The sequence below is a fragment of the Parabacteroides sp. AF19-14 genome, from assembly GCF_003635485.1.
GTDB lineage: Bacteria > Bacteroidota > Bacteroidia > Bacteroidales > Tannerellaceae > Parabacteroides > Parabacteroides distasonis.
Genome location: NZ_QTMJ01000001.1, coordinates 57,672 through 173,014, shown reverse-complemented (window position 1 = coordinate 173,014; position 115,343 = coordinate 57,672). Strand labels below are relative to the sequence as shown.

100 protein-coding genes, 3 tRNA genes, 1 pseudogene and 2 riboswitches (2 of these 106 cut by a window edge) are annotated in these 115,343 nt (G+C 45.1%); of the genes and pseudogenes, 47 read left to right on the top strand and 57 right to left on the bottom strand.

The genetic code is table 11. From position 1 onward, the window contains the following. Together DWX33_RS00770 and DWX33_RS00765 are read left to right on the top strand one after the other, a co-directional pair. Window positions 1-2,234 carry the 3' portion of an SLBB domain-containing protein gene (locus DWX33_RS00770; protein ID WP_048927322.1) on the top strand. The gene continues 145 nt to the left of window position 1, outside the view, so only the last 2,234 of its 2,379 coding nucleotides appear in the window; its start codon lies off the left edge, out of view; it ends in the stop codon at window positions 2,232-2,234. Window positions 2,235-2,240: 6 nt separating this feature from the next. After that, complete coding sequence (locus tag DWX33_RS00765) at window positions 2,241-3,347, top strand: Wzz/FepE/Etk N-terminal domain-containing protein (protein ID WP_048927321.1); 1,107 nt, start codon at window positions 2,241-2,243, stop codon at window positions 3,345-3,347. Here the strand turns inward: DWX33_RS00765 and DWX33_RS00760 are convergent. The 13 genes from DWX33_RS00760 to DWX33_RS00700 all read right to left on the bottom strand — a co-directional run bounded on the left by DWX33_RS00760 (window position 3,344) and on the right by DWX33_RS00700 (window position 21,141). Beyond that, the gene (locus tag DWX33_RS00760) at window positions 3,344-4,225 is read right to left on the bottom strand and encodes a hypothetical protein (protein ID WP_048927320.1); all 882 of its coding nucleotides are present in this window, start codon (window positions 4,223-4,225) and stop codon (window positions 3,344-3,346) included. The two genes, DWX33_RS00765 and DWX33_RS00760, sit on opposite strands and share 4 nt — an antisense overlap. Beyond that, a complete protein-coding gene (gene nth / locus DWX33_RS00755; protein ID WP_048927319.1) occupies window positions 4,222-4,860 on the bottom strand; it encodes an endonuclease III in 639 nt (212 codons plus the stop codon). Before nth ends, DWX33_RS00760 begins: the two co-directional genes overlap by 4 nt. Window positions 4,861-5,028: 168 nt before the next feature. Beyond that, window positions 5,029-7,542 (bottom strand): beta-N-acetylglucosaminidase domain-containing protein, encoded by a 2,514-nt coding sequence (locus tag DWX33_RS00750; protein WP_122143801.1) that lies wholly within the window; start codon window positions 7,540-7,542, stop codon window positions 5,029-5,031. A gap of 102 nt (window positions 7,543-7,644) precedes the next feature. Beyond that, window positions 7,645-9,243, bottom strand: a complete 1,599-nt coding sequence (locus DWX33_RS00745) for a DUF3857 domain-containing protein (RefSeq protein WP_057327684.1) — start codon at window positions 9,241-9,243, stop codon at window positions 7,645-7,647. 13 nt (window positions 9,244-9,256) lie between these two features. After that, a complete protein-coding gene (locus tag DWX33_RS00740; RefSeq protein WP_057327682.1) occupies window positions 9,257-11,218 on the bottom strand; it encodes a DUF3857 domain-containing protein in 1,962 nt (653 codons plus the stop codon). Between the two features lie 2 nt (window positions 11,219-11,220). Continuing rightward, the gene (locus tag DWX33_RS00735; RefSeq protein ID WP_048927315.1) at window positions 11,221-12,219 is read right to left on the bottom strand and encodes an AMP-binding protein; all 999 of its coding nucleotides are present in this window, start codon (window positions 12,217-12,219) and stop codon (window positions 11,221-11,223) included. A gap of 3 nt (window positions 12,220-12,222) precedes the next feature. Further along, the gene (locus DWX33_RS00730; RefSeq protein ID WP_121961915.1) at window positions 12,223-13,281 is read right to left on the bottom strand and encodes an o-succinylbenzoate synthase; all 1,059 of its coding nucleotides are present in this window, start codon (window positions 13,279-13,281) and stop codon (window positions 12,223-12,225) included. Between the two features lie 23 nt (window positions 13,282-13,304). Continuing rightward, the gene (gene menB, locus DWX33_RS00725; RefSeq protein WP_005856861.1) at window positions 13,305-14,129 is read right to left on the bottom strand and encodes a 1,4-dihydroxy-2-naphthoyl-CoA synthase; all 825 of its coding nucleotides are present in this window, start codon (window positions 14,127-14,129) and stop codon (window positions 13,305-13,307) included. Between the two features lie 3 nt (window positions 14,130-14,132). Next, window positions 14,133-15,821, bottom strand: a complete 1,689-nt coding sequence (gene menD / locus DWX33_RS00720) for a 2-succinyl-5-enolpyruvyl-6-hydroxy-3-cyclohexene-1-carboxylic-acid synthase (protein WP_022192642.1) — start codon at window positions 15,819-15,821, stop codon at window positions 14,133-14,135. Window positions 15,822-15,835: 14 nt separating this feature from the next. Continuing rightward, window positions 15,836-16,933 (bottom strand): isochorismate synthase, encoded by a 1,098-nt coding sequence (locus DWX33_RS00715; protein ID WP_048927312.1) that lies wholly within the window; start codon window positions 16,931-16,933, stop codon window positions 15,836-15,838. Further along, entirely contained in the window at window positions 16,930-18,162 is a 1,233-nt protein-coding gene (locus tag DWX33_RS00710) for a Cof-type HAD-IIB family hydrolase (RefSeq protein WP_005862246.1), read from the bottom strand. Before DWX33_RS00710 ends, DWX33_RS00715 begins: the two co-directional genes overlap by 4 nt. A gap of 260 nt (window positions 18,163-18,422) precedes the next feature. Further along, window positions 18,423-19,229, bottom strand: a complete 807-nt coding sequence (locus tag DWX33_RS00705) for a Cof-type HAD-IIB family hydrolase (RefSeq protein ID WP_005862248.1) — start codon at window positions 19,227-19,229, stop codon at window positions 18,423-18,425. Then, entirely contained in the window at window positions 19,219-21,141 is a 1,923-nt protein-coding gene (locus DWX33_RS00700; protein WP_122379674.1) for an AAA domain-containing protein, read from the bottom strand. Before DWX33_RS00700 ends, DWX33_RS00705 begins: the two co-directional genes overlap by 11 nt. 185 nt (window positions 21,142-21,326) lie before the next feature. Here DWX33_RS00700 and DWX33_RS00695 point away from each other — a divergent pair, with 185 nt between their 5' ends. Genes DWX33_RS00695 through guaD form a run of 4 tightly spaced genes read left to right on the top strand, consistent with a single transcriptional unit; the run spans window position 21,327 to window position 25,300 of the window. Then, complete coding sequence (locus tag DWX33_RS00695; RefSeq protein ID WP_005856873.1) at window positions 21,327-21,698, top strand: Hpt domain-containing protein; 372 nt, start codon at window positions 21,327-21,329, stop codon at window positions 21,696-21,698. 44 nt (window positions 21,699-21,742) lie between these two features. Further along, window positions 21,743-23,035 carry a serine dehydratase subunit alpha family protein gene (locus DWX33_RS00690; protein WP_122379673.1) on the top strand — a complete coding sequence of 431 codons (1,293 nt, stop codon included), beginning with the start codon at window positions 21,743-21,745 and terminating at the stop codon, window positions 23,033-23,035. Between the two features lie 9 nt (window positions 23,036-23,044). Next, window positions 23,045-23,947 (top strand): cation diffusion facilitator family transporter, encoded by a 903-nt coding sequence (locus DWX33_RS00685; RefSeq protein WP_008772138.1) that lies wholly within the window; start codon window positions 23,045-23,047, stop codon window positions 23,945-23,947. Window positions 23,948-23,959: 12 nt separating this feature from the next. Next, complete coding sequence (guaD, locus tag DWX33_RS00680) at window positions 23,960-25,300, top strand: guanine deaminase (protein ID WP_122143804.1); 1,341 nt, start codon at window positions 23,960-23,962, stop codon at window positions 25,298-25,300. Here guaD and DWX33_RS00675 read toward each other — a convergent pair. Next, a complete protein-coding gene (locus DWX33_RS00675) occupies window positions 25,265-26,233 on the bottom strand; it encodes a 4Fe-4S binding protein (RefSeq protein ID WP_122143805.1) in 969 nt (322 codons plus the stop codon). The genes guaD and DWX33_RS00675 overlap by 36 nt on opposite strands. A 44-nt stretch (window positions 26,234-26,277) precedes the next feature. Next, complete coding sequence (locus tag DWX33_RS00670) at window positions 26,278-27,546, bottom strand: DUF5103 domain-containing protein (protein WP_005856883.1); 1,269 nt, start codon at window positions 27,544-27,546, stop codon at window positions 26,278-26,280. Window positions 27,547-27,678: 132 nt separating this feature from the next. On the opposite strand from DWX33_RS00670, the gene DWX33_RS00665 reads away from it, so the two are divergent. The 7 genes from DWX33_RS00665 to DWX33_RS00630 all read left to right on the top strand — a co-directional run bounded on the left by DWX33_RS00665 (window position 27,679) and on the right by DWX33_RS00630 (window position 34,492). Then, on the top strand, window positions 27,679-29,025 hold the full coding sequence (locus DWX33_RS00665) for a Na(+)-translocating NADH-quinone reductase subunit A (protein ID WP_008772142.1): 1,347 nt from the start codon (window positions 27,679-27,681) through the stop codon (window positions 29,023-29,025). 23 nt (window positions 29,026-29,048) lie between these two features. After that, entirely contained in the window at window positions 29,049-30,251 is a 1,203-nt protein-coding gene (locus tag DWX33_RS00660) for an NADH:ubiquinone reductase (Na(+)-transporting) subunit B (RefSeq protein ID WP_057327673.1), read from the top strand. 13 nt (window positions 30,252-30,264) lie between these two features. Beyond that, window positions 30,265-31,077 carry an NADH:ubiquinone reductase (Na(+)-transporting) subunit C gene (gene nqrC, locus DWX33_RS00655; RefSeq protein WP_008779899.1) on the top strand — a complete coding sequence of 271 codons (813 nt, stop codon included), beginning with the start codon at window positions 30,265-30,267 and terminating at the stop codon, window positions 31,075-31,077. 7 nt (window positions 31,078-31,084) lie between these two features. Then, a complete protein-coding gene (locus tag DWX33_RS00650; RefSeq protein WP_005856891.1) occupies window positions 31,085-31,714 on the top strand; it encodes an NADH:ubiquinone reductase (Na(+)-transporting) subunit D in 630 nt (209 codons plus the stop codon). Window positions 31,715-31,739: 25 nt separating this feature from the next. Continuing rightward, on the top strand, window positions 31,740-32,357 hold the full coding sequence (nqrE, locus tag DWX33_RS00645; protein WP_005856893.1) for an NADH:ubiquinone reductase (Na(+)-transporting) subunit E: 618 nt from the start codon (window positions 31,740-31,742) through the stop codon (window positions 32,355-32,357). A gap of 40 nt (window positions 32,358-32,397) precedes the next feature. After that, the gene (gene nqrF / locus DWX33_RS00640; RefSeq protein WP_010182986.1) at window positions 32,398-33,672 is read left to right on the top strand and encodes an NADH:ubiquinone reductase (Na(+)-transporting) subunit F; all 1,275 of its coding nucleotides are present in this window, start codon (window positions 32,398-32,400) and stop codon (window positions 33,670-33,672) included. 568 nt (window positions 33,673-34,240) lie between these two features. Beyond that, window positions 34,241-34,492, top strand: coding sequence for a hypothetical protein (locus tag DWX33_RS00630; protein WP_005862263.1), 252 nt, complete (start codon window positions 34,241-34,243; stop codon window positions 34,490-34,492). 61 nt (window positions 34,493-34,553) lie between these two features. On the opposite strand, the gene DWX33_RS00625 is transcribed toward DWX33_RS00630, so the two are convergent. Further along, window positions 34,554-35,015: a type I restriction enzyme HsdR N-terminal domain-containing protein gene (locus DWX33_RS00625; RefSeq protein ID WP_005856901.1), complete on the bottom strand. Its 462-nt coding sequence runs from the start codon at window positions 35,013-35,015 to the stop codon at window positions 34,554-34,556. Window positions 35,016-35,070: 55 nt separating this feature from the next. Between DWX33_RS00625 and DWX33_RS00620 the strand changes: the two genes are divergently transcribed. From DWX33_RS00620 to DWX33_RS00600, 5 genes are all read left to right on the top strand, one after another. Beyond that, window positions 35,071-35,847, top strand: coding sequence for an AMP nucleosidase (locus tag DWX33_RS00620; RefSeq protein WP_005862265.1), 777 nt, complete (start codon window positions 35,071-35,073; stop codon window positions 35,845-35,847). Window positions 35,848-35,866: 19 nt separating this feature from the next. Further along, the gene (gene holA / locus DWX33_RS00615) at window positions 35,867-36,889 is read left to right on the top strand and encodes a DNA polymerase III subunit delta (protein WP_009275962.1); all 1,023 of its coding nucleotides are present in this window, start codon (window positions 35,867-35,869) and stop codon (window positions 36,887-36,889) included. Window positions 36,890-37,730: 841 nt separating this feature from the next. Beyond that, window positions 37,731-38,180: a helix-turn-helix domain-containing protein gene (locus DWX33_RS00610; protein ID WP_009275960.1), complete on the top strand. Its 450-nt coding sequence runs from the start codon at window positions 37,731-37,733 to the stop codon at window positions 38,178-38,180. 65 nt (window positions 38,181-38,245) lie between these two features. Further along, entirely contained in the window at window positions 38,246-39,031 is a 786-nt protein-coding gene (locus DWX33_RS00605; RefSeq protein ID WP_005856914.1) for a dihydroorotate dehydrogenase electron transfer subunit, read from the top strand. After that, a complete protein-coding gene (locus DWX33_RS00600; RefSeq protein WP_009275959.1) occupies window positions 39,019-39,936 on the top strand; it encodes a dihydroorotate dehydrogenase in 918 nt (305 codons plus the stop codon). Before DWX33_RS00605 ends, DWX33_RS00600 begins: the two co-directional genes overlap by 13 nt. Before the next feature lie 108 nt (window positions 39,937-40,044). On the opposite strand, the gene DWX33_RS00595 is transcribed toward DWX33_RS00600, so the two are convergent. Further along, window positions 40,045-41,331: an acetylxylan esterase gene (locus DWX33_RS00595; RefSeq protein WP_009275958.1), complete on the bottom strand. Its 1,287-nt coding sequence runs from the start codon at window positions 41,329-41,331 to the stop codon at window positions 40,045-40,047. Between the two features lie 253 nt (window positions 41,332-41,584). Here DWX33_RS00595 and DWX33_RS00590 point away from each other — a divergent pair. Then, window positions 41,585-42,294, top strand: a pseudogene (locus DWX33_RS00590) (formyltetrahydrofolate deformylase). Between the two features lie 113 nt (window positions 42,295-42,407). On the opposite strand, the gene DWX33_RS00585 reads toward DWX33_RS00590, so the two are convergent. The 4 genes from DWX33_RS00585 to DWX33_RS00570 form a co-directional block, all read right to left on the bottom strand. Then, window positions 42,408-43,169, bottom strand: coding sequence for an exodeoxyribonuclease III (locus DWX33_RS00585; protein WP_009275955.1), 762 nt, complete (start codon window positions 43,167-43,169; stop codon window positions 42,408-42,410). Between the two features lie 133 nt (window positions 43,170-43,302). Next, entirely contained in the window at window positions 43,303-44,556 is a 1,254-nt protein-coding gene (locus DWX33_RS00580; RefSeq protein WP_009275954.1) for a DUF4934 domain-containing protein, read from the bottom strand. 11 nt (window positions 44,557-44,567) lie between these two features. Then, complete coding sequence (locus tag DWX33_RS00575) at window positions 44,568-45,446, bottom strand: slipin family protein (RefSeq protein WP_009275953.1); 879 nt, start codon at window positions 45,444-45,446, stop codon at window positions 44,568-44,570. Further along, on the bottom strand, window positions 45,436-45,831 hold the full coding sequence (locus DWX33_RS00570) for a GntR family transcriptional regulator (RefSeq protein WP_009275952.1): 396 nt from the start codon (window positions 45,829-45,831) through the stop codon (window positions 45,436-45,438). The genes DWX33_RS00575 and DWX33_RS00570 overlap by 11 nt, the downstream gene beginning before the upstream one ends. 209 nt (window positions 45,832-46,040) lie before the next feature. Between DWX33_RS00570 and DWX33_RS00565 the strand changes: the two genes are divergently transcribed. Then, complete coding sequence (locus DWX33_RS00565) at window positions 46,041-46,745, top strand: MgtC/SapB family protein (protein ID WP_122379672.1); 705 nt, start codon at window positions 46,041-46,043, stop codon at window positions 46,743-46,745. 9 nt (window positions 46,746-46,754) lie between these two features. On the opposite strand, the gene DWX33_RS00560 is transcribed toward DWX33_RS00565, so the two are convergent. The 3 genes from DWX33_RS00560 to serB are packed head-to-tail and all read right to left on the bottom strand — an operon-like array spanning window position 46,755 to window position 48,769. Further along, window positions 46,755-47,225 (bottom strand): C-GCAxxG-C-C family protein, encoded by a 471-nt coding sequence (locus tag DWX33_RS00560; RefSeq protein WP_008772149.1) that lies wholly within the window; start codon window positions 47,223-47,225, stop codon window positions 46,755-46,757. Next, window positions 47,212-47,517, bottom strand: a complete 306-nt coding sequence (locus DWX33_RS00555) for a Dabb family protein (RefSeq protein ID WP_005862281.1) — start codon at window positions 47,515-47,517, stop codon at window positions 47,212-47,214. Before DWX33_RS00555 ends, DWX33_RS00560 begins: the two co-directional genes overlap by 14 nt. A gap of 25 nt (window positions 47,518-47,542) precedes the next feature. Then, complete coding sequence (serB, locus tag DWX33_RS00550; protein WP_057326255.1) at window positions 47,543-48,769, bottom strand: phosphoserine phosphatase SerB; 1,227 nt, start codon at window positions 48,767-48,769, stop codon at window positions 47,543-47,545. 101 nt (window positions 48,770-48,870) lie between these two features. Here serB and DWX33_RS00545 point away from each other — a divergent pair, with 101 nt between their 5' ends. Further along, the gene (locus DWX33_RS00545; RefSeq protein WP_005862283.1) at window positions 48,871-49,464 is read left to right on the top strand and encodes a hypothetical protein; all 594 of its coding nucleotides are present in this window, start codon (window positions 48,871-48,873) and stop codon (window positions 49,462-49,464) included. Between the two features lie 24 nt (window positions 49,465-49,488). Here DWX33_RS00545 and DWX33_RS00540 read toward each other — a convergent pair whose 3' ends face one another. The 5 genes from DWX33_RS00540 to DWX33_RS00520 are packed head-to-tail and all read right to left on the bottom strand — an operon-like array spanning window position 49,489 to window position 54,181. Then, on the bottom strand, window positions 49,489-51,798 hold the full coding sequence (locus tag DWX33_RS00540) for an outer membrane beta-barrel protein (RefSeq protein ID WP_122145383.1): 2,310 nt from the start codon (window positions 51,796-51,798) through the stop codon (window positions 49,489-49,491). A 45-nt stretch (window positions 51,799-51,843) separates the two neighbouring features. Next, window positions 51,844-52,251, bottom strand: a complete 408-nt coding sequence (locus tag DWX33_RS00535) for a hypothetical protein (RefSeq protein WP_122145388.1) — start codon at window positions 52,249-52,251, stop codon at window positions 51,844-51,846. 8 nt (window positions 52,252-52,259) lie between these two features. Beyond that, window positions 52,260-52,628, bottom strand: a complete 369-nt coding sequence (locus DWX33_RS00530) for a GntR family transcriptional regulator (protein ID WP_005856933.1) — start codon at window positions 52,626-52,628, stop codon at window positions 52,260-52,262. Next, window positions 52,625-53,341, bottom strand: a complete 717-nt coding sequence (locus tag DWX33_RS00525; RefSeq protein WP_122379671.1) for a hypothetical protein — start codon at window positions 53,339-53,341, stop codon at window positions 52,625-52,627. Before DWX33_RS00525 ends, DWX33_RS00530 begins: the two co-directional genes overlap by 4 nt. A gap of 12 nt (window positions 53,342-53,353) precedes the next feature. Next, entirely contained in the window at window positions 53,354-54,181 is an 828-nt protein-coding gene (locus DWX33_RS00520; RefSeq protein WP_008772154.1) for an ATP-binding cassette domain-containing protein, read from the bottom strand. Window positions 54,182-54,838: 657 nt separating this feature from the next. Here DWX33_RS00520 and DWX33_RS00515 point away from each other — a divergent pair. Together DWX33_RS00515 and DWX33_RS00510 are read left to right on the top strand one after the other, a co-directional pair. Continuing rightward, entirely contained in the window at window positions 54,839-55,339 is a 501-nt protein-coding gene (locus DWX33_RS00515) for a thioredoxin family protein (protein WP_005856939.1), read from the top strand. 241 nt (window positions 55,340-55,580) lie between these two features. Continuing rightward, window positions 55,581-56,261 (top strand): hypothetical protein, encoded by a 681-nt coding sequence (locus DWX33_RS00510; RefSeq protein ID WP_008779890.1) that lies wholly within the window; start codon window positions 55,581-55,583, stop codon window positions 56,259-56,261. Between the two features lie 99 nt (window positions 56,262-56,360). Here the strand turns inward: DWX33_RS00510 and DWX33_RS00505 are convergent, their stop codons facing one another. Continuing rightward, the gene (locus DWX33_RS00505; RefSeq protein ID WP_005856943.1) at window positions 56,361-57,734 is read right to left on the bottom strand and encodes an aminopeptidase P family protein; all 1,374 of its coding nucleotides are present in this window, start codon (window positions 57,732-57,734) and stop codon (window positions 56,361-56,363) included. A 112-nt stretch (window positions 57,735-57,846) separates the two neighbouring features. Here DWX33_RS00505 and DWX33_RS00500 point away from each other — a divergent pair, with 112 nt between their 5' ends. The 6 genes from DWX33_RS00500 to DWX33_RS00475 are packed head-to-tail and all read left to right on the top strand — an operon-like array spanning window position 57,847 to window position 61,618. Next, entirely contained in the window at window positions 57,847-58,191 is a 345-nt protein-coding gene (locus DWX33_RS00500; protein ID WP_005856945.1) for a hypothetical protein, read from the top strand. An 18-nt stretch (window positions 58,192-58,209) separates the two neighbouring features. Then, window positions 58,210-58,635 (top strand): ATP-binding protein, encoded by a 426-nt coding sequence (locus DWX33_RS00495; RefSeq protein ID WP_005856948.1) that lies wholly within the window; start codon window positions 58,210-58,212, stop codon window positions 58,633-58,635. A gap of 3 nt (window positions 58,636-58,638) precedes the next feature. Next, entirely contained in the window at window positions 58,639-60,018 is a 1,380-nt protein-coding gene (locus DWX33_RS00490) for a [Fe-Fe] hydrogenase large subunit C-terminal domain-containing protein (protein ID WP_122379670.1), read from the top strand. Beyond that, window positions 60,005-60,349, top strand: a complete 345-nt coding sequence (locus DWX33_RS00485; RefSeq protein ID WP_005856952.1) for a DRTGG domain-containing protein — start codon at window positions 60,005-60,007, stop codon at window positions 60,347-60,349. Before DWX33_RS00490 ends, DWX33_RS00485 begins: the two co-directional genes overlap by 14 nt. Continuing rightward, window positions 60,346-61,092 (top strand): PHP domain-containing protein, encoded by a 747-nt coding sequence (locus DWX33_RS00480; RefSeq protein ID WP_048927298.1) that lies wholly within the window; start codon window positions 60,346-60,348, stop codon window positions 61,090-61,092. The genes DWX33_RS00485 and DWX33_RS00480 overlap by 4 nt, the downstream gene beginning before the upstream one ends. After that, the gene (locus DWX33_RS00475) at window positions 61,085-61,618 is read left to right on the top strand and encodes an ATP-binding protein (RefSeq protein ID WP_005862300.1); all 534 of its coding nucleotides are present in this window, start codon (window positions 61,085-61,087) and stop codon (window positions 61,616-61,618) included. The genes DWX33_RS00480 and DWX33_RS00475 overlap by 8 nt, the downstream gene beginning before the upstream one ends. Before the next feature lie 809 nt (window positions 61,619-62,427). On the opposite strand, the gene DWX33_RS00465 is transcribed toward DWX33_RS00475, so the two are convergent. From DWX33_RS00465 to DWX33_RS00450, 3 genes are all read right to left on the bottom strand, one after another. After that, window positions 62,428-63,189, bottom strand: a complete 762-nt coding sequence (locus tag DWX33_RS00465; RefSeq protein WP_044546841.1) for a hypothetical protein — start codon at window positions 63,187-63,189, stop codon at window positions 62,428-62,430. Between the two features lie 384 nt (window positions 63,190-63,573). Next, complete coding sequence (locus tag DWX33_RS00460; RefSeq protein ID WP_009017457.1) at window positions 63,574-63,792, bottom strand: hypothetical protein; 219 nt, start codon at window positions 63,790-63,792, stop codon at window positions 63,574-63,576. Between the two features lie 466 nt (window positions 63,793-64,258). Beyond that, window positions 64,259-64,450: a hypothetical protein gene (locus DWX33_RS00450; protein WP_009017456.1), complete on the bottom strand. Its 192-nt coding sequence runs from the start codon at window positions 64,448-64,450 to the stop codon at window positions 64,259-64,261. A gap of 290 nt (window positions 64,451-64,740) precedes the next feature. On the opposite strand from DWX33_RS00450, the gene DWX33_RS22330 reads away from it, so the two are divergent. Next, window positions 64,741-64,908, top strand: coding sequence for a hypothetical protein (locus DWX33_RS22330; RefSeq protein ID WP_157310332.1), 168 nt, complete (start codon window positions 64,741-64,743; stop codon window positions 64,906-64,908). 88 nt (window positions 64,909-64,996) lie between these two features. Here DWX33_RS22330 and DWX33_RS22265 read toward each other — a convergent pair whose 3' ends face one another. The 5 genes from DWX33_RS22265 to gyrA form a co-directional block, all read right to left on the bottom strand. Further along, window positions 64,997-65,248 (bottom strand): hypothetical protein, encoded by a 252-nt coding sequence (locus tag DWX33_RS22265; protein ID WP_147425488.1) that lies wholly within the window; start codon window positions 65,246-65,248, stop codon window positions 64,997-64,999. A 669-nt stretch (window positions 65,249-65,917) separates the two neighbouring features. Next, a complete protein-coding gene (locus tag DWX33_RS00440; RefSeq protein ID WP_039848627.1) occupies window positions 65,918-66,328 on the bottom strand; it encodes a D-Ala-D-Ala carboxypeptidase family metallohydrolase in 411 nt (136 codons plus the stop codon). A gap of 73 nt (window positions 66,329-66,401) precedes the next feature. Beyond that, complete coding sequence (locus DWX33_RS22260; protein ID WP_147425487.1) at window positions 66,402-66,989, bottom strand: hypothetical protein; 588 nt, start codon at window positions 66,987-66,989, stop codon at window positions 66,402-66,404. A gap of 594 nt (window positions 66,990-67,583) precedes the next feature. Next, a complete protein-coding gene (locus DWX33_RS00430) occupies window positions 67,584-68,801 on the bottom strand; it encodes a lipopolysaccharide assembly protein LapB (RefSeq protein ID WP_008779886.1) in 1,218 nt (405 codons plus the stop codon). Window positions 68,802-68,843: 42 nt separating this feature from the next. Continuing rightward, window positions 68,844-71,456 carry a DNA gyrase subunit A gene (gene gyrA, locus DWX33_RS00425; RefSeq protein ID WP_122135186.1) on the bottom strand — a complete coding sequence of 871 codons (2,613 nt, stop codon included), beginning with the start codon at window positions 71,454-71,456 and terminating at the stop codon, window positions 68,844-68,846. Window positions 71,457-71,660: 204 nt separating this feature from the next. Here gyrA and DWX33_RS00420 point away from each other — a divergent pair, with 204 nt between their 5' ends. Further along, window positions 71,661-74,219, top strand: coding sequence for an ATP-dependent Clp protease ATP-binding subunit (locus DWX33_RS00420; protein WP_008779884.1), 2,559 nt, complete (start codon window positions 71,661-71,663; stop codon window positions 74,217-74,219). A 139-nt stretch (window positions 74,220-74,358) separates the two neighbouring features. On the opposite strand, the gene DWX33_RS00415 is transcribed toward DWX33_RS00420, so the two are convergent. The 7 genes from DWX33_RS00415 to DWX33_RS00385 form a co-directional block, all read right to left on the bottom strand. Next, window positions 74,359-74,442 (bottom strand) — tRNA-Leu (locus tag DWX33_RS00415). Between the two features lie 13 nt (window positions 74,443-74,455). Continuing rightward, window positions 74,456-74,539: transfer RNA gene (locus DWX33_RS00410), tRNA-Leu, on the bottom strand. A gap of 16 nt (window positions 74,540-74,555) precedes the next feature. After that, window positions 74,556-74,628 (bottom strand) — tRNA-Gly (locus DWX33_RS00405). Between the two features lie 79 nt (window positions 74,629-74,707). Then, entirely contained in the window at window positions 74,708-75,535 is an 828-nt protein-coding gene (locus DWX33_RS00400; protein ID WP_087342695.1) for a purine nucleoside phosphorylase I, inosine and guanosine-specific, read from the bottom strand. 11 nt (window positions 75,536-75,546) lie between these two features. Further along, on the bottom strand, window positions 75,547-76,803 hold the full coding sequence (locus DWX33_RS00395) for an amidohydrolase (RefSeq protein WP_122379668.1): 1,257 nt from the start codon (window positions 76,801-76,803) through the stop codon (window positions 75,547-75,549). Window positions 76,804-76,814: 11 nt separating this feature from the next. Further along, the gene (locus DWX33_RS00390) at window positions 76,815-78,170 is read right to left on the bottom strand and encodes a dipeptidase (protein ID WP_087342689.1); all 1,356 of its coding nucleotides are present in this window, start codon (window positions 78,168-78,170) and stop codon (window positions 76,815-76,817) included. A gap of 145 nt (window positions 78,171-78,315) precedes the next feature. After that, the gene (locus tag DWX33_RS00385; RefSeq protein WP_008772162.1) at window positions 78,316-79,461 is read right to left on the bottom strand and encodes an acyltransferase; all 1,146 of its coding nucleotides are present in this window, start codon (window positions 79,459-79,461) and stop codon (window positions 78,316-78,318) included. Between the two features lie 96 nt (window positions 79,462-79,557). Here DWX33_RS00385 and DWX33_RS00380 point away from each other — a divergent pair, with 96 nt between their 5' ends. Beyond that, window positions 79,558-80,289 carry an SDR family oxidoreductase gene (locus DWX33_RS00380; protein WP_087342683.1) on the top strand — a complete coding sequence of 244 codons (732 nt, stop codon included), beginning with the start codon at window positions 79,558-79,560 and terminating at the stop codon, window positions 80,287-80,289. 34 nt (window positions 80,290-80,323) lie between these two features. On the opposite strand, the gene DWX33_RS00375 is transcribed toward DWX33_RS00380, so the two are convergent. Next, window positions 80,324-80,656, bottom strand: coding sequence for a DUF3795 domain-containing protein (locus tag DWX33_RS00375; RefSeq protein ID WP_087342680.1), 333 nt, complete (start codon window positions 80,654-80,656; stop codon window positions 80,324-80,326). Window positions 80,657-80,770: 114 nt separating this feature from the next. On the opposite strand from DWX33_RS00375, the gene DWX33_RS00370 reads away from it, so the two are divergent. Next, window positions 80,771-82,429 (top strand): amino acid permease, encoded by a 1,659-nt coding sequence (locus DWX33_RS00370; protein ID WP_122379667.1) that lies wholly within the window; start codon window positions 80,771-80,773, stop codon window positions 82,427-82,429. 146 nt (window positions 82,430-82,575) lie between these two features. Here DWX33_RS00370 and DWX33_RS00365 read toward each other — a convergent pair whose 3' ends face one another. Beyond that, on the bottom strand, window positions 82,576-82,956 hold the full coding sequence (locus DWX33_RS00365; RefSeq protein WP_005856979.1) for a GtrA family protein: 381 nt from the start codon (window positions 82,954-82,956) through the stop codon (window positions 82,576-82,578). A gap of 101 nt (window positions 82,957-83,057) precedes the next feature. On the opposite strand from DWX33_RS00365, the gene DWX33_RS00360 reads away from it, so the two are divergent. After that, complete coding sequence (locus tag DWX33_RS00360) at window positions 83,058-83,333, top strand: putative quinol monooxygenase (RefSeq protein ID WP_122379666.1); 276 nt, start codon at window positions 83,058-83,060, stop codon at window positions 83,331-83,333. Window positions 83,334-83,445: 112 nt separating this feature from the next. Here DWX33_RS00360 and DWX33_RS00355 read toward each other — a convergent pair whose 3' ends face one another. The 5 genes from DWX33_RS00355 to aspT all read right to left on the bottom strand — a co-directional run bounded on the left by DWX33_RS00355 (window position 83,446) and on the right by aspT (window position 91,976). Next, a complete protein-coding gene (locus tag DWX33_RS00355) occupies window positions 83,446-84,789 on the bottom strand; it encodes a citrate/2-methylcitrate synthase (RefSeq protein ID WP_008772165.1) in 1,344 nt (447 codons plus the stop codon). Window positions 84,790-84,794: 5 nt separating this feature from the next. After that, window positions 84,795-86,072: an NADP-dependent isocitrate dehydrogenase gene (icd, locus tag DWX33_RS00350; RefSeq protein WP_008772166.1), complete on the bottom strand. Its 1,278-nt coding sequence runs from the start codon at window positions 86,070-86,072 to the stop codon at window positions 84,795-84,797. Between the two features lie 24 nt (window positions 86,073-86,096). Next, complete coding sequence (locus DWX33_RS00345) at window positions 86,097-88,346, bottom strand: aconitate hydratase (protein ID WP_057327800.1); 2,250 nt, start codon at window positions 88,344-88,346, stop codon at window positions 86,097-86,099. A gap of 270 nt (window positions 88,347-88,616) precedes the next feature. After that, entirely contained in the window at window positions 88,617-90,266 is a 1,650-nt protein-coding gene (locus DWX33_RS00340) for a bifunctional aspartate transaminase/aspartate 4-decarboxylase (RefSeq protein ID WP_122379665.1), read from the bottom strand. 12 nt (window positions 90,267-90,278) lie between these two features. Continuing rightward, the gene (gene aspT, locus DWX33_RS00335) at window positions 90,279-91,976 is read right to left on the bottom strand and encodes an aspartate-alanine antiporter (protein ID WP_122379664.1); all 1,698 of its coding nucleotides are present in this window, start codon (window positions 91,974-91,976) and stop codon (window positions 90,279-90,281) included. Between the two features lie 86 nt (window positions 91,977-92,062). Then, window positions 92,063-92,260: riboswitch (cobalamin riboswitch) on the top strand. Between the two features lie 127 nt (window positions 92,261-92,387). Between aspT and DWX33_RS00330 the strand changes: the two genes are divergently transcribed. From DWX33_RS00330 to thiC, 12 genes are all read left to right on the top strand, one after another. Continuing rightward, entirely contained in the window at window positions 92,388-93,305 is a 918-nt protein-coding gene (locus DWX33_RS00330; RefSeq protein ID WP_005856993.1) for a sirohydrochlorin cobaltochelatase, read from the top strand. Between the two features lie 147 nt (window positions 93,306-93,452). Further along, the gene (locus tag DWX33_RS00325; protein WP_122379663.1) at window positions 93,453-95,834 is read left to right on the top strand and encodes a TonB-dependent siderophore receptor; all 2,382 of its coding nucleotides are present in this window, start codon (window positions 93,453-93,455) and stop codon (window positions 95,832-95,834) included. A gap of 18 nt (window positions 95,835-95,852) precedes the next feature. Continuing rightward, window positions 95,853-97,316 (top strand): PepSY domain-containing protein, encoded by a 1,464-nt coding sequence (locus DWX33_RS00320; protein WP_122379662.1) that lies wholly within the window; start codon window positions 95,853-95,855, stop codon window positions 97,314-97,316. A 56-nt stretch (window positions 97,317-97,372) separates the two neighbouring features. After that, window positions 97,373-98,785 carry a precorrin-3B C(17)-methyltransferase gene (cobJ, locus tag DWX33_RS00315; RefSeq protein WP_005862324.1) on the top strand — a complete coding sequence of 471 codons (1,413 nt, stop codon included), beginning with the start codon at window positions 97,373-97,375 and terminating at the stop codon, window positions 98,783-98,785. Continuing rightward, complete coding sequence (locus tag DWX33_RS00310; protein ID WP_057318753.1) at window positions 98,782-99,981, top strand: bifunctional cobalt-precorrin-7 (C(5))-methyltransferase/cobalt-precorrin-6B (C(15))-methyltransferase; 1,200 nt, start codon at window positions 98,782-98,784, stop codon at window positions 99,979-99,981. The genes cobJ and DWX33_RS00310 overlap by 4 nt, the downstream gene beginning before the upstream one ends. Further along, window positions 99,978-101,759, top strand: coding sequence for a precorrin-4 C(11)-methyltransferase (gene cobM, locus DWX33_RS00305; RefSeq protein WP_122379661.1), 1,782 nt, complete (start codon window positions 99,978-99,980; stop codon window positions 101,757-101,759). The genes DWX33_RS00310 and cobM overlap by 4 nt, the downstream gene beginning before the upstream one ends. Further along, the gene (cbiD, locus tag DWX33_RS00300; protein ID WP_122379660.1) at window positions 101,759-103,693 is read left to right on the top strand and encodes a cobalt-precorrin-5B (C(1))-methyltransferase CbiD; all 1,935 of its coding nucleotides are present in this window, start codon (window positions 101,759-101,761) and stop codon (window positions 103,691-103,693) included. Before cobM ends, cbiD begins: the two co-directional genes overlap by 1 nt. A 152-nt stretch (window positions 103,694-103,845) precedes the next feature. Continuing rightward, complete coding sequence (locus tag DWX33_RS00295; protein WP_005862328.1) at window positions 103,846-105,075, top strand: BamA/TamA family outer membrane protein; 1,230 nt, start codon at window positions 103,846-103,848, stop codon at window positions 105,073-105,075. A gap of 103 nt (window positions 105,076-105,178) precedes the next feature. Beyond that, a riboswitch (TPP riboswitch) is annotated at window positions 105,179-105,276 on the top strand. Next, window positions 105,271-106,119 (top strand): bifunctional hydroxymethylpyrimidine kinase/phosphomethylpyrimidine kinase, encoded by an 849-nt coding sequence (gene thiD, locus DWX33_RS00290; RefSeq protein WP_122145376.1) that lies wholly within the window; start codon window positions 105,271-105,273, stop codon window positions 106,117-106,119. Its footprint overlaps the riboswitch before it by 6 nt. Continuing rightward, window positions 106,112-106,708, top strand: a complete 597-nt coding sequence (locus DWX33_RS00285; protein WP_008779865.1) for a thiamine phosphate synthase — start codon at window positions 106,112-106,114, stop codon at window positions 106,706-106,708. The genes thiD and DWX33_RS00285 overlap by 8 nt, the downstream gene beginning before the upstream one ends. Beyond that, window positions 106,699-107,427: a thiamine phosphate synthase gene (locus DWX33_RS00280; RefSeq protein WP_048927289.1), complete on the top strand. Its 729-nt coding sequence runs from the start codon at window positions 106,699-106,701 to the stop codon at window positions 107,425-107,427. The genes DWX33_RS00285 and DWX33_RS00280 overlap by 10 nt, the downstream gene beginning before the upstream one ends. Window positions 107,428-107,438: 11 nt before the next feature. After that, window positions 107,439-109,136, top strand: coding sequence for a phosphomethylpyrimidine synthase ThiC (gene thiC / locus DWX33_RS00275; RefSeq protein ID WP_122379659.1), 1,698 nt, complete (start codon window positions 107,439-107,441; stop codon window positions 109,134-109,136). A 40-nt stretch (window positions 109,137-109,176) separates the two neighbouring features. On the opposite strand, the gene DWX33_RS00270 is transcribed toward thiC, so the two are convergent. Further along, window positions 109,177-110,013, bottom strand: coding sequence for a patatin family protein (locus DWX33_RS00270; RefSeq protein ID WP_122379658.1), 837 nt, complete (start codon window positions 110,011-110,013; stop codon window positions 109,177-109,179). A 101-nt stretch (window positions 110,014-110,114) separates the two neighbouring features. Then, entirely contained in the window at window positions 110,115-111,113 is a 999-nt protein-coding gene (locus tag DWX33_RS00265) for a 2-hydroxyacid dehydrogenase (protein ID WP_005862334.1), read from the bottom strand. A gap of 112 nt (window positions 111,114-111,225) precedes the next feature. Between DWX33_RS00265 and DWX33_RS00260 the strand changes: the two genes are divergently transcribed. Then, on the top strand, window positions 111,226-113,184 hold the full coding sequence (locus DWX33_RS00260) for a biosynthetic peptidoglycan transglycosylase (RefSeq protein ID WP_122379741.1): 1,959 nt from the start codon (window positions 111,226-111,228) through the stop codon (window positions 113,182-113,184). Here DWX33_RS00260 and DWX33_RS00255 read toward each other — a convergent pair. The 3 genes from DWX33_RS00255 to DWX33_RS00245 all read right to left on the bottom strand — a co-directional run. Further along, on the bottom strand, window positions 113,135-114,310 hold the full coding sequence (locus DWX33_RS00255) for a HAMP domain-containing sensor histidine kinase (RefSeq protein WP_005862336.1): 1,176 nt from the start codon (window positions 114,308-114,310) through the stop codon (window positions 113,135-113,137). The two genes, DWX33_RS00260 and DWX33_RS00255, sit on opposite strands and share 50 nt — an antisense overlap. Then, a complete protein-coding gene (locus DWX33_RS00250; RefSeq protein ID WP_008772182.1) occupies window positions 114,307-114,984 on the bottom strand; it encodes a response regulator transcription factor in 678 nt (225 codons plus the stop codon). Before DWX33_RS00250 ends, DWX33_RS00255 begins: the two co-directional genes overlap by 4 nt. Before the next feature lie 231 nt (window positions 114,985-115,215). Beyond that, window positions 115,216-115,343, bottom strand: the 3' end of a protein-coding gene (locus tag DWX33_RS00245) for an efflux RND transporter permease subunit (protein WP_122379657.1). It continues 2,998 nt past the right edge of the window; 128 of the gene's 3,126 nt are visible here — the last part of the coding sequence; the start codon falls outside the window, past its right edge; its stop codon occupies window positions 115,216-115,218.

Sequence of the window (115,343 nt, the reverse complement as noted above, 5' to 3'; positions counted from 1 at the left end):
GTATGAAACAAGAAGGGGGATCAGTCGGATCTCAAGCTACCGCTACCGATGCGAAGGTTAGCGACCGGGTAATGCCGGTAATCGATGAAGGACAATCCTTAGAAGCCCAACGTAGAAATAATCTTCCTGCTTCAGCCATGGAGAATACCGTATTCGGGCATGAAATCTTCTCAAACAAGAACTTATCTTTTGCCCCAGATTTAAACATCCCTACACCTAAGGATTATGTGCTTTCCGCTGGTGATGAGTTATTGATTAATGTATGGGGAGATTCCGAGCTAAACTTGAAATTAAAGATCTCTCCGGATGGTACGATCCTTGTACCAAATTTAGGTCCGGTGTCGGTCAGTGGATTGACGATCGCTGGCGCTGAGACTCGTCTGCGTCAGGAGTTGAGCCAGATTATGTCTACGCTGTCTGGTTCGGGAGAGGGGAATACCTTTGTTTCCGTCAGTTTGAGCCAGATTCGTAGCATGAAGGTGAATATTGTCGGCGAGGTAGTCGCTCCCGGTACGTATACATTACCTTCATTCGCCACATTATTTAATGCGTTGTATGCCGCCGGTGGTGTGAATAAGATCGGTTCTTTGCGTAGCATCAAGGTATATCGCAATAGCAAGGAAATCGCTAATCTCGACGTATATGATTATTTATTGAACGGAAAGTACACAACGAATGTTCGTTTGGAAGAGAACGATATGATTATGGTAGGCCCGTACGACCAGTTAGCGGTGGTTCGAGGTAAGGTGAAACGTAATCGTATTTTCGAGTTGCGCAAGGGTGAGACCTTGAAGCAATTGCTGGATATGGCCGGCGGATTTACCGGCGACGCTTATACGAAGGACGTACAAGTGAAGCGTAAATCAGATAGTCGTTACCAGATCTCTACGGTTTCGGAAGATAAGTTCGCTTCTTTCGTGATGCAGGATGGCGATTCTTTGCTGGTAGATTCCGTTATTCCTTTTTATGAGAATCGTTTGATCGTGACGGGAGCAGTATGGCGTCCGGGAGAATATGAGTTAAGTCCGTCGGTTCGTACGGTAAAGCAATTGGTAAAACAGGCCGCAGGTCTTAAAGGAGACGAGTTCGCCGGCCGTGCCTTGATTACCCGTTTGAATCCGGATTTCACGACTACGATGATCGCCGTGGATATTCGTGGTATCTTGAACGGTACCGCTCCAGATGTGGAGTTGCAAGCGGAAGACCAATTAAGCATTCCTTCCCTATTCGATTTGCGCGAACCTTATACGATCAAGGTTGGCGGAGCCGTGAATTATCCGGATACGGTGCTTCCGTATCGTCATAATTTGACAATAGAGGACGCTATCATGATGGCCGGTGGCTTAAGAGAGTCCGCTTCTTCTATTAATGTAGAGGTAGCCCGTCGTGTGAAGGATCCTAGTTCCAATCAGAATGTCAACCGGATCGCTGATGTATATAACTTCTCGTTGAGTGAGGACTTCAAGTTGAATGCGGGAGATACGATCTTTACGCTGGAGCCGTTCGATGAAGTTTATGTTCGTTTCTCCCCGGGGTATCATGAGCAACAGGTCGTGAAGGTGAACGGCGAGATCACTTTTGCCGGTAGCTATGTATTGGCTACGAAGAACGCACGTTTGAGTGACATTGTCGCGAAAGCGGGAGGCGTTACCCCTGAGGCTTATGTAAAAGGTGCCAGCTTGAAACGTCAGTTGACAGAAGATGAATTGAAACGCATGGAGACCCTTCTGGCTTTAAGTGAGGCGAATAAGCAAAGCCGGGATTCCATCGGTGTAGCGTTGATGAATGTGAAGGACTATTCCGTAGGTATTGATTTAGAGAAAGCGTTGGCAAATCCGGGCAGTATCGATGATGTCGTGCTTCGTGATGGTGATGAACTTTATATTCCGCAGTTGCAAAGTACGGTGAAGATGAGTGGAGCCGTGACTTATCCGAACAGCGTGACTTACACGAAAGGTATGTCAGTTACGGATTGCTTGTCTCAAGCCGGTGGTTATAATGATATCGCACGTAAGTATCCGATCGTAATATATATGAATGGTAAGGTCGCTACGACGAAGCGTACCGCTATCTTTTTCAAGCGTTATCCGAAAGTGGAGCCGGGCTGTGAGATCGTAGTTCCGACGAAGACGCAACGTGAGCGCCGAAGCTTGGCTGAGATCATGAGTATCAGTAGCTCCGCTACCTCTATGGCCGCGATGATTACCTCTATTGTTAACATGATTAAAAACTAATCAGGCATGGATACGATAAACGAGATAAAAAGACAAGAGTTACCTGAGGAGCAGGAGATCGATTTAATCGAACTGGCGCAAAAACTGTGGAAAGAGCGTAAGTTCTTATTGAAAGGCTGTGGTATTGCGGTGGTAGTAGGTTTGATTGTAGCTTTCAGTATTCCCAAGGAATATACAACTACGGTGAAATTGGCACCAGAGACACAGGATGCGGCAAAAAAATCTAGTCTTGGCGGTTTGGCTGCTATGGCTGGGATTAATCTGAATGCCGCTGCCGGTGCGGACGCGATCTCTCCGGATTTGTATCCGGATGTGGTGCAGAGTACCCCGTTTCTGTTGGAATTGTTTCCGGTAGAGGTTACCGATAAGGAAAAGGAGTTAAGCACTACATTGTATGATTATATGAGTGAACATCAACGTAAGGCTTGGTGGGGATATATTGTCTCCGCTCCATTCAAGGCGTTGGGTGCGGTAATGAGTTTAATCTCCGGTGACGAGGAAGAGTCTGAGGGCTTGAATCCTTACCATTTGACAAAGGATCAAGAAGAGGTGGTGAAGGCCTTGCAGGAGCGGGTTTCTGTTTCCGTGGACAAGAAGACCTTGGTTATCACGGCTTCCGTACAGATGCAGGACCCGGTTATTTCCGCTCAGATGACAAAGGTCGTTTTGGAAAACCTCCAGAATTATATTACGAATTATCGTACGCAGAAAGTAAAGCAAGATTTGGAATTTACCCAGAAGGTATTTGGCGAGTCACGTGACGCTTATTATAAAGCGCAACGTGCGTACGCTGCTTTCGAGGATGCCAACCGTAATATTATCTCTTCCAGCTACCGTACGGAGCAGGAACGTTTGAAGAATGAGATGACCCTTACGTTTAATGTTTACAATACGTTGGCGCAGAAGTTGGAGCAAGATAAATTGCGTGTACAGGAAGAAACTCCGGTGTATACCGTAATCGAGCCGGCTACCGTACCTTTGAAAGCATCTTCTCCTAAGAAGGCACTTATCTTGGTCGGTTTTGTCTTCCTCGCTTTATTCGGATGTATCGGATATTTATTCGTAAAAGATATGTTTGTGTCAGCATTCAAGAAAGAAGGGACTGAAGCTTAATTCCCGCAAACCGTAAAATAGACCACGGCCTCGTCATGACTGACTTGTGCCGTGGTTTTTATTTGTGGGAATAGCCGATTGATCCGAGTAGTTATCGTATCGCATAAGTTGGGGTAAAAGTTCTCCAAGGTTTCTTCATAGGGCTGCTCATTGAAGCAGCAAAGGCTTCCTTCATTATAGAATAAATCCATTGCCAACCATTGATTTTTCATTTTCCACTCCGTCGAGTCATTCATTTGAACCTGTAAATCTAAAGAGGCGCTTTGGATGAAGAGATTCATCGCGCCACTCTTGCCTTTTTTACTAATTAGATCAGCTAATTCCGGAATGATCTGTGCGGGGTACATCTGTTGCTTTTTCGCTGTCTCTACCAATAATTTTCGATTGTAGGACACCACGAATATACCCTCGTGGTAGTAACAACCTAGAAAATGCTTATCAACATCCGGATAGTATCTAACAGGAACGGAAGCTTCCTCTCGTTGCTGGGCAGGAAAAGTGAAAGAAGCGTCCAGTTGCTTGAAAATACGCTCTGCCGTATGACTATCCATAGGGGCGTACAAGATATCCCCTTGTGGATAATAAGCGATCAAGAAAGACGATAAATCCGGATTTTGCTGTATTAAAGAGAGGAAAATAGCGGGCGTATGATCCGAGAACGCCTTGCGTATATTCTCCATGGGTAATATCATCTTCTCGAATACAGGAGGACGATTGATAGCAAAAATTGCTGTGGGGGTCGGGATGACCAAGCTATAGGGATCTACCGTGGCGACAAATTGCTCGTCGCTCATATTCTTGTAAAAGTACCTCACGCAAACGATCGTAGCCAAAAACAAGACAATGAATGCCATTATGTCTTTCTTGCCGATCCTCATGTTTGCTTTAGGAAGTATTTACACCAAGGCTTTAATCCGCATTCCTCACATTTCGGTTTCCGGGCGAGGCAAACATATCTTCCATGTAATATCAACCAGTGATGGGCGATGGGGATCAGTTCTTCCGGAATGTTCTTCACTAGCTCCTTTTCCGTTTCCAAGGGTGTCTTGCTATTATTGGTCAAGCCGATCCGGTTGGAGACACGGAATACGTGCGTATCTACCGCCATGGCTGGCTTGTCATATACAACGGATGCGATTACGTTCGCAGTTTTTCTTCCTACACCCGGAAGTTTCTGTAGCTCGTCAATATCGGAGGGAACCACGCCTTTGAAGTCCTCTATCAGCATCTTCGCCATACCTACCAGATGTTTAGCCTTATTGTTCGGGTAAGATACGCTTCGTATGTATTCAAAGACGACTTCTGGTGTGCTAGCTGCCATTACCTCGGGAGTAGGGAAAGCCTCGAACAGGGCAGGAGTGATCATATTCACTCGCTTATCCGTGCATTGTGCGGATAGGATTACCGCTATCAATAATTGATATGGATTGTCATAATGTAGTTCAGTCTCGGCTACCGGTACGTTTTCCTTAAACCAGTTTAATACGCCTTTATATCTTTCTTCTTTTCGCATTGTTTTTTCGGTTTCTATTTTTCGCATCCTAAAGGTATAACTTTTAAAAGGAATATACAAGCGGAGATGTGCCAAAAATAAGATACTCCCGAATTGTACGAATAAATAAAAAAGTACCGATCTCCTTCTTCCATCTAAGAGAGAAAGAAATCGGTACTTTTTTATTTATTATTCCCTAACGATCTGGTGGATATGTATAGGTTCTTTTCCTATTGTGGTGATTTCTAAAGAAGAGAAATCCTCGAACATGGTTTTATTTAATTTGATGTAGCCTACGTTCCCTTGATAGACGATGTTTTTCTCACCATCTTGAGAGAGGCCGGTGATAGATACCAAATTCTCGTTACTTCCGGAGAGGAAGAAAGATACGGCGTTGATATCATCGCATTTTATGTGAATTATTTCTCCCGGATTCAAGTTCTTATACGTATCTAGGTTCATATCGTACATCATAAGAGCCTCATTGATTTGCGGGTCTTGTTGGGTTGTCGCCGTGAATCCTAGTACATATAGCTCCATTTGCTGATCCGAGTTATTTCGCATACGGATATAACGGGCTTTCGGATCGATGGTGCGGATCGTATCCTTAGCGTTTTCCGTGGAGACATGGGGGATTAGGCTCCAGCTCTTTCCGTCAGCAGACCACTCGAATACCCGTCCGGGTTGGTTGCTTTTCGGAAGATTGAAACAGAAGGATTCCGCTTCTTTCTGGATTTCCCAGCCGATACCCAGATATTGATTAGGCTGTACCTTGACTACCTCGAATAGGGGGACGTAACCGACCGTATTATCACCCTCGGCACAAGGCTGGCTCTTCAATTGGTCGATATTCGTGAATATGGAAGGGATGCTAACCTTCACCTCGTCTGGGGCGATACCGTCCGTAGATAGCAGGTTACGACCTGTCTGGCGGTATAAGTCTACGATGAAAGGGTGTAAGACTTTCGATCCGACTTTCACGCCTTTAGGCTGTGCCTTCTGGTTCAGCGTGCGGTTTATCAGTTTCATGCTATCTAGCAAGGCAGATGTTTCCAGATAGCGTTGCCATGTATAAGACCGGTCTTTCTCATACCAAGCGTGCGCCATATGCAGAGCACTTGTACCGGCTTTTCCTAAGAACTCGAATTGGATAAGCCATGGATTGATTTGTTCGATCAGGCGTTTATTGGGACTTTGGCTGTAGATCATGCTCGGGGAAGCCGTGATTTGAGCGAATAAGGTTCCCAGAAGATTCGCGCTTTGCTCCGGGAACGTGTTTTTCTTATATCCGGCGAGGAATGTCTGGATAGGAGCCACATAGTTAGCGGACTCTTCCCGGCGGTATTGATGTCCGTTCGGACCCGGATCGCAGTTATGCTCGCAGAAAATGCGGAAAGCCATGGAGGCCTCCGGCATAATAAAGTCGCAAGCGTCTTTCCATGCCTGTGTAGGATCGTAATTCTCGATATTCCAAGTGTACATTCCAACGCCGAATATAGCGACCTTGGAAGCCTCGGCGTATTCCATAGGATTGGATACGAATCCGGTCATGGTGCCGGCGGCTTGCGTATCTAGGCCGTAGGCGGGTCCCATCAACAAATGATCTTGGCAATAATCGCTTACGGGGAAGTTCCACCAGATATAGGCGGGACGACGGATACGGCTGTTTACCCACTCGACGCCTTCTTTCGTGATATCGGCTACGACACGGTCTCCGGTCCACATGATTTGGATGGCGGGATCGAGTTGGGTACCGAGGATATCCAGATAGTCGGTCTTAGCCCATGAACGGTTGTATTCGGTAGGGCACATGATCAGGGGTTGCACGTCATTTTTTTTGCTGATAAATTCCTTATGGATGTAATTCAATAAGCCGGCTTGCTTTTCCGGGCGGGCTCCCTCTCCGGATATATCATCGAAGAAAACGGCGAAAGAGCGTACGCCCAAATCGTACATTTTCTCGAATTTGGAAAGGATGTTCATGCTATCTGTCAGGTTCCATTGAATGTCTTGTCCCGGGTGGATGGCCCAAACGAAGTTTACTTTGTTATGGGCGGCCTCTTTCGCTAGTTCCTTGATATGCTCGGCTTCCTCGGCGGGATAAGGTTTGCGCCAGTTGGGGGAGCTGTGATAAGGATCATCTTTCGGACCATAGATATAGGTGTTCAGCTTGATCCTTCCGTAAAAGTGGATTTGCTCGATACGGTCGGCGTGGCTCCAAGGCTGTCCGTAGAATCCTTCCACGGTACCCCGGAATAATACGTCCGGATAGTCCTTGATCGAGCAGAGAGGCAGGATCTTCTTACCCTCGTCATATTTAGCTAATTGCTTGAGGGTTTGGGCGGCGTAAAACAAGGAATTATCGTCTACGATCCCGATTGTGATGCCTTTTTTAGTGATCGTCAGCGTATAGGCACCCGAGCGTTGCATTTCCGGAGTTTTGTCTTTTAGCTTCTTGATCTCTAAAGGGAGAGATTTGCCGGATTTAGCGAAAGGTAGCGCTTCTTTAAGTAGTTTGACCGCATCTGCGTCTGGATTATTTATACCCCGTAGGGTATATCCATGGGACGGTGCGTATGTCTGGCTGGAAATAGTCACCTCTTGGGGCTCGGGGAAGATTCCTAGGGATAGCTTTTGGCTATGCGTTAGGCTGCAAACGCCTAGAAGGAGCATGGTGACGAGTAAATACTTTAGTGTTTTCATATGCGATATGATTTAATGTTAACGTTCGTAAATGTAGGGAATAATTAGACACGAAGCACACGGAGGGCACGGATTTGTTCCGTGTGCTCCGTGTTTTAGATCTTATAGGGAGAATAGCAATACCCGGTTATCCGGATTTGTCCATTCATGGATCAAGCTACGCACGTCGCTATATTCGGCGGGAGTGAACTGTTGCTTGTCCAACTCGATCGTACGTACTACCTCGATCGTATTTCCTCTTGGTGTGATCGTGCGGGTTACTTTACCAAAAGGCTTGCTTATCACTTGCTCTTTTGTGGAGGTCTGCAACTTCATGCCCTCGGCGGGAGTAACCGTGTAGGTTACCTCTTCCTTGATCAGGGAGGGGAGTTCGAATAAGTTGGAACGCTTGCTGTTCAAGGCGCTCATGCCCCAGCTATCGATACCGCCTGTTATAGCCGGAAGGGTACAGATGGCGAATCCGTTTTGTGCTTCGTTCTTGGAGACGCTGACGGCTTTATTCTCCTTGATGATCGTAGGCTCTGCCTGTAGGGCGATCGACGTGCCGTTCAACGTGAGTACCTGATCTAACTCACCCCGGGCTGTTAATGCGGAAGGGGCAAGGCTGACCGCCGAAAGGTATTTGTCTTTCCCTGCGACAGTCGCTTTTACGGCAAGATTCTTGATCGTGCTTAATCCACAAGCGTCTATATCCAGATTCCCGGGATATACGGCGACTACTTCCGATTGAATGCCGACGGCGTTCAATAAGACGTTCAGAAGCTGGGTCTTCTCGGCTAATGTACCGTAAGCGCTGCGAAGGGCCGTATCGACATTGCGGATGGAATAACCCGTACAAGCGAGGGGGATGGCGCAATATCCCATGTTGTTGACTACATGGTTCCGGATGGCGTTCACCTTCTCTTCGTCGCTAGTAGCCTTTTCCGTGATATAAGAGCCGAACGTTTTGCTCTCGTAGTTTCCGGAAGTGTTAAAACGCTTATTTAGCGTAGATAATGCCTCCTTGTTGGAACTATAGCTTGAAGCGATTAGGCGGGGAATCCCGTCTTGGTTTTGAGGAAGGAAAGCTTCCCGGGAAGAGGCCGGCAGGTTACGTAAAGTCCAGCTTACCTCTTTAGCGCCGTTTCGGGTGGCTTGGGATGCTTTTGCGTCGCTACCCAATAATTGCCAAGCGAGCGGACTGTTTTCCGGTACGGAGATAGAGACCTTGCATTCCTTCACGGGAGAAGTCTCTTGTAGTCGCTCGTTGATATCCAGAGCCGGATAGTAGCCCGGTTTTGTGATAATAGAGTAATCCAAGTAAATCGTGGCCCCAAGTTCTAGGCCAGTGTGTACCACGACCATTTCCTTAAGTTGGTTATAGGCCGGAGCGTCGGCGGCGAAACGGGGCAGGACCTCCACGAAGGCGTTATCGGGTGTCTTTACGATCGTACCGTCTTTCTGCCTCGTATAGGATGAGTGAATCTTCAGTGTTTGGAAATCGGGATTGTAGACGATAAAACTCTCGCCATACGTGCTATTCATCGCAGTGTGCGTGAAGAGCGTCAATTCCATGGAGGATCGATATTCTTGGCTACCGTCGGCATGCAAGGTCCAAGCTTTCGATACCTTCCCGTACTCAGCCTCCGATGCGGCGAATGAAGTAACCGTCATCGCTAACAAGCTTAGGAGAAGAATCAGTTTATAGGTTATCTTAATCATTGTCTTTCTGTTTTTATTTCTTGATAATCAAATAGTCACCATAACTCTTATAAGCGTTCACGGCGGAACGGAAACCTTTCCAGTCGGCTGCGTCGTAGACACGCTTCTTCAACGCTAGCTTCTGGCGCAAGACGATGTTCTGGTCGCCTTCCTGCGAAAGGGAACCTTCGAAATCGGCCGCATTGCTTTGCAGGGCGTCATTCTTCGGGGCGTTCAAGAGGGTATAGCCCTTGGGGAGGCGGATGGTCTCATCTTGTTCTACCAAACGGGAGCAAGCGTCCTTGAATCCATACGTACGGTTTTCCGGTTTCGTATCGATACGCAAGAAACTCTTCACTTGATTGTAGAGGTTATTCATGACTAGCGGCTTGATAAGCATCTGGTCTCCGGCGATGATCGCGTAATCGGGGATCTCATAAGAGAACGTGATCTTGATAGGGGTCGCTTGATAGTTCTTCGGGTCCTTACCGTAATCTACACGAAGCAGTTTGGCGTTGGGGGATACGGCCAGCAATTGCTTCTCCATCGTGTTCTGCCAGTCGGATTGCCATCCGGTGGTGAAGATGCGGCGGATATTGCTGTCGGATTGTCCCTCGGCGGTGATCGTGAATTGTCCGCGGAGCGTGCCTTTCTCGTCTAGGCGATTGTCAGCGTGGATGCGGACGTAGTGGTTCTCCGGGGCGGAGACAGGGGTTAAGCGGAGGTCGGAGCCTTCGGGCACACCCGGGAGGTAGTTCTGCTGTTGCTCGGCGCTACTCCATAATTCCCGGCAGAAAGGAACCCAAGTCGGATCGAGAGGCATATACGTACCGCTCGCCAGTTTTACCACCGCCACGCAATGGTTGAAATGGTCGGCGGGGATACTTTCTACACGGCTTCCCGCCATTGTCATCGCCGGGTAAGCCTCGAAGCCGGCCATGCGGAGGAAGGCGATCAACGTACCGGCGATATCCTTGCAGACACCGCAACGATCGGTATAATTCATTTTCAGGTTGTGAAGCGTGAAACCCTCGCCTTTACCCATCGAGATTCCGGAGTAACGGATGTTATCGGCCACCCAGTGGGTCAGCACGGCTATCTTCTCCATTTCCGTTTTCTTGCCTTTGATCAGCTCGTCTACCTTTTTCTGGGCTTCCGGGATCGCAGTAAAGCTTCCGTAATCCTCGTTAACCTTATTGAACCAAAGGGATTTATCCTCCCAGCGGGGAGTGCTGGACATCATGAGCTTCGGGGCAGCGTCGAATAGGTCTACCATGTTCGGTTCCTTGGCGAAAGGAAGGATATCGTCGGAGGCGAAGGTATATACTTTCCGTCCGTCCTCGTATCGCATCGAAGAGGTACATTCGCCTTGGTAGAACTGGAATTGCAACTCTTTCTCCATCGGCATGGATACCCGGTACACCTTGCGCACGGTAGGCTCGGTAGCCCAGAAGGGGACGATATCGTAAAACTGTCCTCGCATAGGAGGGATGAAACGCTCGTCGTCGTCACCCGCCGTCAGCAAGGCGTAGGTGAAACCTTTCTTGGCGATCTCGTACTCCACGATATCTCCCGGTTGCAAGCGGCCCACTTCCAGCATGATCTGCCGGGCGCCCCAGTAGATGGCACGTGCGGGGGCGGCGTAGTCGCAAGCTTGGGTTACGTCGAGATTGATCACGTCGCCGTTCGCACGGTAGATCGTGGCGTAACGAAACTCGGCGTGCGCCGTCAGCGGGTCGTAATCGTATTTGATGATACGGTTGGCGACGGCTCCTTTGGAAGTCTGTACCTTAAAAGCCTTGCATACGGCGAAAGCCCCCGAGCCGGTAGGTTGTACCGTTACGGCGGTGCTATCCAGCAAGGTGACGCAGTCGTATCCTGCATAGGCTTGCGATTTCTCCAAGGTAGGATCTTGCGGGTATCGGCAAGAATCCTGCCCGTACATAGGCGATAAGGCCAATAGGGAGACCGCGGTGATTGTTAGAATTCTTTTCATGTTTATAGTGTTTTTGTAATGATATTTCTCGCCAGCTCCCGGCAGGCGGCACGGTCGATCTTGCCGCTTCCGGTTTGGGGGATCTCGCTTACCTTTATGATGTGCCTCGGACGGAGGTACTTGGGCAGGCTGGCGAGAACCTCTGTTAGCATCTCACCTCGTAGGTTTGAGGCAAGCAGTAGCACGACCGCCTCTCCCAACCGAGGGTCGGGGGCGGCGGTGATGGCATAGGGGCGGTCGAGGTAGGGTCGTAGCCGCTCTTCCACCTCCTCGATCTGGATCTTGATACCTCCGCTATTGATGATATTATCTTTCCTTCCGATAATGGCGAAACTCCCGTCCGGCAGCAGGCGGGCGACATCGTTCGTCACCAGCCGCTCGTCGCAAACCAATGGGGCGTCTATCACCAAGGTATTGTCCGGTGACAAGGATAACGTCACCGAGGGGAAGGGATGGTAATAGGGCGAGGCTTCCGGCCCGTTCAGCCGGCGCAGGGCGATGTGGGACAGCGTCTCCGTCATTCCGTAGGTGGAATAAACCGTGTTTGGCATCTGCCGTATCTCCTGTTCCAAGGCCGCGTCGATCGCCCCGCCGCCGATAATCAGGATATCCGTTTGCTCCAGCCGCTTACGTTCCTCGGGTACTCGCAACGTATTGTAAACCTGCAAGGGGATCATGGCAACAAAGCGCAGGGGCGTATCCCCCCAATCCGCCAACGGGTGTCCGGAGGGTTCGCACACCTCCAGATCCAGTCCGGCGTATAGGGAGCGGACCACCATCATTTTTCCGGCTATATAGCGTAGGGGCATACATAACAAGGCCTTGTCGCCCTTCTTAAGCCCCAGATAATCGCAGGTAAGCCGGGCGCTGTTCAGCATCCGGTCCTTGCGTACTCGCATCCGCTTGGGCGTACCGGTGGAGCCAGAGGTCTGGACTTCCAGAAAAGGGGAGGGATCGTGCCATTCAGCTAAGAATGCCTGTAAATCTTCTTGTATCGGCATAGGTCAAAGGTCGTTGGTGAACCAGATGGTGTCTCCTTTTCGTTGGATCAACTTATGTTTATCGTCCTTGAAAATCTCGCCGGTTCCCAGACCTTGCGGTAGCGGGTTACCTAGCGTGGCGCACCATTGGGCGATAGCGTTCAGTCCGATTTGCGATTCCAGAGCGGAGGTGACCCACCATTTAGGTTGTTCAGGGGTACTCCCTAAGATAGTTTCCGCTAAGTGAACCCATTCCGTGCATCCGGCGATACCTCCGTGGAGGGAAGGCTTTAATATAATGTATTGGGGATGGATCGTTTCCAACAACCGCCGTTTCTCGTCCGGGGCGTTACAGCCGATCAGTTCCTCGTCGAGAGCGATGGGAAGGGGTGACTCTGCCGCAAGGCGTGCCATCTCTTCCAACTGCCCGGCACGGATAGGCTGCTCGATGGAATGCAAGTCCATCTCGGCGAGCCGCTTCAGTTTGTCCATCGCCTCCGAGGGGAGGAAAGCGCCGTTGGCATCTACCCGAAGCTCTATTTCCTTGGCAGAGAAATGCGCACGGATGTGTTTCAATAAAGAGAGTTCCCGGTCGAAATCGATAGCGCCGATCTTCAGCTTGACGCAGCGAAAGCCCTCCTTCATCTTTTCCTCTACCTGTTCCAGCATGTACTTATAATCGCCCATCCAGATCAGTCCGTTAATGGGGATACCCGCCTGCCCTCGCGAGAAGGGCGTGTCGTAATGCCGCCAACTACCCTGTTCATAATGACGCATGGCCATTTCCAATCCGAAAAGGATGGATGGGTAATGGCGCAAAGATTCGGTGTCAACATGCCCCTTCTGTTCCAGATCGAGGCAAGCCTTGGATAACGTGATCTCGTAATCCACTCCATAATCGCAACTGAGATCCGGCAGGGGGGCACATTCACCGATGCCAAAAGCCGAGGGTTCGTCTTCCTTGCGGATTCGGACCTCCCACAATTTCCGGGTCGTGTAAACACCCCGTGAGGTTCCTGCCGGTCGCTTGAAAGTCAAGCACCGGGGAACCACCTCTGTCTTATAAAACCTCTCCTTCACCATTCATTCTCAATTTTCAATTCCTTTTACGGGAACTTCGGATAATCCTCGAAGCGTGGACGGCGTTTCTCCAAGAATGCCTTGCCGCCTTCCTGCGCCTCGTCCGTCATATAGTAAAGCATGGTAGCGTCTCCGGCCAACTCCTGTATACCGGCCTGTCCGTCCAACTCGGCGTTTAAGCCCGCCTTGATCATGCGCAAAGCCAACGGGCTAAGCAACATCATCTCCTCGGCCCATTGAACGTACTCGTCCTCTAATTTATCCAAGGGGACTACCTTATTTACCAAACCCATATCCAAAGCCTCCTGCGCATTGTACTTGCGGCATAGGAACCAGATCTCACGGGCCTTTTTCTGTCCGACCACACGGGCGAGGTAAGAAGAGCCGAACCCGGCGTCGAAGCTACCCACACGAGGACCAGTCTGTCCGAAGATAGCGTTCTCGGAAGCGATCGTAAGGTCGCAAACCACGTGCAATACGTGTCCGCCGCCGATAGCGAAACCATTCACGGCCGCGATGACGGGTTTCGGGAGAGAGCGGATCTGCTTTTGTACGTCCAATACGTTCAAGCGAGGTACGCCGTCTTTACCCACGTAGCCGCCACGTCCTTTCACGTTCATATCGCCTCCCGCGCAAAAGGCCGTATCTCCGGCTCCTGTCAGAACGACTACGTTAATGTCCGGGCGTTCCCGGCAGATGTAAAAGGCGTCGCTCATCTCCGTGGTCGTAGTCGGGGTAAAAGCGTTGCGATACCGTTCCCGGTTGATCGTAATGCGGGCGATGCCGTTGTAGAAATCAAATAAGATCTCCTCATATTCCTTGATGGTTGTCCATTCTCTTTTCGTTTCCATATATTATATGTTTTGTGCTTGGGATGAATTTTTTAGTTGATGATAATATTCCTTGAGCAATCGTACGTCTTCCGCTTTGTCCGTGAAAACCTCCATGAATAGGGGATGTTCGCTCGGTTGCTCCGTTTGGGTAAAGGCGCTCATCGCCGCTGCCAACTCCTCGGCATTATGGACAGCGGAGTAGGAGAATCCCCTTTCCGTGGCCCATCCCTCCGCTGAGGTCTGGTGGGAGGCGGTAACGTAACGGTGCGTACGCTCGTTCATCTTGAATCCCGGCAAGGCTTGGAAGATCTCGCCACCTCCGTTGTTCAAGAGCAGGATGCGAAGGTTATTGTGCAAGTTACCGTTCCACAACGCATTCATATCATAGAAGAAACTAAGATCGCCTATAACGATAAAGTTTAGTTTTTGCGAGGCCGAGGCGTATCCGATGGCCGTAGACAAGGAGCCTTCGATCCCGCTCGTACCTCGGTTACAACAAACCTCAACCGTCTCGGGTACGGTGTACAATTGCGCGTAACGTACGGTGGAGCTATTCCCCAGATGCAAGGCCGATTCAGCCGGAAGCGAGCGTATCAAACCACCGATCGCCGCCATTTCGGAGTAAGCGAACTCCGGCTCCGGCAGGTTCCGGGATTTGTATTCCCAAGCCTTCGGATATTCAATCTGCCTATTCTCCAGCATATAAGCGATTTTCTCCAGAAACTCGAAAGGGTCCATCTCGATCACCGTGGTCAGGCTACCGAATAAATCCGCTACCTCTCCATCCAATGAGACATGCCAATGCTCCTTAGGCGGGTGTTTCCGCAAAAACTCTTTCAGCCGCTTGGAGACAATATGGCCGCCGTAGGTGATTACGAGCTCGGGAACTAGCTTCTCTTTTTCCTCCTCCGGGGTAGCGTACAGGATAGCGTCGAAATTCTTGATCGGTAATCCCGGTACGATACGGTTGCCGATGTGCTCGGAGAGCCAAGTGAAATGCTTGTATAGTAACTTGCATATTTTCTTCTCGAAGAGATAGATCAAGCTCATTTGTCCCGCTATCATCATCCGCTTGCTATATTTGTTCAAGCGCTCGATCAGGTCATCATATTTCCGGTCGTACACGTTCAAGCCTTGATAACGGGTGATTACCCGTACCTTCGGCAATTCGGGTGTCGTGAACTGAAATAAAGGCTCGGAGATCGGAACGTTGATATGCACCGGTCCTTTGCCGTGATGGTTCAGTTCCAACAACGCCTCGTTGATCAATCGATTGCAATACCATTCATCTTGATCCGTATGTATTTCCGGTAGCTGCACCGACTTCTTTACCAGCGAGCCGAACACCCCGGGTTGCGGCAAGGTCTGTCCGTCCATTTGCCCGATCCATGCGGCGGGGCGGTCGGCGGATATCACGACAAGCGGAACTTTCTGATAGAAAGCCTCCGCTACCGCCGGATGTATATTCAGCAAGGCCGTGCCCGAGGTACAGCAAACAGCCGCCGGCTTACCTCCGTGCAACGCTAGCCCTACGGCAAAGAATCCCGCGCTTCGTTCATCCGTCACGGAATGGCAATTGAAGAACGAATGGTTTGCCAATGTGTGCACAATCGGAGAGTTCCGGCTTCCCGGACATAGCACGATATTACTTACGCCGTGCTCTATCAGCAAGGCTACCAATTGAAGGATGTTCTTTTTATCGCTATACATTATATGATATAAAATTATAAATTACCCACTATTCTCCGCATCGTATCTAATTTATCCTCTGTCTCCTGCCACTCATCTTCTAGCTGCGAGGCCGCCAACAGACCGCCTCCGGCATACAGCGTAAAGGTTTGGGGGAGGATATTCATGCAACGGAGGTTTACGTACAGATCTGTTTTGCCTTTGGGATCCAGCCAACCGATGAAACCGGAGTAATAGCTACGATCGTACCCCTCATTCTCGATGATGAAATGATAAGCCTCCTCCTTGGGAAGACCGCAAACTGCTGGAGTAGGGTGTAATAGTTGAAGGACATCACCCAGCTTCTCGGGATTCGGCAAGGAGAAGAAGAAATCACTTTTCAAATGAGAAACCTCTCCGGCCCGGGCTGAATAAGGCCCCTTCTCCTCGGGAGTAATACCCAAGGTGGACAGCTGGCGGCGTATATAGGAGGCGACTAATTGCTGTTCTCTCCAATTCTTATGGTCCCAGCTTTTCGGTAATTTCCCGTCTCGTAAGGATTGGGTTCCGGCCAAAGCTACCGTTTGCCAGTCGCCTTTCTCGCCGGATAACAAGATTTCCGGTGTCCCACCCATCCAAGTTCCGGTTTCCGGGGTATGGCAAAGGTAGACATAGGAGCGGATATATCGTTCTTCCGCGGCGAAGAATGCCTTGCCGGGTGAGAAAGAGGGATCTTTCCAGATCGTTTTGCTACGGGATAGGACTAGTTTATCTTGGCTTCCTTTTAGCAAAGGGTTGGTAAACAGGGAGAAATGGTAAGCGTATCGTTCCTTCTCCTCGGATTCGGACGGGATTTCGATTTCATTCGAAGGGAATTCGTTTTTCTCTCGAGAGAAATCCCAATCGGATTCGGAGGGGATTTCAAAGCAATCCGGTTGGATTAAAACGATAGGTCGTTCCGCTGTCACCTGAAACGGAGCGATTACAAAACCGCTCCGTTCATTTAAGTCTTTTATGTCGTATAATAGGCAAGGAGAGCCGGCGCTTTGCATCCTGAAATGGAGCCTATCCTCACCGGGAATACGCCAAATAGCGAAACTCCGGCCTTGCTTGATCAACGTGTCTATTATTTCGTAAGAATCTCTTGGAATCATTTCTTCTTTAGTATACTATTGATTACCCGTACAGAGGAAACCAGTTTGTCGGTAGAGGTGAATATGTCTACGTTCCACACATGGGATGAACGGCCTTTGTGGATAATCGTCCCGACGGCACGTACCGTGTCTCCCTCGTGGGCGGACGACATATGGCTGCCGCTAACTTGCATGCCGACTACCATCTCGTCCGGTTTCGCCAGAATCATGGAACCTAGTCCGGCCACGGTCTCTGCCAGAGCCAGTGTAGCGCCTCCGTGCAAGATACCGAAAGGCTGGCGGGTCCGTTCGTCTACAGGCATGGTCGCTTCCACACGATCCTCTGACGCATAGGTATATTGAATGCCTAGATTACCCATTAAAGCATGTTTGGCCCGTGCGTTTAGTTGATCTAACGGAACCTCTGTGGGTTTGATCGTGGCAAGGATCGCTTTCTCGATCGCTACCGCCACACCTTCCATATTATTGGGTAAGGTCGTGAAATCGGCACAAGCCTTTACGGAATCGCGTGCGTTACCCATCGCCACGCCGGTACCGGCTAATTGAAGCATGGATACGTCGGCCACGCCATCACCAATAGCGACAACCTCTTCGGTCGTGATATTCAGCATCTCCATCAATACCGCCAACGTATTTCCCTTATTGATGAAATGAGGAGCTACCTCCAAGAAATAGTCCTCGGAGCGGAAAGCTTCCAATACCCCGTCCAGACGTTTCTTCCAATGATTTTCGAGACCCACTAGATTGTTCTCGTCATCGCTGGTAAGAATACACTTACAGGGTGCGAAATCCACCGCTTCCGGGAAATTCTCCACACCGATGATGCGCATCTTATTGAGTTCGGCCTCCTCTTGGACATGCTTGTTTTCCGGGCTATCGGTCAAGATATAGTCCTTGTGATACGTGAAGATAGCAAAACCGTTTTCCTTCGCCTTCCGGTTTAAATAAGGAATCATGGCCGGATCGATTCGTTTCTCGAACATCAATTCTCCGGTCTGGGCATTGATGATCTGACCTCCGTTATAAGATAATATGAAACCACCGTAATGATTCAATTCAAGGGCCTCCGCCAAGGGTTGAACCCCGTTGGTGGGTCGGCCGGATGCCAATACAACATGAACTCCCATCTGCTGAGCCTTTAACAAGGCGGCATGGGTCCGGGGAGTTATCTCTTTCTTGTCGTTAAGCAACGTCCCATCTACGTCTAAGACTAATAATTTGTACTTCATGGCGTCTTATTTTTATGGTTTAGAATACAAATATACATAAAATAGTTGATAGTTAGAAGACATTTCCATGAAAGGAATTTACGTATATCGGCGCAAGCTCACGACTATACTGGCGTAGCCCTACGGCACTACTGGTATAGGCGTATGCCGGTATAGGCATTGGCCTGTGTCGATACTGGTGTAAATGTCTCTGAAAAAACACGTACGTGTTCTCGCGAAAACATGTACATGTTTTTCGGAAAATACGTACGTGTTTTTTTTCAAAGCAATTCTTGGATGAAACGAGCCACTCCATCCTCATCGTTCGTGTATTGGGTGATGCGGTCGGCATTGGCCTTGACAGGGGGCTGGGCGTTGGCCATAGCGACTCCCAATCCGGCGAAACGGATCATGGATACATCGTTGAAACCATCGCCGATAGCGATCACTTCCTCCTGTTTTATCCGGGTTCGCTCTAGTAAGCGGGATAATGAGGCGGCTTTGTCGATGCCTTTGGGGACAAGCTCCAGATAGAATGCCTCGGAACGATATACGTTGATACGTTTCCCTAATTCTTGGCGGAGCTTCTCTTCCAACGGTACCAACATCTCCGGTTCGCCTACCACCAAGCATTTATCGGCTGGCTGATGCAAATCCCGCAGAAAATCGTCGGTAGCCTTGATCTTCATTTTGGTTAAGAAAGATTCGTATTGTACGTATTTATTTTCCGGATGCTCGCTTAAGATATATTTACCGTTGTAGGAAAGGATAGCCAGTCCCGCTTCTTTGGAGCGGTTGTATAAAACAGGTACGATATCGGGTGGCAAAGCCTGTTCGAAAAGTACTTTGTCTGTCATCAAGTCGATCACCTTACCGCCGTTGAAGGAAAGGATAAAACCACCATATTGCTTTATGTTCAGTTCCTCGGCTAAAGGCACGATACCGTAGGTGGGCCGGCCGGAGGCTAAGACCAGATGCAATCCTTTTTCCTGCGCTTGCAGAAGGGTTTCCCTCGTAAACGGGGTGATCTCTTTTTTACTGTTTGTCAGTGTACCGTCTAAATCCAGTACCAATAATTTATAGTTCATGCTCTTGTTTCGTGTTGATCGTGATTATTTTACCTCTTTGGGAGATATAATTATAGAGTTCTTTATAAAATGCGTGCCGGGTAAGGGTGGAAGCGTCTCCCAAGATCATCAGTTTCATACGGGCACGGGTGATCGCTACGTTCATGCGCCGCAAGTCGTTCAAGAAACCGATCTTTCCATCCTCGTTGGCCCTTACCAAACTGATCAAGATGACATCGCGTTCTTGCCCTTGGAAACCGTCAACGGTATGTACGGTGATCAGTCTGCGTAAAGGCTTGAAGAAAGCGTCTTGTTTGATCAATTTACGGATGTATTGTACCTGCGCCTTATAAGGGGAGATCAATCCGAAGTCGATATTCTCTTCCAGCACTCTCTCCTTGGATATTTTCTGTATATAGGAGCGTAATTGTTCCACGAGCAATTCCGCCTCTTGCCTGTTGACACGGCTCATGGTCTCTTCTCTCGTATTTTCCGTGAAATCGCACTCGGACGTATCGAACCATACGATGGGAGTGTCCAGTCGCAAAATTCCCCGCCCACTTACCTCGGGAGCGGATTCGAGTTCGTTATGATAGAACCATTGGGAGGAGAAGCGCATGATATCCTCGTGCATACGATATTGGACCTTCAAGAGAGAGACCGTTTCCGGTTTCGCATGGGCTATCTTTTGCATCAAGGTACGTCCTAAGCCTTCTCGTTCCGCTTCTATACATTTAATAGTAGGGGGCAATTGGTGATGATCGCCCGCTAGTATGACCCGGTCCGCCTTGCCGATCGCTATCCAGCAAGCGGCTTCCAAGGCTTGGGCGGCCTCGTCGATAAATAAGGTCGTGAAGTGCCGGTTCATCATGACCCGGTTTGCGGAGCCAACCAAGGTGCAAGCGACAACACGAGCCTCGTCGAACAGCTCTGTATCGATCTTGACTTCCAGTTCGGTCGCCCGGAATTTCAAACGGGAGAGGCGGTTTCGGATCGTATCCCGTTCCTCCCGGCTTTTCTTTCGCATATTGGATTGTATATCCCGTACCGCTTTTCGGATGCTCCATAACTCGGGATAATCCGGATGCGATTCGAAACGGCGTTCATATGTGAAAGAGAGCATCTTGTCATTGATACGAGTGGGGTTCCCGATGCGCAGGACGTTAATGCCTCTATCTACCAGTTTCTCCGAGATGCAGTCTACGGCGGTATTACTTTGGGCGCAAACGATCACTTGATTCTCCCGGTGAAGGGTCTCGTAAATGGCTTCCACCAAGGTGGTTGTTTTCCCGGTTCCGGGAGGGCCGTGTACGATAGATACTTGTTTCGCTCCCAATACCTTGTTTACGGCTTCTTCCTGCGAGCGGTTCAACCAAGGGAAGCGGATCGGGAATAATTCACGCTGTCCCGGTTTTTCCTGCCCCAGCAATACGTCCCTAAGATGGGAGAGTTGGTTGTTTTTTGCCCGCATCACGTCCGAGAGAGCGGAAAACATCGTTTTATAGCTGGTCTCGTCGAAGTAGAGTTGCACGCCGAGATCATTGCTTTTTCCTTGTATATCCATCAAGGCGGAAGGAGTGGGGAGAACTACCACCATCCTGTCCTCTTGCACGTAGCTGATCGTGGCGGAGAAATCCAGATACTTAAATTTACCACTGATATCTGCCGTAAAGAAGCAAACCGGGCGCCCGTACTCAAAATTATGCTCGATCTCCCGGTCTTCTGTCCTTTCGATCTCGATCACCAATTGGTTTAAGGAGTTATAATAACTGCGTCCCGGAGTGACCGGATACCAACAGAGGCCCTGCGCCACTCGTTTTCGCAAACCCGTACGCTCGGATTGCTGTCGGTATGTTTCCTTCTCATATTCATATTCTTTCTGCAGGAGATCATATTGATGTTGCAAATCTACAAGCGGCGATGAAATTCCCATTCCTTTTTCAATTCTATTAATCGGATAAATACAGCCCGGGCGTTCTAGGTCCCGAAGTAGGCGACAAAAGTACTAAAATTATCGTTCCGTACCCAAGTTGCGGTAAGTAAAGAAAAAGAATACCGCTAACGTTGGTAGTGTCTATAAAATTCCTAATTTTGTACGAAAACTAATATCATAAAAAAATGAATGAGAACGATGCTTTTTATAACGCATTAATAGATGTAGCTGCTTGGGATAAAGAGAATACCTTAGATCGTTTTATGAATAGTGATAGCCTCTTCAAAAAGTTTCTATATAAATTTATTACTACAGACGGTTCGTATGTGAAATTACGGAGCTCTTTAGTAGAGCGGGATTTGGAGAATGCCAAGCTATATTCGCATACCTTGAAAGGGATAGCCGCTAATTTAGGTCTGGTAAATCTATTCGATGTATCGAATAATATACTATCGCTGTTGAGAGAAGGGAATCTGGAAGAAGCGTTGCGTTATGAAGATGCATTGGGAAAACAATACGATGCCTTGCGAGATATCGTTGTTGAGTTTTGTTCTTAATCTATTGTATATTAACTATCTAATTCTAAATAAAGACTATCAGTATGGATACTATCATAAAAACTCAAATTATAGATTTGATTCACAGGGAGGTAATCCCTGCTATCGGATGTACGGAACCTATTGCCGTGGCTTTGGCGGCCGCAAAAGCGGCGGAAGTGCTGGGGCGTAAGCCAGAGAAGATAGAGGTTTATCTGAGCGCCAATATCCTGAAGAATGCCATGGGAGTAGGAATCCCGGGGACTGGCATGGTGGGGTTGCCTATCGCTATCGCTTTGGGATCGATCATCGGTAAGTCCGCTTATGGGCTAGAGGTGCTGAAAGACTTGACTCCGGAGGGATTGAAAGAAGGTAAGGAAATGGTCTGCAAGAAATGTATCGGTATAGATCTGAAAGAGAATGTAGATAAACTTTATATCGAAATTATAAGTTCTGCAGGGAACGATCGTTCAAGGGTGATCATTTGCCATGAGCATACCCATATAATATATGTAGAGAAAAACGGGGAGGTATTGACTGATTTACGTACGGCAAACGCTTCTGGCGAGGAAGTATGTGAGAATAAGGATTTACGTCTTTCCTTCTCTATGGTCTATGAGTTTGCCATGGAAATGCCATTGGATGAGATTCGTTTTATTTTAGAAACGGCCGAGTTGAATAAGAAAGCCGCCCAAGCTTCCATGAAAGGCAATTACGGACATACCGTAAGCAAGACAGTCTCGGGTGCTTTCGGCCGTAAGTTCATGGGAGATTCCGCTTATACGCATATGTTGATCATGACTTCCGCCGCTTGCGACGCTCGCATGGACGGCGCTATGATCCCGGTGATGAGTAATTCGGGAAGCGGTAATCAAGGAATCGCCGCTACGCTTCCGGTTCTTTCTTTCGCGGAGGATATCCAATGCTCGGAAGAGCAACTGATCCGTGCGTTGATGTTAAGCCATTTGATGGTGATCTATATCAAGCAAAGTCTGGGACGTTTGTCCGCCCTTTGCGGTTGTGTGGTTGCCGCTACGGGAGCGAGTTGCGCTATCGCCTATTTGATGGGAGGAAATAAGGCGCGGATTTCTTATGCGATCAAGAATATGATCGGTAATATTACCGGAATGATCTGTGACGGTGCCAAGCCGAGTTGCGCGATGAAAGTATCTAGTGGCGTGTCTACGGCGATGCTTTCCGCTTTGATGGCCATGGAGGATAAGGTGGTGACTTCCGTGGAAGGTATCATCGATGAGGATGTGGATAAATCGATCGCGAACTTGACCGCTATCGGTTCTAAAGGAATGGAGGCGACGGATCGTCTGGTGCTGGACATCATGACCGGTAAATCTTGTTAATGGGATTCTATGGAGGAGGCACCAAAGGCGAGGAAAAAAGAGATTATGCGAGTGACACTTTTAGGGTCATTCGCTAATTTTGTTTTATTGGTATTCAAGTTCGTGGCGGGTATCTGGGGACATAGTAGCGCTATGATCGCCGATGCGGTGCATTCGTTATCTGATTTCGTAACGGATATAATCGTCCTTCTTTTTGTCAATATATCTTCCAAGCCAAAGGACGAGAGCCATGATTACGGGCATGGTAAATACGAGACTTTGGCGACTTCAATTGTTGGTATCGTCTTGCTTTGTGTAGGTTTTGGCCTTTTCTGGGAGGGAGCGAACAAGATTTATGACTTTTATTTCAAGGGGATTCCGTTGGAAAGTCCGGGAATGATCGCTTTAGTTGCCGCTCTTATCTCCATTGTGATCAAGGAATTACTGTATCATATTACGGTTTGGGTAGGAAGGAAGCAGAATAGTCAAGTCGTTATCGCTAACGCTTGGCATCATCGCTCGGATGCCTTTTCCTCGATCGGTACGGCTTTAGGTATCGGAGGGGCGATTTTGTTGGGGGATAATTGGCGTGTGCTGGACCCGTTGGCGGCTGTGATTGTCAGTTTGTTTATCGTAAAAGTAGCCTTGCAGCTGGTGATCCCCGCAATCAATGACTTATTGGAGAAATCTTTGCCGAAGGAGGTGGAGGATGAGATCTTGGCGATCATTAGTGAGGTTCCCGAGGTAAAGAGCCCGCATAATCTACGTACCCGCCGCATCGGTAATAATTTTGCTATCGAGGCGCATATACGGGTGAACGGACAGATAACCGTGACTCGTGCCCATGACTTGACGAAAGAGATTGAACAGAATCTGCGTGATAAGTTCGGTCAGGCTACGCACATCGCTTTGCACGTGGAACCAATTAAATAAACGAATTGTTATTTGACCATGATGAAGAACTTATATAGGGGAGAAGTGTTCTATTTGATCGCTTCCCCGCTGGATCATGTGGAGGCTTACCGCTATTTTGAGGATGGGGGACTGGCTGTTGTTGATGGAAAGATTGTAGAGGCGGGGCCGTTCGAGGCGATGCGTTCCCGTTACCCGGATTTCCCGGTGACAGACTATTCCGGTAAATTGATTACACCCGGCTTTATTGATTCCCATATCCATTTCTCCCAGTCGGAGATACAGGGAATGTATGGCAAGCAACTTCTGGATTGGCTGGACGAATATACGTTTCCCGCCGAGGAAGCTTTCTCTTCCATGGAATATGCACAAGATATCGCTCGCTTTTTCGTGAAGGAACTGGTGAAGAACGGAACTACGACTTGTGCCGCTTATGCCACGGTTCATCCTGCTTCCGTAACCGCATTATTTTCCGTGGCTACGGAGTATAATATGTGTATCTTGGCTGGAAAGGTGATGATGAACCGGAACGCTCCGGATTATCTGATGGATACCACGCATCAGGGTGAGTTGGACTGCCGTAGCTTAATCGAGGATTGGGACGGGAAAGGACGGAATCACTATGTGATCACGCCCCGTTTCGCCATAACCAGTACGCCGGATCAATTAAAGTCTGCCGGTCGTTTACATGCCGAATATCCCAGTACCTATATACAGACACATCTTTCGGAGAATCTGGGAGAGATTGAATCTGTCTTATCGCTCTGTCCCGGTCATGCGGATTATCTGGAGGTCTATGAGCGTGCCGGATTGTTGACCGATCGTTCGATATTCGGGCATTGTGTCCATCTAACCGATCGGGAATATAAGCGGTTGGGAGAAACGGGAGGCATTATCGCCCATTGCCCGACCTCGAACCTTTTCCTTGGAAGCGGATTATTCGATATGAGGGAAGCGAACCGTTACGGCGTACGTACTACCTTGGCGACAGATGTCGGTGCGGGTACATCTTTCTCTATGTGGCGTACGATGGGAGAGGCTTATAAGGTACAACAGTTGAACGGTTATCCGATGACAGCTTTGGAGGCTATCTATAAATGTACGCTAGGCTCTGCACGGGCCTTATCGTTGGATGACCGAATCGGAAGTTTCCTCCCTGGCCGTGAAGCGGATTTCATAGTCGTGGATTATGCCGCTACCTCTGTCCAGAAATTGCGTATGGAGTATCTTCGTTCGAGAGATAAATGGACGATCGAGAATAAGCTGTTTGGCCTACAAACCCTCGGCGATGACCGGAATATGGTATGTACTTATATAATGGGCAAGCAAGTATACGGCTCAGATCCGTGCGATCATCAAGAAGCAAGTATGTAATACGACCGTTACGACGATCCATAGACGTTCGGCAGTAGCCGGGCGTAATCCCGGGAAATGATATTCTATAGCCCCGTGCTTGCAAGCGGAAAGACAATCTCCGCAATAGGTACAGGTGTAACCGATCTTCCCCTTCTTGATCTCTTCTTTATGCAGGGCATCATACCGGCAAATGTTTGTGCAAGCCATGCAATGGCAACAATCCGTGGTCAGTCGTACCCGGAAAGGAGAGAGGTACTTGAGGAAAGACACCAAAGCTCCGATTGGGCAATAGCTACTGCAATGTACCATCTTCCGTCTCTTTCTGGAAAACAATAGCATGACAAGTAGCCCGATAACTCCGACCGCTATTCCAAAAGCGGTGGCTATCTTGCCGCTCGCTCCGAATATCCGTAGCAAGATGGCTCCCAGCATGACCAGAAATAATACGCTGTATCGCATTTGCTTGTGGTAGGGGAACCTTTTTCGTTCCAATTTTCCCCGGGCACTCCATGCGTCGAATGCCCCGAAGTAACAAAGCTGGCTACACCAAGCGGGACCGGATAGTAATAAGGTGCTGATAAAAAGTATGGGCATGAATAATCCATCAAAGCGATAAAGCGGTCCGGCCAAGATTACCGCAGGGATCGGTAAATGCAGTTTCCCGGTCATAAGGAAAATGGGATCGGCAAAAATCCCTAGAGCAAGTTGCCCGAAAAAAACGATCGAGAATAACAACCACGCTCGTTTTCTCCATTTGGGACGTTCTTGCCGATCTTGCATCTTATAGCAGAGCCAACCACCGTATAGCATGGCAAGTATCACTTGTATCCATCCTCCATACGGAAATAACCTTTCGCCTATCAACAGTGGATTTTTAGGCATGACTTGAACGATCGAGAGAAGTCCCCCGACTAATAATACGGTACTGATAACAATACGTCTCGTTTTCATGCTCAATTATTTTATGCGTAAAAGTATGCCTTTTACGCGAATAATTATAGCACGGGCATTGTATTTCTGATACTAGTTACACCGATTAAACGATCATACCGTGCTCCCATTGGACAATAGTAGACGTAAATGCTATATTCGTTCTCCGTCTGGAAGAAATTACCCTCGATAGGGCCGGTCTGTCCTACGGTCTGTCCGTTAGGGACAAAGAGGTACTGATAGTTGTAACTGCCTTGTTTCAGTAAGACGGATTTCTCGTATTGATGCGTCTCCGGATTATAGCCCATCTTACTTTTCTCGTCCAATACATTATTATATAATTCACCGTTCAAATACACGTTTCCATCGGGAATTAAGTCCATGGCGAGGGTAAAGTGAACGATGTAATAGTCCGCTTCCGTATCCGGGTCGTTACAATTACTGCAACGGATGAAAAAACGGCCGTCTTGGTCTTGATCGTATTGATACGATAATTGGTCACGCCGATAGTCCGTCATCAACTCTACATGGTAATATGGATTATGGAACGAGATACTTTCTACGTGCATGCCATTGTATTTGTTGCTCAAAAATTCCATACGGCGATATTCGTTTCCTGCGGGAAAGATCAAGTTTTGATTGTTCGTATAAGAGATCTGGTTTTCTAAAATAGTCATAGGCTGAAGACCTGTTACGGCATTATCCCTGCGGTTATTCTGATAAACCCAGATTTTCAAGTCGGTCTGAGGATAGGTGATGGGGAAATTCTTGTTATTGATCGCAAAGCTGACTTGTTGGTGTGACTGATTGGTATCGATATCCGTATTTCCGCTCACCGTAGCGGCGACACTAACCATCGGCTCGAAAATAGAAAAGCAAGCGGTAAATACGATCTGGGAGGGATCATCCTCGTTATATACTTGCAAGGCATAATTCCCCGAGACCTTCGGTTGAACGTCATCGTTTGGGAAAAGTAATCGGTAGTTGGTGTATTGCACCGTAGTACCCATCGCATTGGCGAAATCCTCGATCGTGCTCCCTTGGAAACCATTCATATACTCAATCGGGGAAAGATTCGATTGCGTCCAATCGGCGTTGCAATGAACCAGATTATAGGCGTATCGCCCGAAGCCCGGATTAAAAGCATCGAAATTAACTTCGATACGGTTTTCACCGCCCAGTTCAATGAATGGATCGGAGAACATCTCGCCGGCAACCTTCACTTGGAGGGTCTTTATTTGCTTATCGCTAACGTTGGTGAAGTAAGTCACTTGAGCGTTCAACGGTACTAAAACCGTGATAAGCAGCAGAAATAGGATTTTAAAAACTTTCATTTTCTTATTACTTTCTTTAACGACGCAAAATTATGGAATTATTTCTCTATTTATTTGCCTTTCCCTGCTCTAAAGCATGAAAAAATGTTTACTTTTGCAGGAAAATTACATATAAACAATTTTAGTTGTATCATGGCAAATGTGATTAAGATTAAAAAGGGTTTAGACATTAATCTGAAGGGCAAAGCTTCGGATGTACTGTTAAACGGCGGCAAGAGCGAGTCTTACGCGATCGTCCCCGATTATTATAACGGTATTCTCCCCAAAGTTGTTGCGAAAGTAGGAGAAAAAGTCAAAGCCGGTTCTGTACTGATGATTGACAAGAACCGCCCCGAGATCAAGTTTGTTTCGCCGGTCAGTGGCGAGGTAACTGCCGTAAACCGAGGAGAGAAGCGTAAGGTGCTAAGCATCGTTGTGAAGCCGGATGCGCAGATCGAGTATGAGGAGTTCGGTAAGAAGAACGTAGCATCCCTACAGGGAGCAGAGGTGAAAGAGGTACTTCTGAACGCTGGTATGTGGCCGTTTATCAAGCAACGCCCATACGATATCGTTGCCGCTCCATTGGATACTCCGCGTGATATCTTCGTTTCGGCTTTTTACTCCGCTCCGTTGGCTCCAAACTTCGATTTTATCGTAAAAGGTCAGGAGGCTGATTTCCAGACTGGATTAAACGCCCTAGCTAAATTAACGAATGGAAAAGTGTATGTGGGTGTAAGAAGTGGTTCTGTTGTGAGCGGAATGAAAGGTGTGGAGATCGTGGAAGTAGAAGGTCCGCATCCCGCAGCGAACGTTGGCGTGCAGATCAATCATATCAAGCCCGTTAACAAGGGTGAGGTAGTTTGGACGGTTAATCCGGCGGATGTGATCGTTATCGGACGCTTGTTTAACAAGGGTGTCGCCGATTTCAGCCGTATGGTTGCTATTACCGGTTCCGAGACTACCGAGAGAGGCTACGTTAAAACGATTTCAGGTTGTACGATTAAGAGCTTGGTTAACGGTAAAGTGTTAGGACAGGAACATATCCGTATTATCAGCGGTAATGTTTTGACAGGTACCAAGGTGAATATGGATGGTTACCTAGGCGCTTATGATAACCAGATCACCGTGATTCCGGAAGGTGATGAGACGCATGAGTTCTTAGGTTTCGCTATGCCTCGTTTCAACCAGTTCAGCGCTAGCCATAGTTACTTTAGCTGGTTAGGTACTAGCAAGGAATATGTGATCGACGCCCGTATCAAAGGTGGTAAACGTGCCATGATCATGTCTAATGAATACGATAAGGTGTTTCCGATGGACATCTATCCGGAGTATTTGTTGAAAGCGATCATTGCGTTCGATATCGACAAGATGGAGAACTTAGGTATCTATGAGGTGGCTCCCGAGGACTTCGCTCTTTGCGAGTTCGTGGACACTTCCAAGATCGAGTTGCAAAAGATCGTTCGCGACGGATTGAACCTGTTGTATAAGGAAATGAATTAATAACATAAAAAACTTATAATACATTGAAAGCGTTAAGGAATTATCTCGACAAGATTAAGCCTAACTTTGAGGAAGGCGGAAAGCTGGCGATGTTCCGTTCTGTTTTTGACGGTTTCGAAACATTCTTATTTGTTCCGAACGAGACCTCTAAAACGGGCGTACATATTCATGACTGTATTGATTCAAAGCGTGCCATGACCGTGGTTATCATCGCTTTGTTGCCTGCTTTGCTTTTTGGTATGTATAATGTCGGTTATCAGCACAATTTAGCTGTGGGGGCTGAGCCGGGATTTTTGATGACTTTTATTTTTGGATTTTTGGCGGTATTGCCTAAGATCATTGTTTCGTATGTGGTAGGTTTGGGTATAGAGTTCGCTGTCGCCCAAGTGAAGAAGGAAGAGATTCAAGAAGGATTCTTGGTTTCCGGTATCTTGATTCCGATGATCGTTCCGGTCGATACTCCGTTATGGATGATCGCCGTAGCTACTGCTTTCGCTGTTATTTTCGCGAAAGAGGTATTTGGTGGTACGGGATATAATATATTTAATGTAGCATTGGTTACACGTGCGTTCTTATTCTTCGCTTACCCGGCAGCAATGTCTGGTGATCAAGTGTTCGTTCGTACGGCTGATACGTTTGGTATTGGGGCTGGCCAAGTGGTTGACGGCTTTTCCGGAGCTACTCCGCTGGGACAAGTCGCTATCGCTGGTAAGGAGATGATCGGTTCTTTCCAAGCTGTTGACGTATTAGGCAACCCGATCTCTACTTGGGACGCATTTATTGGTTTGATCCCGGGCTCTATCGGTGAGACTTCCGTATTGGCTATTTTGATCGGTGCGGTTATCTTGTTGGTTACGGGTATCGCAAGTTGGAAGACAATGGTTTCCGTGTTCGTGGGTGGTGCTTTCATGTCATTGATCTTTAATATGGTCGGTACAACGGTCGCTATGTGCGTATCTCCGCTGGATCACTTGTTCTTAGGTGGTTTCGCTTTTGGTGCCGTGTTCATGGCTACAGACCCTGTGACTTCCGCTCGTACGGAGACAGGTAAATACATCTATGGTTTCCTTGTAGGTGCTATGGCCATTATTATTCGTGCGTTGAACCCGGGTTATCCAGAGGGTATGATGCTCGCTATCCTGTTGATGAACGTGTTCGCTCCGCTGATCGACTATTACGTTGTGGAAGCTAATATCTCTCGCAGATTGAAACGTGTAATAAAATAAAGTAAGAAGGAATATGGCTAAATATAAATGTAAGGTATGTGGCTATGTCCACGAGGGAAATAAGGCTCCTGACACTTGCCCGGTATGTTCCGCTCCTGCTTCCGAATTTGAGGAAATCAAGGAGGAGGGCGCCGCTAAGAAAGGCATAAACCGGGATAGCAATGTTTATACGGTTGTTTATGCGGCTGTGATGGTTGTGCTAGTGGCTGTCGTATTGGCGTTTACTTCACAATCATTGAGAAGTTTTCAGAAACAGAACGAGGATAACGATAAGAGACAACAAATTCTGCGTTCTATCAACGTAAATGTTTCTTCTTCTGAGGCTGAGACCAAGTACAACGAGTTGATCAAGGAAGCTTTCTTGGTAAATGAGAATGGTGAGAAGGTTGAAGGCGACGCTTTCGCTACGGATGTAGTTAAGGCTGCCGCTGAGCATCAATATCCGGTTTTCGTCGCAAATGTAGATGGTCAACCGAAATATATCATGGCTTTGCATGGAGCAGGTCTTTGGGGTCCGTTATGGGGTTATATCTCTGTAGATAGTGATAAGAATACTATTTATGGTGCTGACTTCAGCCACCAAGGTGAAACTCCGGGTCTGGGAGCAGAGATCTCTAAACCGGTGTTCAGCAATGAGTTCAAAGGTAAGAAGATCTTCATGAGTGGAGAATTCAAGTCTGTCGCTGTTGTTAAGCCGGGTAAGAGCGTAGCGGGACAGGATTATGTAGACGGTATCTCAGGTGGTACAATTACCAGTAAAGGTGTGGATGAAATGTTATTCAACAGCTTGAGCGGTTATGTTAAATTTTTGACCTCACAAAATTAAGTAGAAGATGGGATTATTATCTGAAAAGAATAAAGAAGTTCTGTTAGGCCCGTTGAGCGCTAACAACCCGGTTGTCGTTCAGATGTTGGGTATTTGTTCTGCGTTGGCTGTAACATCAAAACTTGAGCCGGCCATCGTGATGGGTATCTCGGTGACGGCTGTCGTGGCTTTCGCTAACGTGATCATTTCATTGATGCGTAATACGATTCCGAACCGTATCCGTATTATCGTGCAATTGGTGGTAGTTGCCGCTTTGGTGACAATCGTTAGTGAGGTGTTGAAAGCTTTTGCTTATGACGTAAACAAACAGCTTTCCGTATTTGTCGGTTTGATCATTACGAACTGTATCTTGATGGGACGTCTGGAAGCGTTCGCCTTGGGTAACGGCCCATGGGAATCGTTCTTGGATGGCATAGGTAACGGTCTGGGATATGCGATTATTCTTATTATCGTAGGTTTCTTCCGTGAATTGCTGGGATCTGGTACCTTATTGGGTTTCCAAGTGATTCCGCAGGCATTCTATGATCTGGGTTACGTGAACAATGGTTTGATGATCTTGCCTCCGATGGCGTTGATCGTGATCGCTGTTATTATTTGGGTTCATCGTGCTAAGAACAAGGAACTTCAAGAAAATTAATGTTAACGATTAAACGAATAATAGAATGGAACAATTATTAAGCACATTCGTCCGCTCGATCTTCGTTGACAACATGATCTTCGCATACTATTTGGGTATGTGCTCTTTCGTGGCTGTCTCAAAGAACGTGAAGACCGCTTTAGGATTAGGTATAGCAGTGACATTCGTACTTTTCTGTACGTTGCCGATTAACTATATGCTTGAGAATTATGTATTGAAAGAAGGTGCGTTAAGTTGGTTAGGCCCGGAATATGCGGAGGTGAACCTTAGCTTCTTGGCGTTTATTATCTTTATCGCCGTTATCGCTTCTTTCGTGCAGTTGGTCGAGATGGTAGTCGAGAAATTCTCTCCGTCTTTGTATGCTTCCCTTGGTATCTTTTTGCCGCTGATCGCTGTAAACTGCGCTATCTTGGGTGGTTCTCTGTTTATGCAACAAAAAGCGTTCCCTAATGTAGGTGTCGCCACTGTTTATGGTTTAGGATCTGGTATCGGTTGGTTGCTGGCTATCGTAGGTATGGCGGCTATCCGTGAGAAATTGTCATATTCAAATGTCCCCAATGCTTTGAAAGGTTTGGGTATTACTTTCATCATCACGGGTTTGATGGGTATGGCATTCATGTGTTTCTCTGGTCTGAAGATTTAAGTATTAACGCATTAAACAAAATATAAAGATGACTTTATTAATGTCGGGCGGACTTACGATTGGTGTCAGCGCAATAGTATTCTTATTGATCACGCTGATCTTGGTCGGTTTGCTTTTGTTCGCCAAAGCAAAATTGGTGCCTTCAGGGAATGTAAGCTTGAAGGTTAACGGAGAGAAAGATATAGAGACCCCGATTGGTGGAACTTTGCTAGGTGCGCTACAGAGCGGTGGCATCTTCTTGTCTTCCGCTTGTGGTGGTGGTGGTAAATGCGGTCAGTGCCGTGCTCAAGTTATTGATGGCGGTGGCGAGATCCTACCTACTGAGAAAGGTTTCTTCTCTCGTAAACAAGTGAAAGATCATTGGCGTTTGGCTTGTCAATGCAAGGTGAAAGAGGATATGGTCGTTCAGGTACCAGACGAGGTATTTGGCGTTAAGGAATGGGAATGCGAGGTTATCAGTAACAAGAACGTCGCTACATTTATCAAGGAGTTTATCGTTGCGTTGCCTAAAGGTGAGCACATGGACTTTATTCCGGGTTCTTACGCTCAGATCAAGATTCCTACATACTCAATGGATTATAACAAGGATATCGATAAGAGCTTGATCGGCCCCGAGTATCTGCCGGCTTGGGAGAAATTCGGTTTATTCGGTTTGAAGTGTAAGAACGACTCACCGTCTATCCGTGCCTATTCTATGGCTAACTATCCTGCTGAAGGTGACCGTATCATGTTGACCGTGCGTATCGCTACGCCGCCGTTCAAACCGAAACCACAAGTTGGTTTCATGGATGTGATGCCGGGTATCGCTTCTTCTTATATCTTTACGTTGAAACCGGGTGATAAGGTGACTATGAGTGGTCCTTATGGTGATTTCCACCCAATTTTCGATTCTAAGAGAGAGATGATGTGGATTGGTGGTGGTGCTGGTATGGCTCCGTTGCGTGCCCAAATCATGCACATGACGAAGACGTTGAAGACTACGGATCGTAAGATGTCTTACTTCTATGGCGCGCGTGCCTTGAACGAAGTGTTCTATTTGGAAGATTTCTTGGAAATAGAGAAAGAATTCCCAAACTTTACGTTCCACTTGGCGCTTGACCGTCCTGATCCTGCCGCTGATGCTGCGGGTGTTAAATATACGGCTGGATTCGTTCATCAAGTAATCCATGATACTTACTTGAAGGATCACGAGGCTCCGGAAGATATCGAATACTACATGTGTGGTCCGGGCCCGATGTCAAAGGCCGTAGAAAATATGCTGGATAACTTGGGTGTACCTCGTGAGATGTTGCACTTCGATGATTTCGGTGGATAAAATAGGATTTCTATATCTACAGATAGAAGGCGGGGGTTAAGATCCTCGCCTTTTTTATTTTGGCCCTGAAACTCCTCTTTACGAAGATATACTTCAAATGCTATAGGATATATACTGCATGTGTCATAGGATATATACTTCATTAACGAAATAAGTCGTACTTCTATGTCGGCACATTAAAAATGTAATTATTTTGAAATAATATGCAGCGTTTATCGTTTTATAAGCATCTAAGCTTATATAGTCATAAAAACAAGTTAGACATGAAGCCATTGATTTTATCTTTTTTTGCGGTTTTATTAGGATACTCATTCTTTTTCGATAAAGATGATGAAATAAAATTGCGTAATGTTGACCAGATATCGTTGGAATCTAATTCTACGATGCCTGAGAGGGGTGATTCTGTCACTTTGTATGCGAAAAGGCTCCCTAATACTCCGGAATATATTTTACGAATCGCAAAACCGGAGGATTATCTCTTTACGAAATAAAATTTTCGTGTTAAAATATTTGTTTATTTGACGAATATTGCTATGTTTGTGCCCATGTAACTTTTAATGCGTGGGATATGGATTTGAAATCTACTCAATATATAGAAAAAACAGGAAGTGTCGCAAAGGCATTCCTGTTTCTTTTTCTTCTCTTTCTATCAAGCATATATAATCTGTTTAAGTTTGCCAGCCTTGAAAATGAGGAGGTAGAAGTATCAGATATGGTGCTACCTTCTAAGACTTCCGGTGATGTCGAGTATATAGAACAAGATGACTTATCTGCAAACTGTAAATTCCTAATCGATAGAACTACTCACTGGTTGGGCTGAGTAAGCCCTTATCTGATCCGTGCGAGTGCATAGAAGGATAAGGGGGACTTATTTTAGATAATTAAACGATTTTCTCCAATAGATTGTATTCCGGTATATCTTCGAGGAAAGCATACGTCTGTTTCTCATAGTCAATTTTGCAACAAAAATGACGGATGCCGTTGCTTACGGTTAAGTATTTTACGTGTAAGACCATGTTATAACGTACGATTTGATCGAATACAGCGCTTGTTATCTCGATATGTGGAGCTTTATATTCAATAATCATTAGAGGTGCTAGAAACCGATTGTATGCAACGGTATCGCATCGCTTGGATGTTCCGTTTAGTTTTACCGCTACTTCATTCGCTAAAAGTTCTTGAGGATAGTTTTTTTCCGTGACCAAATAGTTCACGAAATGTTGTCGTACCCATTCCTCTGGCGTTAATGCGACAAATTTTCGGCGTACAGGATCCCAAATAGAAGGCTTTCCTGCTTTCTCCGTAACTTTGACTGAGAATTTTGGTAGATTTAATGGGAGCATTTGCTATATTTGCTATTTATATTCTAACTAAAATGCACCTCAAAGGTAGTTATTTATGAGAACAAAACAAGAAATCGTAGAAAATTGGCTGCCTCGTTATACCGAGCGAAAGCTAGAAGACTTCACTAAGCACATATTACTCACTAACTTTACTAAATATGTCGAGATATTTGCGGATCATTTTAATGTCCCGATTTTGGGATTGAAAAGTTCGATGCCCAATGCCTCGGCAGAAGGGATTACCATTATCAATTTTGGGATGGGAAGTGCGAACGCTGCTACAATCATGGATTTATTATCAGCAGTCATGCCCAAAGCGGTGCTTTTCCTCGGTAAATGTGGAGGATTAAAAAGAGCGAATGTATTAGGGGATTATGTATTGCCAATAGCGGCGATCCGAGGTGAGGGAACGTCGAATGAGTATTTACCACCTGAGGTACCTTCATTGCCCGCTTTTTCAATGCTTCGTGCCATTTCTTCCGCCATACGTGATCATGGAAAAGATTATTGGACAGGTACGATTTACACGACAAATCGTAGGGTTTGGGAATACGATAATGATTTCAAGGAATATCTTCGTAGTACGCATGCCACTGGTATCGATATGGAAACCGCAACCTTGCTTACTGCCGGTTTCGCTAACCAAATACCTACGGGTGCATTGTTGATGATATCGGATAAACCGATGGAAGAAGATGGTGTAAAAACAGAAGCGAGTGACCGGAAGGTAACTCAACAATTTGTAGGAGAACAGGTAATGTTGGGAGTTGAAGCTCTTCAACAGATTTTGGATGGTAAGAAAACCATCCGTCATATCCGTTTTAGTTGGTAATAGCGAAACCTCATAATTTATGGCAAAAAAAGAAATTACTTTCGAGGAGATTTGTAGGGATATAACAGCAAGGAAGTTTCAGCCTGTTTATGTGTTAATGGGCGAAGAGCCTTTCTTCATCGATCAAATAACAGATTTGTTATTAAAAAGCGTATTAGAGGAATCTGAGAGAGATTTCAATCAGATTATTCTATACGGCGCAGATACAGATGCCATTTCTATTATCAATGCGGCACGTCGTTTTCCGATGATGTCCGAATATCAATTGATAGTTGTTCGAGAGGCTCAATTAGTGAGAGATATAGAGTTGCTGAGCAGTTATGTGAAGAATCCTTTATCATCAACTATTTTGGTCATAAATTACAAATATAAGACTTTAGATCGTCGTCGTGCGTTAGCGGCCGCAACCGATAAAAACGGTATTTTATATGAGTCAAAAAAGATTCCGGATTATAAAATGCCGAGTTTTATCACCTCTTTGATGCAACAGCGTTCTATCGGTATCGATCCAAAAGCCGCTCAAATGCTCTCAGATTTCCTTGGAAACGATTTAAACCGTCTCAATAAGGAATTAGATAAGCTGGCAATTATCTTGGCTGAAAAGGCCTCAAAACGCATCACACCGGAATTGATCGAGCAAAATATAGGGATTAGTAAAGAATACAATAACTTTGAGCTGATAAAGGCACTTGCCATGAAGGATATATTAAAGGCTAACCGGATCGCTCAGTATTTTGAGAAAAACCCTAAAAGTAATCCGATACAGATGACACTTCCTGTATTATTTAACTATTTCTCAAACTTGCTGATTTGTTATTATTCAAAGGATCGATCGGAATCAGGATTGATGACCGCACTTGGTTTACGGGGAACTTATCAAGTAAAGGACTATCTTTTGGGGATGAAAAATTATCCAGCGATGAAAGTTTTTAATTTGATCAGCGATATCCGAATGACTGACGCAAGATCTAAGGGAGTGGAAAACTCTTCAGCGACAGATGCAGATTTACTAAAAGAATTACTTTACAAAATCTTACATTAAACAGAAATCATAGACTTAGTGCAGGCAAAAGGGCCTTTTTTCCTAGAATGATGAAAAAGTCAAACTGGAAAAAGAGGCCTTTTTGTTTATTTATCAATTAATTACGCATATTTTATCTCTCTGAGATTTTAAAATTTATTCAATCACGTACCTTCTTCCTCAAAAATTCCAAGAAATCCATACTTAAAGCTATAATCGGTATAGCTATAGATTGCCTTCATTATCCGTTAAAGGAAAAATAGACAAGTTGGCAGTAAAATAAATAGAGTAAAATTATATTGTATACAAATATAACCGAGGAATGGATGTTTACAATCATATATACAATAAAAGTATTTGAGTAGATTACAAATGTTGGTGATTTTTGTAATCATTATATAGGCGTTACAAATGTGTTGCGTTTACATTACTAATATAAATCATGGATTATTATATATTTCTTTATCCACGTAAGATTTGCTATAAATTATAAATAACCAGTTTTTTATATAGAAATATTGATTGTTTACATTAACTAAACATATTTTTCCGTCTACAAACGTATAAAAATCCCCTAACTATACATCATATGTATTATTATATTTACATATAGATCAGATATATATGCTATTTTCCTAAAGTTTTTCTAAATACTCTATACCTCCTTCTTGAACACGGTTTACAGTTCTACCCGTCACATATGTATCGGAATGACACATATGTATCAATTTAGTTTTATAAAAATAAATTGCATAAATGGAAATATTGATTTATCTTTGTATCCAGTTTACTTTATGGACATTTATCTTAGTAAACGGTCATAATGGCAGTATTCTAGTAAGAATTTAAGATATATATGAATATGAGAGATCGTATTTTAAAAATAATGGAACGTGAAGGACTTACCCCTTCTAAATTTGCCGAATCAATCGGTATACAGCGTTCGGCAATGTCACATATTATATCTGGTAGAAATAATCCGAGTTTGGATGTTCTGCTAAAAATACTGGAACGGTTCACTTATGTTGATTCTGACTGGCTATTGTTTGGCAAAGGCGAAATGATCCGAGAACATGTGTTAACTGAACCTAATTTGTTTACAAATATGCTTGAAAATCGTCCCAATGTACAAGTTGTTGCCGAAAATCGCAAGGAAATTGGGGTTGAGATACCTGTAAACATCCAAAAACAACCTGTTGTAGAGCAAGTTATATGCCAAGAAAAGCCTTCTAAAAATGTTAGTAAAATAATGATATTTTACTCCGACAATACGTTTGATACTTTCGTCCCTGAAAAAAACAAGAAAGACTAAGGTAAACTGTTCGGTATATACGTTATATTCATGTATCTTTGCGGATAAATTGAGTAATCGTGTATATGAAGAAGTACATCTTAGACATGAAGGTAACTGAAAACTGTCACCTTCATAAAAATTATTGCCTGCTAAAGTTAACCTCGGATGGGAATCTTCCAGAGATGCTTCCCGGACAATTTGTAGAGGTTCATGTAGAAAACTCTCCTACAACATTCTTACGTCGTCCGATTTCTGTCAACTATGTAGATAAGTCTAAAAATGAGTTGTGGTTATTGATTCAACTTGTTGGTGATGGCACGAGAAAAATGGCAGAATTCCGTCCCGGTGATATTGTAAACATAATGCTACCACTGGGTAATAGTTTTACAATTCCTTCCAAGGAACAGGAGAACAAAAGACTTTTGCTGATTGGTGGTGGTGTTGGAACCGCTCCGATGTTATATCTAGGAGCTTGTTTAAAAGAAGCCGGTTTTGAGCCTACTTTTCTACTTGGGGCTCGTTCTAAGGATGATGTATTGCAATTAGATGAATTCCAGAGATTTGGTAAGGTTTATATCACAACCGAAGATGGTTCGCTAGGCGAGAAAGGGTATGTGACTAACCATACGATCCTTAAAGAGGTTCGATTTGACCAGATTTATACTTGTGGTCCTAAACCAATGATGGTGGCGGTAGCGAAATACGCAGGTGCGGAAGCTATTTCTTGCGAGGTTTCTCTTGAGAACACGATGGCTTGTGGCATAGGTGCTTGTTTGTGCTGCGTAGAGAAAAACAAGGAAGGTCATAATGTGTGTGTATGTACAGAAGGTCCCGTATTTAATATTGAGAAATTGTCATGGCTGAATTAAATGTAAACATTGGGAATTTACCGTTGAAAAACCCGGTAATGACAGCATCCGGCACGTTCGGATATGGTATAGAATATGCTGATTTCATGGATATTTCACGTTTGGGGGGTATTTTCGTGAAAGGTACCACTATCCAACCTCGTGAAGGTAATGATTATCCAAGAATGGCGGAGACTCCTTCCGGAATGTTGAATGCCGTGGGGCTTCAGAATAAGGGCGCCGATTATTTCGCTGAGCATATTTATCCGGAGATCAAGGACATCAATACGAATATGATCGTAAACGTGAGTGGGTCTTCGGTTGAAACGTATGTCGAGTGTGCGGAAAAGATCGCAGAGTTAGATAGGATTCCCGCTATCGAACTGAACATTTCTTGTCCGAACGTAAAGCAAGGTGGTATGGCTTTCGGCGTTACTACGTGTGGTGCGGGGGAGGTTGTTAAGGCTGTTCGAAGGGTTTATCCAAAGACACTTATTGTAAAACTTTCTCCTAATGTAACTGATATTACAGAGATCGCTAAAGCTGTTGAAGCGGAGGGTGCGGATTCTGTTTCGTTAATTAATACGATGCTTGGAATGGCCATCGACGCAGAGAAACGTAAACCTATATTATCTACAATAACTGGAGGTCTTTCCGGGCCTTGCGTAAAACCTGTAGCTCTACGTATGGTATGGCAAACGTATCATGCGGTAAAGATTCCAATTATAGGTTTGGGAGGTATCTCAAACTGGAAAGATGCCGTAGAATTTATGTTGGCGGGCGCTACCGCTATCCAGATAGGAACCTATAATTTCGTGGATCCAACGGTCTCTATAAAAGTGATTGACGGGATGAATGATTATTGCGACCGGCATGGTTTTAAATCGGTAAAAGAATTGATTGGAGCGTTGGATATTTCCCGTTAATAAGAAACAGGAATAGAAGTCGTTTTTAGAGAAATATATGATGTAAAAAAAGAGCATTGTTTTAATCATAAAACAATGCTCTTTTTATTTTAAAACAGTATTGCTTTTTTACAAAATAATCCCTAATTGTTTCCACAACCAATTATTCCATTCGTCATATTGTTCCTGGTACCAATAATGTCCTGTCTCCAAATAAGGATGTAATTCTTTTGGGGAAGTTATACTATTATAGGCGGAATACATGGATGTTGGCGGGCAGACCTCATCATTATATCCCCAACTGAACCATCCCGGAATAGAGAGGCGGCGTGCGAAATTAACCACATCATAATAACGTGATACGTGTATTTCCTCTTTATTTGGAGAAGCCTGGTTATAAAAATAATGAGGCCATCCTCCGGCACGATGCTGTAGGAAGGCGGAATGATCGCACATGGCCGGATGAACGGCGGCGAAGAAAGTAACTTGCTTATGTAAGGCGGCTGTTATAACGGATAAAGCTCCCCCTTGGCTGGAACCGGTTACGCCGAGAGACTTGCCATTGTATTCCGGCAAACCGCATAGGAAATCGACCGCACGGATAGAGCCTAGTACGACCCGGTTGTAATAAAAAGCGTCTCGATTGTCATTATTCATTTTCCAATATTCCCATAAAGCGCCGTTGAAGAGCTTATCGTAATAATCCTGCGTCATGGTGACTGGAATGCCATGAATACCGATTTCCAAAGTGATCGCACCTTTCTCGGCGGTTGTCACATCCCCATAATACGGACGGATTCCTGCGCCGGGCACACGTAGCAACGCCGGATATTTTCCCTCTTTTTTCGGCATACAAAGAATGCCATAGGTACGTGATCCGGGACGAACATTCTGGAAACTAACATGATATACGTTGACTGTTTCGGTGCAACGCTCCGGAAGCAGCACCATGGTTGGTCGCAAGGGAGTGCGACGGGCTTTCTCTATTGCGGCTATCCAATAAGCGTCAAAGTCGGAAGGATTCTCGGCCGTAGGAAGGATTTGCTCCGGTCTGTAGGCGGCGTTCGCTAGTCCTTCGTAGGTATTGCCATTTACATGGGCTTTTACTTTACAACGATAGAAGCCGGGGTGTTTCATACGCCCTTTTACGGTTAGCTTTCCTTCTTTCAGCAGGACATTTTCCTTGGTTTCTTCCGGGTACATTTCCGGCCCGAGAGAATAGTCGATCGTTACGTCTTTCAATAGATTCTGGGCCGTATAAACTTGAATCGTGAAAGAACAAGGCTCATTTAGATCATAAGTCCAATCCGCATGATCCGGCGAAACGACGACACGGATCTCATTGCCTCTGACTTGAGAGTTTGCGCAATATACGCATGCGAATAATGCGAAAATACAAATTAGTAGTTGTCTCATATATAAATAATTAAATAATAGAATCTTAGGTATATATGGTTTTTAAGCGAGTGCAATGTTAAAGAAAAAGTTTGATTTTATTGTTATGTCCCGGTTATTTTTTAGCCGTAAAGAGTTGATCTTGAATACACTAATATTTAGCAAATCCCTTTTCTATTAAACTTTTTGCTATTATTTATTTGCGATTAATAATAATATGCTACATTTGCGATTTCAATTTGATGATTTAGGTTAACAAATAAGAGTATCTGATATGAGTACAGCAAAACTACTGTTGCATTGCCCCGATACGCCGGGTATTTTGGCGGATGTAACGAATTTTTTTACCGTAAATAAAGGTAATATCATTTATTTGGATCAGTATGTAGACCATGTGGAGAATATCTTTTTATGCGGATCGAGTGGGAGCTAAAGGATTTGCTGGCACGCTATACGGCGGGAGAATGGAACGTGGAGATTCCTTTGATTATCAGCAACCATAAGGACTTGGCGCATGTAGCCGAGCGATTCAGCATCCCCTTCTATCATTTCCCGATCACGAAAGAGACGAAAGAGGAGCAAGAACAAAAGGAACTGGCTTTGCTGGCGGAGCACAAGGTAAACTTTATCGTGCTGGCACGTTATATGCAAGTGATTTCAGAACAAATGATTAACGAGTATCCGAACCGCATCATAAATATCCATCACTCTTTCCTTCCGGCTTTCGTGGGGGCAAAACCGTATCATGCGGCTTTTGAGCGGGGCGTGAAGATCATCGGTGCTACCAGTCATTACGTTACGACCGAGTTGGATGCCGGCCCGATCATCGAGCAAGATGTCGTACGTATCACGCATAAGGACACGATCAGCGAGTTGGTGAATAAAGGAAAAGACTTGGAGAAGATCGTTTTATCCCGTGCCGTACAAAAACATATCGAGCGGAAGATACTGGCCTATAAGAATAAGACTGTCATTTTTAGCTGATGGACACGAAGCGTAATATATTAATTTACAGCATATTGCTCTGCAAATCCTTTTTCTCCTATTGGCAGAGCTCTGCCATTAGGGTGGCAAAGGGCCCTGTCTGCCGAGTCTGATTATTTTACTTCTAGCACCGCCGGGCAATGATCTGAATGTACGGCATCATTTAATATGTAAGCCGCTTTCACCCTAGACTTCATCGCTTCGCTAACCATGCAATAATCAATACGCCATCCCTTATTTTTCGCCCTGGAATTAAAACGATAACTCCACCACGTATATTCTTGTTTCTCCGGATTCAGCAAACGGAAAGTATCGATAAAGCCTGCCGATAAGAAACGTGTCATCCATTCCCGTTCCTCTGGAAGGAAACCGCTGTTCTTGGCGTTCCGGATCGGATCATGGATATCTATCGGCTCGTGGCAAATATTATAATCGCCGCATAATATCAGGTTCGGACGGGATTTTTGTAACTCAACTACATATTTCTGGAAATCTTCCAGCCATACCATCTTGAAATCCTGTCGTTCGTCCCCGCTAGTTCCGGAAGGATGATAAACGCTGACGACAGACAGATCCCCGAAATCCGCACGGATAAAACGGCCCTCGTTGTCGTACCGCTCGATTCCCATTCCATACTCGACATGATCCGGCTCCTGTTTCGTGAGAATGGCCACGCCACTATATCCTTTCTTCTGTGCGCTGAACAGATAGGACTTGTATCCCAACGCCTCGAAAGTCTCGGCCGGAAACTGATCCGGTTGTAATTTCGTCTCTTGGATACATAACACGTCCGGTTGCTCTTGCGCCAACCATTCGGGCAAGCCTTTACCTACGGCGGCCCTTAAACCATTGGTATTGTATGTTATTATTTTCAACTTCTGAAGATTTAGTTATATTTGAATTTATTGGATTATTCTCTATTCCGTCACGAAGATAAAAAAAGAGAACTGAATTCAATCAATGATGCAAGAAAAAATATGAATCTCATGTCACTTCGGATGATATTAATCACTCCATCAATATTACGACCGGGTTATCTTCTTCCGTCAACTTCTTGAGAGCTTTTATCTCCTCCGGCCAATCCTCTTGCCCGGTATGCTTCTCAAACCATTCCAAGATCTTTCCCGCTGGAACAAGCTGAGCGAATTCGCCCGAAGGTGTGGCGAAAGTAGGCTGTAAAGGTAAGAAACCATTCAGATCATCATGTATTCCCTCCTTGAAAGGGGCGACTTTCACATCTCCGTTTATTTTGTCATAGATAGCGTTATAAACTTTCCATTGTTCCTGATGGTGTAAATTCACTACGAATCGAAGCCAAAGTATGCGATCACTCTCACACACGTCCAAAGGGTAAAAGGCTTGATCTTTCTCCGGATTATACCGATCTTTCCGGTCCCAACGCATCGTCCCAAAGTCAAAACGCTTCACGGGGGTCAATCCTGTTGTTTCCACTTGATAAATCGTGTCATTGAACGTCTCACGGAAAAACAAATCCTTTCCTTTATGCCAAAAGATTTGTTCCGAGGGAACCAGGCAATTTTGACGACCATCTTTAAAAGTTATATAAATTACATCATATCCCGTTTCTGTATGCTGATGTATATTCATCTCCAGAATATCTGTCATAGCTCCCGACAGAGGGCTATGCGGCTCTCCATGCGACGGAAATGAGGCTAACAGCGTGGTATCACGAAAAAGGATGATCCGATCCGGCTTGTCTTCGGTGGCGGGTAAATGCTCTACCAGTATATCCTTGTCCAAATAATCGTATGTATCTACGCCATAAATACCATTGGTCACCTCCAGATCTTGTTGATCACCCACGAAATTCCCATCCTTGTCATAAACGACGGACCGGCCATTCCCTGCCGGGAAATAAACATGTCCGGCTGCGGCATTCATCCAGCCGAAAAGCGACTGGCTACCTTCCGGATCATTCCCGATATGTCCGATCGAGCTAACGAAGCGACCTGTAGCTTTATCAAATGACAAACATTGTTTTTGATTGGAGGATACGATCAACCGATCGCCGGAAATCCAGACTACAGGATCGCTTCCAACCAAGGCATGGTCATTAGTCTCCAAAGGCACGTAACGTATTTTCCGAAAATAATCCGAAGCCTTCAATGTCGTTGGATGTAGATAAGCCGCTTCGATTGGAATCACTTCCAATCCTTCTGTTTTCTTAGTCTGCCCGCATGAAAAGAAAACACTCAAAAACAGGACGGATAAGCCTATGAAAGGTTTTATTTGTAGTATCATAGTATTATATTTTATAAATCATCTTGTACTTTGGATAAAGATGCGAGTCCTCCAATCGCCCCAAGGTTCATCGTTTCTAATGCGGAACTTGGTACTATTACCATTGATCCCTTTTCTTTTAGACCTTCAAAAAGCATATTCATACCCCGTAGGTGAAGAGCGACAGGGTTATTTCTGTATTCTTTACTGGCTTGCGCGAATTTTTCCGCGATTTCTGTTTCCGCGGTTCCCAGGATAACTCTCGCCCTCCTTTCACGCTCAGCTTGCGCCTCCTTGCTCATCGCTTCCGCCAAATCTACAGGAATCGCAATATCTTTAATACCAACAGTCTGGCATGTAATGCCCCAAGGGTTCGTATTTTGATCCAAAAGGATTTGTAAATCTTCCGCTATTTTATCTCGTTCTTGTAAAAGAGTTGACAACTCGTGTTTTCCTATGGTGTCTCGTAAGCCTGTCTGAGCAATATGCTCGATGGCTTCTTGATAATCTTGTACTTCCAATACCGCTTTTTCTACATCCCAAACGGTCCAATATACCACGGCATCTACATTTACGGGAACTGTATCTTTTGTTAAAGTTTGCTCTGCTTTAAAAGAACTCACCCTTACCCGTTGATCCACATAGGCTGATACGCTATCAATAATAGGTAATATGAAGAATACGCCTGGTCCCTTTAATCCCTGAAATTTTCCCATGCGTAAAACTACCGCATGTTCCCATTGATCTGCGATTCGCATAGATACAGACAATAATCCTAATGCAACCATAAAAATGATAGACAACTCTATCCTATGAAGCGCAAACAAAGCGAGTGATAAAATAATGGCTAATAGCATAACAGAAACTGATATCGGATTAGCCCAACCTTTTGTTTTTAAATTACTTTTCATGGTGGTATTTATTTAAGATTTCACATTTAGACAATTCCGCTTTTATCTCTTCAATCGTAAAGCCATAAGTTGATGCCAGTATTGAGAACTGAGTACATATATCTTTTAGCTTTTTATTCCTCTCTTTTTCCAGAAGAATGGAATCAACCTGATTGATGAATGTCCCAGAACCTTGTTGAGTTGTTAGAACATCCCTTATCTCTAATTCTTTATAAGCTTTTGATACAGTATTTAAATTTACCTTCAATTCTACGGCAAGAGCTCTTACTGTAGGCAATTGCTCGCCCAGCTTCAGTTGGCCGGATGCTATCCCAAATAGAATCTGATCTATTATTTGGCGATAAATAGGCACTCCATTAGAGTAATCTAAAACAAACTTAATCATATTGTACTATTTGTATAGCACAAATATACAATTAGGGAGGATGAAAAACAATAGTGATTTGTCTTTTTAACAATATATATAGTTTGCGACTCGGTATTGTTAATTAAATAAAAAGCGAAGGGAGGCTAAGAAGCTGTTTGTTTTTTAACTAAATATGGGCAATAAAGTATTACATTTGCACCAAACCAAATAAAAGGATACCAAAGGCTATGCTAGAACACTTGAATGAGATTTTAGACAGTACTCAGATTACTACTTCCACCGCCGCCGTGCGGTTGGCGATCAGTTTTGTGCTGGGCGCCATTATCGGGGCTGAACGGCAATTTCGCCGCAGGGACGCTGGTATGCGAACCTTTACCTTGATCTGTATGGGATCTGCCGCCGCCATGTTGATATCTATCTGGATACCACAAACCTATCCGAATTTCTTGAATGGAGATCCGGGGCGTATCGCCGCCCAAGTCCTTACAGGTATTGGTTTCTTGGGAGCAGGAGCTATTATTCAAAGTCATGGAAGCGTGCATGGACTCACTACGGCGGCTTGTATTTGGGTAATGGCTGTAGTAGGTTTGGCCGCTGGTGCCGGTATGTTCTTGGCCGCTTCTATCACTACGGCATTTACCTTGTTCGTATTAGTTTCTTTAGAAAGGTTGGAGCGACGTATGTATTTGGATGGTGTTAATAAAATACTTACGATAATTTGCTCAACCTCGACTCCCGATCTTAAAGGTATCCGGAAAATCTTGGAAAATAGGAGCATATTTATCGTAAGTCTTTCTTATGAGCATAATTACGACAAGAATACATCGACAATTACCTATAAAGTCAATGTGAAATCCAAGTCCTCTTACAGTGAGTTATTCACTGAGATTCGAAAACTTGGTTACATTTCACAAATACGTCTTCTAGCTTGACAATGCCGTTTATTCAAGTTCACCCTTTAGCATATGCCCGGCGATACGAGCCGCTTCCTCAACGTATTTACCGCAAGGACGTTTGGCATAATACTGTTGCGTGCGTGCGGAAGGAGCGGGATTCGTCGATGTCTCTTCCGGAGGAAGAAGGCTACGGCAAATGATCGTCCCATGTTTCTCCTTGAATAAAGCCGCCATTTTTTGTACCATGCCATAGTTGCGGGCACGCGCCTCTTGATCTAGCGGATCAAATACCGGATACTTAAATCCGGCTAACATCGCCATTGCGTTTACGGTACCACAAACCTCACGCATGCGTCCGACACCTCCTCCAAAAGATACAGACATCTTTTTCGCCAGCTCTAAATCCAACTCGAAGACATCCGAATAAGCGAGGAATACAGATTGAGCGCAATTATATCCGGACTCGAAGTTGTGGACCGCTTGGTTCACACGCTCCTCTATATCAAAGGATTTCATAGTCAACACAAGCTCTGTCCGCCTTTACCGGGCCAATAATTCCTTTAGCGACCGCTACATGTTCCGGATGATTAGCGTACGTATTTACATCTTCCAAGGTAGGCAATTCAGTAGTTAAAATAATATCCCAAGTCTCCGCCGGATTACAATTAAAATCTACACGGATCATTTTCAATACGTCTATCTTATTGATTAAGGCTTCCAGTTTATCCTTAATTTCTTGCATTTTGGCTTGCTTCTCAGCCGGAGTTTGAAACTCCCTCAACTTAAACATTACAATGTGTCTGATCATAATCGCTATACATTAATTATATATATTACATCTGTTCATCCAAATACGAGTCCTTGTATCCAAGGAAATATAAGATACCATCAAGGCCAATCGTAGAGATAGATTGCTTGGCGGTCGCCTTTACCTTTGGTTTGGCATGGAAGGCGATACCTAGGCCGGCGATACTAATCATCGGCAAGTCGTTCGCCCCGTCGCCAACCGCTACGGTCTGGCGAATATCTACGTTTTCCACTTGCGCGATCAGGCGTAATAACTCCGCTTTACGCTTTCCATCTACGATATCGCCCACATAATTACCCGTTAGCTTGCCATTCTCGATCTCAAGCTCGTTGGCGTATACATAGTCGATATTATATTTTTGTTTAAGGAAATTGCCGAAATAAGTGAAACCTCCGGAAAGGATAGCGATCTTGAAGCCCACCTTTTTCAAGATACGCATCAAGCGGTCTACACCTTCTGTGATCGGTAGATTCTCGGCGATCTCCTGCATCACGGATACGTCCAAGCCCTTTAATAAGGCACAACGCTGGCGGAAGCTCTCGCAGAAATCGATCTCTCCACGCATGGCTGCCTCTGTAATCGCTTTTACTTGATCGCCAACTCCGGCACGTATCGCCAACTCGTCGATAACCTCCGTCTCTATCAAGGTAGAGTCCATATCGAAACAAATCAGACGGCGCATACGGCGATACATGCTATCCTCTTGGAAAGAGATATCCATCTCAAGCTCCGTGGAAAGTTTCATGAACTCCGCTTTCATGCACTCCTTGTTTTTCGGGGTGCCACGTACGGAAAACTCCACGCTCGCCTTAGGAGTACGGGCATTCTCGTCCAACGGGATACGTCCCGTGAGCCGCTTGATATCATCAATATTCATATCTTGCTCCGCTACGATCCGGGAAACACCCGCGATTTGCTTGGCCGTAAGCTTACGGCTTAATATCGTGATGATATACCGGTTCTTGCCCTGCATACCTACCCATTTACTATATTCTTGCTCTGTAATGGGATTGAAACGGATATTGACGTCTAATTCGTAACTCTTGAACAGTAGTTCTTTCAATATATCGCCGGAATTTCCTTCCGTGCTTTGAAACAAGATACCCAATGATAAATGGTTATGGATATCCGCTTGACCGATATCGAGGATAACAGCGTTGTTCTTGGCTAGAATCTCCGTAAGAGCCGCCGTTACACCCGGACGATCCGCTCCATTGATATTTATCAGTATTATTTCGTCGTTTTGTGCCATATTTGTCATTCTATTAGGCAAAAGTACGTAAGAATTATCGAAAAAGAGTATATTATATTAAACATTTTTGCTTATATTTGTTTTATCGTATTAACGACAAAATGTTTAATGAGAACCTGGCAACCTTAAAAAGTCCTGACCGGCAGGCGAAATGTATGAGAATCCAATTTGAAATCAAGGAAAAGTTGCCCGACATTATTTCTGAAATACTTCATTCAGATAAGTGGCTGACTTTAGTGAGAGATGAGAATCATGGATTGCGACGTGTGACGATTAAAGATCCCTACTTTGATTCAGAGGCATGCGTCGATATCTGGGAGCATGAGATTCATGTAACGACAGCTTGGTCTAACTACACCTATCGAATCTATCAAAAAGGTAATTCTGTTTGGTGCGAATACATTGGCGCTTATAGAGGATTGCTGGAACAAAACCTTTTGCCGACGATGACTCCGAAAGAAAATATTCTGGATTCGGAAGTATTGAACAGTTCTTTGTTTGGTGACAGAAAGGAGACCTTGAGAAATTACAGCGCGGAAAACCTTAAGCTGAAGAATTTTAGGCGGGATAATTTCGCCGCGGAATATCAACTGGCTTCTCCGCAAGACCATCCTAAGATCGTATATGATGAGTTTATTAAAGAAGGGGTTCCAATTCCCCCTCCTGAAGATAGAAAAGAAAAGTCCGGTAATTAATACCGGACTTTTTTTATTTGAGGATCATCGCATGATACCCGAATCCTCGTCACTATTCCAAAGTTTCTTGTTGGCCTCCTTGAACTTGCGGCCGAAGTCAAAATTCCAAGAGAAGGTTAGCATCAACATTCGGCTGAAGTCGTTCGCGTACATGTTCGTACGGCTGGGAGCGTAAGCGTTCCGATTTTCCTCTACCCGTTTGTACTGGCTGGAGAAAGGCATCATCAATCCGGCTCCAACGGCGAATTTACCTTGATTGTACCGGAACATAAACATATGGATATTCTCGCCGCCATGCAATAATTCGCCGACAAACGTATTATAGCTACTTTGTATCTGGAACATAGCCATGAATTTCTTGTACATAGCCATGACGGAAGCCCGGTAATACCAATTGTTATAGGTATGCGAGTAACTATTTCCTTCGCTGATATAACGATTGACTCCACCTGTCACGGATAGGCTTATGATCCGCTTGATGATAGGGCCGACACGTAATGTCAAGTCACCGCTTAGTTTCTGCCATCCTTTTTGGTTATCGGTAATGCGAATGAACTTATTATTTTCTCGTATCACTTCCTCCATGATCCGGTCCGGGCTATTACTGTAATAAAAGTTTAAGTCTCCGGTGAATATTCCTTTTTTATATAGATAATTGGCTTGCATGTCATAACTCTTATAGGGTTTCAGATAAGGATTTCCCCGGCGTATCTGGAGCGTATCGATGTATTGCTCGATGGCGCTTAGCTCCGATAGGCTAGGTGAGACATTATTTACGCTACCGTTCACCCGGAAATACATATTATCCGTAAAGTTATATTGTAAGGATACCTTTGGGCGGAACGTATAATATTGATAATCTTCCTCACCTTCTTGCTTGAGCCATGAGCGGGAGACACCTATTCCGGCGGTATAATTCAACTTCTTGACACGTCCGCTGAATTCCGTATAGAGATACGTCTCCGACTGTTTCATCTTGGTTCGTCCTCCAACCGTTCCGCTGTAGGTGTTATCCGTCCACGATTGGGTGTGTTTCAATCCTCCTCCCAATCGACCGGCCTCGAATTGCCGTTCGTAGATTCCCTCGCCGATGATGGAATATTTGTCTCCGTCCACGTTCGACAAGATATCCGATAAGAGGATATCGTTTTTCCATTCTTGATACATTTGGTTTGCGTTCGTATGTATGTACGTACCTACCATATTAAGTATCAATGTCTGCTTATGTGGTAAGGAGCGTTGGTAATAAAGGTCGAGGGAAGGACGTTTGGTAGAGTTGCTATTTGGATTCCAAGCGTATGTCTTATCCTCGGGATTATTGTTGGTATACAGGTTCTTGCCGCCACCTTTATCCTCGTCTGATAAGAAATAGCGTAGCGTGGCATTGAAATAATAATGGTCGTTATCTACCAGATTATAATTAAGAGAGAGGTTATGAGAGGTCTCGGACATTCCTCTTGGCAGACCTTCCGAGGTACGTTCCATCGTCTCGCCACTCTCAAAGCGGAAGGTCTCGACTCCTTCCGTCCAGATATGATACGGATTCCGGTAGCGGACGGCGTATTGCAATCCGAACTCCGATTTCTTATGATTGAACTTCGTCGATACCTGATCGTCTCCAAAAGAGGTGGTCGGCGAATTACTAAGATCCAGATTGACAGAACCTCCGCTAGTTTCCCTCTGGACAATGTAGTCGAGTACGACAGAGGCGTTACCGTAACGTAAGCCCGGATTATCATGATATTCTATCCGGATTACCTCCTGTGGCGATAAACCCCGGATATCGGACAGCTCTACCTTGATACCGTTGATACAGAATTGAATCGTCCCTTCATTCGATAGCGATACGCTATTCCGGATCGGGTCCACTTCCAAACGGGGAAGCATCAAGGCGTTCAATAGATTGATGCCATTGCTGGAGGCCGCTTTTTGCTCGGAGGTAGGGAATGCGATCTTACGGTCCGCCGTATTACGGATAGCGGAAGCGTTGACCGTGACTTCATCTAAGGATATAGAAGCGGATGCCAATGAGATCGTACCGAGATCTATATTCTGGGAAAGTCCCAGCACGGAGACTACCGAAGTCTTGTAACCTATGGAGGAAACAGATACTTGATAATCTCCGGCCTTGACTTTCTCGATCCGGAAAAGTCCTTTACTATCCGTCGTCGTCCCTGTGATGAATGCGGAATCGGCTGTTTGAAGCGTGATATTCGCGAACTCAAGAGGAGACTTGTCGGATAGATCGATGACTTTCCCCCGGATCTGTAATTGTTGTGCCCGAATACCCCAAGAAAAGGATATAAGAAGGGCTGCCATAATGATTTGTTTCATTATAGTACGATTTAATGATTAAGAAATAATGTGTGTATGTGCTTGTTACTTAGTCCAAATCTCTTCTCCGTTCAGACGGATCTTCTGGATATTGTTGATACGGATATGCAACGTGAGATTTTTATCTTGCCCGGCGTCCCTCGCCCCGCTAACCAATAATAGAGAATCGTGGCGGCTGACTTCCGGCAAATACCGTTTCATTCCCTCGTAATAGAGTAACGACCGGTCCTTTGCTTCCAGTATTTGCCCCCGGGGAAATTTGGAGGCGGTTCTCGTATCGACTTTTATGTTTTCCGCTTTCAACTCCGGATTATCTATCTGGATAATCTGAAACTTTTGCGTGAAACCTGTAAGGCATTTTTCCGACGTAAACTGGGCAACGCCGAAAGTGAGGACTGGGACGATATATAATGTCGCTATCAGGGCGATAAATACGCGATTACTTTTTTTCATGATTGTCTTCATTTAATGGTAGATATATATAATGTATAGGCTTTCGTAAGCTCGTCGATACCTACATCTAGCAGGTGCATCTCCTTGAAGACGGCGGGAAGTACCTCTTCCACGAACTGGTTATGGCGCATCTCACGGATTTTCTGCTCGGCGTCGGAAGCGACGAAGTAGCCGATCCCACGCTTGTTGTAAATAATATCGTTGGCTTGCAGGCGCTCGAAGGAACGCATGACCGTATTTGGATTTACCTCCATCTCTACCGCCAGTTCCCGTACGGACGGGATACGGCTATCGGCTTTGTAATTACCACTCAATACCCGGTCGCAAATCCGCTCGGCTATCTGGATAAATATGGATTGATTCGTATTGTAGTTCATCTTAGTTCCTTTTCTTTAAGTTTTAGATAAGCGACGTATAAGACCACGAGGGTCGCGATGAGAAATGCGGGTGTAAAGGCAAAGCTCAGCCAATACACGGCGGTATAAAACGGGGAAGATTCATAACAAAAACTATTCATACCCGGCTGGATATTCAAGATGTTTATGCATAGATAAACAATCCCTATGATAGAAGCGATTATCAATATATATCCACCACAAGCGATTCCTAAAGCATACTTCTTGAATGTGACGTAAGAGAGGAACATCAAGGAACCGACAAACGCCAGCATGGTGAAATCTTGCAAGGTCATGATAATGTCCTTGAATGCTACAGGCTGTATATGAATGAGCATTGAGGCTATTCCCGTCCCAGTCCAGAACGTGACTTGGTATGCTAAGAATACCACGATGCCTTCGATTAGGATAGCGGCATATTTCTCTTGGTTGCTCGCGGGAAGCGTTAAGAACAATCCTCTAGGGCGGTGTATCATTAAGTTTACGTAGCTACAGAAAGCGATAAAAGTTCCTAATGATCCCAATACATATAATGTAAAGGTACGGAATCTCGTATCCCATAAAATGGAGGATAACAGGAAAAAGAAGAGGACTCCGAGGATGACCAACACCCCATAAGCTAATTTCTTCTTATTCTCTATCCAATCTTTGCGAAGTAAAAGATTGATGCGTTGTATACTGAAATCTGTTTTCATAACTATGTGTATTTAGGAGTTCATGATTCTTTGGATCTCTTTGGGATACGTTATCGCCGCGTTAAAGAGCAACTCTAAGGATACGGCTGTCTCTTCCTTGTCCTCCCGTGCGGTGACGCCTATTGTCCCTTGCGGGGTAGGCTCGGAATAAAGAGCTTTCTCTTCCGGCAGGAGCGGTCCGAAATAAAGTTTCTCGCCGATCTCGTTCAACGTCTTATTCAATAGGATTTGCCTTTGGTCTAAGATCAATACCGTGTCGATCAAGCTTTCCAGATCCCTGACCTGATGCGTGGAGATAATAACCGTCTGATTGTCATCTATCAAAGAGGCTACCAGTCTGCGGAATGTCGCTTTCGAGGGAATGTCCAGCCCATTTGTTGGTTCATCCATTAGAAGCAGGGGCGTATGAGCGGCCAGCGCCAAGGTTATCGCCACCTTTTTCCGTTGTCCTTGAGACATTTTCGACAGGCGATCGGATAGATTGATCTCAAACGATTCTACGCAAGCCTTGCAGATATCGTCTCTAAATGTCGGATAAAAAGGTGCGTACATCTTTATATATTCTATGGCGGTGACCTCAGGCATGGAGATTTCCTCCGGCAATAAGAAGATCTGCTGCAAGAAACGAGCGTTTCTCTCGGAAGGAATTTCCTCCAATACGAGGCAAGAACCTTGATCCGGAAAGATCTGTCCGCTTAGAAGGTTTAGAAGCGTAGTCTTTCCTTCACCGTTCTTTCCCAATAAGCCGCAGATGTGTCCCGATCCAACCTCAAGATTGATACGATCAAGTACCTCTTTTTTGCGGCTATAGCTGAATGAGAGTTCTTTTAATGTAATCATATGTTTTGCTGCTTTAGTGTATTAGTTTAATAGTACACTGTAAATGTAGTGGAAGTTTTTGAATAAACAAGAGGGAAGGGTATTTTTTTCCTTTTATTTTTCAAGATGGCAGTACAAGGTGATTAAAGAGAATCTCTTAATGTTATTAGCCTCTTTTCCAAGAAGGATTAGCGGTTTGTTCTTGAAGCATTGCTAATTTTTCAGTTGGTGCATGATCATCTAACGGCTGTTGGAAGATCATGCACCAACTGTTAGATGATTATGCAACAGTTGTTGGATAATCTATACTTAAAGATGAAATCGCTAAGGATTCCCTGTTATCGGTCTAAAGGTAGGGGAGCGGGAAGCTAATGATTCTTGATAATTTTGCAGTTCTCTCAGGGAGAAAAAGGTACTCTACTTCTAAATTTATGTTGCAAAACAGTTAATTTTTTATCGATGTGTGCGCTAAAACATATAAAAAAGCTTGCTAATTTGCAGAAAATCGCTATATAATTTGGTGGAAAGAAGTATTTGGTTTTATATTTGCACCCGTTAAAGACAAGTAAGTGTCTCTTTAGCGAAAGAAACATGCTTGTTTACGATCCTGAAAATCAGGAGTCGGGAGTTTGTCCCTCGGGAGATTCCCCCGATTAAGTTTAACGTAAAATTGAAAATATGAAGGTAAGAGCTTATGTTCTCATCGCATCGGTAGCGTTATTAGGAATGTCTGCCGGTTCGAAAAAGGCGAAACTTACCGAGGGTGTGAACCCCGGTGATCTAGCTCCGAGAATAGAGTTTTTGGGAAACGACGCTAAAGCCAGTTTCCACAACCAATTAGGACGTTATACATTGCTCAACTTTTGGGCGGCTTACGATGCGGAATCGCGGGCTCGTAACGTGCAATTGGCGAATGAGGTTAACAAGTTTGGTCCGGACAAAATCGCGATGTGTTCGATCTCTATGGATGAGAAAGAATCTATTTTTACCGAGACGGTAAAGATTGACAAGTTGGATCTGTCAACGCAATTTCACGAAGGACTGGGTAAAGAGTCAGAGTTGTACAAGAAGTATGATTTAAGAAAAGGTTTCAAGAACTTCTTGATTAACGACGAAGGAGTGATAATCGCCGCCAACGTCACACCGGAAAAACTGACCGAGATTCTGAAAGCAATTTAATCAGTATTATTTAGCAAAGAGGGCTGTTCCACTTCAAGATGGGACAGCCTTTTTTTATCGATTCACGAGTTTTCGTTTCGAGATGATGAAATAGCATGTATAGTCTGAGAAGGAAATGTACACTTTCTTTTTAAGTCCGTGTTTATTATTAACTCTTTTTGATTTATTAACCCTAATGGATAGGGTGATTGAGAAGGTCCTCTGTCTTTACTGTAAATGAACAACTAACATCCTATATATAATGAGATCTATACTTTTCTTTATTTGTTTGATCTTTACCTTTGAGGGACAGGCGCAAGAGGTAGAAAAATCCCATATGTGGAAAGTAGAACTCTCCGGTGCCTTGAATAATAATTCAGCATGGGAGGTAGAGCCATCTGTTACTTATCTACCGATTCCTTATGTGGGAATTACTATGGGGTTGCTTTTCTGTAATACGATTGAGAAAGATAGTTATACGGGGTTTTCAAGAGATAATCAGTGGTTCTGGGATTCAGATGAGAGTAATCCGGGCTGTCATTTCTTTGCGTTACGTCCGGCCATCCAGTTAGTAACTCCCACTTTTAAATTCGGGAAAGACAAGGATACGGGACTCTCTTTGGTCGTTTCACCTGGATTAACCATTCCTTTGCCTGTCAATCAAGAGTTTAATATAAGCTATGTTCCAAACACTCCCGGGGTATGGATACCTCAAAAATTCGATCATATAAAGAACAAGGGAGGTAAATCGTTATTTTATCATATTAAAAGTATGTTGAGCCTCGATATAGACCAGCGGTATATATTCTCTTTGGGGTATATATTCTCGAATTTTGATTTATATAGTGGAGGGCGAAACTTCGTTGTAGAGGGAAAAAGGCTTAGTATGCCCCGGATTCGTTTTATGCATTCGTTCTTTCTAAGTATTGGATATCGCTTTTAAATCGTTTCATACATTGTCTTTCTCGTTTAGCCCAAAAAGGGAGAGCTGTTTTTAAGGCTCTCCCTTTTGCATAAGCTTATATATAATAATGTATAGGATTTATCGAATTGCTTCTACTTCTTCCGTACGCAAAGGGATCTTCTTTCCTAATAGACGAGCGCCGTTCTCGGTAATCAGATAGTCTTCCTCGTTACGTATGCCACTGAAATCTTTATATGTAAACAACTTCTCGTAATTGATGAATTCGGTGAACTTGTTCTGGCCTCTCCATAAATCCATTAATTCGGGGATGAAGTATACGCCCGGCTCGATGGTCAAGACAAAACCCGGTTCCAGCTTACGTCCCAAGCGCAATGACTTACGTCCGAATTCCGTACTCTTCGGCTGTCCGTCATAACCAACGTATACCTCTCCCAGATTCTCCATATCATGTACATCCAATCCCATCATGTGACCTAGGCCACAAGGCATAAACATGGCGTGAGCACCGGCTTTTACGGCCTCCATCGGATCTCCTTTCACGAAACCAAGGTCCTTTAAACCCTCCATGATCACTTTACAAGACAACTCATATACATCCACGAAAGGAATACCCGGGCGCAAAGCCGCTACGGCAGCCTCATGGGCGGCTACTTGAATATCATAGATGTCTTTTTGACGGGTCGTGAATTTTGAGTCGGCCGGGATGGTGGACGACATATCTCCGGCATATCCCATCTCAGTCTCGGCACCGGCGTCCAATAACAGCATATCACCGCTCTTAATCATATGACTATGATCATGGTTGTGCAAGGTCTGCCCATTGATCGTGGCGATGATAGGGAAGGAGAGCTGGTAATTGTTGGCGAAAGCTACTTCCGCAACGGCAGCCGCTACATCCGACTCCCGGATTCCCGGACGTACGGTACGCATGGCAGTCAGGTGCATATCGGCGGTTACGATACAAGCTTTCTCGATCTCGGCGATTTCTTCCTCGCTCTTGTAATTCCGTTGGTTTACGACACCCATGATGAAAGGCACGGAAGGTTTCTCCGCGCCGGGTACGATACCCAACCATTGGAATAACTTGATCTGGTGTTCCGCACGATATGTCGGCAGATAATGGATTGGCTGGCCTTTTTGCTGGGCATTCTTCAAGTAAGTCTCGATCTCCTTGAAAGGACGGACTTCCTTGATACCTGCGGCCTCGCTCTTCTCTTTTAGGGTGGGCTGCGTACCCATCCATACAATCGCGTCTATAGTCAACTCATCGCCAAAGATGATCTCCTTATCGTTATCGATATCGATGATAGCGGATAACCCGGCGTATGGCAATCCGAAGAAATACAAGAAGGTAGAGTCTTGACGGAAGTGATACGTATTATCGGCGTAGTTCATCCCACTCTCGTCGTTTCCAAGGAATAGCAACAAACCGGAACCTATGGTTTGTTTCAGCTTAGCCCGGCGGGCCATATAAGTTTCTTTACTGAACATAAGGATTATTTTTTGTTAGTGTACCAAAGATAGTAATTAATGTAATATACTAGGCCGACATTCGAAATTATTTCTTACATTAGCCCATGTAAAATGTAACCTCTGGTACCTTATGAAGATTCAAAGAATTCAAGAGCTTACCGATGCCTCCATCGTCTGTGGCTCAGAGAAACGGGAGAACGATGTGCAGTGCGCTTTTGCCAGCGATCTGATGAGTGACGTGCTTACGCTGGATTGTGGTGATGTGCTGTTGGTGACAGGACTTTGTAATTTGCAAACGATCCGTACCGCGGAGATGGCGGAAGTTTCTTATATACTTTTCGTGCGGGGGAAGAAAGTAACCCCGGATATGCTGGAGCTGGCTCGTGAGAACAATATGGTTCTTCTGGAAACAGATCATTCTATGTATCATACGGTCGGAGAGCTTTATAGCGCGGGGCTCCTTCCTATATATTAAGAAAGGAGGTCGTGAGATATGCTATTTAAGTTTGAGTTGGAGGGCGGTAATTTCTCGAAGGCGGGTTATGCGTCTAGCCAGATAAAGAAGGTCTTGAAGCAATTGGCTATCGATCCCCGGATCATTAAGCGGGTGGTCGTGGCGCTTTATGAGGCGGAGGTGAATATCGTGGCTCACGCTTGGAGAGGAACGGTTGTCGCTGAATTGGACGCTGATAAAATATCTTTGGAACTGAAGGATGAAGGGCCCGGAATCCCGGATATATCGCTAGCTATGCGTGAAGGGTATTCGACGGCATCCGAGGCCGTGCGTGAGATGGGATTTGGTGCCGGAATGGGACTTCCAAATATGAAGAAGAACGTAGATGAATTAACGATCGAGAGCCAAGTAGACGTAGGTACCACGGTACGTATGGTCACATGGTTTAATAAAGAAGGAGCGTAGACCATGGAGGAAGCTAATTTTTATCATGCCTTGAAGATTGACAATGACCGCTGTATAGGCTGTACGCATTGCATGAAAGAGTGTCCTACGGGAGCGATCCGTATCCGGGATGGTAAGGCTTTGATCCATAAGGATTGGTGCGTGGATTGCGGCGAGTGCTTGAAATCGTGCCCGACAGAGGCTATCTATGTGGAGCAGGATGACTTCCAGCGTATATTTGATTATAAATGCAGGGTAGCGTTGATGCCCACGGTATTTATCGGGCAGTTCTCAAAGTACACGACCGAGAAGGAAATTATCAGCGCCGTTATGGAACTGGGCTTTACCCATGTTTTCCAAGTAGAGTTTACCGCCGATATGATCCATAAGGAAATGGTACGGCAGATGGAAAACGCCGAGGAAAAGCCGGTGATCAGTTCTTTTTGTCCCGCTATCGTCCGGTTGATACAAGTCCGTTTCCCTGCGCTGGTGGATAATATCTTATTGGTGAAAGCGCCGGTAAACGCCTCGGCCACTTATTATCATAAGATATTGGAAGGGCAAGGTGTTCCCTCGGAAGAGATCGGTATCTTTTATGTTACGCCTTGCGCGGCGAAAATCGCCGCCTTGAAGGGAGCGGAAGGTTACTCATCTACGATCAAAGGCGTGATAAATATGGATACCCTATATAATAAGGTATACCATATTCTTAAGAATCGCCCGAGAGGATATGAGCCGGAATGTGAGCTTCCTCGGCCATTAACGAAAAAAGAGATGCGATGGAGCCAGACAGGAGGGGAGGCCAAACATTTCTCCGGTCGTTGCCTCGCGATCGATGAGATCCATAATGTGATCGATTTCTTGGAACGAATGGAAACGACCAGCGAGGTACGTAACGTAGACTTTCTGGAACTGAGGGCTTGCGACCGTAGCTGTGCCGGAGGTGTATTAGCCGTAGCGAACCGTTTCCTCACGGCCGAGCGTATCATGAAGCGATCCATGAACCGGGATAAAGTACCGATGATATACGCCGCCGATAATTTCGAGGCTTTATCCTATTTGAGGCAGCATATTACGATCCGTCCGGTGCAACCGAATCCCAAACGGTTGTACGATGGAACGATCGATGAGATGCTGAAGAAAATGGAGCAAGTGCGGAAATTGATGTGTTACCTACCGGGAATCGATTGTGGCGCTTGCGGTAGCCCGAACTGTCAAAGCTTGGCCGAGGATATCGTACGCCACGAGGCTCAATTCAGTGATTGCGTATTTATGCAACGTAATATGGAGAAGCACGGTAAACTAGATCAAGAGCATGCCTTCCGTATCGTTGAGAAGACATGGGGGAAAGATCGTTTAAATAAGGATTGTTATAAGAAAGGAGCTAAATATGAAGGTTTGTGATTTAGTGAAGATGTTGAATCTTACTGTATTTTGTGGAGAAGAGGGCCTTGATACAGAGATAACCGGGGGCTATACGAGCGATTTACTAAGTGATGTCATGGGACATATCGAGGAGGGTATGCTATGGATTACCATGCAAACGCATCAGAATATACTGGCCGTGGCTACTTTAAAAGACGCCTCCGCGGTATTGATCGTGAACGGAACCTCTCCAGATGATGAGACCTTACAAAAAGGTAGGGAAGAGGCTGTCCCTCTTTTAGGAACTACACGTTCCGCGTTCGAGGCTTCCGGTATGATTTACCGCTTATTACAGAATGAGAATGGATGAAACAGTATTTAGCTGATTTACATATCCATACTTGCCTGTCGCCATGCGGCAGTCTGGAAATGAGTCCATCGGAGATCGTGCGTCGTTCCTTAGCGAAAGGTTTGGATGCTATTGCCATTACGGACCATAATACGACCTTACAATGCCCGGAGATTCAATCCCTTGGCGAGAGATTCGGACTAAGGGTCTTTGCGGGCGTAGAAGTTACGACCCGTGAGGAAGCGCATTGTCTGGTTTATTTCCCGACCGATGAATCCCGTAAGCGATTCCAACGATATTTAGAAGAGCATCTCCCTCCAATTCCAAATGATCCGGAACGTTTTGGCGATCAAGTTTGGGTGAATGCGGAGAATGAGATTCTAGGAGAAGTACCCTATCTTTTGCTCTCCGCCTTGGATCAAAGCGTAAACCAAATAGCCGCTCAAGCACGTAAGGTGGATGCTCTATTTGTAGCCGCCCATGTAGAACGTCCGTCATTCAGCTTGATCAGTCAATTAGGTTTTATAGACCCCTGCTTATCTTTAGATGCTATTGAATATAATAATCAGCAAAGATACAGTAAGTTATTGTCTATTCACGGGTATTTGAAAGAGCAGACTCAATACTCAGCCTCGGATGCTCATTGCCCCGAACAAATAGGTACTCAGCCCTCCATTTGGCAAACGGAGGAATTAACCTTCGATGGCTTACGAAAGGCTTTTGATCAAAAAGACAATCACTTAATTTTCGCCTCTCATGGATAATCTCTCGTTTCATATCACGGATATAACCGCTAATAGTATCAGAGCAAAAGCTTCTGACATAGAGATAGATATACAGATAAAGGACACATCCATATGTATTCGTATCGCGGATAATGGCTGTGGTATGGATCCGGAAACAGTCTCTCTGATCCGTAATCCGTTTTATACGACTCGCACGACACGAAAAGTGGGTCTAGGCTTACCTTTCTTGATACAAAACGCGGAGCAAACAGGCGGGAATGTGGAAATATCTTCCATACAGGGAAAAGGTACGGTAGTTGTTGCTTGTTTTGTCTCATCTCATATTGATTGTCCGCCTTGGGGAGATTTGGCGGGTACAATGGCTATGCTTATAGGCAGTAATCCAGACATAAACATTCATTTCTCATATCATTCAGATCTGGTTTCATTTGATATCAGTACGCGAGAGCTTAAAGAAATCCTAGAGGACATGCCATTAAGTCATCCGAAAGTCATGCTTTATTTGAAGGAGTTAATAGCGAATCAAATAGTTGCGTCAAGCTGAATTAATCTTTTCATATAGGTGATCTGATCTTTTCACAGCTGTGATACGATCTTTTCACATCCATGAAACAAACGTTTCACAGCCGTGAAAAGATCTGTGTCTTTACTCAAAGCAGCTACAAGCTTTGCTTGAATGCACTAATTTATCCTTATCTTGCTATTAATTTTATAATTCCCATTATGTTTAATAGAGTTATTTGGTTCTCTCTCATCACAATAAACCTCGTATACATTCTTAAACTGCCTTGTACCGTATGACATTTTGATAATCTTGTAGTCTGTTGGGAATATTGGTACAAAATTCTCTAATTCGTATGTATCTGTAAAACAATAAACTTGCAGCCAATCAACAGAAATAGCGTATGGCTGCATTTATATTCGTCTAGTATAATCCACATTCCCCATAACCGGAGAAGCGGAAAAGGCTGCATTAATCCGGCTCATTCGATTTAAGATTATGGGGGTAAAATTGTCTTGTTTCATTTCGCAAGTCTTTTATTTTTGGGGGAATTACACCGTAAACAAAGACGGCGATCGTTTTACGGATCGCCGGACTTGCTTCTGTTGGGATACCGTTAGTAGACAGCCCCCCAGCCGTCTAGTTATCTCTACCCAACACGAAGTAACATAAAAAAAGGGTGAATCACAAGAACTCACCCTTTGCGTTTTATTTTATTAACAAATTCTACTCTTTTGTTGATTTGCTTCCAGTACCTTTAATTACATTACCATCTTTACCGATAAGTGTTTGCAACACTTTTATTACAACCTCTACTAATAGACCTACGGTATACTTCCAAATAGGTTCCATTAAATTTCATCGGGACTCTCCGAGTCTCCCCCGCTACTTACTGAGACCCCATCGAAGAATGACGCACTCTTATAATCCGTTGATTTCAGCGCCGCCGCATAGACATATGATCCCCTATCCGCATTTACGGGCGTTTTCAACGCCGTAGCTAATTGTGGAATCTTCGATTCATTTAGAGTTATTTCCGTAGAACTACTCGCTACATCTTGCTCGGTAATGACATATTCATAATTTCGCACCATTGACGTAGTCATAGATAAGCCTCCGCTTGATTTTACCTTATAGGACACAACGATTTGAACTTCCACAATATCACCCTTAACAAATTCCTTAGAAGAGGATATTACAGCAGTTAATTTGTCTCCGGTAGCTGTAAAAGTCGTACCCATAACTACAGACCCATAGCCCGCATACAGAGTAACGCCCGCCTCTATCGCTAATGCCATTTTACTAACATCATCCGAAGGTAAATCCGGTTGATCTCTTAACCATGCCATTATAGGAGCGTTTAGTTTCATAAACTGATTTCGAGAAGTGCCGTATTTTGCTGGATCAAAATGGCGATCAATCCATGCCGCATTAATCTTTGCGAAATGACCCAATGAACCAAATGCGGATCGTTGAGATACTTGCTTTGTACTCTTTGACTTGTTTTCACGAATCCTCTTAGAAACAATAACACGTCCGTGAACAGTACGGAATGTGGCATCACCCGTTGACTTACGAGATATGCCGATACCCATCGTTTTATCTAGTCCCATAGTATTTAATAGCTGGTTTCTATGCTCGAGCAGAATTACATTGAGCGTATTCCAGCGTCCGGCAAAGGTGCAAATTAGTATTAACCGAAGCAAGGTCATTGACATTCCGAAGGGATGCCGAAGATAGTAGCAAGATGTAACGATAAAATGGTATTTATATATCAAAATGTCAAAATGATTAGTTTGCAATAGGCTTGTTTTTTATAATTATTTAACTAATAAATGCAAAAATCCCGCCTATGTATCTTCACATAGACGGGAAATCGCCATAGATCAGAACGTCTTCCGATCGGAAAATGCCCTACCCATTGCCAAGAAAAACCAACGGTCACAATAGGCAGTTATAACGTATTCGGGCACAACAACGCAAAGATAAGATTTAATTTAATGAATCGGATCATATTCATAAGTCTTATATACGGAACGATCAAAATTAATGACTGTAACACGTACTGGTATACATAACCCGCTTGTTATAAGATATTTTCGAACACGATAAAATACGTCACACAAAGATGTTATATCTTCATACTCCAAAGCGATCATTTCCAGCCCGCCATCCTTTATAATGATTCTAATCAAATCTCCATATTTTATTTTCATATATATGTATTTATTATGTTAATAATCAGTTAGATACAGGAGGTCTAAGCGTAAAATCCACGCCCGTTCTACTTAACGGGCGAGAGAAGCACATCATTCAACAAATCTTGATACTGGACCTCTAGTCCTTTTTCGTCTAGCACTCTCGAGTTACGATATCTGTTTCTCTCGATACATGTTTCCATAGCATCATCAAGACGCTCAAACAATTCCGAAGGTGAGTAAGCGTAGGGATCGCCATACAGCTTAATGTAGACCGTTTGCCTTCCATTTCGTGACAACACGTGTACACTTTCGATTGATCTTGCGGTATCTGACACATAGAAACAGATACCTCTAGGTTTAGCCCTTACAGGTCTAATCGAATAATACATAAAATCCGGAAACAAGGTCGATCCGTAGGGACTTTCTTGTATCCTCTCGATTTTTAGGGGATCATAGACAGTAACCATAAGCAAGTTATTTTTTATTGTTTATACTTAGCGGTAAGATAGCCGATCGTATATATAGAAGACAGACTATCTACGTTCAATATTATATCAAAATATTCCATACCCTCAATCTTTGAATAACGATAAGAAAAAGACGGATAATATTCTTTTACTATACCTATTAAAATATCTAATTCCTTCCTATCTACAAATAATTTAAGTTCCATAATGAATGCATATTTTATTGATTATCAATACATAAATATACAAATTAATAATGTTAATTACTATATGTATTATATTATTATTTCTTAATAAATTTATTGATATGGGGTGCGCCGGAGGCGCAATATCGCCGCTGCGAAGCAGCCGTAAAGAGCGGAAACAAGAGGGGGGGATATACGGTTGCCAGTAGCAAGACAAGGGGTGAAACCCCTACCCGATCCAACTTTTTACCATGATTACGCTCGAGGATAAGAGGCATAATAAAACCCAACGTAAATGATAGTAAGCACTTTTGTATGATTCGCTTCGGGAACGCTGGCGGTTCCCGGCAGCGGGCACGGAGCGAAAGCCAGCGGCAGGCGGCACGAGGCTATTATTAAAACGTTCGGAGCGGAGTTATCACGCCGCTTGGGAGCGAGAGAGCGAAGCGATAGAGCGACTGATCGGCGGGATAGCGTAGCAGATCGTATAGGGACACACGAACATATAGTATCGGCAGTGACGAGGAACGAGGAACGTAAAGCGGTGCCGAGCGAAGCGAAGACGCACTACACGCAATGAGTAACTGTAGATGAAAAGACGCTTATATAAACGCCTACGGTAGCGATCTTTGCGGACTGCGGAGCACAGCCGTAGGCGAGCACCGTATAAGGACGCAAAGAACGCATAACAACAAAGACAGCCCCCACCCGACTGATATGTAACTTTGAATTGAGCTTGATCTTGGCATAGAGCGAAGCGGAATCACGGAACGAAGGATTCTTGCGCCCGCAACGAAGCGCAGCGAAGAGAGGACGCATGAAGCCGTAGTGAGTGATGGAGCGGCACGGTAGGGCTATTTAACATAACAGCAACTTTTAGACGGGCGAATGCGAGCGGTACGGGAGCATAAAGCACGGCTAACAAGTTTTGTTATGTTATATAGCCCGGGGAATAAAGACTAGACGCTACAGGAAAACACGTATATCATTGAGTACCCACGCAGAGAACGGCACAATGGCGGTAGTAATAGAACTGCCGTCCAGTTTGGAGCAAGTATTCAGAGACCTAGACACATGTACTGAATAGTGACATAATGACTAGGTGACAGGATAGAACGCCGCCGAGTGCCCGGCGGCAGCGGTTGATTGAGTGCCCCAAAGCGTAGCGAGGGGCACGAAGAGACCGCCCCTTACAGACAGTAAGTAATCAGTATTGTATGGTTATAGTGCGTTCCGGTAATCGGTTTGGTGGTCTCCTATACAATCGGACGTGAGCAAGCCCGGACTCTATTCGATCAATCACGCAGTCTCGATCATAGGTCATAAAAGCCCGAGCTAAACGTATGCTTTCGTCCATTCCGTTAACGGAATAGTCCATGTACTGAAACGTAGTCCTAAGCCGGGACAATGTTTCTAGCGCATAGAACATAAATAGCTCGAGTTCTTCGTTATCTGTGATACTCTTATTATCGATTACTATGGTTTCCATTATTGATATATTATTTGTCGTTTATTATCTGCGAACCTACTGTATGATACATGTACGAAGTTTCGCCTAGTATAGAATATACATTGATCGTAAGGGATTCCAGATTTTAAGACGGCACTAACCACACGCATCGCATCGCCGCTAATCCTAATGTCCGCAGCTTCCCCCTTTATATGTTGCGATCCGTAGACTCCCTTCACAAGCCTATTCAACTCCGCAGTTCTATACCCGCTATTGATCGTTATAGGCTCGTTTAGATAGTCCCTTAAAGGCTGTAACGTACAGGACACTAGATTACATAACGCACAAAACGCCTCCGGTGTTGGCTCGTTTCGTAGGTTATTATAATAGGCTATCTCGCTATGTACCAGTTCGGACAGCATGAAATTCTTACTTAGTTGTATATCCATATCATATATTTGTTTGTAACGCTCCGCTATGGGGGGGGACAATATACGGTTGCCAGTAGCAAGCCAAAGTACGCTATATCGGGACTCCTTCGCATTCTACCTTATGCAGATATTTAGCGAGAGAGCGAGAAAAAGCATATTCATGCGTTACAAGCCTTAACGCATCTAAATATTGCTCCGTAGGGAACGGAATGTCTCTTTTTGCCTTAACCAGTTTCCGAATGAATATCTTATCAGCCTTTGTCGTATCCTTCGATAGAGTTAATCTAATGGGACGTTTCGTTACAACGCCCGGAGCATACTCGAAGATCGCTACTGATTTCATTCGTGATTTATTTTTCGTAAGATCGTTTATTCTGAAATCAAAGTATTTAGCTGCATAAATATAGAATAAGTCCTCAATATCTGACTGTAGCTTCAACATATCCGTACTTATGCTAAATACCTCTCCGGTAGATAGTTCTAATAGAGTTTTGCTATCTTTCCTGATCGATAGCTCAACACGCCACACATCACTAGTCTCATCAATACCGTTTAGTTTCCACAATTGCCGGATATAGGGCTTATCCTTAACCTCTCGAAGTTCTTTTGTCTTGTTATACAGATATGAGCATACAGAACTTGCATGGCTACCGAAACTCACATAGTTAATATCTCGCACATTTTTAGCAGAACCTCTAAGTTTACATTTGCTAGCGTCGGATCGTTTTATCCGATCGTAAATGACTGAGCGAATAGCGTTCTTTAATTCCGCTGTATTAGAGACATCACATGATTTTATTTTAGCCTCAATAGCATCTACTAATTGATCCCTTTTATCGGATTCCGTGTCGGCTTGTATGGTGTATGATGGTTGGCAGTTCTTTAAATAACGCCCGGAAAGAAATGAGTTTATTAATCTTCGTGGAGATAAGCCGTTGACAAACCTATTACAATCGTAACACAAATCTAATCGGCTGATTGACTTATATTTTAATCCATAAGAGGCAAGGAAATTGACAAATCTATATGAGAAATCCGGTTGATAAAGTTCTCTATTGGATAGTTTTACTAAACATCCTCTCCTATCGATGATTTTTGATACTGGATTCGTTAAAATAGTGGCATAATGATAGCAGTATTGACCATTCCCATTATGTTTAATAGTATTATGAACGATCAAAAAATGACTACTCTGCGATACATGATACACAAATAAAAAACCGCCTAGTAACCTTATATTACTAGACGGTTCCATTTATTCTGAAAGAAGAAATTACTTATTCATCTCTGCTTCAATAGCATCGAATTTATCACCCATATTCAAGTTGTAGTAAATACCTCTTAAAGCGGTCATATATTCTCTTTCTTCTGGTTTCATTTGGTGAGCTTTCTCAAAGTAAGGAAGAGCTTGCTTAAAGAATTCCTTAGCTTTGCCTAATTCCTCTTGATATTGTTTTGCGTCGTTGATCATATTAGCCTCACCTTGCTTGTTTACACCTTGGTTATAATATACACGACCTAAGTTAGAGAGAGATTCGATATAGTCAGGATTGATCGCCAATGCTTTCTTGAAATACTCTTCAGCTTTAGCGTAATCTTTCAAACCAGTCTCATAAACACGGCCCATTACATCGTAAAGCTGTGGATTGTTGGAATCCTTAGCGATAGCTGTGTTCAAATATTCAATAGCTTTCTCATTTCTATTAGAATAGATGTAATTGTTTATAAGGCTCATTAAGAAATACTGTTCCTCAGGGAATTTATTCAAACCTTCTTCCAAAGTCTTCTCTAAATTCACGGTATCCTTAGCTTGCTCATACTCATAGCATAAGTATTGATATACCTCGCTTGCTCTATAATCCGTATTTTTAGCACGCTCTAACGCTGCGATAGCTTTTTGAGAATCGCCAAGTTGGGTCGCTGCTACAGCGGCATAGAACTGAACTGTCATGAAGTTTGAATCTCTTTCAGCGACAGCCTCACCTTTAAACATTGGCATATCAGATATTTTCAGGTATTGCTCGAAGAAATCGTAAGCTTTGTTATAATCTTTCTGATCGAAATAGTAAGCACCACCATTGATGTAATATACGTGGTTTGCTCCTAGGATACCTTTGATATCTTTCGTGAACTTAGGTTTAATTTTTCCTTTTTCATTAGGAAGTTGATCTAACTCATATGCTTTCTCAAAGTATGGCAAAATACTACCCAATGCCTCGTACATAACAGGCTCGTCCGGTTGTTGGCCCAAGACTTGTTTAGTTCTTTCGTTGCTGAACTGTTGATCCTCGATAAAACCGGCAACATACCAAGTTTTAGCGTCATCCTTTGTTTCAGGGTTTTCCAAAGCTCCTTTAATAAGAGTTCTGGCTTCCGAGAAATCAGGAGTTGTCCCCTTAGCTATACTTTGAGCCTCATTTACAGCTTTTTTCTGTGCAAAAGAGACCGATGCTGCGACACATAGTGCCACTGTTAATAATACTCGTTTCATTGCGATAGTAATTTTGAGATTAATATTTCTATTTGTTTAAAATTATTCAGTTATTTCTTCGTTATCATTTTGTTCGTTATCCTCCTCTGATTCCGGTAGATCAACATCGGTACCTAGACTAGCTTGATTCTCACTCAACTCTCTTCCCTCATTCTCTTGTCTGGCTTCTTGTTCCGCTTTTTGCTCGGCAATCTCCTCTTCACTCTCAGACAATACTTTACATACAGAAGCGATTTCGTCGTTGCGCTTTTCTAGATTAATCAAACGAACACCTTGAGTAGCACGTCCTATTACGTTCAAATCGGCCACTTTCATACGGATAGCGATACCCGACTTATTGATAATCATTAAATCGTTCTCGTCCGTAACATTCTTGATGGCAACTAATTTACCGGTCTTCTCCGTGATATTAATGGTTTTTACGCCTTTACCGCCACGATTCGTTATACGATAATCCTCGATAGAGGAACGTTTTCCATATCCCTGCTCTGATACGACGAGTACGGTCTCTTTTTCCTTGTCCTTGATACAGATCATACCAACGACTTCATCGGTATTATCCTCGTCCAAAGTCATACCTTTCACTCCGGAAGCCGTACGGCCCATTACACGTACCGCGCTTTCATGGAAACGGATCGCCCGGCCATTACGGTTCGCTATGATCACCTCGTTGTTGCCATTCGTCATACATACTTGGATCAAGCCATCGTCTTCACGCAATGTAATAGCGTTCACACCGTTTTGACGAGGACGGGAATAGGCCTCCAACAAGGTCTTTTTGATCACACCTTTCTTCGTACAGAATAATAGGTAATGAGAATTAATGAATTCCGTATCGGTGGTTAATTTCTTAACACGTATAAAGGCTTGTACCTTATCATCCGGCTCGATATTCAGAAGATTCTGGATCGCACGTCCTTTAGCGTTCTTAGCTCCTTCCGGAATCTCGAATACCTTCAACCAATAACATTTACCTTTTGCCGTGAAGAATAATAAGGTCGCGTGCATGGATGCCGGATAGATATACTCAACGAAATCCTCGTCTCTAGTCTCGGAACCCTTCGCTCCTACACCACCACGGCCTTGCGCACGGAACTCACTTAACGGGGTACGTTTGATATATCCCATATGAGATACGGTAATGATCATCTCATCATCCGCATAGAAATCCTCCGGATTTAATTCCTCAGAGGCGTAAACGATATCCGTCTTACGTTCGTCGCCAAATTTATCCTTGATTTCCAATAATTCATCTTTGATAACCTTCATACAAAGGTCCTCATTCTCCAGAATCTCATTCAAATAAGCGATCAACTTCTCGATCTCCTCATATTCCGCACGCAATTTGTCTTGTTCCAGACCTGTCAACTGACGAAGTCTCATCTCGACAATAGCACGTGCTTGAAGCTCAGATAAAGAGAAACGTTCGATCAAACGCTCGATAGCCTCTTGCGGGCTCTTGGAAGACTTGATAATCGCGATTACCTCGTCTATATTATCGGAAGCGATGATCAAGCCTTCCAATATATGAGCTCTCTCTTCCGCTTTCCTCAATTCATATTTTGTACGCCGGATAACGACCTCATGACGGTGCTCAACAAACGCCTTGATTAAGTCTTTTAAGTTAAGCAACCTCGGACGGCCGTTCACCAAAGCGATATTATTAACGCTGAATGAGGATTGCAGAGCCGTAAGCTTATACAATTTATTCAGTACGACACTCGAGTTCGCGTCACGTTTCACGTCAACTACGATACGCATACCGCTACGGTCGGACTCGTCATTGACATTGGAAATGCCATCGATACGCTTCTCGTTTACTAGGTCAGCGATATACTTGATCAACTCAGCCTTATTTACCAAATAAGGAATCTCGGTAATAATAATCTTCTCATGATTATTCTCCACCTCAATCTCGGCTTTACCGCGAAGGATGATACGTCCCCTACCCGTCTCGAAAGCGTCTTTCACGCCTGCGTAGCCATAAATTGTAGCGCCTGTAGGGAAGTCCGGAGCCTTGATATATTGCATTAAGCCTTCTACCTCGATATCTCCCTTGGCATCGATATAAGCGATACAACCATCTAATACCTCGCTCAAGTTATGAGTCGGCATATTCGTAGCCATACCAACGGCGATACCCGATCCACCATTTACAAGTAAGTTAGGAACACGAGTCGGCAATACGGTCGGCTCCTTCAACGTATCATCGAAGTTAAGCTGGAAATCTACCGTGTCCTTATCGATATCCCGGAGCATTTCTTCGGCGAGTTTACTCAGTCGTGCCTCTGTATAACGCATAGCGGCAGGACTATCACCGTCCACTGAACCGAAGTTACCTTGTCCGTCTACTAACGGATAACGCATAGACCATGTCTGGGCCATACGAACCATGGCGAAATATACAGACAAGTCGCCATGTGGATGATATTTACCTAAAACTTCACCAACTATTCTCGCAGATTTTTTATAAGGTTTGTCGGATGTGTTACCCAGTTCATTCATTCCAAATAAAATACGGCGGTGAACCGGCTTAAAGCCATCCCTAACATCAGGAAGAGCACGTGAAACAATGACAGACATTGAATAATCAATGTATGCCGATTTCATTTCCTCTTCGATGTTAATCTTAATAATTCTGTCTTGATCAACCATTTAGTTTTATATTAATTACACTCAATATCTCACCTCTGAAAAATTGCACTAAGGTAAGGTTTTTCCGTATACTACGAAAGAATTTGTCTTGAAATTTTGCGCCTCTGGGCTTTTCAAGGCTTATTAAGGAATAATGGCACGAAATTTGATGATAGTTGGAATAGATTATGTAACTTTGCGTAATCAGTACATATATAATATAGTATGAAAAATTATTCGAAAAGATTGATTGACGTGATTGAGTATAGCCGTGAAGAAGCGGCTAGGCTCCAGAATAGCTATATCGGGCCGGAACATTTGATGCTAGGCATCATCCGGGAAGGCGAAGGCGAGGCAATGCGTGTCTTGCGAGAGCTACATACCGATCCGATGGATATTAAACGCAAGATTGAGCAAGAAATAAAGAATACATTCGATTCTGAGGATTCTGTCCAGCATGAGATCGCTATAAGTAAGACTACAGAACGTGTCTTGCGTATGAGTATGCTGGAATCTCGTTTATTCAAGGAAGATGAGACCGATACGGAACATCTTCTATTGGCGATATTGAAAGAGGAGTTTAATGTCGCTGCCAAGGTGTTGAACGATGCGGGTATTACTTATCGTTCCGCATATAATATATTAGTAAGCGGAACCGGTTTGAATAATATGGAGGAATTCGACGAGATCAGCGACGGATATACGGATGATGACGAAGATGACGAGGACGAAGGTTTCTCCTCTCGTCGTGAGGCATCTCGCCCCTCTTCCGGTACTGGAGCGGGAGCCGCTCAACCGAAATCCCCTAATGATACACCTGTTCTGGATAACTTCGGAACGGATATGACACGTGCCGCCGCAGAAAACCGTCTAGACCCGATTGTGGGACGTGAGAAGGAGATCGAGCGTTTGGCCCAGATATTAAGCCGTAGGAAGAAAAATAATCCGGTATTGATTGGTGAGCCGGGTGTGGGTAAGTCGGCTATCGTAGAGGGATTGGCTTTACGCATTATTCAGCGTAAGGTTTCCCGGGTGTTATTCGATAAGCGTGTGATTAGCTTGGATATGGCTTCTATTGTCGCCGGTACGAAATACCGCGGACAATTCGAGGAACGTATTAAGGCTATCTTGAATGAGTTATCGAAGAACCCGAATATCATCCTCTTTATCGATGAGATTCATACGATTGTTGGCGCTGGTTCCGCTTCCGGATCTATGGATGCGGCGAATATGCTGAAACCTGCGTTGGCTCGTGGTGAGATTCAATGCATTGGCGCTACTACTTTGGATGAATATCGTAAGAATATCGAGAAAGACGGTGCGTTGGAACGTCGTTTCCAGAAAGTGATCGTTGATCCGACTACGGCGGAAGAAACTTTGCAGATCTTGCGTAATATCAAACCTCGTTATGAGGAGCACCATAATGTGATCTATACTGAAGATGCTTTACAAGCGTGTGTAAAATTGACAGAAAGATATATCAGTGACCGTAATTTCCCGGATAAGGCGATCGATGCTTTAGACGAGGCCGGTTCCCGTGTACATATATCTAATATCATTGTTCCGAAAAGTATCGAAGAGCTTGAGGCAAAGATCGAGGATACGAAGAATGAGAAATTAGCGGCCGTGAAATCTCAGAACTTTGAGTTAGCCGCAAGTTTCCGCGATAAGGAGCGTCAGTATTTATTGCAACTGGAGGCCGCGAAAGCTAAATGGGAACAAGAGCTTCAAGAACATCGGGAGACCGTTGATGAAGAGAAGGTCGCTGAAGTTGTTGCCATGATGTCTGGTGTGCCTGTTCAACGTATCGCTAAGGCAGAGAATGTCAAGCTTCTGGAAATGGCGGACGTATTGAAAAGTAAGGTGGTCGGGCAGGATGATGCTGTTCAAAAGATTGTAAAGGCAATTCAACGTAACCGTGTTGGCTTGAAAGATCCGAATAAGCCGATCGGAACTTTTATGTTCCTAGGACCGACGGGTGTAGGTAAAACTCACTTGGCCAAGAAGCTTGCTGAATATCTATTTGATTCGGCGGATTCTTTGGTACGTATCGATATGAGTGAATACTTGGAGAAATTCGCTGTTTCCCGTTTGATCGGAGCGCCTCCCGGATACGTTGGTTACGAGGAAGGTGGCCAGTTAACAGAGAAAGTACGTCGCAAGCCCTATTCAGTGGTCTTATTGGACGAGATCGAGAAGGCGCATCCGGATGTATTTAACTTGCTGCTGCAAGTCTTGGATGAAGGCCGTTTGACGGATAGTCTGGGTAGACGTATTGATTTCAAGAATACGATCTTGATCATGACTTCCAATATTGGTACCCGGCAATTGAAAGATTTCGGCCGTGGCGTTGGTTTCAATACCCAGATGGCTGGTGAGCCGGATAAGGATTTCTCCCGTAGCGTGATCCAGAAAGCGTTGAATAAAGCATTTGCTCCAGAGTTCTTGAACCGTGTGGATGATATCATTATGTTCGATCAGCTTGATAAAGCCGCTATTCATAAGATTATCGATATTGAGTTACAGGGTCTGTATCAGCGTGTATCAAATCTGGGCTATGAGTTGTCGATCACAGACGAGGCAAAAGATTTCATTGCGACAAAAGGCTACGATATCCAATTCGGTGCCCGTCCGTTGAAGCGTGCGATCCAGAAGTATCTGGAAGATGAGATGGCGGAGATGATTATCCGTGCCTCAGTAGGTGAAGGCGATACGATTATCGTAGACTTTGATAAGGAAGAGCAGAAAATCACGACTTCGATAAAAAAGAAAGATGCTGAATAAGTTTGTCTATGAATATAGAAGCCGGGCGTGAGTCCGGCTTTTTTTATGTTCGTCCATCTTATTCGTCTGTCATTTTGACACACAAAAAAAGCATGACCTAATTGAATAGATCATGCTCTTATTTCTTTTTTTACTTAAGTACGCAGGATGAGACTTGAACTCACACGCCGTAACCGGCACTACCCCCTCAAAGTAGCGTGTCTACCAATTCCACCACCTGCGCATTTTAGGAAGGGTGCCCAGAACAGGACTCGAACCTGCACGATCGCAAAACCACTCGCACCTGAAACGAGCGCGTCTACCAATTCCGCCACCTGGGCAATCAATACGAGAAAGAGCGGAAGACGGGACTCGAACCCGCGACCCTAACCTTGGCAAGGTTATGCTCTACCAACTGAGCTACTTCCGCATATACAACCGCTTTGTTCTCGATTGCGAGTGCAAAGGTAGTGATTTCATTGAAACCACCAAGCCTTTGCGTTACTTTTTTATTGGATTTTTTTGACCAATTCCGTAAATAGTTGTGTCATAACAGATGCTGCTTTATTAGCCGCTACGATAACATCGGCACCATCATTTACAAAGTCGTCAGCGAAGTGATAACCTTCGTTCGTGATGACAGACATACCGAATACACGCAAGCCCGCATGACGTGCCACGATTACTTCCGGTACCGTACTCATGCCGATCGCATCTCCCCCGACTTTTCCATAGAAAGCGTACTCGGAAGGAGTCTCGAAGGAAGGGCCTGTCAAACCTACATATACACCTTTCTTTAACGGGATAGATCGGGAGGCGGCTATTTCTTCCACATAGCGGATAAATTCACGATCATAAGCACGGGTCATATCCGGGAAACGAGTGCCGAAATCCTCATTGTTCGGACCGATCAGCGGGTTCGGCATCATATTGATATGATCCCGGATGATCATCAGATCACCTACCTTGAACGTATTATTGATACCTCCGGCGGCGTTCGAGACCAAAAGGTTCTTGATTCCTAAGAGCTTCATTGCACGTACGGGAAAAGTGACCTGTTGCATTGTGTAGCCCTCATAGTAGTGAAAACGGCCTTGCATAGCCAAGACTTGCTTATCCCCTAGTTTGCCACAAATAAAATTCCCCTTATGCCCGGTAGCGGTAGATTTCATAAAATGTGGGATCTCTGCATAAGGTATCACTATAGGGTCTGTTATTTGATCGGCTAAAGAGCCTAAGCCACTACCAAGGATAATGGCGGTCTCCGGGTTACCTTCGATCCGGCTAGCTAAATAGGCGGCCGCTTCCCGATATTGTTCGGTTTTAATCATTTCCATATTTAATCAATTTAACGTTTCATCAAGTTATAAGCTATCTCTGCCGCTTTCTCCATAATCTCGTCCTCTCCCGGTACCTTCTTATTCTCCATCAATATTTTACCATCACAGATAACGGTATCCACGCAACTGCCGTTGGCGGCGTATACAAGATTTGAGACGAAATTGAAGTTCGGGGTAAAAGCGGGGGTGTTGAGATCTATCAAACATAGATCGGCTAAATACCCTTCCTTGATCTGCCCGGCTTTTAAACCGAACATAACGGCTCCTTCCGCAGTAGCGGCTTGCAGCATCTCATTTGCGGTCAAGGCTTCGGGATCCTTTCGCCAAGCTTTTCCTAACAGGGAAGCCAGCTTCATCGCCTCGATCATATCCAAGTTATTGGAAGAGGAACAACCGTCCGTTCCCAATCCCACGGTAATACCCAATTGGCGCATTTCCTTGAACTTAAAATGCATGCCGGAAGCCAGTTTCATGTTTGAGGCCGGGTTATGTACGACTTTCACCTCATGATCGGCCAGCATACGAAGCTCATCATCATCGACGTAAATTCCATGAGCGATGATCAAGCGTGGAGAAAGCACACCCAACTTATATAAATAACGTACGGGAGTGAGTCCGAATCTATCGACAGAGTCTTTCACTTCCCCCTCTGTCTCTGCCAGATGCAGATGGATCGGGATCTGATGTTCCATAGCGAACTGATGCGCCCATTTCAGAAGCTCACCGGAAACGGTATAGATAGCGTGCGGCCCGATCGAGAAGCGAACCCGTTTGCTGTAGTTATCCACATCTTGGATCAGTCGCTCGTTATGGCGTTTGCATTTCTCCGCCTCTTCTTTATCAAAACCATCGAAGCAAACGCCGGCTATGATACCTCGCAATCCCATCTCCTCCGTCACATCGGCCGTGACACGAGGGCGTTGATACATGTCGAAGAAAGTGGTCGTGCCACTTTTTATCATTTCCAAGCACGCTAATTTCGCTCCCCAATATACATCCTCACGGGTCATTTTCGCCTCATTCGGCCAGATCTTTTGCTCAAGCCATGGCATAAGCGGCATATCATCGCCGAAGCCGCGGAACAAAGTCATGGCAGCATGTGTATGAGCGTTCACGAAACCGGGAATGACGGCTTTACGGCTACCATCCAGTATCTTATCGGCAGGAAAAGACAAGCCCTCTCCTATTTGCTTGATCTCTTTTCCTTCGATATAGATATCAATCGTCCTATCGTTAAACAGGACATTCTTTATTAATATACTCATCTTCTTCCTTCTTATTTATATAAACGGTAGAATTCCGCTACCGACTCGATTCCCTTGAAGAAGATATCCAACTCCTGACTCTCGTTGGGCGAATGGATCGCGTTTTGCTCCAAGCCGAATCCCATCAGTACGGTCTTGATACCTAATACCTGCTCGAATGTAGAGATAATAGGAATGCTACCTCCGCGACGAACCGCCAACGGTTTCTTCCCGAATGCGATGCCAACAGCCTTTTCTGCCGCTTGATAAGCTGGCAAGTCTATCGGACAAACATATCCTTGCCCGCCATGGCTGGGCGTAACTTTCACTTTAACATAAGGTGGGGTCACACGAGCTATATACTCCTCAAACATTTGGGAGATCTTGGCATGATCTTGGTGTGGAACCAAACGAGTGGAAACCTTGGCATAAGCCTTTGAAGGCAATACAGTTTTGCTTCCTTCCCCCGTATATCCGCCCCAAATACCACAGATATCGAAAGAAGGCCGACAACTATTACGTTCTAGCGTAGAATAGCCTTTCTCTCCGAAAAGAGCGTCTACCCCGATCGCTTTCTTATATTTTTCCTCGTCGAATGGGATTTGGGCGATCATCTCCCGTTCTGCGGGAGATACATCCTCCACGTCGTCATAAAAACCCGGGATCGTGATGCGTCCATCCACGTCGGTGATATCTGCCATCAATTTGCAAAGTACATTGATCGGATTCGCTACGGCTCCGCCAAAATGACCGGAATGCAAATCGCGGTTCGGTCCGGTTACTTCTATTTCCCAGTAAGCCAAACCACGTAAGCCTGTCGTGAGCGACGGTGTTTCAGCGCTGACCATGCTTGTATCGGAAACGAGGATTACATCCGCTTTCAATAATTCTTTATGTTCCCGGCAAAAATCTTCCAAGCTAGGAGAACCTATCTCCTCCTCTCCTTCGAAAATAAACTTCACGTTACACTGTAACAAACCTTCTTTAATCGCTGTCTCAAAACCTTTTACTTGAATCATACCCTGTCCCTTATCATCGTCTGCTCCACGGGCCCAAATGCGTCCGTCCCGGATCACCGGCTCGAAAGGTTCACTCTTCCACAATTCCAAAGGTTCGGCGGGCATCACGTCGTAATGAGCGTAAACCAATACGGTCAGAGCTTTGGGAGATACCATTTTCTCGGCGTATACGACAGGATTGCCTTTCGTAGGCATTACCTCGGCCTTATCCGCACCAGAAGACAACAGCACCTCAGTCCAACGCTGGGCACATGTCAACATGTCCGGCTTATTCTCATGCTTGGCGCTGATTGACGGAATGCGGATTAAAGAGAACAATTCTTCAAGAAAACGATCCTTATTGGATTCGATATAAGATTTTACTGACATAGCGTTTTATTTTATCAAGTTTATAAATTGTAGCAAATATAACGAAACAGATGGGGATTGCAAGGAGTTTTATGGTATTTTAGCCGTGTTACTACAATAGGCGTGCAGTAACACGGCAAGGCGGGTTGCAGTATACGAAAGAGTTTCATCCCATGATCCATTTAGCTCGTTCACCTAATATACGGTACATGAACCAAGTAAACGCCCATGAGATTATGAAAATCAAAAGTGCCATTATGGGTACTTGCAAAGGTATCGGTAAATCAAACTTCCCGATCAAGATAAAGATCGGACCTACGACAAAATAATGTACGATATAGATTCCGAAACCATATTTGGATATTTTCGATAGTTTTTTAGCTATGAGAGTATTATGAATACGTACCTTTTGAAGAAGAATAAATACAGCTGCCGTCATTAAGACTACATTCGGACTACAGAAGGTGAAAAATAACTCCATATCCAATTCTGTTGCCTCGGGATTCGCTGCGGCCGAACTGAATCCACAATAGGTTATGGCATAACCAACCACAAACATGGCTGCGCAAATAGCGAAGGTTTTCCAAATATTCCAATTATTACCTTGTTTTAAGTAATGTCCTAATAGGAGATATCCGTTGAATCCTGCGAAATAATAAAACATGCCGAATTGATTCCACGTCGCTTCCCCGTATAAATATTTGCTGATATAGGCAGACATATAAGGCAAGAAAAGAGATACGAACCATATCCCTAAATAGACCCTCTCTTTGGAACGATCCGCCTTCTCGATCCATGCGGAGAAGAATGGCATATACAGATACAATCCGATGAGTAAATAAATATACCACATATGGTTTTCCTTAAAACTGAAATTGAACGGGATCATGGCGATGTCTTTCAATGCGTCGGATAAGGATTGTGACTCATTTCCTTGCACATAGCAGAAAAACTCACCGATTATCTCTTTCGGCAAACCTAATAGCCCTGTAACCCAAGGGAATATATTGTATAATACAGACCATATCAAAAAAGGAAATAATACCCTATATATTCTCTTTTTATAGAAAACACCTAAAGATTGTTCCCGTATAGGCAATAGTAAAAGTCCCGTCATCATAACGAAAAGAGGAACAGAGGGCCGTAAAAGAGAGCCGTAAACAGCGGCCCAATGTTTATATTCCGGTAAACTTCCGAGTGTAGGTGAGATATAAAAAGGATCTATACAATGTACTCCGATAACCATCAGCATAGCTACGGTTCGTATTACATCGAGCCACACGATATGTGACTGTGTTGTTGCGTTGTTCATGGATTTATGTGTTAAATTTAAAAGATGGGTGACAAAGATAGAGCTTAGCATGAGAATTTTGTTTATCTTTATTGTTAATTTATTGTATCAAGTATTATGGTCAAACGAATTATCATTATCGGCGCTACCTCCGGTATCGGCTATGAGGTTGCTAAGATTTATTGGAAACGAGGATATCAACTGGGATTGGCTGGTCGTCGGGTTGATCGGTTGGAGGAGTTTCGTAAGCAAGATCCGGAGCATATCCAGATAAAGCAGTTGGACGTGACCGCCGAGGATGCCGCTGATCGTTTAGACGAATTAATCCGTGATTTGGGAGGAATGGACATCTTCCTGCTTAGTTCAGGGATCGGCAACCAGAATAAAAACTTAGATACTTCCATTGAACAAGCTACGATACAGACGAATGTGACAGGCTTTACACGTATGGTACTAGCGGCCTATCGTTATTTTTCCAGTCAAGGTGGCGGGCATATATCTGTAATCAGCTCTATTGCCGGAACCAAAGGATTAGGTGTCGCTCCCTCCTACTCGGCTACCAAACGATACCAAAATATTTATATAGACGCTTTAGCCCAACTTTCCCGTATGGAGAAACAGCCTATTATACTTACGGATATCCGTCCGGGATTTGTCCGTACGGATTTATTGAAAGACGGCAGGAATTATCCTATGCTGATGTCTCCCCAATATGCCGCCCTGCGTATCGCCAACGCTATAGACCGGAAAAAGAGAAGGGCGATCATCGATTGGAGATACGCTATCCTTGTCTTTCTCTGGAGACTGATCCCTGAATGGCTTTGGGAACGGCTGCCGATACGGAATTAGGATCGGATATGTTAGAGGTTCATCTTTTTTGCTTCTACATTAGATTTTCTCTTGCGCCGGGAGCATGCTGAAGGACCGCACCGACTATCTGGCAACTATCCAATTCATCACAATCGCCACATGTATTAAAGCCTTTTCCGGATACACATTTGCATATTTCACAATAATCACTGCAATACGCAAATTTCACTCCGTCCGCACGACAACCCATACAGTTTATAGTTGCGGCTGTAATTTCGGGCGCATTGTTCATGGCGCTCCACTTTTGTGCGGTTTTTTCTCTTAGCTCATTATCATTCTTAACTGTGGCTATGCGGGCATCGCAACTTTCGCAATCTAATCCGCAACAGGCTATCAATTGTTTCATTATTTAGTTGTCTATTTATTTTCTTGTTTGTTTCTGTCCTTGCTTTTACTTTTCGGCAAACATAATAAAAATTCCTACCTTTGCGCCCAATTACTAATTTTTTAATCTATACAGATGGGTTTATTTATTAAGAAGCCTTTAGCGGATTTGATGACCGAGGCAAATGATTCGGGCAGTAAATCGCTGAAGCGTATCCTTGGCCCGTGGAGTTTGATCGCCTTAGGTGTCGGTGTTATTATCGGTGCCGGATTGTTCTCCATTACGGGTGCGGTGGCCGCCGGGTATACGGGGCCTGCCATTACTTTATCTTTCGCTATCGCCGCCTTGGGCTGTTGTTTCGCCGGGTTATGTTACGCCGAGTTCGCTTCCATGATCCCGGTGGCAGGTAGCGCATACACCTACTCGTACGCCACGATGGGTGAGTTGGTCGCTTGGATTATCGGTTGGGATTTGGTGCTCGAGTACTGCGTGGCCGCTACGACCGTTAGCATAAGTTGGAGTCGGTATTTGGTCGTTTTTCTGGAAGGATTCGGAGTGCATTTACCGCAAGCCTTGACGGCTTGCCCTTGGGATGGCGGTATCGTGAATATCCCGGCTTTTTTGATCGTGGTGTTAATGAGTATTTTGTTGATACGAGGAACGGAAGGCAGTTCTATCTTCAATGGGATCATCGTATTCTTGAAAGTCTCCGTAGTCTTGGTGTTCGTAGTCTTGGGATGGAAATATATCCGTATGGAGAATTATACGCCTTATATCCCCACTAATACAGGGACTCTAGGCGAGTTCGGATTTTCCGGTATCCTACGAGGGGCGGCTATCGTATTCTTTGCTTTCCTCGGTTTCGACGCTGTAAGTACGGCGGCGCAGGAAACCAAGAACCCGAAACGGGATATGCCGATCGGGATCTTGATGTCATTGGTGGTTTGTACTATATTATATATGCTGTTTGCCCACGTGATGACCGGAGTCGTACATTACTCCGCTTTTGCTGGCCAGAATGGAATCGCTCCTGTGGCAATAGCTATCGATCATATGGGACAAATGGATGCTTCTGGTGTGATTCGTCCGGATTACCCTTGGATGAATCGGGCGATCGTAATAGCTATTTTACTGGGGTATTGCTCGGTTATCATGGTAACGTTATTAGGACAGAGCCGTGTATTCTTGAGTATGAGCCGGGATGGGCTGCTCCCTCCCCTATTTTCCCATATCCATGAGAAATTCCGCACGCCGGCACGAAGTAATTTCCTGTTTATGTTATTGGTCGGTGCATTGGCAGCTTTCGTTCCGGCGAGCGTAGCGGGCGAGATGTGTAGTATCGGGACTTTGTTCGCCTTTACGCTAGTTTGCGCCGGGGTATTGATTGTCCGTAAGACAATGCCGGACGCTCCCCGGTCTTTCAAGACCCCGTTGGTTCCGTTCGTGCCTATCGCCGGTATCATAACTTGTCTGGTGATGATGCTTTTTCTCCCGGCTGATACATGGATTCGTTTGGTATTATGGATGTTAATCGGTCTGGATATATATGTCTGCTATGGCATCAAACATAGCAAACTGGAACATATGCAGAAACATCGCTCGGGACAGACCACATTGGATATGATCGGTATTACCCTATCCGTGCTTTGCGTGATTACGGGGCTTTGGCACCAGCAAACCGTGGGATGGGGCGAAAGTAAAGTCTTATTGATTATCTCATTCGTATTCGCTTTTACGCATCTAGCTTTCTATCTTTACAGACTCGGGAAGCAGTTTACGAGCCTTACCCGTTAGCGATTCAGCACGATTAGTCTCGATGGCTCACGCGACTAGTCCCGATGGTCAACACCAGTAGTGGTGAAGGCTTATGCGAATAGTCGCGTTGACCTTCACCACTACTGGCGTACTATACCACTTCCTTTGATACGATTTATCGGATTCTAGCTCTTAAAAGTAAGCCTCTTATTCATCATAAAATTAACGGCTCCGTAAACGAAAAGTCCAAGGAACTGACCCAGATATTCATTTAGATCGATCACCTCCACCATTAAAAGCAAGAATATGAATTGAGTAGCGTAAGCGCAACCAAAAGCGATTAGGAATAAAGGAATCTCCTTCCAGAAATTACCTTTCCCGGAAGAAAATACCCAGTATTTACTCCAAAAGAAGTTATTCACCAAGGCAGCCACATATCCAGCCATGTTCGACCACAAGTAATTACAATCCAGAATATCCATTAATATCCAGATTACCAATGCGGTGATCAAAGCGTTAGAAGAACCTACAATGGCGAAACGAAGAATACGAACAGATTCCTTCATGCTGTTAATTATACGTTTCGAATGACAAATATACGGGTTTATTTCTATATTTGTGCTGTACTTTTGATCAAGTATGTAACATTCTTAAAACAATTATGAGTATGATTAGACTAAATGTATTTATTCAAGTAAGTGAGGAGAATCGTCCCGCCGCATTGGAGACTGCGAAAGAATTGGTTGAAAAGTCTTTGAAAGACAATGGCTGTATTGCTTATGATATTTTCGAGAGCGCTACTCGTAGTGATGTATTGATGATTTGTGAGACGTGGAAAGACGCTGAATCCTTATCAGCTCACGAAAAAGCTGAGCATTTCGTAACGTTGGTTCCTAAATTGCAAGGATTAGGTGCGATGGAACTTGAGAAATTTACATTTTAAGGGTTTTATGTAGGATATTATTATCAGCCTGAGCATGCTAAAAAATCATAGTTATGAATCCTTCAACTTATAACTATGAATGAAAGAAAACATAACTATGATTTTTTTAGTGTTATCGCTCGTTGATGGAGATATATTCCCTATCGTCCAAAACGTTCTTGTAAGCCGGACGGATGATGCGTTTTCCGTCAAAGTTCAACTCCTCGATACGGTGAGCGGTCCAACCCACGATTCGGGCCATGGCGAATAAAGGCGTATAGATTTCCTGTGGCAAACCGATCATCTCATAAACGAATCCGGAATAGAAGTCCACGTTCGAGGAAACCCGTTTCTTAGTTCCTTTATGCTTGGCGAAACATTCGATCGCTCTTTCCTCTAATAACTCAAGGAAGGCGAATTCCTCAGAGCGACCTTTCTCTTTTGCCAGATCACGAGCCAGTTCCTTTAATACGACCGCACGGGGATCGGAAATCGTATAGACCGCATGGCCGATACCATAGATCAAGCCTGTCTTGTTATAAGCCTCTTTGTTAAGCATCCGCATGAAATAAGTATCGATCTCGTCCACGTTCTTCCAATCCGCGATATTCTCTTTCAAATGATGGAACATATCTACTACCTGAATATTGGCGCCTCCGTGCAACGGGCCTTTCAATGAGCCGATACCAGCTGCGATAGATGAGTACGTATCCGTTCCCGTAGAACTAGTGACGCGTACCGTGAACGTAGAGTTATTACCACCACCATGTTCTGCTTGCAATACCAAGAGCAAATCCAACGTACGTGCGTCCAGATCCGTGAAATCACGTTTCAGCATGTGAAGGAAATTTTCTGCGATCGATAAGTTCTCGTGCGGATGACGGATGTGTAAAGAACGCCCCTGTGTGCTATGACGATAAATATTGTAGGCATAAGCGATAATCGTCGGGAACTTAGAGATCAATTCAATAGATTGGCGCATTAAGTTATCTCGGGAGGTGTCGTCCGGGTTTGCGTCGAAGGTATACATCTCCAATACGCTACGAGCCAATATATTCATGATGTTCTGTCCTTCCAGATCCAGAATATTCATCTTGGTCTTTTGCTCCAAGGGCATATTATCGTTCAACAGTTCTTTAAAGGCTGATAATTCCTCTTTATCGGGGAGTTTACCAGAAAGTAATAAATAAGCCACTTCCTCAAAACCGAACCGTTTTTCCTTGATGAAATCACGCGCTAAATCCTCTACGTCGTAACCTCTATAGAATAACTTACCGGGGATCGCTTTAAGACCGCCCTCTGGCAAGCGTTCGTATCCTACTACATTACCGACTTGGGTCAATCCTACTAACACGCCGCTACCATCTTCGTTACGAAGGCCACGTTTCACATTATACATTGGGAAAAGTTCGTTGTCGATCTTGCAAGCCTCTCTGGCAGCCTCGGACAATTTGTAGATTAAATATTCTTTCTTCAACATGACTATACTGATTTAATTGTTTCGATAATAGAGATGATACGATCACCAAATTCTTTGGTGCCGAGAGATTTGCCGTTCGGCATAAAACGAGCCAAGTCATGAGTGGCCTCTCCAGCGGAGAAAGCTTGCTCCATAGCGGATGTAATCAGGTTAGCCGCATCACTCCATCCCATATATTCCAGCATCATCACGGATGATAATAATAAGGAAGAGGGGTTTACGAGATTCTTTCCCGCGATATTCGGAGCGGTTCCATGTGTTGCCTCGAAGATCGCATGACCACTGTTATAGTTGATATTAGCGCCGGGAGCAATGCCAATGCCACCTACCATCGCCGCTAATTGATCGGAGATATAATCGCCGTTCAGGTTCAAAGTAGCGATCACGGAATATTCTTCCGGAATTAATAGAGTGTTTTGCAAGAAAGCATCGGCTATGACATCCTTGATAATGATTTTACCGGCCTTTGAAGCTTCCACTAAGGCGGTATTGGCCGCTTCCTCGCCTTGCTCTTTCTTGATCTTCTCATATTGAGGCCATGTGAAAGTGAGATCCGCAAACTCCCGTTCCGCTAAAGCGTATCCCCATAGTTTGAAACCACCTTCCGTGAATTTCATGATGTTACCTTTGTGTACCAAAGTCACGCTCGGTAATTGATGCAATATTGCGTATTCGATAGCGGCACGCACCAGACGCTCCGTACCTTCCACAGAAACCGGCTTGATGCCGAAAGAGGAAGTTTCCGGGAAACGTATTTTCTTCACTCCCATTTCCTCGGTGAGGAACTTCAATAACTTTTGTGCCTCCGGAGTCCCTTGTTGCCATTCGATTCCGGCATAGATATCTTCCGTATTCTCACGGAAGATATACATATTCACTTTCTGCGGCTCCTTTACCGGAGATACGACTCCTTTAAACCAACGAACCGGACGGAGACAAACATATAAATCCAACGTCTGACGGAGGGCCACATTTAATGAACGGATACCTCCACCAATCGGAGTTGTCAACGGTCCCTTAATACCGACGATGTATTCACGGAATGCTTCCATAGTCTCATCGGGAAGCCAACTTCCGGTTTGCTTAAACGCCTTTTCACCGGCTAAGACCTCTTTCCATTCAATGGAACGGGTTCCGTTGTAAGCTTGCTTGATGGCAGCGTTTACTATCTTTTGGCTAACGGGAGTGATCTCATGCCCCACGCCATCTCCTTCAATATAAGGGATCGTCACGTGATCCGGAACGAAAATATGATTACCTTTCTTTGTTATCTTACTCATGATATCAAGATTTTTTTGTTTGTCTTAGTGAGCTGTATTTAAAGCGGAACCCGCCTTGAACCATTTAATTTGTAAATCATTATACGTATGGTTAACCGGGAATGATTCTTGCGTACCATCCGCATGAAGAAGAACGGCCGTCAACGGTTTGCCCGGCTGAAAATCTTTCAATCCGATGATCGAGATATGGTCATTCTCACGGATCTTGCTATAATCCTCCTTATCGGCGAAAGTCAGTGCTAACATTCCTTGTTTCTTCAAGTTTGTCTCGTGGATACGGGCGAAACTCTTGGCTAGGATCACTTTTACATTTAGGAAGCGAGGCTCCATGGCTGCATGTTCCCGGGAAGAGCCTTCACCATAGTTTTCTTCCGCTACGACGATCGAGGAAATACCATTTGCCTTGTATTGTTTCGCTACGGCAGAAACTGCTTCATATTCATTGTTCAGTTGATTCAATACAGAGTTTGTCTTCCCGTTGAAAGCGTTTACGGCTCCCATCAACATATTATCCGATATATTTTCCAAATGCCCACGGAAACGTAACCATGGACCGGCCATCGAGATATGATCCGTCGTACATTTACCTTCAGCCTTGATAAGAAGGGGCATATCCGTGAAATCCTCTCCATTCCAAGGAGCGAAAGGCTTTAATGCTTGTAGGCGGTTGGATTCCGGATCGATGTTCACCACTACGTTCTTACCCGTAGGTGCCAGATAGCCGTTATCCTTTACCTCGAAACCTTTCGGCGGGAAATCCGTGCCTTTCGGTTCTTTCAGTTTCACAACCTTACCATCCTCTGTCTTCAAGGTATCGGTCAAAGGATTGAAACATAGATCACCTGCGATGGTCAAGGCCAGTGTCAGTTCCGGAGAAGCGACAAAAGCATGTGTATTCGGATTACCGTCCGCACGTTTAGCGAAGTTACGATTAAATGAAGTAACGATCGAATTCTTACGGGTATTATCATCCGTATGACGTTTCCATTGTCCGATACAAGGACCACAGGCATTCGCCATAATGGTTGCGCCAATCCGTTCAAAATCACCGATAATACCATCTCTTTCCGCCGTATAACGGATTTGCTCGGAACCCGGGTTGATGATCAAGGGTGCCGCTACCGGTATTTTATCCTCATAAGCTTGGCGAGCAATGGATGCCGCACGGCTTAGATCTTGATAAGAAGAGTTGGTACAGGAACCGATTAATCCGACCTCCATCTTTCGGGGATAGCCATTCGCTTTTACTTTTGCGGCAAACTCCGAGATAGGCGTAGCTGCATCCGGCGTGAACGGACCGTTGATATGCGGCTCCAATTCGGAAAGGTTAATAACGATTACACGATCGTAAAACTTATCTGGCTCGGCACGAACGTCCATATCCGCTTCCAGATATTCACCAATAGCTTCGGCCCAGCTCGCTACCTCGTCACGTCCCGTGGCACGAAGATATTGAGCCATTGTATTATCGAATGGGAATAAAGAAGTAGTCGCTCCTACCTCGGCACCCATATTACAGATCGTAGCTTTTCCGGTCGCTGAGATGGAGGCGGTGCCCGGACCGAAATATTCGATGATAGCGTTCGTTCCACCTTTTACGGTTAAGATGCCCGCTAGCTTAAGAATCACGTCCTTCGGCGAGGCCCAACCATTCAAACTACCAGTTAACTTAACACCAATTAGTTTCGGCATCTTCAGTTCCCATTCCATTCCGGTCATGACATCCACGGCGTCGGCTCCTCCTACTCCGATAGCGACCATTCCAAGTCCTCCGGCATTCGGGGTATGTGAATCAGTTCCTACCATCATACCGCCGGGAAACGCATAATTTTCCAATACCACTTGATGGATAATGCCTGCTCCGGGTTTCCAAAAACCGATTCCATATTTATCGGAGACCGATTTCAAGAAATCATAGACCTCGCTATTGCTTTTGGTAGCCGTATCGATATCCGTCTTGGCTCCCATATTCGCTTGGATCAAATGGTCGCAATGCACGGTAGCCGGTACTGCGGATTTTTCTTTTCCGGCGTTCATGAATTGTAAAAGCGCCATCTGAGCGGTGGCATCTTGCATAGCCACACGGTCGGGACGGAAATTCACATAATCCTCACCTCTTTTGAAAAGGCGAGTCGAGCTTTCATCGTATAGATGCGCATATAAGATTTTCTCGGCCAAGGTCATCGGGCGACCACCGATACGTTCGCGGGCTGTGTCCACTCTTCTGGGGAAATTTGCATAGAAATTTCTAAGCATGTCAATGTCGTACACCATATTCATATTCGTTTTTTATTGTAAGCCTTTTCGCAAATATATTTATCTATAACCAGCTAAAATGTAATAAATAAGACATCTGCCAATGAGTCTTTGTTTTTATTATCAACAAATATATAATATAATGAAATACAATTTGTTCGATAATTTCTATGAGGTTATAGAGGTTATTTATAATCTCCCGGATAACTTAGAAAAACGGGCTAATCGCACGTTTATTAATAAAACGTACCATTAGCCCGTTTTGTTCAAGCCTTGGAGCTGTTTTTTCTACTTATCGAGACTTTCTTTCCATCTTTGGGCATAACTATGCAAAATAGATGCGATACCCTCTCCGATCCGGACATAATCTTCCCGTTTAAGGTTGGCTAAAGATGTGCGGATAGACCACTCGGGAGCATCAAAACCTCCTCCGTTCAGTAAAACCAAGGAAGTTTCCTGTGCCAGACGGAAAACGACATCCAGAGGTTCGTAATTCTTTTTTAGATATTCCACGAAATCATCCCCATAGAATTTCTTAGCCCAGACAAGCATATCGATCTCACTATAATATCCCGCACGCAAAGGGTCGTCTAATAAGGTGAATCCGGTGCTTTCCCACAATGTGTGTAAACGCTCGTGGATCATATCCTGCATCCTTTTCTTATAGGTATTTTCCGCATCTAATAGAGCGAAAGACGCAAACAGAGACATTTGTGTTTGCTGTGGCAAGGAAAGACCGGCCGTATGATTCAAGGCTACTTGACGGCTATCGGCTACCATACGATCAATAAAGCGGATATCCTCGGGATGTAAGGATAGACTGCTATATCGTTTTTTTAGAAGCTCCTGTTTATCTCTTGGCAATTCACGGATCATCCGGTCGTAAATATTATCTTGATGTAAAGCGATTACCGCCAATCTCCATCCGGTTGCCCCGAAATATTTGGAGAAAGAGTAGACACATAACGTATTCTTTGGTAATTCGGCCATCATCGAGCGAAAATGCGGAATAAATGTCGCATACACATCATCCGTAATAATCATGAGGTTGGGATTGTCGTTCCGTACGATCTCAACGATCCTATTCATCAATGCTTTTGTCAATCCGTATGAAGGCGGGTTGCTCGGGTTTGTTATGAAAGCGGCTTTCACGCTAGGATCTTTCAGGACATCTAAATCTTTTTCTTGATATTGCCACGTGTGATAGCCGTCTTTTGTCATCTTCAAGGCTTTTATCTCTATGACATTAAAAAGATAACGAGCCTGTTCCGGAATCTCTATATAAGGAGTGAATACCGGAGCGAAGAGAACGATCTTGTCTCCCTTATTCAACAAGAAATTCTGTTGCAAGGAATCGAAGATATAACACATGGCGGCAGTTCCGCCCTCGGTAGCGAAAAGGTCGAATATTCCCTCAGGGGGCTGGTTATCACATAATTCTTGGTCTAAATAATCCCGCACGAGCATTTCCGTATATTTCAAGATACGATCGGGAACCGGATATTGATCACCAATGACACCTTCCGCCCATTCATATACAAGCTCATTCTCATCTACACCTTTTTCCGTGACCAGATATTCATAGGTACCCTTCAATAAAGTAGCGCCGGGAGATTGCGCATGTTTCTTTAGAAACTGTACGAAGCGAGACGCGATCCTTTTGCGGTTGGGAACCCCTGCGGCTCCGGCCATCTCATCTGCCAATTCGGTTTCCCGCTGGCATTCCTCCAAGGCGAACTGCCCTAATAGGAAGAATGCCTCCCGTGGAACCGTACTGATCCAGTTTGGATTTCCCCTTCCTGCGTTCAGCATGATGTGCGTACTTTTACGAGCGCTCTCATCCGCTAACTCTATCAAGATGTTCTTTAGCTCGAAAGGGCTAATCTCCGACATCTTTTTCTCATATTCTCTCGTGACATGTATTTTCTTCTTGTCCATACATTATATATATTACATGATTAGCACAATAACGACACCCCAGATGATTAATAAAGTATTACCCACCGCATAGGTAACGGTATAGCCTAAGGCTGGAGTCTCACTTCCTACGGCATCTTCCACCGCTCCTAATGCGGCAGTTGTCGTACGTGAACCCGCCGTACAACCTAAAGTAATAGCCGGGTGGAACTTAAAAACGTAACGTCCCATCAGAATACCGATGATAAGCGGGATAGATGTCGCTAAAGCACCGATAATAAATAAACTTATACCGACTTCCTTCAATCCGGTCACGAAACTGGGACCCGCCGTGATACCGACTACGGCGATAAACATATTCAATCCCAAATTATTTAATATCCAGACGGAAGGCTCCGGAATACGCCCGAAGGTCGGATGCTTAGAACGAAGCCATCCAAAGACGAGCCCGGCTATCAAAGCACCTCCACTCGTACTTAGGCTAATCGGGACACCCCCGAAATGAATCGCGAGCGAACCTAAAATTCCCCCTAAGAAAATACCGATACCCACGAAAATCAAATCGGTCTGATTGGTTGGGCGATCGGGATATCCTAAAGCCGTCGCCGCTTTATTTACCTCTGATTTCATGCCTACCAATTCCAGCATATCACCGGAATCTATCACCGTAGCGGCCAAGACCGGGATATTGATACCCGCACGCCTTACGGACTTGATGCTAACACCATGCATGAACGATTGATTGCGTAAATAGCAGATCTTTTTCCCCACGTATTCCTTATGGATCACTAGTACGGGTAACGTCTCTGCCGGAAAATCGAGCAATTCAATGTCATTGACCTCGTCGCCAATCCAGTTCTCCTCTCCGATCACGAATTCCCGGCGACCGCTTAGGACAACCTCATTTCCGGTATGTAAAACCAAATCCGGTTTAACATCGGTTACTACATTATTAATACGGACACGCTCCACGAACAAATGCCGTCCCAATTGGTCTAAATACACCTCCAACTGCTTTACGCTTTTGCCATCCTTGAACCATTCATTACTAATCTTATAGGCCCGGAAAGTTACCGGACGGGCGGCAGGCATAAAGCCCGGTTGCTCGCTCTCGTCGTTATTTCCCATTTTAGCCTCTAGCTCTTTACACGCTTTTTTCACGTAGTCGAGTCCTCCTAAAAGACGTGGCCCGATATCACTCACTAACCATGCGGATCCTGCCGTACCGAAAATATAAGTTACCGCATAGGCCACGGGCATTACATTTACCATAGCACTTTTATCCGTATCGCTAATATTCATCTGTCCGATCGTATCTTCGGCAACTCCTAATACTGCCGACATCGTCTGGGAGCCCGCCAATAATCCTGCGGCCTCGCCTGCGTTATATCCCATAAGTTTCGCTAACAAAAAAGGAGCGATCAAACAAAATATACACATGACGGCGGCGAAAAGCATTTGAGGAAGACCTTCCTTTTTCAATCCCCGGAAGAACTGTGGCCCAACGCTATATCCTACAGCGAAGAGGAACATCAAGAAAAAGACGGACTTTAACGGTCCGCTTATATCGATTTTTAATTGCCCGATCAATACACCGACCAATAATACGCTGGTAACCGTTCCCAGCGTGAACTTCTTTATCTTAAACTTGCCAATCCAGAAACCGAGAGCTAAGGTTATGAAAACAGCTAGCTCCGGATAATGTTGAAGTAAATTAGTTATCCATTCCATATCTATTTATTTGATGTTAAACAAAAAAGATGCTATTGGAACAGGGATTCTTTGAAAGATGTTGTTACTTTTCGGGATTATTTATATAAATTTGCGACCGCTTAGGTGATAGAGTTTGTCTACCGACAACTCTATAAAAGGGAATCCGGTTAGAATCCGGAACAGTGCCCGCTACTGTGAAGCTCTTGAAAAGGAAAGCGTTCTGCTATGCCACTGTCTTAAGAAAGATGGGAAGGTTGCTTTCCGAGCCAGTCAGGAAACCTGCCAAGCGAAGTAATGATTAATTCCTCCCGGGGTCAGGAGTAATTAAGAGGATAGAAATATCACCTATATCTAAAAGATGTTGGAGACGTAATAATACGTTGTCTCCGTGGGATTGATATGTAATCTAATTATTAATATATTCATATGATGAGGAAACACTTACTATCTTTCTTCTTGCTGGTCATCAGCCTAGTTTGTCGTGCGCACGATGGCGAGAATTTTGTAGCATCCGATTTATTCGCCTCTTTACAACCGGGCGATAAGGCCGCTTTATTGATGGTACATTTTGGAACAACCCATGATGATACCCGTGCCTTGACAATCGACGCGATCAATCAAAAAGCGAAAGAAGCTTTCAAAGATGTTGAGTTGCGTGAGGCATGGACTTCTCGCATTGTAATGCGCCGCTTAAAAGCTCGTGGCGTAGAGAAACTGAACCCGATCGAGGCCTTGGAAAAATTAAAGACTGATGGTTATACACATGTCTTGATCCAATCCACGAATATAATCGAAGGTATCGAGATGGAATCCTTACGTAAGGATGTTGCCACCATGAAATCTTCTTTCAAGGAGATTCGTATCGGTAATCCTTTATTGTATACACCGGAGGATTATGAGGCGGTAATCGCCGCTATCATAAAAAATGGGGCGAAAGAAGGCGCTACTTTATTGGTAGGCCATGGCACTTATACACCGGCGACGGCCCAATATGCTATGTTGGATTATATGTTGAAGGAGAAGGGATTCAAGGATTATTCCGTAGGAACCATCGAGGGCTATCCTACTTTTGATACGATGGTAGCCCAAGTAAAGGCCAATGGAACGAAGAAAGTCTTGTTGATGCCATTTATGTTTGTTGCCGGAGACCATGCGAAAAACGATATCGCCGGTGATTGGAAAGAGGAATTGGAAAAGAAAGGCTACGAGGTAAGCGTATTTATGGAAGGTCTGGGACAGAATCCGGATATCCAGAAGATCTTCATCGAACATGCCCGTTTCATGGCTAAACATAAGATGATCGATATCGTTGATAAGAAGAAAGCTTATGCGGTAGAGAAGGACTAAAAAAGTTCACTACACAATGTTTTTTATTCCTTTCGGAAGAAAAAGTAATTCCTTCCGAAAGAAACTAAATTTTCATTCGAAGGAAAATGGAATTTCTTTCGAAAGGGATTTCACATGCATACAATAAACAGTTATAATGCTAAATATATGAAAAGAGTTTTGACAATCTTACCGTTGACAGCCTTATGTATCAGTACGATGCAGGCACAACACAAGAATGAGTACACGAATTTCGCCGATACGACATTCAATATTCAAGAAGTCGTAGCGACCGCCGCACGCAAGCCACGTCCACAAATCACGAAGTTGGACGTACCTATGAAATATCTTCCTATTTCAATTAATAGCATTACGGCGAGTAGTTTGGAGTTGAGAGGTATCCGTAATATCCAAGATGCGGTACGCTTTATGCCGGGCGTACGATTCCAAACATCTTATGGCGCATTTCAACAATTGTCGATCCGTGGTTTCGATCATTCTATCATGATGATAGACGGTATCCGCGATGAACGTTCGGCAATAAACAACTCTTATCCCGTACCCGATCTATCCTGTATCGAGTCTATTGAATTATTAAAGGGACCGGCTTCTGTACTTTACGGACATTCAGCCGTAGGTGGAACCTTGAATATCGTTCGTAAATCCCCGTCAGAGAAACAGAGCGTTAACGCCCGATTGGCCTACGGTAGTTACGAGAATAAAGAGGCGACGCTTGGCATGGGCGGTAAATTGGTCGGTCCGGTCAATTATTACGCCAATGTCAACTTTTCCGATCAAGAGGGCTGGCGTGATAATGGCAACCGTCGCTTTTCCGGTTATCTGGCATTGCAAGCTAAAATGACGGAACGTGACCTATTAGATGTTCGTGGAGGTTTTAACCGCGACTTCTATGGAACGGAGATTGGTCTTCCCGATTTAATGGCAAATGATGTATATAATGCGCAAACAGGACAGTTATATCTCCATAAAAATGATATGCTACCGGGACTTGACCGTGAGGCTCGCTACAATAACGAGTCCGACTTTATGAAGAATCACGCTTGGAACATATCGACGCAGTACACACATACTTTTTGGAACGGTGCGAAACTAACAGATCGCCTTTCTTACAATAACGACGATATCAACTATTTTGGGACGGAAGCCCTCGACTATCTCGAAAGTGATGATCCGATCTATGATCATTATTATATGAAAAACGGCCAGAAAAAATATATCTGTTTGGACAGCGTATATCTTTCTTTCCCGCTTCGCTTCTCCCATATCTCCAAGACTGTCGCCAATACGCTCGAGTTGAGCGGTAAATTCAAGACGGGTGAGATAAAGCATACGTATATGGGAGGTTACTCTTTCGTCGCCTTGAATCGTACCAGCTATTCGGGCTATAATTTAGGGGATGATGTTCAGGGTCCCGGCCTTTATTCGCATGTATCCGTTTATGATCCGCATAGCATGGGATATATGACCAGTAAATTCTCGAAAGCGACGGTTACGCATCATTATTCCAACAGCCTTTATCTTCAAGATATGGTTGAGTTCAACGAGCAATGGAAGGTATTAGCCGCTCTACGTTACGACTTTTTCCGTTATATGTCCGCCAGCGCTACAACTCCTACCGGACGACGTGAGTATGAGGAGCATTCAAGCTTCAATATGATAAAGAATAAGGCGTTGACTTATCGTTTCGGAGCGGTCTATCTGCCCCATCCGAATACATCCATTTATGCGTCTTTCGCCTCTTTCTTCAAGCCGATCCGTACGTTCTATCAAGATAACGTCATTTATGTAGGAGGTGATGGAAATCGTTTCGAGCCTGCTCGCAATGAGGAAGTATTTAAGCCGGAGAAAGGATACCAAGCCGAGGTGGGGCTTAAATATCAATTGAACAATATATTAAGCGCCAATGCCAGCTTGTTCTATATCCGGAAGATGAACAGTACGGCTACGTTGACCAACAACTATCAAGTGGAGGTAAACGGCGAGACTACCACGAAGAGCGTAATCGGACAGGTGGGTGTACAAGATTCCAAGGGTTTTGATTTTGATGTCACTCTTTCTCCGGTAAGCACCTTAGCGCTGACGATCGGTTATGGATTGAACGACTCCAAGATCCGGGAGATGAAAGAAATAAAGGATCCGGAATTGATCGAGGCTATCTATGGCAATAACCCGGATGAGACAAAGCAACAATTGAATAGCCAAGAAGGAAACTGGCAGAGCAACGTACCGAACCAGACTTTCTACGCATACGGCAGTTATACCATCCCTCGGGGTGTCTTGAAGAATCTGGAATTTCACTTGAGTAGCAGTTATACCGGTAAAGTATACCGTAATACATCTAACAACTCTTGGTTCGATCCGTATTGGGTAACCGATTTCGGTATGTCTTATTTGTTGAACAACAATATTCACCTTACATTCAACTTGAATAACTTGTTTGACAACAATTATTATAACCAAGCGCTCGGACAACAGATGGTGCCAAGCATGCCTCGTAATTTCCAAGTGGCTATCTCCTATACATTATAATATATAGAACATACGCTCATGAATCTATTGACAAAGATCACGCTATTTATACACAGGATACTGGGCACGGCGTTCAGTATCCTGTTTCTCGTTTGGTTCCTATCGGGATTGGTAATGATCTACCATACGTTCCCGCGAGCGGACCGGGCCGATAAACGGGCGAAGATGGATATTCTCTCTCTGGAGAATCTTCCTTCGTTAGACCAGATAGAGAAACGTTTACCGCAGAACGAGCGGATAAGCCATGTTACCTTAAACAGCTATTTGGGACAAACTGTTTTTCATATCCGGACGGAGAAAGGGAGCTATGATATTCCTGCCGACTCGACGGAAAGATTACCCGTAATCGACTGGAATCGTATCCAACGTGTGGCATCACAATGGAATACCTCTTCCATAGCGAAGGTAGATTCCTTGTACACCTTGGACCAATGGATTCCATTCGGTCGTTTAAAAGAGGAATTTCCGATCTATAAATTCCATTTCGCCGATCCAGAACGACATGAATTATACATATCCTCTAAATCCGGGGAGGTTTTGCAATATACGGATAAAAACAGTCGTTTCTGGGCTTGGCTCGGGGCGATCCCTCATTGGGTTTATTTCACTTCCTTGCGGCAAGACGCTGAATTATGGATAAAGGTAGTTGTCTGGTTATCCGGCATTGGATGCGTTATGTGTATCGCTGGGATCTATTTAGGAATACGGGATTTCCGGTTAGCGAGGAGACGTCATTTGATTTCCCCTTATAAGAAGTTCTGGTATAAATGGCATCATATTCTTGGGGTGTTATTCGGTTTATTTGTCCTCACCTTCTGCTTTAGTGGTATGATGTCTTTGGCTCGTGTACAGGATTGGGGGTTGAAAGCCAAGCTTGATATAAACCCGGTTCAAGAACTGCGGAAGATGGCTCCTTCCCCACTCGATTATCCGTTGGATTACAGGGCGGTCATACAAGCCTATCCCGGCCAGATCCGTCAATTGGAATGGAGCAGTTTTGGTGATATACCCTTTTACATCGTACAAACAGACACGAAGGATATTGTCGTGAACGCAAATAAGAGTGACGGGATATCTTTATTGAACCTGCGACCGGAAGAAATCCGTTCCGTATTGTCTCAGATACATGGTATCGGGACCACGGCTGATATCAAACTGTTGGATGCTTATGATACGTATTATATCTCACGAAAAAGGAATTTAGAACTCCCGGTCTGGAAAGTATCTATTCAAGACGTGGATAATAGTTGTTATTACATTAATCCCCGTAATGGACAATACCGTTATGTAAATACGCCGTCTCGTTGGAACCATTGGATGTATCCGGCATTGCATAGCTTGAATCTGAAATTCTTGGTAGATCATCCGGTCTTATGGAATATCGTGATGTGGGGAACCATGTTGGGAGGCACGTTCGTTTCCTTATCCGGTGTATGGCTTGCGATAAAATATATCAGGCGAAAAGCGAGAAGAAAGAAGTAAAGCCTGTATATTTGTATTATATTTATTGAGAACATTGTATTATAAAATAGATTTGAATGAATAAAGGCAAGATTATAGTCGCCGGAATCGGCCCCGGTAGCGAGGCCGATATAACGCCTGCGGTTTTGGCCGCTATCCAAAGCTCGGATGTCATCATAGGATATAAATATTATTTCCGTTTTATCACCCACTTGCTTCGTGAGGGAACGGAATGTATAGATACAGGTATGAAACGTGAGCAAGCTCGTGCCGAGCAAGCTTTCGCTTATGCCAACGAGGGAAAGACGGTTTGCGTGATCAGTTCCGGTGACGCCGGTATTTATGGCATGACTCCTCTGATTTATGAGATGAAGAAAGAATCCGGAAGCGAGATCGAGATCGAGTCGTATCCGGGCATCAGCGCTTTCCAGAAAGCTGCGTCCTTGCTTGGCGCTCCTATCGGACATGATTTCTGTGTGATTTCCCTCTCAGACTTGATGACTCCTTGGGAACTGATCGAGAAACGGATTCACGCGGCGGCCATGGCCGATTTTGTTACGGCGATCTATAACCCAAAAAGCGAGGGACGTTATTGGCAACTCTATCGCTTAAAAGAATTGTTCCTGCAAGAACGCAAGCCGGAGACTCCGGTCGGTTATGTACGTCAGGCCGGACGGGAGGAGCAAGAAGTATTCGTCACTACGCTCGCAGATCTGGACCCCGAGCAGATCGATATGTTCACGGTAGTCTTGATCGGAAACTCACAAACATATCTTTCCGGGAATCATATGATCACTCCCCGGGGATATTATGGCGAGATCAAACAAAAGAAAATGGATACGGGTATCGGACAGGACATCATGATCCGTAGTTTCCGTACGATCGAGAAGGAATTGAAAAACCAAGAGATCCCGTTGGATAAGAAATGGGCGTTACTCCATGCCATTCATACGACGGCCGATTTCGATATGGAAAATATCCTTTATGCCGACCCGGATGCTGTCTCTACATTATATAATAAGATCAGCGGCGGGGAAGTTCCTACGATCATCACCGATGTCACGATGGCTGCTTCCGGCATTCGTAAGGGAGCTCTGCAACGTCTGGGTGTCGAGGTGAAATGCTACCTTCAAGACGAGCGGGTCGCTGAGATGGCTTCGAGCAAAGGAATTACCCGTACCCAAGCCGGTATTCGTCGGGCCGTGGAAGAGCATCCGACCGCTCTGTTTGTCTTCGGGAACGCCCCGACCGCCCTTATGGAATTATGCGATTTAATACGTAAAGGTAAAGCCACTCCAGCTGGCATTATCGCGGCTCCGGTAGGTTTCGTACATGTGCAGGAATCCAAACATATGGTGAAACCTTTTATCGGTATACCGAAACTAATCGTGGAAGGTCGTAAAGGAGGTAGTAATTTAGCGGCTACGCTAGTGAATGCCATCCTTTGTTTTAATGACGCAGAACAATTAAAGCCGGGAAGAGACGTATGAACCGATTTTATGTCATAGGGCTGGATGATAATATGCGGCAATACTTTCCGCCGGAGATATTGGAGATAATCTCGTCCCACCGGGTGTTCTCCGGAGGCGTGCGGCATCATGAGATCGTACGTTCGCTCTTGCCCGAGAAAGCGGACTGGATCGATATAAAAGTCCCGTTGGACGAGGTCTTCGATCGCTATCGTTCGTACGACGGTCGGGAAAGCATCGTTGTATTCGCTTCCGGAGATCCTTTGTTTTTCGGATTCGCCGTTACGATTCAAAACCGATTGCCGGATGCGCAAATCCGCCTGTACCCGTCATTTAATTCCTTGCAACTCTTGGCACAAAATCTATTGATGCCTTACCACGATATGCGGATCGTCTCCCTTACCGGACGGCCTTGGCACGAGTTCGATCGTGCCTTGATCGAAAGTGCGTCTAAGATAGGCGTGCTCACGGATCGGGAACATACGCCTACGACTATCGCTCGCCGGATGCTGGAATACGGCTATGATAATTATACCATGTTCGTGGGAGAACGGTTAGGAAATACCGAACGGCAGAGCATCCGCCAATTCAGTATACAAGCCGCGGCAATGAATAATTTCGTTCATCCGAATTGCTTGATCCTAAAGAAAGAGCGTGACGGGCATTCCCGTAAATTCGGCCTGCCGGATTCCGCGTTCGAGCATTTGAACGGACGGGAGAAGATGATAACCAAAATGCCGATCCGTTTGTTATCTTTAAGCATGCTGGATCTGAGAAACCGGGAACGTTTTTGGGATATCGGCTTTTGCACGGGTTCTGTCTCGATAGAGGCTAAATTGCTGTTCCCGCATTTGCATATCACGAGTTTTGAGATCCGGGAAGAGGGACGAAAGTTAATGACTGAGAATTGTCATCGTTTTGGGACTCCGGGTATCGAGGCTATAATCGGAGATTTCTTATCGGTGGATTTATCAGCGTTGGAGGCTCCGGATGCAATCTTTATCGGCGGACATGGCGGGAAATTAGTGGAGATCCTTATGGTAGTTTCCCAAAAAATGAAAGAGAACGGTGTCATCGTCTTCAACTCCGTATCCGACGAAAGCAAAGCGCTTTTAGAGGAAGCGGTCCGCCAAACCGGTCTTCGGATATCCGCCCAAACCCGTATCACGATTGATGATTTTAATACGATTACCGTGAATGTTATTTATAAATTATGAGTACAATATCAATTATTCCAATATCCGATAGCAGCCGGGTGCTTGCTGAGCGAATTCTTGCTTCTTATCCTGAGGCGAAGATCTTACCATTCGGCTCTTTCTCAAAAGAGGTTTTTCACGAATCCAGTAGTTTGGTATTTATTGGAGCGATGGGAATTTGCGTACGCAGTATCGCTCCCTTCGCGGAAGATAAACATACCGATCCGGCCGTGGTTTGTATAGATAGTACCGGCAAATACGTGATTCCTGTCTTATCCGGACATATCGGTGGAGCGAACGATCTTTCCAAAGAGTTAGCGAACCTATTAGGAGCCGAAGCGATTATTACGACACAAAGCGACAACGCAAACCTATGGGCGCTCGATACATTAGGGAAGAAATACGATTGGACCTTGATCGCCAAAGATAGCAATGCCGCCATCTCCACTTTTGTCAATGGAAAACCGACAGCGCTACTCCTTGATATACGAGATAAAGGAACGGATTATTTGGAGCGTACGGTCCCGTCTCATGTCTCTATCTTTTATTCCTTCGAGGCGATACCGCAGCAAGACTATGAGTTATTGATGATCGTCAGTCCCCAACAATACGATACATCCATCCCTACGATCACCTATATACCGAAAGTCCTCCACCTAGGAATGGGTTGCCGCAAGGATATGCAAGGCGATCCTACGGTCGTTTACGAACATATTAAAGATGTATTGCGTGATAAACGCCTATATCCGGAAGCTTTGGCGGATGTAAATACAATCGATTTGAAGAAATGCGAACCGGTGCTGACATTATTGGCTTATGGAGTTATGGAATGCCCTTTCCACACCTATACATCGGAGGAGCTGAAAGATATCCCGGTACCCAATCCCTCGGAGAAGGTACTGGAGGTAACCGAATCCTCAAGTGTATCGGAAGCTTCCGCCATTTATGCGGCTCATGGCGGTCCGCTTTTGGTCGAGAAGCAAAAAGCGGATTTAGGGAAAGGAAATGAATATACCTTTGCCGTAGCGTTAGATCGGGCGGCCTGCCGCAAGGGACATATCGAGATCGTAGGAGCCGGTCCCGGCGATCCGGACTTGATCTCTATCCGCGGACGGCAAATGTTGGAGAAAGCGGATTTGATCCTGTATGCAGGAAGCCTCGTCCCGAAAGAACTTACCTTATGCGCGAAGGCAGGCGCTACGGTGCGAAGCTCGGCGGATATGAATCTGGAAGAACAGTTTGCGTTGATGAAAGAGTTTTATGATAAAGGATTGTTTGTCGTTCGTTTGCACACGGGCGATCCTTGCATCTATGGAGCTATTCAAGAGCAAATGAATTACTTTGATCAATACGGGATGGATTATCATATCACTCCGGGTATTTCCTCTTTCCAAGCCGCCGCCGCCGCTCTTTATTCCCAGTTCACGATTCCGGAGAAAGTACAAACGATCATCCTCACTCGTGGCGAAGGACGTACGCCCATGCCTGAGAAAGAGCAACTGCACAAACTGGCTCAAAGCCAAAGTACGATGTGTATCTTCTTAAGCGCCGGTGTCGTAGAGAAGGTCCAAGAGGAATTATCGCGACATTACGCTCCAACCACTCCGGTAGCCGCTTGCTATAAATTGACATGGAAAGACGAGCGGATCTACCGTGGGCAACTGAAAGATCTCGCGAAAATCGTAAAAGAGAATCATCTTACACTGACAACATTACTTGTCGTCGGGGATGCCATCGATAATCGCAAGGGTCTATCCCGCTTATATGCGGATGAATTCAAACATCTTTTCCGTAAGTAATGATACTGATCCTTGGAGGAACGACAGAAGGCCGTGTGGCTGTGCGGGTAGCGGACGAGGCAGCCGCTACCTATTACTATTCTACGAAAGGAACTTTGCAATCCATTGAATGCGCGCATGGAATCCGTTTGACCGGAGCCATGAATGCGGAGGAAATGGAGTGTTTTTGTCGTGACCACGCGATTAAGCTATTGATTGATGCGGCACACCCTTTCGCTCAAGTGTTACACCAAACGATCGAAAAAGTATCGAAATGTTTACAGATTCCGGTGATCCGTTACGAACGTCGGTATCCACCTCGTGATGAGGACTTGATTTGGTGCGATAGTTATGCAGACGCAATTCACCAAATGGAAAACAAAGGTATCCAACGGCTACTTGCCCTCAGTGGCGTGAACACCCTTGCCCCGCTCCGCCCTTATTGGCGATCGCATACCACTTGGTTCCGTATATTGGAGCGGGAGGAATCTTTGTCGTTGGCCGAGAAGCAGGGCTTCCCCCAAGAACGTCTGGTTTTCTATCGAGAAGGTGAGGATGAGTTAAAGTTGTTGGAGCAACTCCATCCGGATGCGATCTTGACAAAGGAAAGTGGTTTCTCCGGCTATTTTACGGATAAAGTGAACGCTGCCCGCCAATTCGGAATACCAGTATTTGTCGTGAAGCGTCCCGCATTACCGGAAACTTTCTACCGAGTGTATGGTGAAGACGGATTGCGCAAACAAATCGAACGCCTATTACCCGAATTCTTTCCCTTGAAAAGCGGATATACGACCGGAGCTTGTGCTACCGCCGCCGCAAAAGCCGCTTTATTGGCCTTATTATCACGGAAGGAACAAACAGAAAGCCAGATAACATTACCCTCGGGAGAACAGATAACGTTGCCGGTAGCCTATACCGAATGGGCCGGGTGTTCCGCCACCTGTACCGTGATCAAGGAGTCTGGGGATGATCCGGACGTGACGAATCATAGCCGGATCCGGGTTACTGTTCAATTATCTCTCGATGCATCCGGTTGTGCCATCGCCGTGGCAGAGTCGTGCCACGGTGATGGCACAGCTGTGCCAAGCCGATGGCACAAGCGTGCCACGGTAATGGCACAAGAAGAATATTGTCAAGAAACAGAAAGCGACGATACGGGAAGAGTCATCTTCCTAGCAGGTGAAGGAGTCGGAACCGTGACCCTTCCGGGACTCGGCTTGAAAGTCGGCGGCCCGGCTATAAACGCCACGCCCCGTAAGATGATCCGGCAAGAGCTGATTCCACTCCTGCCCTCACCCGATTCCGTCGCTATTGTCACGGTCTCGGTTCCCGGTGGCGAGGAGTTGGCGAAACGTACCTTCAATCCGAAACTTGGAATTATCGGGGGAATCTCCATTATCGGGACATCCGGAATCGTGCGTCCTTTCTCATCGGACGCTTTTATCGCCTCGATACGGAAAGAAGCCAGTGTCGCCAAAGCGATAGGTTGCGAGACGTTGGTTATTAATTCCGGGGCGAAGAGTGAACGCTACCTTCGGAGCTTATACGCTTCTTTGCCTCCACAATCATTCGTCCATTACGGGAACTTTATCGGAGAGACGCTAAAGATCGCTGCCGATTTAGGTTTCAAGCAGGTTATCTTAGGTATCATGATCGGCAAGGCGGTGAAACTTGCGGAAGGTTTCCTAGATACACACAGCAAAAAAGTCGTCATGAACAAAGGCTTCCTTCAAGATGTAGCGAAAGAAGCGAAATGCGAGGAGGCGACCGTAGATGCAATCAATCGGATTACGTTGGCCCGTGAATTATGGGAGCTTCTTGCGGAAAAAGAACAAAATCGTTTCTTCCCATTACTTTTACAAAAATGTAAATCGTATTGCGCTCCTATCCTTCCCGACGGCGAACTAACCTTGCTGTTAATATCCGAAGAGGGCAAGGTCTTGTACCAATCTTAGCTGTAGAGACGCAGCACGCACGCTACGTCTCTACACCCCCCAGACTGTAATAGCATTTCTTTTTAGCTGTTTATTCTTTTTTATTAGGGATTCTTTAAGAATACATATTAGGAGGATTTCGTACTTTTGCCCTCTAAATATTGATTAAAATAATGTTTAGATATCTTTTAATTTATATGGCCTGCCTTCTATTCGCCTTTTCCGTAAAGGCGCAAGGTATTTCCAATGACACGATTCCGAAAGAAGTGCTGATGCTGGACGGCAAGCCTATGACCGAAAAGCAAATACAACGTTATCATAAACAATTACATAAAGACTCCATACGGGCCAACAAAAGGATCTGGTGGTCTATCCTTGGCGGACCGTCTTACACGCCGGAAGCCTCCTTTGGCGTAGGTGGCGCGGTTTTGGCTAGCTTTCGCTTAAACAAGAATGATACGATATCCCAACGATCGTTTATCCCTGCGGGATTTAACATCACCTTAAACGGGACGTTCGTTTTTGCCGGTGCTGGTACCTTATTCTTCAACGAGAATCGCTTCCGTATTTATATCAGTTACGGTTATCGGAACGAACCTTCGCATTATTTCGGGAAAGGCTATGAGACGATCGAGCAAATCGAGAAGAGCGACTCGACAACGAAATTCCATAAGAGTTCTTTCCAACTATATCCCCGTTTCGTATGGGAAGTTAGGCCTCATTTATATACGGGTCCTCTTTTTGATATTAATTTCAGCAAATCAGATGATATCAACCCGGTGATGGCCGAAGATCCTTATTTCAATAAGTTCAAACGAGATTATGTCAATATCGGTGTCGGCGGCTTGATTCAATACGATACACGAAATGACGTGGCGACCCCAAGTTCCGGTATGTTACTAAGCGCGATCGCTAAAGTGTATGGAAAGTATTTAGGCGGTGCATATAATTATGAGATGTTCGAGTTAGAATACCGCCAGTTCCAGCAAGTATTTCGTCCTCGTAGCACCTTGGCATGGATCGCCAAGACACAAATCGGTGTGGGAAACGTTCCTTTTACGGAGCTTCCTTCGTTTGGCTCTCCTTTCGATCTTCGCGGATACTATTGGGGCAAGTACCGTGACAAGACCATGGCGTATGGGATTCTGGAGTATCGTCATATGTTCGGCAGCGTGGAGAAATATAAGAGCGGTAATTTCTGGGCGAAGTGTGGTTTTGTTGGCTGGGTCGGCACGGGTACGATCGGAAACGCTCCTATCGTAGACTGGAATAAATGGAAGTTCAACTACGGCGTAGGCTTACGTATCCAAATGCAACCCGGCAAGAACTTCCGCCTAGACGTAGGCAAAGACCCGAACCAAAAAGGGATGGCGGTTTATATGAATATGACGGAAGCCTTCTAAAACCAGAAGGCTCCCGTCTACGATTTATGGAAGTATAACCTTGCGTTAAAATTATTGTTTAAAAGCCGGAAATATCTTAATATCGATTTTTTTCACTAAGTTTGCGTCGTCGAAGGGGTGCCATACTATATGGGCTGAGATCATACCCTTACTACTTGATGCGGGTAATGCCGCCGTAAGAAAAACGAATGTTAGATGGATAAAAATGAAATGTACCGTTATCCGGTAGTTTTAACGATCGCGGGCTCTGATAGTGGCGGTGGTGCCGGAATACAAGCGGATATTAAGACTTTTTCCTCGCTGGGGGTTTTTGGAGCCTCGGCGATAACGGCTATAACCGCTCAAAACACACAGGGAGTGCGAGGGATCCAAGCGATCTCTCCCGAGATTTTGAGAGGACAAATCGAAGCTATTCTTGAGGATTTCATCGTAGATGCCGTAAAAATAGGGATGCTACATAACAAGGATGCCGTAAAGGTCGTATCTGAAACTTTATCTTCCTTCCAACAGACTTCTATCATTTTAGATCCAGTGATGATATCCACGAGCGGAAGTAAATTATTGGAGGATGACGCCATCCGAACCATCATTGATGAGTTGTTCCCTAAAGCGACACTGCTTACTCCGAATATTCCCGAGACGGAATATCTTTCCGGTATAAAAATCAATAACGAGGCGGATATCTTACTTGCCGCCCGGAAATTGCAGGAAAAAGGATGTAACGCTCTATTGATCAAGGGGGGGCATATTCCCGGAGTAGAAACGGTGGATCGGTTATTTATCAATGAGAATAATCCGATTTGTCTGGTCTCGCCAACAGTGGAGACCTTCAATACCCATGGAACGGGCTGTACGCTATCGTCCGCCATCGCCGCTTATATGGCACTCGGCCATTCATTGGTGGAAGCCGTACGATTAGCCAAGGAATATATGAATAACGCGCTCGTTCACGGGGCAAATGTATGCATGGGAAAAGGGCACGGACCTGTAAACCACTTCTTCTCACCCTCTGCCCTTCATAAAATCCGATGGAATCATGAATAAGCTGGTCGTAATTACTACACCTTATTTTTTCGCGGATGAAGCTTCTTTGATCGAACTTCTATTTGCGGAAGGAATGTCTCGTTTACATCTACGTAAACCGGATTGTAAACGTGATGAATTGGAGGGCTTATTGGATAACATCTCTCCGGCCTATTACGACAGGATCGTTCTTCATGATTGGTTTACCTTGGCAGAAGAAAGGGCTTTAGGAGGAGTCCATTTGAACAAGAGGAACCCGGAAGCTCCACCTTTATATAAAGGCAGTATAAGTCGTTCTTGCCATAGTCTGGAAGAGATTATCGAGTATAAACCGGTATGCGACTATGTATTCCTTAGTCCGATCTTTCAGAGTATATCCAAAGAAGGATATGGTAGCGGATTCCCCTTAGATGGATTGCGAAATGCGAAGGGCATCATCGATGATAAGGTGATCGCCTTGGGAGGAATCTGCTTACAAACAATAACGAAATTAAGAGATATCCCCTTCGGCGGTGTCGCCGTTCTCGGGGCCCTTTGGGGAAACGATCCCTCCCTTCTTGTTGCGGATCAACTCATAAAACAATTCAAACGATTACAAGTATGGCCTTAAATTATTATTTCGGATATGATGAGAATGGAAGAGTCGGTCGGAGAACAACCGGATTACGCCCTCCTTTTGGTGGGAGTAACCGCTTGATGTTTATAACGCATCGTACACCTAAATATACGGAATGCGACGAGGTACGCATGGCAATCCAAGGAGGATGTTCGTGGATACAATTGCGTATGAAAGACGGGATCTATGAGGATACCGTACGTAAATGTGCCACTATCTGCGCGGACGAATGTGAGCGAATCGTGGATTTCTGCGTAAACGATGATCTGGAAGCCGCCGTGACATGTGGCGCTACGGCTTGTCATCTAGGCAAGAATGACATTCCCTTGGATATCGCTTGGGAAGTACTGAAAGACAAGTTGGACTCCAATGCCATCTTCTATATCGGGGCTACGGCTAACACGTTCGAGGATATCCGGCTGGCCGTAGAACGAGGCGCCTCGTATATCGGACTAGGGCCGTATCGCTTTACAGGTACCAAGAAGAATTTGAGTCCCATCTTAGGTTTGGAAGGTTATCGTAAAATTATCGTTCAATGTAAGGAGGCTGGCATTGATATTCCTATCTTCGCGATAGGTGGTATTACGCTGGAAGACGTAGGCCCTTTGATGGAGACGGGTATAACCGGAATCGCTGTTTCGGGCGCGATTATCAATGCCCCCGATCCCGTGGAGGAAACCCGCCGGTTTATAGAGGAAATCAATAAGTACTAAACTAAATACATATGGCTACTAAAAAGAATATGCGTATTTCCTATCCGTCCTCGGAAAAGATTTATGTCCCGGGCGAGATCAATAAGATCAAGGTTGGTATGCGTAAGATTAAATTGTTGGACACGGTAACCTTGGATGAGCATGGAGAGCGAATCTTCAAGAAGAACAATCCGGTAATCGTTTACGATACGAGCGGCCCGTATTCCGATCCCAAGATATCGATTGATATCGCTAAAGGACTTCCTCGTATACGTGAGGAGTGGTACGGTAAGCGTAAAGATGTGGTTCAATTGCCGGAATTGACTTCCGCTTATGGCCGTGAGCGATTGGCGGACGCGAGTCTGGATTCCCTGCGTTTCCCCAAGCGATACTTGCCTTTCCGGGCTAAAGAGGGTAAGAATATCACCCAGATGTATTATGCGAAGAAGCGCATTATCACTCCGGAAATGGAGTACGTGGCGATTCGTGAGAACCAGCAAATCGAGGCTTTGGGACTGAAGTCGTATATCACGCCGGAGTTCGTCCGCAAGGAAATCGCCGCCGGTCGCGCGATCATCCCGGCGAATATCAATCACCCGGAAGCCGAGCCGATGATTATCGGTAAGAAGTTCTTGGTAAAGATCAATACCAATATCGGCAACTCCGCTCTTTCCTCCGGTATCGACGAGGAGATCGAGAAGGCGATATGGAGTTGTAAATGGGGCGGAGACACGTTGATGGATCTCTCTACCGGCGATAATATCCATGAGACGCGCGAGTGGATTATCCGTAACTGCCCGGTTCCGATGGGTACGGTTCCTATTTATCAAGCCTTGGAGAAGGTGAATGGTAAGGTAGAGGACCTTTCTTGGGAGATCTATCGGGATACGTTGATCGAGCAGGCGGAACAGGGCGTGGATTATTTCACGATCCACGCGGGTTTGTTGCGTAAACATGTGGAGCTGACGGCGACTCGCCTGACGGGGATTGTCTCCAGAGGCGGATCTATCATGGCTAAATGGATGCAGCTTCATGACGAGGAAAACTTCCTGTACACACATTTCGCCGAAATCTGCGAGATACTAAAGGCATATGACGTGGCGGTCTCTATCGGAGACGGGCTTCGCCCCGGTTCTATCTATGACGCGAACGACGCGGCACAATTCGCCGAGCTTCACACGATGGGAGAACTGACGAAAATAGCTTGGGAGCAGTTCGTACAAGTGATTATCGAAGGCCCGGGCCATGTTCCCATGAATAAGATTCATGAGAATATGAAGGAACAACAGTATGCCTGCCATGGAGCGCCGTTCTATACGTTGGGCCCGTTGACGACCGATATCGCTCCTGGATACGATCATATCACGTCGGCTATTGGTGGCGCGCAAATCGCTTGGCATGGGACGGCTATGATCTGCTATGTTACGCCGAAGGAGCATTTGGGATTGCCGAATAAGGAAGACGTGCATAATGGGGTGGTCGCTTATAAGATAGCGGCGCATGCCGCTGACTTGGCGAAAGGGCATCCCGGCGCTCAAGTACGTGATAATGCGTTGAGCAAGGCCCGTTTTGATTTCCGCTGGAAAGACCAGTTCAATTTGTCCTTGGACCCGGAAAGGGCTTTACAGTATTATAAGGAGAGTGCTGTTACGGATGGAGAGTACTGTACGATGTGCGGTCCTAATTTCTGCGCTATGCGGTTAAGTAAGGATTTGCAAGGTTGTAAATAAAATACTGTTTTGAGGGGATGAGACGGGGCATGCCCCGTCTCTACAATTGAGTGATTTGTCTTCCGCATTCGTAGCCTTCCTCATATAGTTCTTCCAGTTTCTTTGTGTCGCTTCCGGTACGGCCGACTTTAATCGGGCTTTGTGGACGGATGACGAAGGCTTTTCCTTCGGCCTCCAGTTGGTCTATGTAATCCAAGACCTCGTTGTACCGCCGGTATCGTAGTCGCAACTGTTCCCGGATCGCCGGGTATTTGTTATAAATAAAGCCGGGAAGGTAAAAATCTTTCTCTTCTTTCCGATAGCCTTTGTTACGGGTAAGGATGATGACGTTCTTGGAGAAGCCGTCGGCGATAGCCCGTCGGATAGGGATAGCGTCGCATACGCCTCCGTCGACCATCGGTATCCCGTCTACATACGTAATTGGACAGAGGATCGGTAATGTGCAAGATGCTTTACAAATATCCACCAAACGTTTCTTATCTTTCTTCTCCTCGAAATATTCCGCTTTACCCGTCAAGCAATTGCTCGTGACCATAACGAACCGATCCTTGGACTTGAAATAGGTATCGTAATCCAACGGATAATACAAATCCGGATAGACATAAAACAAGAAATTCAGATCGATATATCCCCTTCCCCGTAAGAAATGACGAAGACCTATGTAATTATATTTCTTCAATAGGTCGATATTGCTAAAACGGGAGCGTCCCCGCTGGCGGGAAGCATACGAGATACCGTTACTCGCGCCCGCCGATACTCCGATCGTATAAGGAAACCAAATATCATGATCCATAAAATAATCCAATACTCCCACCGTAAATATGGCACGCATTCCGCCACCTTCCAACACCAAACCTGTCTGACTATCTATTTCCATATATATACCTCTGAATTAAAAAAGCCATTGCTGGGTTCCCACCAAGCAATGGCCACAAAAATATAATAAATCAGCGATAAATAATAGTTCCTTTTTAGAATTTACTTGGTCACTTCGTTCACTAAGGGACGGCCTTCCTCGAAATCCTTGATGTTCCGCAAGGTAGTCTCGGCGATATTATGCAGAGCCTCTTTCGTGAAAAACGCCTGATGGGAAGTAACGATCACATTGTTGAACGAGAGCAGACGGGCCAAGACATCATCATCGATAATCTTATCCGATTTATCCTCGTAGAAATAGTCTCCCTCCTCCTCGTAGACATCCAATCCAGCGGCGGACACTTTCTTGGTCTTCAATCCCTCGATCAAGGCGTTGGTATGAATCAGTAACCCGCGTCCCGTATTGATAATCATTACGCCGTCTTTCATCTTGGCGATCGAATCGTCGTTGATCAGATAACGGGTCTGGTCAGTCAACGGGCAATGCAAGGAAATGATATCGGACTCTTTGTATAACTCGTCTAAAGAGACATAGGTGATCCCTTCCTCCTTGGCGAATTTCTCATCCGGATACAGGTCGTTTGCCAATACACGCATCCCCAATCCTTTTAAGATATGAATCAATATCTTGGCGATCTTTCCGGTACCGATAATACCGGCGGTCTTGCCATGCATATCAAATCCCATCAAGCCATTCAAGGAGAAGTTGCCATCTCTCGTACGCCAGTATGCCCGGTGTATCTTACGGTTTAACGATAACATCAAGGCCAACGTATATTCAGCGACCGCATAGGGTGAGTAGGCCGGTACGCGTACGACCGGTAATTTCCCCCTGGCGGCATTCAAATCCACATTATTAAAACCGGCGCAACGAAGCGCCAACAGTTTCACACCATTGGCAACCAAAGCGTCTATTACGGCGGCATCAGCCGTGTCGTTCACGAAAATACATACTGCGTCTACCCCTTGGGTTAAGACGACATTATTGATATTCAAATGTCCTTTATAGTAACGAATATCGAACTCATACCGCTCATTGATCTTATCGAAAGAAGCGATGTCGTAGGGTTTAGCACCAAAAAACGCGATCTTATACGCCATATAACTTTAGTTTTTTAATATAACTAAATTAAGCCCTTGATTGTTTATCGAAAAAGAAATCCATTCGTTTAATTATAGTACTTTTGTCCGCTGGGTAACAATATAGATGAGCATGAATCAATCCCATAAAAGATCTTTTATAGCAGTTCTTATTTTTATTGGCTTTCTCTTGTTTATGGCATTTTGGGGCATCGACCTGATCTTAGGGGCGTATGCGGGACATAAATTGAGTAAACTTGCCGAAAGGCATCATCTTGACATACGCTATGATAAGATCCGGTTGATGGGGCTGAGTACCGTACGTATGGAGGGATTGACCGTTATCCCGATTGATGCTGATACGTTGATACATGCGGACAGGCTTCAAGCGAAACTGGAGCTTGGCAGATTATTGCTACTTACCCCTTCCATAGAGAGTGTACAAGCGGATAATTTGCATATTCATTTTATTAAGAAGGGAGAGAGAGCTAATTTTGATTTCCTTTATAAACCATCGAATCACCCAGGTGAGCCAGAGGAAACAGCTGTAGATGATAAGGAACGGGATTACGCACGCAAGGCTGAACGCTCCCTTAGTCTCCTTTTCAATTTATTGCCCGGAAATGCCTTGGTACATGATTTATGTGTTTCTTATAGTAATAAAGGAGATGAACTAATACTAGAGATACCCGAACTCAATCTTGCTAACAATCAATTCTCTACGCATATAAACAGCACGGAGAACGGAGTTCGCCGCGAATGGATTTGCGAAGGCTCTCTCTCTGATAAGGAGCGACTCGTGAAAGCCCGTCTCTACGCCGACGAGCATACGAAGATTCCTCTTCCTTTTCTGGAATATCGTTGGGGGGCATCGGTACGTTTCGACACCTTGGCCTTCGAGCTTAAGGGACCTAAAATAGAAGAAGACATACAATCCTTACTCGGAAGCGCCTATGTGAGCGGGCTTACCATCCACCAAGAGCGTATATCTCCGGACACGGTCTTACTGGATAAAGGCTCTATACACTTCCGGACAAACATCGGTAAGAACTATATCGAATTAGATAGCGTCAGTGATATCCGGTTTAATCATCTGGATTTCCATCCTTATCTGAAGATCGTTAAAGATACCAGTTGGCAAATCACGGCCTCTGTGAATAAAGGGGATTTCCCTGCGGATCAACTGTTCTCCTCCCTGCCTAAAGGCTTATTCTACAATCTGGAAGGCCTGAGAACAGAAGGTACCCTCTCCTATCATTTTCGATTGGATCTGGATTTCGGACAGGTAGACAGCTTGATCTTGGAATCTACTTTGAAAGCGAAGGACTTCCAGATCCTTGCCTATGGGAATACGGATTTGCGGAAGATGAATGAGCCATTTGAATATACTGTCTATGAGCAAGGCGAGCCGGTACGCTCTTTCGAGATCGGTCCGGCGAATCCCTCTTTCCGCCCGTTCAACGCCGTATCCCGTTATCTTCCTTTAGCGATCATGCAGAGTGAGGATGCCGGCTTCTTTTATCACAACGGTTTTATTCCAAGCGCTATCCGGGAATCGTTGATACAGGATATCAAGGAACGACGTTTCGCCCGTGGCGGCAGTACGCTCAGCATGCAATTGGTGAAGAATGTATTCTTGAGCCGTAATAAGACGATCGCCCGCAAACTGGAGGAAATGTTAATCGTATGGCTGATCGAGAGCAATCATCTGACCTCTAAAGAGCGGATGTTTGAGGTTTATCTGAACATCGCCGAATGGGGTCCCATGATTTATGGAGCCGCCGAGGCCTCACGTTATTATTTCGCGAAGGAACCTTCCCAATTAAACCTTGCCGAGTGCATTTTTATGGCCAGTATTATCCCCAAACCCAAACAGGTCCGCTATTGCTTCGACGGGTTGCGGTTGAAGCCGTATTATGAGGATTTTTACAGGGTAATACTGGATCGCTTGGTAGATCGCGGACTTATATCTTCGGAAGAGGCGGTAGGGGTAACGCCGGAGTCTGTCGAAATAACAGGTCCGGCTAAAGAATATCTGACGGCTACCCAAAGTCGATCTCCACGCTCGTCCCAACCCCTAGATCAGAAATAATATTCACCTTCGCCCCATAGGTGCTCAATATGCGTAGCGAGAGGCTTAGCCCGACACCATGCCCGGCGTATTCCCGGGTATTGCTCGCCCTGTAAAAGGGTTGGAAGATTCGTTTCAATTCCTCGGGAGGAATGCCGATACCTCGGTCGGATATGGTCAAGACACTGCCTCGAAGCCGCATCTCTACCGGTTTATCGTCCGAATACTTACAGGCGTTGCTCAAGATATTCTTGATCGCTATCTTCAATAAATAGGGATTGGCACTGATCATATAAGAGAAATTATCCGGGGAGAACGAGATCCGGGCCGAGGAGAACTGCATCAAGAAGTCCGCTAGGAAGATCGTCTCCATCGCGCTTTTCTGGATCTCCTTATCCCCGTGCGACAGGAACAGCAGGTGTTTGATCAATTGTATGATACGGCTCGTCTCCGTGGCGATACGTCTTAATGCCGCTTGGTATTCCTCCGGGGAGCGCTCTTTCAGCAGGCTGATCTCGCATTCGCCTTGAATGGCTGTCAGCGGATTGTTCAACTCATGCGAGGCGTTGCTGATAAACGCTTTCTCACTTTGGTAAGCTGCGTCGATCCGGTCTACCATCCGGGTCGCATATAGTCTGCCGACAAAATAGATCAATACCGAGCTAACCAATATCAATCCCAGCAACAGCCAGCCGATCCGATGCTGGATATCCATCCCATACTGATTCCCGGAAAGGACAATCACGATGAAATTCCCCTCGTTGTCGGGATAATACAAAGCCGCTCCCATTTGCGTATCGTGCTTGAAGTGAACGATATCCTCTTGGTATAGAGATCTCACCTGCGTGGCGTCCAGATAACGGGACAGTACTTGCCGGGTCTCCAAGCTATCGGCGTTCAGCAATATTTCGGTAGCGACGGGAAGGGTTTCCTCGTAACGCTGTTGGATACGGGCATAGCTCTCGTCGTCGGTCTCGTCCTTCTCCCAATGCTTCTGTGCCGTGGCATAGGCTTTTTCCGTCAGGTAAGAATAGTACAGGCGAGAGATATAGCTCGTGGAAACCAAATAGAAGACAAGCGTCACGACGGCTATCACGCCTATGGTAATGGCCGAGTAAAAGAGAGCGATCTTGTTTCCTGTCTTCATGCTTCCATCATATAGCCCACACCCACCACGGTATGGATTAGCTTAGGTTCGAAGTCCTTGTCTATCTTCGTGCGCAAATAATTCACGTAGACATCAACCACGTTCGTATTGGTATCGAAATCCTTGTCCCAGACATTCTTTAGCAAGTTCATCCGGCTCAAGGCCGTTCCTTGGTTCTGTATGAAATATTCCAAGAGCCTATATTCCTTTACGGTCAAATCGATGACCTGCCCATTCCGTATAGCCCGATGGCTTGGAGGATCTAAGACCAGATCCCCGCACCGGAGAGCCATATGGACGGATTCGTTTCCCGATCGGCGTAATAACGCCTTTATGCGGGCCTCGAGCTCTTGGAAGCTGAAAGGTTTTACCAGATAATCATCCGCCCCGGCATCCAGCCCGCTAACGATATCCTCGGTGGTCCCCAAGGCGGTCAGCATGATCACGGGGGCATGGTAACCGAACCGTTGCCGGTACTGTTTGCAAAGTTGCAGGCCATTCATCTTCGGCATTATAATATCCAGAATCAGCAATTGGAAATCGTTCTTCTGTGTCAGTTCCCAACCGGCGGCACCGTCATAAGCGACATATACCTCATGCCCGAACTCCCGCAAGCCTCTTTCTATAAAAGAGGCGATGTTTATCTCGTCTTCTACTAATAATATCTTCGCCATTGTATCGTATGTATTAATTAAGAATGTCCATCATTAGTAATGCGTACTTAGGGTGATGCTAATCGTATCACAGAGGTGAATCGTTCTTTTCACGGTTGTGATACGATCGTTTCACCTCTGTGATATGATCTTTTCACAGCCGTGAAAAGATCAGTAAGTATAATCCTTTCGCATAATAACTCCAGTCGCCCTCCCTAATAGTTCCGGACTTTCTTGCTACAAATATAGCAATTACAACCTACGTTGCACTAATTTACCGTTCTTATCATAAAGCATTCGTCGATAAAAAGCCTCCACCATCAACGGAAAGACAAAGAGGGTGAAGAACGTGGCTCCTATTAATCCGCCAATGATCACGA

What these genes read in the sequence shown, in the direction of transcription:
- DWX33_RS00765 (WP_048927321.1), top strand. Translation starts at nt 2,241, where the DNA reads ATGGATACGATAAACGAGATAAAAAGACAAGAGTTACCTGAGGAGCAG.
- DWX33_RS00760 (WP_048927320.1), bottom strand. Translation starts at nt 4,225, where the DNA reads ATGAGGATCGGCAAGAAAGACATAATGGCATTCATTGTCTTGTTTTTG.
- nth (WP_048927319.1), bottom strand. Translation starts at nt 4,860, where the DNA reads ATGCGAAAAGAAGAAAGATATAAAGGCGTATTAAACTGGTTTAAGGAA.
- DWX33_RS00750 (WP_122143801.1), bottom strand. Translation starts at nt 7,542, where the DNA reads ATGAAAACACTAAAGTATTTACTCGTCACCATGCTCCTTCTAGGCGTT.
- DWX33_RS00745 (WP_057327684.1), bottom strand. Translation starts at nt 9,243, where the DNA reads ATGATTAAGATAACCTATAAACTGATTCTTCTCCTAAGCTTGTTAGCG.
- DWX33_RS00740 (WP_057327682.1), bottom strand. Translation starts at nt 11,218, where the DNA reads ATGAAAAGAATTCTAACAATCACCGCGGTCTCCCTATTGGCCTTATCG.
- DWX33_RS00735 (WP_048927315.1), bottom strand. Translation starts at nt 12,219, where the DNA reads ATGCCGATACAAGAAGATTTACAGGCATTCTTAGCTGAATGGCACGAT.
- DWX33_RS00730 (WP_121961915.1), bottom strand. Translation starts at nt 13,281, where the DNA reads ATGGTGAAGGAGAGGTTTTATAAGACAGAGGTGGTTCCCCGGTGCTTG.
- menB (WP_005856861.1), bottom strand. Translation starts at nt 14,129, where the DNA reads ATGGAAACGAAAAGAGAATGGACAACCATCAAGGAATATGAGGAGATC.
- menD (WP_022192642.1), bottom strand. Translation starts at nt 15,821, where the DNA reads ATGTATAGCGATAAAAAGAACATCCTTCAATTGGTAGCCTTGCTGATA.
- DWX33_RS00715 (WP_048927312.1), bottom strand. Translation starts at nt 16,933, where the DNA reads ATGATTCCAAGAGATTCTTACGAAATAATAGACACGTTGATCAAGCAA.
- DWX33_RS00710 (WP_005862246.1), bottom strand. Translation starts at nt 18,162, where the DNA reads ATGAAGTACAAATTATTAGTCTTAGACGTAGATGGGACGTTGCTTAAC.
- DWX33_RS00705 (WP_005862248.1), bottom strand. Translation starts at nt 19,229, where the DNA reads ATGAACTATAAATTATTGGTACTGGATTTAGACGGTACACTGACAAAC.
- DWX33_RS00700 (WP_122379674.1), bottom strand. Translation starts at nt 21,141, where the DNA reads ATGGGAATTTCATCGCCGCTTGTAGATTTGCAACATCAATATGATCTC.
- DWX33_RS00695 (WP_005856873.1), top strand. Translation starts at nt 21,327, where the DNA reads ATGAATGAGAACGATGCTTTTTATAACGCATTAATAGATGTAGCTGCT.
- DWX33_RS00690 (WP_122379673.1), top strand. Translation starts at nt 21,743, where the DNA reads ATGGATACTATCATAAAAACTCAAATTATAGATTTGATTCACAGGGAG.
- DWX33_RS00685 (WP_008772138.1), top strand. Translation starts at nt 23,045, where the DNA reads ATGGAGGAGGCACCAAAGGCGAGGAAAAAAGAGATTATGCGAGTGACA.
- DWX33_RS00675 (WP_122143805.1), bottom strand. Translation starts at nt 26,233, where the DNA reads ATGAAAACGAGACGTATTGTTATCAGTACCGTATTATTAGTCGGGGGA.
- DWX33_RS00670 (WP_005856883.1), bottom strand. Translation starts at nt 27,546, where the DNA reads ATGAAAGTTTTTAAAATCCTATTTCTGCTGCTTATCACGGTTTTAGTA.
- DWX33_RS00665 (WP_008772142.1), top strand. Translation starts at nt 27,679, where the DNA reads ATGGCAAATGTGATTAAGATTAAAAAGGGTTTAGACATTAATCTGAAG.
- nqrC (WP_008779899.1), top strand. Translation starts at nt 30,265, where the DNA reads ATGGCTAAATATAAATGTAAGGTATGTGGCTATGTCCACGAGGGAAAT.
- DWX33_RS00650 (WP_005856891.1), top strand. Translation starts at nt 31,085, where the DNA reads ATGGGATTATTATCTGAAAAGAATAAAGAAGTTCTGTTAGGCCCGTTG.
- nqrE (WP_005856893.1), top strand. Translation starts at nt 31,740, where the DNA reads ATGGAACAATTATTAAGCACATTCGTCCGCTCGATCTTCGTTGACAAC.
- nqrF (WP_010182986.1), top strand. Translation starts at nt 32,398, where the DNA reads ATGTCGGGCGGACTTACGATTGGTGTCAGCGCAATAGTATTCTTATTG.
- DWX33_RS00630 (WP_005862263.1), top strand. Translation starts at nt 34,241, where the DNA reads ATGGATTTGAAATCTACTCAATATATAGAAAAAACAGGAAGTGTCGCA.
- DWX33_RS00625 (WP_005856901.1), bottom strand. Translation starts at nt 35,015, where the DNA reads ATGCTCCCATTAAATCTACCAAAATTCTCAGTCAAAGTTACGGAGAAA.
- DWX33_RS00620 (WP_005862265.1), top strand. Translation starts at nt 35,071, where the DNA reads ATGAGAACAAAACAAGAAATCGTAGAAAATTGGCTGCCTCGTTATACC.
- holA (WP_009275962.1), top strand. Translation starts at nt 35,867, where the DNA reads ATGGCAAAAAAAGAAATTACTTTCGAGGAGATTTGTAGGGATATAACA.
- DWX33_RS00610 (WP_009275960.1), top strand. Translation starts at nt 37,731, where the DNA reads ATGAGAGATCGTATTTTAAAAATAATGGAACGTGAAGGACTTACCCCT.
- DWX33_RS00605 (WP_005856914.1), top strand. Translation starts at nt 38,246, where the DNA reads ATGAAGAAGTACATCTTAGACATGAAGGTAACTGAAAACTGTCACCTT.
- DWX33_RS00600 (WP_009275959.1), top strand. Translation starts at nt 39,019, where the DNA reads ATGGCTGAATTAAATGTAAACATTGGGAATTTACCGTTGAAAAACCCG.
- DWX33_RS00595 (WP_009275958.1), bottom strand. Translation starts at nt 41,331, where the DNA reads ATGAGACAACTACTAATTTGTATTTTCGCATTATTCGCATGCGTATAT.
- DWX33_RS00580 (WP_009275954.1), bottom strand. Translation starts at nt 44,556, where the DNA reads ATGATACTACAAATAAAACCTTTCATAGGCTTATCCGTCCTGTTTTTG.
- DWX33_RS00575 (WP_009275953.1), bottom strand. Translation starts at nt 45,446, where the DNA reads ATGAAAAGTAATTTAAAAACAAAAGGTTGGGCTAATCCGATATCAGTT.
- DWX33_RS00570 (WP_009275952.1), bottom strand. Translation starts at nt 45,831, where the DNA reads ATGATTAAGTTTGTTTTAGATTACTCTAATGGAGTGCCTATTTATCGC.
- DWX33_RS00565 (WP_122379672.1), top strand. Translation starts at nt 46,041, where the DNA reads ATGCTAGAACACTTGAATGAGATTTTAGACAGTACTCAGATTACTACT.
- DWX33_RS00560 (WP_008772149.1), bottom strand. Translation starts at nt 47,225, where the DNA reads ATGAAATCCTTTGATATAGAGGAGCGTGTGAACCAAGCGGTCCACAAC.
- DWX33_RS00555 (WP_005862281.1), bottom strand. Translation starts at nt 47,517, where the DNA reads ATGATCAGACACATTGTAATGTTTAAGTTGAGGGAGTTTCAAACTCCG.
- serB (WP_057326255.1), bottom strand. Translation starts at nt 48,769, where the DNA reads ATGGCACAAAACGACGAAATAATACTGATAAATATCAATGGAGCGGAT.
- DWX33_RS00545 (WP_005862283.1), top strand. Translation starts at nt 48,871, where the DNA reads ATGTTTAATGAGAACCTGGCAACCTTAAAAAGTCCTGACCGGCAGGCG.
- DWX33_RS00540 (WP_122145383.1), bottom strand. Translation starts at nt 51,798, where the DNA reads ATGAAACAAATCATTATGGCAGCCCTTCTTATATCCTTTTCTTGGGGT.
- DWX33_RS00535 (WP_122145388.1), bottom strand. Translation starts at nt 52,251, where the DNA reads ATGAAAAAAAGTAATCGCGTATTTATCGCCCTGATAGCGACATTATAT.
- DWX33_RS00530 (WP_005856933.1), bottom strand. Translation starts at nt 52,628, where the DNA reads ATGAACTACAATACGAATCAATCCATATTTATCCAGATAGCCGAGCGG.
- DWX33_RS00525 (WP_122379671.1), bottom strand. Translation starts at nt 53,341, where the DNA reads ATGAAAACAGATTTCAGTATACAACGCATCAATCTTTTACTTCGCAAA.
- DWX33_RS00520 (WP_008772154.1), bottom strand. Translation starts at nt 54,181, where the DNA reads ATGATTACATTAAAAGAACTCTCATTCAGCTATAGCCGCAAAAAAGAG.
- DWX33_RS00515 (WP_005856939.1), top strand. Translation starts at nt 54,839, where the DNA reads ATGAAGGTAAGAGCTTATGTTCTCATCGCATCGGTAGCGTTATTAGGA.
- DWX33_RS00510 (WP_008779890.1), top strand. Translation starts at nt 55,581, where the DNA reads ATGAGATCTATACTTTTCTTTATTTGTTTGATCTTTACCTTTGAGGGA.
- DWX33_RS00505 (WP_005856943.1), bottom strand. Translation starts at nt 57,734, where the DNA reads ATGTTCAGTAAAGAAACTTATATGGCCCGCCGGGCTAAGCTGAAACAA.
- DWX33_RS00500 (WP_005856945.1), top strand. Translation starts at nt 57,847, where the DNA reads ATGAAGATTCAAAGAATTCAAGAGCTTACCGATGCCTCCATCGTCTGT.
- DWX33_RS00495 (WP_005856948.1), top strand. Translation starts at nt 58,210, where the DNA reads ATGCTATTTAAGTTTGAGTTGGAGGGCGGTAATTTCTCGAAGGCGGGT.
- DWX33_RS00490 (WP_122379670.1), top strand. Translation starts at nt 58,639, where the DNA reads ATGGAGGAAGCTAATTTTTATCATGCCTTGAAGATTGACAATGACCGC.
- DWX33_RS00485 (WP_005856952.1), top strand. Translation starts at nt 60,005, where the DNA reads ATGAAGGTTTGTGATTTAGTGAAGATGTTGAATCTTACTGTATTTTGT.
- DWX33_RS00480 (WP_048927298.1), top strand. Translation starts at nt 60,346, where the DNA reads ATGAAACAGTATTTAGCTGATTTACATATCCATACTTGCCTGTCGCCA.
- DWX33_RS00475 (WP_005862300.1), top strand. Translation starts at nt 61,085, where the DNA reads ATGGATAATCTCTCGTTTCATATCACGGATATAACCGCTAATAGTATC.
- DWX33_RS00465 (WP_044546841.1), bottom strand. Translation starts at nt 63,189, where the DNA reads ATGGGACTAGATAAAACGATGGGTATCGGCATATCTCGTAAGTCAACG.
- DWX33_RS00460 (WP_009017457.1), bottom strand. Translation starts at nt 63,792, where the DNA reads ATGAAAATAAAATATGGAGATTTGATTAGAATCATTATAAAGGATGGC.
- DWX33_RS00450 (WP_009017456.1), bottom strand. Translation starts at nt 64,450, where the DNA reads ATGGAACTTAAATTATTTGTAGATAGGAAGGAATTAGATATTTTAATA.
- DWX33_RS22265 (WP_147425488.1), bottom strand. Translation starts at nt 65,248, where the DNA reads ATGCGTCCTCTCTTCGCTGCGCTTCGTTGCGGGCGCAAGAATCCTTCG.
- DWX33_RS00440 (WP_039848627.1), bottom strand. Translation starts at nt 66,328, where the DNA reads ATGGATATACAACTAAGTAAGAATTTCATGCTGTCCGAACTGGTACAT.
- DWX33_RS00430 (WP_008779886.1), bottom strand. Translation starts at nt 68,801, where the DNA reads ATGAAACGAGTATTATTAACAGTGGCACTATGTGTCGCAGCATCGGTC.
- gyrA (WP_122135186.1), bottom strand. Translation starts at nt 71,456, where the DNA reads ATGGTTGATCAAGACAGAATTATTAAGATTAACATCGAAGAGGAAATG.
- DWX33_RS00420 (WP_008779884.1), top strand. Translation starts at nt 71,661, where the DNA reads ATGAAAAATTATTCGAAAAGATTGATTGACGTGATTGAGTATAGCCGT.
- DWX33_RS00400 (WP_087342695.1), bottom strand. Translation starts at nt 75,535, where the DNA reads ATGGAAATGATTAAAACCGAACAATATCGGGAAGCGGCCGCCTATTTA.
- DWX33_RS00395 (WP_122379668.1), bottom strand. Translation starts at nt 76,803, where the DNA reads ATGAGTATATTAATAAAGAATGTCCTGTTTAACGATAGGACGATTGAT.
- DWX33_RS00390 (WP_087342689.1), bottom strand. Translation starts at nt 78,170, where the DNA reads ATGTCAGTAAAATCTTATATCGAATCCAATAAGGATCGTTTTCTTGAA.
- DWX33_RS00385 (WP_008772162.1), bottom strand. Translation starts at nt 79,461, where the DNA reads ATGAACAACGCAACAACACAGTCACATATCGTGTGGCTCGATGTAATA.
- DWX33_RS00380 (WP_087342683.1), top strand. Translation starts at nt 79,558, where the DNA reads ATGGTCAAACGAATTATCATTATCGGCGCTACCTCCGGTATCGGCTAT.
- DWX33_RS00375 (WP_087342680.1), bottom strand. Translation starts at nt 80,656, where the DNA reads ATGAAACAATTGATAGCCTGTTGCGGATTAGATTGCGAAAGTTGCGAT.
- DWX33_RS00370 (WP_122379667.1), top strand. Translation starts at nt 80,771, where the DNA reads ATGGGTTTATTTATTAAGAAGCCTTTAGCGGATTTGATGACCGAGGCA.
- DWX33_RS00365 (WP_005856979.1), bottom strand. Translation starts at nt 82,956, where the DNA reads ATGAAGGAATCTGTTCGTATTCTTCGTTTCGCCATTGTAGGTTCTTCT.
- DWX33_RS00360 (WP_122379666.1), top strand. Translation starts at nt 83,058, where the DNA reads ATGATTAGACTAAATGTATTTATTCAAGTAAGTGAGGAGAATCGTCCC.
- icd (WP_008772166.1), bottom strand. Translation starts at nt 86,072, where the DNA reads ATGAGTAAGATAACAAAGAAAGGTAATCATATTTTCGTTCCGGATCAC.
- DWX33_RS00345 (WP_057327800.1), bottom strand. Translation starts at nt 88,346, where the DNA reads ATGGTGTACGACATTGACATGCTTAGAAATTTCTATGCAAATTTCCCC.
- DWX33_RS00340 (WP_122379665.1), bottom strand. Translation starts at nt 90,266, where the DNA reads ATGGACAAGAAGAAAATACATGTCACGAGAGAATATGAGAAAAAGATG.
- aspT (WP_122379664.1), bottom strand. Translation starts at nt 91,976, where the DNA reads ATGGAATGGATAACTAATTTACTTCAACATTATCCGGAGCTAGCTGTT.
- DWX33_RS00330 (WP_005856993.1), top strand. Translation starts at nt 92,388, where the DNA reads ATGAGGAAACACTTACTATCTTTCTTCTTGCTGGTCATCAGCCTAGTT.
- DWX33_RS00325 (WP_122379663.1), top strand. Translation starts at nt 93,453, where the DNA reads ATGAAAAGAGTTTTGACAATCTTACCGTTGACAGCCTTATGTATCAGT.
- DWX33_RS00320 (WP_122379662.1), top strand. Translation starts at nt 95,853, where the DNA reads ATGAATCTATTGACAAAGATCACGCTATTTATACACAGGATACTGGGC.
- cobJ (WP_005862324.1), top strand. Translation starts at nt 97,373, where the DNA reads ATGAATAAAGGCAAGATTATAGTCGCCGGAATCGGCCCCGGTAGCGAG.
- DWX33_RS00310 (WP_057318753.1), top strand. Translation starts at nt 98,782, where the DNA reads ATGAACCGATTTTATGTCATAGGGCTGGATGATAATATGCGGCAATAC.
- cobM (WP_122379661.1), top strand. Translation starts at nt 99,978, where the DNA reads ATGAGTACAATATCAATTATTCCAATATCCGATAGCAGCCGGGTGCTT.
- cbiD (WP_122379660.1), top strand. Translation starts at nt 101,759, where the DNA reads ATGATACTGATCCTTGGAGGAACGACAGAAGGCCGTGTGGCTGTGCGG.
- DWX33_RS00295 (WP_005862328.1), top strand. Translation starts at nt 103,846, where the DNA reads ATGTTTAGATATCTTTTAATTTATATGGCCTGCCTTCTATTCGCCTTT.
- thiD (WP_122145376.1), top strand. Translation starts at nt 105,271, where the DNA reads ATGGATAAAAATGAAATGTACCGTTATCCGGTAGTTTTAACGATCGCG.
- DWX33_RS00285 (WP_008779865.1), top strand. Translation starts at nt 106,112, where the DNA reads ATGAATAAGCTGGTCGTAATTACTACACCTTATTTTTTCGCGGATGAA.
- DWX33_RS00280 (WP_048927289.1), top strand. Translation starts at nt 106,699, where the DNA reads ATGGCCTTAAATTATTATTTCGGATATGATGAGAATGGAAGAGTCGGT.
- thiC (WP_122379659.1), top strand. Translation starts at nt 107,439, where the DNA reads ATGGCTACTAAAAAGAATATGCGTATTTCCTATCCGTCCTCGGAAAAG.
- DWX33_RS00270 (WP_122379658.1), bottom strand. Translation starts at nt 110,013, where the DNA reads ATGGAAATAGATAGTCAGACAGGTTTGGTGTTGGAAGGTGGCGGAATG.
- DWX33_RS00265 (WP_005862334.1), bottom strand. Translation starts at nt 111,113, where the DNA reads ATGGCGTATAAGATCGCGTTTTTTGGTGCTAAACCCTACGACATCGCT.
- DWX33_RS00260 (WP_122379741.1), top strand. Translation starts at nt 111,226, where the DNA reads ATGAATCAATCCCATAAAAGATCTTTTATAGCAGTTCTTATTTTTATT.
- DWX33_RS00255 (WP_005862336.1), bottom strand. Translation starts at nt 114,310, where the DNA reads ATGAAGACAGGAAACAAGATCGCTCTCTTTTACTCGGCCATTACCATA.
- DWX33_RS00250 (WP_008772182.1), bottom strand. Translation starts at nt 114,984, where the DNA reads ATGGCGAAGATATTATTAGTAGAAGACGAGATAAACATCGCCTCTTTT.